This window comes from Sphingomonas sp. BAUL-RG-20F-R05-02 (assembly GCF_022662305.1).
Classification (GTDB): domain Bacteria; phylum Pseudomonadota; class Alphaproteobacteria; order Sphingomonadales; family Sphingomonadaceae; genus Sphingomonas.
The window spans coordinates 230687-343126 of sequence record NZ_JAKNQH010000005.1 but is presented as its reverse complement, the minus strand read 5'-3'; the positions used below and the strand labels follow the sequence as shown (position 1 = coordinate 343126).

Sequence of the window (112440 nt, the reverse complement as noted above, 5' to 3'; positions counted from 1 at the left end):
TCGGCCTTGCACAGTTCCGCCGCGCGCCGCGCGAGCGCCGGGTCGCAGCCCGGAACGATGCCTTCGCTCGCCAGCCATTCCGCCAGCTTCGCCACGCGCTCCACCTTGTCGGCAACCGTACCGAGCTTTTCGTGAAACACGATGCGGTCGAGCTTAGCCGCCTGATCCGCCAGCGGCACCTTCAAGTCGGTCTCGTAGAAGAACTTTGCGTCGGACAACCGCGCAGCGAGCACCTTCTGGTTGCCCTCGACGATCTTCTCGCCGCCGTCGACCGCATCGATATTGGCGGTGCAGACAAACGCGTTCGCCAAATTGCCGGACATATCGCGGCACACAAAATATTTCTGGTTCACCCGCGCGGTAAGCTGGATCACCTCGGGCGGCACGGCGAGGAAGGTTTCGTCGAAGCGGCCGAGCAACGGCACCGGCCATTCGGTCAGCCCGGCGTTCTCGGTCAGCAGCCCCTCGTCGCGGACCAGTTCGAGGCCGGCCTTACGCGCCGCCATCGTCGCGCCAAGCGCGATGATCTGGCGGCGTTCGTCCTGATCGACGATGACGTGGCAGGCGTGCAGCTTCTCGACGTAATCGCTTGCCGAGCCGATCGTGATGACGCCGGGATGGTGGAAGCGATGGCCGACCGTCTGAGCGCCCGACGTGACGCCGGCGATCTCGCATGGCACGATGTCTTCGTCGAACAGCGCCACGATGCCTTGCAGCGGCCGCACCCAGCGGATTGACTCGGTGGAAAGCGACGCCGCACCCCAGCGCATCGCCTTGGGCCAGGGGAAGGCGCGGATCACGGCGGGGATCGCCTCGGCCAGCACCTCGGCGGTGGCGCGACCGGTGCGTTCGACGACGGCGAAGAACACGCCGTCACGCTCGACGAGCTGCTCGCGGGTCAGTCCGGTCTTGCGCAGGAATCCTTCCAGCGCCTGCGGGGGTGCGCTGGTCTTCGGCCCCTTCGTCACCTCGGAGACGGCGGCGGTCGCCACCGGCAGGTCGCGCGCGATCAGCGCGAGCCGGCGCGGCGTTGCGAAAGTGACGATCGCATCGGTATGCAGCCCGGACTTCGCCAGTTCCGCCGCGAACAACCGCGCGAGATCATCCCGCGCCTTGTCCTGCATACGCGCCGGGATCTCTTCCGAGCGGAGTTCTAGGAGGAAATCAGCCACGGTGCATCGCCTTGATAATCGTCACGTCAGCAAACGGCGGAACCATCGCCGCCATCACGCCGTCCACCCCGGGAAGCGCGCCTGCCAGCCTTCCGCGTTCTTTTCCATGTACGCCGCGCACGCGCCCTTCGCGAGATCGCGGACCCGGCCCATATACGCCTGCCGTTCCGCCACCGAGATCACGCCGCGCGCCTGCAACAGGTTGAAGACGTGGCTTGCCTTGATCGCCTGTTCATAGGCCGGGATCGGCAGCTTCGCCTCCAGGCAGTTCTCGCACTCGGCGGTCGCCTTGCGGAACAGGTCGAACAGCCGCTCGGTATCGGCGATCTCGAAGTTCCACTTCGACATCTCCCGCTCGTTCTCGAGGAACACGTCGCCGTAGCTGACGCCCGCGTCGTTGAAGGCGAGATCGTACACGCTGTCCTTGTTCTGAAGGTACAGCGCGAGCCGCTCCAGCCCATAGGTCAGCTCGCCGGCGACCGGCTTGCAGTCATAGCCGCCCATCTGCTGGAAGTAGGTGAACTGCGTCACCTCCATGCCGTCGCACCACACTTCCCAGCCGAGCCCCCACGCGCCGAGCGTCGGGCTTTCCCAGTCATCCTCGACGAAGCGGATGTCGTGGCGCGTGAAATCGATGCCAATCGCCGCGAGGCTGCCGAGATACAGCTCCTGCAAGTTCGAAGGGCTCGGTTTCAGGATCACCTGATACTGGTAATAATGCTGGAGCCGGTTGGGGTTCTCGCCATAGCGGCCATCGGTCGGGCGGCGGCATGGCTGGACGAAGGCGGCGTTCCACGGATCGGGGCCGAGCGCGCGCAGCGTCGTCGCCGGGTGAAAGGTGCCCGCGCCCATTTCCATATCATACGGTTGCAGGATCAGGCAGCCGTGCGCGCTCCAGTAATCGTGGAGCGTCAGGATCATGCGCTGGAAACTCAGCGGCGCGGCAGCGGCTTGCGTGGGCGTCTCGGCAGACGGGTGGCTTGCGGCCAAGGAAATACCCTCTCGGTGATGATGGCCGGCTTTGGCGTATGGCTTTACGAGGGTCAACAGCGCGCTTGGGCCAGCCGGGAACGATTAAGGTAGCGCAAACGCCTGCTTTCTATCATCGGCCCGACAGATGGATTTGAGCGGGACTCACACGATGCGCTTTCTGAAGACCTTGCTGGCGGCGACGATCATCCTGGCGACGCCGGCTTGCGCGCAGCCCGCGCCTGTCGCGGCGAAGGATGTCGATCCCGCCTTGTGGGTGGTGAAGGACAAGGACACCACCATCTACCTGTTCGGCACGATCCACGCGCTGAAACCGGGGCTGAGCTGGTTCGACGAGGCGGTGAAGAAAGCGTTCGACGCGAGCGACAGCCTTGTCCTCGAAATCCCGATGCCCTCGCCCGAGGAAGCGCAGAAGGTGATGCTGCCGCTCGCACTTTCTCCGACCGGGCCGACGCTGACCGAGAAGATCCCGGCGGACAAGCGCACGGAGTATGCCGCCGGCCTCGCCAAGCTCGGCCAGAAGCCGGATGCCTTCGACCGCTTCGAACCGTGGTTCGCAGGCGCGACGATCGGCCAGCTCGAAATGCAGAAGACCGGCTTCGGCCGCGACGACGGCGTCGAGATACAGCTTGATGCAGCCGCCAAGGCAGCCGGCAAGCCGGTCACCGGGCTGGAGACGCTGGGCCAGCAGCTCAACTATTTCCATGATCTGCCCCAGGCCGCACAGGTTTCATTCCTGATGTCGGGAGTCGAGGATATCGAAAAGTTCCCGTCGGAAATGAATAAGATGGTCGATCTTTGGGGTAAAGGCGATGCCGATGGCCTCGGGCGGATGATGAACGAGGATCTCAGCAAGCAGCCCGCGCTCCGGCAAGTCCTGCTATGGGATCGCAACGCGCGATGGGCGGACTGGATCGCCAAGCGGATGGAGCAGCCCGGCACGGTGTTCATCGCGGTGGGCGCGGGGCACCTTGCCGGCGATCACAGCGTGCAGACGCTGCTGGCAAGGAAGCACCTGACGGTGACGCGGATCCGGTACTGAACTGCGGCTCCGTCAGAACCGATAGGTCAGCACCAGCGGGATCGCGTGATTCACCAGCGTATCGTTGGCGCGGTAGACCCGCTGGTTGAGGTAGCCGACCTCGAAATCGAGCGTGCGCGCCACCGGCACCGTCACACCGGCGAAGCTGCGCAGCTGGTCGAGCGTATGGCGCTGCCCGGGCGTCCGGTTGAGCGCGAGGAACGGCTCGCTCCATAACACCAGCCCGACCGACTTGACGCCACCGGTTGCATAAACCGCGCGCAATTGCTGGCGGAACCGCCAGTTCGTACCAGGCAGATTGCTCAGGAAGCGCTGTTCGAGCCGGCTACGCGTGGCAAACCGCACGCTACCGACCGAACCGATCGCCCAGTTGAGCTGTTCGACCGCCTGATCCTCGGCAGTGTTCGGCGCGCCCGGCACGAAATTGGCGAAATGCACCCACCCCGCCCAAGCGGTTAGCGATCGACCCAGCGTATGGCCGATCTGCAACCGCGATTCGAACTGCGACTGGCGCTCTTCGCCGCCGGCGCGGCCGACTACCTCGCCGGAACCGACCCAGCCGTCGCCCAGCGGTTTCACCACCACAAGATCCGGCCACGGCTGCACCGATTGCGCGTGGGCGGGAACGGCAGCGGCTACGAGAGCGGCGATCGACAGAAGCTTGAACATCATTGCGGGGCGCTTTGGCGGCTGCCGCCGCACCTCGCAACGATCAAAGGATTGCCGAACTGTTGCTGGCGATCGAAACTCAGCCCTGCGCCCCGGCGGCGACCGGCTGACGCGCCGCGATCAAACCGGTCAACACCCGAACCCGCTCGCGTTCCGCCGTCCAGTCAGCGGAAGGGCGCGCCTGCATCTGGTCGAGCAGCAGTCGCAGTTCCTTGTTCCATTGGACAACGTGGTCGGACATCTCACTCTCCTCTTGTGTTATGCCGACGATGTAGGAAGCGGTGCGCATCATTTCGAGCAGCGTCGCACCTTGCCCTTTTCGCTCGCTTCGGCTATGCGCGCCGGCTTCCGGTCAGGGTCATCCCTGGAGGCCTGACCGGACTTTGATCCAAACGTATTTCGGAGACATGCAATGAGCGAACAACTGACGCTCGCAGCCGAGACGCGCGATAAGGTTGGCAAGGGAGCCTCCCGTTCGCTACGTCGCGCAGGCCGCGTACCCGCCGTCGTCTATGGTAACAACCAGGAGCCGCTGGCGATCCACGTCGAGGAAAAGGCGCTGATGCGTCTCCTCATGACGGGCCACTTCATGAACTCGCAGGTCATGATCGACGCCGGTGGCGAGAGCGTCCGCACGCTCCCCAAGGATGTCGCGTTCGACGCGGTCACGGAGCGTCCGGTTCACGTCGACTTCCTGCGCATCGGCGCACACACCACGGTTCACGTCAGCGTGCCGGTCGTGTTCACCGATGAGGACGAGGCTCCCGGCATCAAGACCGGCAAGGGTGTGCTCAACATCGTCAAGCACGAGATCGAGCTGGTCTGCGACGCAGCGGCGATCCCGGACGACATCACCATCTCGCTGGCTGGCCGCGAGATCGGCGACTCGATCCACATCTCGAACGTAGACCTGCCGCAGGGCGTGACCGCGGCGATCACCGACCGCGACTTCACCATCGCGACGATCGTCCCGCCGACCGTGCCGACCGTCGCCGACGACGCGGCCGACGCCGCCGTCGCGGAGGCGCAGGCCGCCGACGCAGCCCCGGAGAGCGAGGCGTAAGCCTTTCCCGATCGGGCATGATTTGGGCAGGGAAGCGCGAGCCTCCCTGCCCTTTTCGTTTTTGGAGCAGTGTGACGTGCAGATTTGGGTCGGTCTTGGTAATCCCGGCGCCCAATATGCGCTCAACCGTCACAATGTCGGCTTCATGGCGATCGACACGATCGCGGATTTTTATAATTTTTCAGCCGTGAAGAAGGCGTTTCAGGGCTGGACGCAGGAAGGCCGGGTCGGCTCGGAAAAAATCCTGCTGCTCAAACCCGCCACCTTCATGAACGAAAGCGGCCGCAGCGTCGGCGAGGCGATGCGCTTCTACAAACTTGCCGAGAGTGACGTGACCGTGTTCCACGACGAACTCGATATCGCGCCGTTCCGGGTGAAGGTGAAAGTTGGCGGCGGCACCGCCGGGCATAACGGCCTGCGCTCGACCGAGGCGCATATTGGTAACGCGTTCCGCCGCATCCGGCTTGGCATCGGTCATCCGGGGCACAAGGACAAGGTGTCGCCCTATGTGCTCGGCAACTATGCCAAGGCCGAGATGGACCCGCTGTCCGATATGCTCGGCGCGGTCGCGGCGGAGGCGGCGTGGCTGGCCAAGGGTGACGACGTACGCTTCATGAACGATGTCGCGTTGCGGCTGGGGGATGGCAAATGACGATCCGGAGCCTGTTCGCCACGCCCGTCTATGACGGCGCGCTCGGCGATGCCGCGCTGCTCGACGAACTGGAGCAATCCTGCCTGATGTTCGCGTCGGAAGATCGCGCCGGACGCGGCTGGTCGAAGGCGCATAACTATCGCGGCTACACCAGCTACGCCTCGCTCAACGACCTGCCGCAGCGTGATCCGGCGTTCGGCGATCTCGTCAGGAAACTGAACAAGCATGTCGCCGCCTTTGCGGAGGCGTGCGCGTTCGATCTCGGCGGGCGCAAGCTCAAGCTCGACAGCCTGTGGGTCAACGTTCTCAAGCCCGGCGGCATGCATTCCGGGCATATCCACCCGCATTCGGTGGTGTCGGGCACGCTCTATGTCGCGGTGCCGCCGGGCGCGGGCGCGATCCGCTTCGAGGACCCGCGCCTGCCCTTCATGATGGCCGCGCCGACCCGCCGCGAGGATGCGCCCGAGGCGATGCGCACCTTCGCCCACGTCACGCCCGAGCCCGGCACGGTGCTGCTGTGGGAAAGCTGGCTCCGCCACGAGGTGATCGCCGGCACCGCCAAGCAGGACCGGATCAGCATCAGCTTCAACTATAGCTGATCTGGCCTTCCGCCGCCGCAGCCGCTATCGGCGACACCAACGCGCGCCCGCTGCGGCGCACCAGCATTCAAGGACGATAAAATGGGTTTCCGCTGTGGTATCGTGGGCCTGCCGAACGTCGGCAAATCCACCCTGTTCAACGCGCTGACGCAGACCGCGGCGGCGCAGGCGGCGAACTATCCGTTCTGCACGATCGAGCCCAACGTCGGCAACGTCGCGGTGCCGGATGCGCGGCTGTATCAGCTTGCCGAGATCGCCGGATCGGCCAAGATCGTCGAGACGCAGCTTGCCTTCGTCGATATCGCCGGCCTCGTGCGTGGCGCGTCAAAGGGCGAAGGCCTCGGCAACCAGTTCCTCGGCAACATACGCGAGGTCGATGCGATTGTGCACGTGCTGCGCTGCTTCGAGGATGGCGACGTGACCCATGTCGAGGGCAAGGTTGATCCGATCGCCGATGCCGAGACGGTCGAGACCGAGCTGATGCTGTCCGATCTCGAAAGCCTTGAAAAGCGCGTACCGAACCTCGCCAAAAAGGCGGCGCAGGGCGACAAGGAGGCCAAGATCGGCGTCGCCGTGCTGGGTCAGGCGCTCGACCTGCTGCGCGAGGGCAAGCCCGCGCGGCTGACCGTGCCGAAGGACGAGGAGGAGGCGCGCGTGTTCGCGCAGGCGCAGCTGCTCACCTCCAAGCCGGTGCTGTACGTCTGCAATGTCGACGAGGGCGATGCGGCGAACGGCAATGCGCTGTCCGCGCGCGTGTTCGAGAAGGCGGCGGCCGAGGGCGCGCAGGCCGTGGTGGTCTCCGCCGCGATCGAGGCGGAGATCGCCACCATGCCGCAGGAGGATCGCGGCGAGTTCCTGGCGGAACTGGGCCTGGAGGAAACCGGCCTCGCTCGCGTCATCACCGCCGGGTACAAATTGCTCAAGCTGCTGACCTTCTTCACCGTCGGCCCCAAGGAAGCGCGCGCGTGGACCGTCCATGTCGGCGCCAAGGCTCCGAATGCAGCGGGCGAAATCCACACCGATTTCGAACGCGGCTTCATCCGCGCCGAGACGATCGCCTTTGCCGATTACGTCGCCTTCAAGGGCGAGACCGGCGCGCGCGATGCGGGCAAGCTGCGCCAGGAGGGCAAGGAATATGTCGTGCAGGACGGCGACGTGATGCTGTTCCGCTTCAACGTCTGACGGATACCGCCTTCGCCGGTATCGTAGCGATGGCCATGATACCGGGAAGCGGCTAAGCAGCGCGCGATGCTGCTGCGCCTGCTCCTCTGCCTCCTGCTCGCCACGCTCGGCTGCCAACCGGCGGCGGCGATGCCGTGCCACGACGCGGGCGGCATGACGATGGCAGCAGAGCACGGCACGCCCGCCGAGCGGCATCACGAGGCGATGCCCGCGCATGCCTGCCTCGGCTGCATCCCGCCCGAAACGCTGCGCGCCGGCGCGCTCCCCGCACCGGTCGTGGCGCCGACGCTCCCGGTCGCGCCTGCACCCGCAAGGCTCGATCCAGACGGCGGCACCCCGCCGGCGCTGCCGCCACCTCGCGTCTGAAGCGAACCGCCGGGCCACCCGCCCGCCGTTCCCTTTTTCGCGAGAACTGTAGAATGATCCGACTGTTGTTCGGCGCGGCGCTTGCCGCTCCCGCCGTCGCCGCGCACGCGCAGGCGACGGACCCGCACATGCCCGGCATGGCGATGCCCGCGCCGCATCCGGCGGCCCCGCTTCACCACGCTGTGCGGCGCAAGCCCCCTGTCCGCAAAGCCACGCCGCCCGCCGCGCCTGCGCACCCGAAGCCGGCCATGCCGACGATACCGGACATGGCGACACCGGCCAGCCCGCCCGCCGCGATGCCCGGCATGGCGATGCCGGCCCAGCTCGCACCCGCCGACACCCCCGCGCCGCCGCACGACATGGCGGCGATGCCCGGCATGGTCATGGCACCCACCGGTTATGCGGAAGGCTCCGGCACCGCGCGCAACCCGGCTGCGGAGGGTATGATGCGCGGCCTGCATCTCGCCACCGGCGACTGGATGGTGATGCTGCACGGCTATGCCTTCGCCACCTATACCGATCAGGGCGGCCCGCGCGGACGTGACATGGGGTTCGTCACCTCGATGGCGATGCTCAGCGCGCGCCACGATCTGAACTCGCAGACGCATCTGCAACTGCGCACCATGCTCAGCCTCGACCCGCTGATCGGGCCGCGCGGCTACCCCAATCTGTTCGCCACCGGAGAGACCGCAAACGGTCGCGATCCCCTGATCGACCGGCAGCACCCGCATGACCTATTCATGGAGTTGTCCGCCCGGATCGACCGCGACGTCGCGCCCGGCACCTGCCTGTTCCTCTACGGCGGCCCGGTGGCGGAACCGGCGCTGGGGCCGTCGGCGTTCATGCACCGCGCCTCCGCCGAGTATCAGCCGCTCAGCCCGATCACGCACCATTGGTTCGACAGCACGCACATCAGTTACGGCGTCGTCACCGCCGGCATTGCGGCAACACACTGGCAGATCGAGGCGTCGGGCTTTCGCGGGCGTGAGCCGGACCAGCATCGCTGGAACATCGAGACGCCCGGACTCGATAGCTGGAGCATACGCGCGACCTGGAACCCGAGCGCGCATTGGTCGGCACAGGTCAGCCATGGCCACATCACCAGCCCGGAACAGCTCGAACCCTTCACCAACGAGGCGCGCACCACCGCCAGCGTGCAATATGCCGGTGGTGGCCTCTCTGCGCTCGCCGCCTTTTCCGCCAAGAACAAGCTACCCGGCCGCACGCTGACCGCGTTTCTCGGCGAGCTAAACTGGGATTTCGCGCCTCGCGAGACGGTGTTCGGCCGCATCGAGAATGTCGCCAACGACGAACTGTTTCCCGATCTGCTCGATCCGCTGCATGGCGCGAAATACCGCATCAGCCTGTTCGAAGCCGGCTATGCGCACCGCCTGCGCCTCACCCGCGACACCGGCGTCGCGCTGGGCGGTGCGCTCGGCGTCTATGCCAAACCGGGCGCTCTCGACGCCGCGTACGGGCGCTTTCCGGTCAGCGCGAGCGTGTTCGCCAAATTCATGCTCGGACGATGAGCGCTGTCTTGAAGATGTCGCGAAGCGGGCGCAGAGGGCGCCCCATGCGTTGGTATAGCAAAATCGTCGTCGCCGGGCTGTGTGCCAGCCTGCAAGCCTGTGTCACCCCGCCCGCCGCCGCACCCGCGCCGCCGGTGGCGCAGACGGAGGCGGCACGACAGCCGGTGACGATCCTCATCTCGATCGACGGATTTCGCAGCGACTATCTCCAGCGCGGCGTGACGCCGCGGCTGAACGCGCTCGCCGCCGCCGGGATCAGCGCGGTGATGCACCCCGCCTTCCCGTCCAAGACCTTCCCCAACCACTGGACCCTCGTCACCGGGCTGCGGCCCGATCGCAACGGCATCGTCTCGAACAGCATGGAGGATGCCGCCCGCCCCGGCGAGACCTTCACCATGGCGACCGACGATCCATTCTGGTGGAACGAGGCCAAGCCGATCTGGGTCGATGCCGAACAGGCCGGCATCCACACCGGCACGATGTTCTGGCCCGGCGCGAACGTCGCGTGGGGCGGTGCGGTAAAGCCCAACAGCCACGGCGCGACCATAGGCGGTACCCGGCCTGAGGACTGGATGCAGTTCAACCAGGCGGTGACCGGCGCGCAGCGGGTCGAGGGCGTGCTCGACTGGATGCGCCGGCCGACCGCGATCCGCCCACGCTTCGTGACGCTGTATTTCGATACGGTCGATAGTGCCGGCCACATGTTCGGTCCGGACGACGCGCGCACCACCGCTGCCGTCGCCGACGTCGATGCGCTGATCGGCAGGCTGACCGATGGGCTGCGTGCGCTTGGGCAACCCGCCAATCTCGTCATCGTCGCGGATCACGGCATGGCGGCGACGAGCAGCGAGCGTACCATCGCGCTCGACCGGATCGCCAACCCGGCCGACTACCGCGTGTTCGAAACCGGTCCGTTCGCGTCGCTGTCGGCGGTGCCGGGGCATGAGGCGGCGCTGGAAAAAGCGCTGTTCGCGCCGCACGCGCATCTGCATTGCTGGCGCAAGTCGGACATTCCGGCGCGGCTCCATTACGGCGCTAATCCGCGCATCCAGCCGTATTTCTGCCTCGCCGATGCGGGCTGGGAAACCGCCAAGACGACGCCCGACAAGCCGCGCACCGGCGGCGACCATGGTTACGACAATATGGCGCCGGAAATGAACGCGCTGTTCATCGCCAGCGGCCCTGCGATCAAGCCCAAGGGCAAGCTCGCCGCGTTCGACAATGTCGATGTGTACCCGCTGCTGCGCGATCTGCTGGCGCTGCCGCCCGCTGCGGGGGTGGATGGCAACGATGCGCCGTTCCGGGACGCGCTGCGACGGTGATACAAAACGGGCGGCGTGTCATCGACACGCCGCCCGTTTCGGATTTGGGTAAGCCAGGCTGGCGGTGTGTACGACCGCCCCGCCGCCCGTCGATCAGTGGTGGCGACCGCCACCGCCACGGCCGTGGAACCCGCCGCCACCGCCGCCGTGGAAGCCACCACCGCCCGGGCCGCGACCACCGCCGCCATGGAAACCACCGCCACCAGGACCACGCCCGCCCTGAACGCCGCCGCGTGCGCCACCGAAGTCGCGCCACATCGGGCGTACATCACGGTGCGCGTTGTTCCAGGTCTGCGAACGCCCGCGCCAGTAATTCTGCTGACCACCGTTCCACCGATGGCGACCACGGTTGCGATCATAGACGTAGTAGCCGGTGCCGGGATAGTAATAGTCGCCGTACCAGCCCCAGTATGGATCGGCGTTGAAGCCACCATAATAGGGATCGTAGCCGTCGCTGACATAGCCGACGCCACCGCCGTAGCCATATCCGTCATCGACACAGGCGGACAGGCCGACAGCAGCGGCAAGGCCGAGACCGGCAATCAGGATTTTGCGTGAAAGCATGGTTTTACTCCAACAGGACGCGGTGCCCGCGAGACCTGCGGCGCATCATGTCGGATCAACGATATATTGTCGCCAGAGTTCCATATCCGTTCCCCCCACGAAACACGGGGTTGCGGTAACCTGCCCGACTGGTCGCGATGGCCACGGCAGATTGCCGGATCGGCCCCGCCGGATGCTGATCACCGCACGCTCAGCCTCGACGAAAGCTCAGTGCCCCTCGAACGCGATCAGCGCGTCGACCGAGATCCCGTCGCCGCGCAGCGCGTCGGCACCGCCGAGTTCGGGCAGGTCGAGCAGGAACTGCACCTGCTCCACCACCGCACCCGCCTTGCGCAGCAGCCGCACCGCCGCACGGGCGGTGCCGCCGGTGGCGATGAGATCGTCGACCAGCAACACCCGCTGGCCGGGCACGAGCGCATCCTCGTGGATGGCGATGCGATCGGTGCCGTATTCCAGCACGTAATCCTCAGCGATGGTCGCGCCGGGCAGCTTGCCATCCTTGCGGATCAGCAGCACGCCCGCGTTCAGCGGCGCTGCCAGCGCGGCGGCGAAGATGAAGCCGCGTGCCTCGATCCCCGCGACCAGATCGACCTTCCCCACCACTCGCGCCGCCATTCGCGCGATCGCCTCGGCAAAGCCGTTCGCGTCGAGCAGCAGCGTGGTGATATCCCGGAACATGATCCCCGGCTTGGGGAAATCCGGGATGGTGCGGATCAGGGCTTTGAGGTCGTCGTTCTGGCCTGCGGTCATTCTCTAGTGTTTCACATTACGCCAGACATTCTGATACGCGCCGTATGCGAGGAAGCAGAACACCAGCAGGAACCCAAGCACGGCCAGGCCGGCGCCGTGGCGGGTATCGAGATTGGGTTCGGCTGTCCATGTCAGAAACGCCGCGACGTCCTTCGCCATCTGGTCGACCGTCGGCTTGGTCCCGTCGAGATACTGGACCTGTCCGTCGGACTTGAGCGGCGGCGGCATCGCGATGTTGAGGTTGGCGAAATACTGGTTGTAGTACAGGCCCTTCGGCGTTTTCACGTCGGGGAACTTGGCAAGCAGATCGGCCGGCTGGTTCACATAGCCATGCCCGACCAGCGAGTAGATATAGTCCGGCCCCTCATGCCGCGCCTTGGTCATCAGCGAGAGATCGGGCGGGACAGCATTGTTGTTGGCGGCGCGTGCGGCCACGTCGTTGGCGAACACCAGCGGGAAATGGTCAGACGGGATGCTCTTGCGCGTGGCGACTTCGCCGGTGTCCGGATTGATGCTCGGCTGTTCGATCTGCCAGCCCGCGGCGATCGCCTTCACCTGACCATCGTCATAGCCAAGCTTCTTGAGGTCGCGGAACGACACCAGCCGGATCGAATGGCAGGCCGAGCAGACCTCCTTATAGACCTGGAAGCCACGCTGAAGCTGACGCAGATCGAACTTGCCGAGCACACCCTCCGATGGCGGTTCGGCACTCAGCAGCGGGTGCTGCGAGCGGACGTAATGTTCGGCGGTCGGCGCGGGCGGATCGGTGACGACACCGATGACCGACCAGAGCAGCGACCAGGCCAGCACGGCGACGATGCCGAGGCCGACAATCCCGGAAATCCAGCGAATCATGGTCGTCCCCCTTATTCGGCTGCCAGCACGGAACCGCTGACCGCGGATTTCGTCGGGCTGGTGCCGCCATGCTTCGCCAGCACCGCCTCGGTGATCGAGGTCGGCAGTGGGCGCGGACGCTCCATCCGCGACACGATCGGCAGGATGACGAGGAAATGTGCGAAGTAATAGGCCGCCGCGACCTGCGCCGTGATGACGTAGAGCGGCTCCGCCGGCGATCCGCCGCACCAGCCCAGCACCAGCACGTCGGCCACCAGAATCCAGAAGAAGGTGCGGTACACCGGTCGGTAATTGGTCGAGCGAACCGGCGAACTGTCCAGCCACGGCAGGAAGAACAGCAGCGCGATCGACCCGAACATCGCCAGCACGCCCCACAGCTTCGCGGGGAGGATGAAGTCCGACGTGAACGAGCGCAGGATCGCGTAGAACGGCCAGAAATACCATTCCGGCACGATATGCGCGGGCGTGGAGAGCGGATTGGCCGGAATGTAATTGTCCGGGTGGCCGAGATAGTTCGGCGCGAAGAAGATCAACCCGGCGAACACCACCAGGAAGATGCCCAGCCCGAAGCCGTCCTTCGCGGTATAATACGGGTGGAACGGCACGGTATCCTGCTCGCCCTTCACGTCGACGCCGGTCGGGTTGTTCGAGCCGGGAATGTGCAGCGCCCAGATGTGCAGCACGATCACGCCCGCGATCACGAACGGCAGCAGATAGTGCAGCGAGAAGAAGCGGTTGAGCGCGGCATCGTCCGGCGCATAACCGCCGAGCAGCCACACGCGGATGGTATCGCCGACGATCGGGATCGCCGAGAAGAAGCCAGTGATGACCTGCGCGCCCCAGAAGCTCATCTGCCCCCACGGCAGCACGTAGCCCATGAACGCGGTCGCCATCATCAGCAGGAAGATGACGACGCCCAAGAGCCACACCATCTCGCGCGGCGCCTTGTACGATCCGTAGTAAAGCCCGCGGAAGATGTGGGTGTAGACCACGATGAAGAACATCGACGCGCCGTTCGCGTGCGCATAGCGCAGGAACCAGCCGGCGTTGACGTCGCGCATGATGTGTTCGACCGAATCGAACGCCACACCGCCGTTGGCGGCATAATGCATCGCCAGCACGATGCCGGTGATGATCTGGATGCCAAGCGCGGCCCCGGCGAGCACGCCGAAGTTCCAGAAATAGTTGAGGTTGCGCGGCACCGGATACCCTGCGCCGACCGCATTGTAGACGAGGCGCGGCAATGGCAGCCGTTCGTCCACCCATTTGGTGACGCCGTATTTCGGTTCGTAATGCTTGGCCCAGGGAAAGCTCATCTCAGTGCATCCTCAACCGACGGTGACCGTCGTGTCCGACGAGAAGGTGTATGGCGGCACGGCCAGGTTCTTCGGCGCCGGGCCTTTGCGGATGCGCGCGGCGGTATCGTATTGCGAGCCGTGGCACGGGCAGAAATAGCCGCCGAACTGGCCGCGGTTCTCGCCCTCGTGAATGCCGAGCGGGATGCAGCCGAGATGCGTGCAAACGCCGAGTGTGATCAGCCAGTTGGCCTTGCCGGGCTTGGTACGCTCCGCCAGTGTCTGCGGGTCGCGCAGTTCGCTGAGCTGGACGGCATTCGCCTCCTCGATTTCCTTGGGGGTGAGGTGGCGCACGAACAGCGGCTGCTTGCGGAAGCTGGTGACGACGCCCTGCCCGGCCTCGATCTTCGACAGATCGACCTCGGTGGTGGATTGCGCCAGCACGTCCGCCGACGGACTCATCTGGTTGATGAGCGGCAGCACCACGATCGCGCCGCCGACGCCGGCCCAGGCCACCGCCGCGATGTTGATGAAGTCGCGCCGGCGCGGATCGTCTTCGCCCTCGTGGTACGGGGCGGGGTCCTCTCCGGGTGGCACGGCATGATCGAGTGTCGCCATTTCTCTGCCCTTGTCTTCCGTGTCGACCGTTGCGGCCTCGGCGGTGGGTCTTTTCTGAGGTGAAACGCGCTAGACGCTGCCACCCTGAACCTCTCCGTCCCCACGGGAGGTAGTGATCTGATAGACGGAGGTGGCACGCTTTGCCAACAGCAATTTACCTCTGTTAAAGGCGCGCGATGCGGATCGCTTTGTACCAGCCCGAAATCGCCGGCAATGTTGGCACTATCCTGCGCATGGCAGCGTGTTTCGGCGTCGCGGTCGATCTGATCGAGCCGATGGGCTTCGCGTATGGCGATCGGGCGCTGGCGCGGGCGGGCATGGACTATGCGCGCGTTGCCGAAGTGCGTCGTCATATCGACTGGTCCGCTTTTGTCGGCACGGCACCGTCACGTCTGGTGCTGCTGACGACACGCGGCGGCACCCGGCTTGATGCGGCCAGCTTCGACGCGGGCGACACCTTGCTGTTCGGGTCGGAGGGCAGCGGCGTGCCGCAGCCCGTGCACGATCGCGCCGACGCGCGCATCCGCATCCCGCTTGGCGCCGGCATGCGCTCGCTCAACCTCGCGGTGGCGTGCGGCATCGCGCTAGGCGAGGCGTTGCGGCAGACGGATGGTTGGCCGGGCGATGTCGAGTTTTGACCACTCGACTTGCGCGGGCGTCTCGCGCAAGAGCAACCGTCATGCAACCGCTCGACGAACAGCAAACCGCCGCCCGCACCTGGTTTGAGCATCTGCGCGACCTGATCTGCGCGGAATTTGAACGTATCGAGACCGAAGCGGGGTCCGAGGCGATCTTCGAATATACCCCTTGGGACCGCACCGATCCTTCTGGTGCGCCCGGAGGCGGCGGTGTGCGCGGCGTGATGAAGGGCAAGGTCTTCGAAAAGGTCGGCGTGAACGTCTCGACCGTCGGCGGCCAGCTCGAAGGTGAGTTCGGCAAGACTATTCACGGCGCGGCGGATGACCCCAGTTTCTGCGCGACCGGCATCAGCCTCGTCGCGCATATGGCCAACCCGCACGTCCCCGCCGTCCACATGAACACCCGTTTCCTGACGACCACCAAACGCTGGTTCGGTGGCGGCGCCGATCTCAATCCCCCGCTGCCGGTGAAAGAGGACACCGCCGCTTTCCACGCCGCGATGAAGGCAGCGTGCGACGCGCATGATCCGGCGCATTACCCGCACTTCAAGGCATGGGCCGACACCTATTTCTACATACCCCATCGGAAGGTGCATCGTGGTGTGGGTGGCATCTTCTACGATCACCTCGAAGGCGATTTCGACGCCAATTTCGCCTTTACCAAGGACGTCGGCCGCGCGTTTCTCGAAATCTTTCCCAAGATCGTGCGGCGGCGAATGGACACGCGCTTCGATGCGGTGGACCTCGCCGCGCAGCGCGCATGGCGGGGACGTTATACCGAATTCAACCTCGTCTATGATCGTGGCACGCTGTTCGGGCTCAAGACCGGCGGCAACATCGACGCCATCCTGATGAGCCTGCCGCCCGTCGCGACCTGGAGCTGAACCCGTGGGCCTGACTGGCGTACGCGCGACTGACGTGGCGACGATCGTCACCACGCTGGAGATGCGCGCGCGGCCCGAGGTGTTGGCGAAGCCGACGTCGCCGCTGCGACTGGTGCAGCTCGAACGCCCGACACCGGATCGCTACCGCGCGTTGTTCCGGGCGGTCGGCGAGCGCTGGCTGTGGTTTTCGCGGCTCGTGATGGACGATCGTTCCCTCAGCGCGATCATCCACGATCCCGATGTAGCTGTGTTCGCGGCCGTGGACGCCGCAGGCAACGACGCCGGCATGCTGGAACTCGATTTCCGCCGCCACGGTGAATGTGAGCTCGGCTATTTCGGGCTGGTACCGGATCTCGCCGGACAAAAGCTCGGTCGCTGGTTGATGGCAGAGGCGCTTGGCCGAGCGTGGGCGCCCAGTGTGGGGCGGGTATGGGTCCATACCTGTACGCTCGACCACCCATCGGCGCTAAACTTCTACCGCGCGTCCGGTTTCACGCCAATCGCACGCACGATCGAGACGTTTGCCGACCCGCGCATCCTGGGGCTGCTACCCGAATCGGCCGGTCCTCACGTGCCGCGGTTGAGCGCCAGCGCTTCGCGGTAAAGCGCGATCCGCACCAGAATTCCCGCAGTCAGCGTCACCGTCAGCGTCGCCGCCGCCATTGCGTCGAGCAACGCCGCCGCGACCGGGTTGGCCATCGGTGCGCCACCCATCGTCCGCCCCGCCACCGCAAAGGGCAACGCGACAAGCTGCCCGCCGAACAGCAGCAAGCCGGAGATCGCCATCATCACGACACCGTTGCCGCGCGTCAGCCGCACACTGCGCTGAAGCGCCGCCACCACGCCGACCGGCTGCTCCGCGACGATCACCGCCCCGCTCAGCAGCAGTCGTCCCAGGAGGTACAGCGACGGCAGCACCAGCACCACGCCGATCGCCGGCAACATGAACAGCCCCGCCGGAAGCGACACCAGCAGCGCCGCAAGGAAGTAGCGCGGGAACAGCCGCAGCGCATCCGCCAAAGCGTCGCGTAGCGCAGGCCGCCCATTGCCGAGATACAAAAGCAGCATGACCAGGCTGCCGAACAAGGTCAGCAGTTCCGCGCCGAACAGCCAAGGACCATAAGCGCCGAACCAGCCGGTAAACGCCTCCAGCCACGTCCGCACCGCCGCTTTATCAGGCTGCCCCTCCGGCATCATCGGGGCGACCGGTATCAGCAGCGAACAGGCAAATTGCGGCAGAAACACGAAGAACCCCGTAACGCGCAGCAACAAGTCCCAATCTGCTCGCCACATCTCCCACGCGGTACGAAGTGCACGGCCTATGTTGATCTTCATAAACAACTTTTCATGCGAGTTCGATGACCGCTTCACGACCATCGCGAACCACGACGAACAGGCGCGCGGCAAAAATGACGGCCAGGATGGAAAACCCCGTCTGAACGAGTGCAACCAGGATCGCGGTGATGATCGTCGCGAAATTCACCGGGCCCGCGCCCAGCGTTAACAGACCAAGGATCGTACCGAAAACCGTCCGCGTCGCCATCGTCGCGACTTGCGAGACGATGATGTACAACAGCAGCACACCGACCAGCTTCAGCGTCAGCCCGCGTGTCAGCCGCAGCGATCGTGGCAGCGCGGATACGCCCCGCCGCTCCGCCACCAGCGCCGGGTCGACAAGCAGCAGCCGGGCGAACAGGATCAGCACCAACACCGTGAAAAAGAGGCTGTACACCAGCGCAAACACGGCCGGCCCGAATGCTATCGTCGGCATGGCGCCGGGCGCCGGCATCTGCCCGGGCACGATCCCGCCGAGCGCGAACGCGACGAAGATCGGAGCCGCCGCCACCACAACAATACCGAGTTCGATCACCGCGACGAGCAGCTTAGCCGGCAGCCGCGCTGCCCCGATACGGATCGCCCCCGATGAGTCGACCGGCTCGATCACGAGTGCTGTCAGTGCGAGATTACCCCACAAGGTCACGATGCTCATCGCCAGCGTGGCAAGGCCGAACACGATGTTTGCTGGCGTCGCGTCGCGACCGACCAGCGGCATGAGGTTGCCGAGCAGCGCCATCGGCACGAAGATCAGCGGAACCGCAATGCGCAGCACCGCGCCGAAGCGATCGCTGATGAACCCCGACGTTCCGTCCCACGTTGTCCCGATGCTGACCATGCGTCCCCCGACAAAAGCGCCGCCGTTGCGTAGCGTTAGCGCAAGCGGCGGAAGCTTGCCAACCGATCCCGCATAATCTTGCGCTTGGCAGCACTTGAGCGCAATCGACGGCAATGGACCTGACGACCGAGATCGAATGGCGTGTCGAGCCGACGCGCATGCCCTATCAGGATGCGCTCGCGACGATGGAAGCGCGTGCCGCCGCCGTTGCCGCGGGCGACGCGCGAGAGCTGGTGTGGCTACTCGAACACCCGCCTGTGTACACCGCCGGCACCAGCGCGAACCCCGCTGAGCTGCTCGATCCGCGCTTCCCGGTGGTTCAGACCGGGCGTGGCGGCCGCTTCACCTATCACGGCCCTGGCCAGCGGGTCGGCTATCTTGTGCTCGATCTCAACACGCGCGGACGCGACATCCGCCACTTCATCTGTTCGCTGGAAGGATGGCTGATCGACGCACTCGCTCAACTCGGCATCGTCGCGTTCCGCGCACCCGGTCGGATCGGCATCTGGACGCGCACGGCCGATGGCGCGGAGGCCAAGATCGGCGCGATCGGGGTGCGGGTGCGGCGCTGGGTGACATTGCACGGTTTCGCGATCAACCTCGCGCCCGATCTGTCGCATTTCACCGGCATTGTGCCATGCGGCTTGCCCGACTTCGCCGTCACCAGTGCACGGGAGCTTGGCAAAGCGAGTGATTTCACCACCTTCGACGCTGCGCTGGCAGCTACGTTTCCGGCGTTTCTACAGCGTTTGCGCGGCAGTGCGGAAAACAGCCTTGAGGCAAAAGCCGGTTCAGACTAATATCCCCCTCGATTTGGGTAATAAGGTCAGACGGCCACCCGGGTCGCCTATCTAGGGAGCTTTTCTATGCGTGCATTCATTTCCAAGGTCGCTGTCGTGTCGCTCGTCGCCGCTGCTGCGGTTTCGCTGTCGGCTTGCGGCAAGACCACGTCGACCACCGACAACACCACCGTCACCGACCTGAACTCGATGGACAGCACGGACACGATGTCCGACAACATGACCGCAGTCGATGGCACGATGGCTGACAACGGCATGATGGGCGACAACGGCGCGATGATGTCGAACGGTTCGTCGAACGCGATGTAATCACCGGCAACGGTGTTCTGAAAGGCCGTCCGGACCATCCGGGCGGCCTTTTTGATTCCGTCGATCTGATCCGCCGCAAATCGACAAACCGTTACGGCGTCGTGCGAAATAGGGTTTGGACAGCGGCGAGAAACGCCCTAAACATAGTAAAGATCCAATTTGCCTGAGAGAAAAAGATGAAACTGTCGCGTGCGTTAGGCGGAATTGCTGCGGTGTGTGCAGCGACGCTTTCTCTCCCTGCCAACGCGCAGTTCTTTTTCTCGCCGCACGATATGACGGCGCCGCCGATTACCGGCACCGAGGCCAATTTCGCGACCGATTTTCCCAAGGCCACGCCTACGGAGGTCCGCGCCGCACTGGTGTGGCAGATGCGTGCCGCGCTGAACGTCGCGGCGCTGCAATGCCAGTTCGAGCCGACGCTGCTCGCCGTCCCGAACTACAATGCGGTCCTGTTCAACCATAAGGACGAGATCAAGAAGTCGTACGATACCGTCACCAAATATTTTATCCGGGTCAACAAGACGCCCAAGGCCGGGCAGACCGCGTTCGATCATTTCGATACGCGCAATTACTCGACCTTCACCGCCGTCGATGCGCAATACGGCTTCTGCCAGACGGCTGCGCAGATCGCGGTCAAGGCTGCGATGGCGCCACGTGGCCAGTTCTACAAAGTCGCACTGGAAGAGAGCGGCACGCTCCGCAACAGCCTCGTTTATTGGGGTGACCAGCGCTTCCCGCGCCATCCCGTGATCGCAACTGCAAAGGGCATACCGAACCTCGATCCGCGCTGCTGGGACAAAAAGGGCCAGTGGGTCGAGAAGACATGCGGTGCACAAGACACCAATCTGGCCAGCGTAAAGTAATCTTGCGGACCCGCGCCGGAGAGCAAAGCTTTCCGGCGTCCCCGCCAAAACGACTTATCTTAGACGCGCCCAGGTAGGGGCATGATCGCTCGCCTTCTCACGACCGCGATATTCCTTGTCGACGCCCGCGTCGACAAGCCGGTCCGCAGCGATCGGCGATAGCAGCAGGTGATCGATACGAAAGCCGGCATCACGCTGCCATGCACCCGCCTGATAATCCCAGAACGTCCAGACGCCGCCTTTAGGATGCCGCGTCCGCAACGCATCGGTCCACCCTTGCGCGACGAGCGCGCGAAAGCCCGAGCGGCTTTCCGGCTGCATGAGCGCATCACTGGCCATTACACGCACCGAGAAGGTGTCATCATCATTGGGGATGACGTTGTAGTCGCCCGCCAGCACGACCGCCCGCTCCTCGCCCAGAAGATCCCTAGCACGCGTCGTCAGCCGCTCGATCCAGCGCAACTTGTAATCGAACTTGGGCCCGGGGAGCGGATTGCCGTTGGGGAGGTAGATTGAGGCGACGATCAACCCATCGACATCCGCTTCGAGGTAGCGGCTGTGGTCATCCTCGCTCTCACCGGCAAGGCCGCGTTGCCGCTCTACCGGCTCGACGCCTTTCGCCAGCACCGCAACACCGTTGAACCCTTTCTGGCCATGCCACACCGCACCATAGCCGGCATCCCGGATTTCGGTGATCGGGAACGTCTCATCCGTTGTCTTCAACTCCTGAAGGCAGACGATTTGAGGCTGTTGCTCGGCAAGATACTCGATCAGGCGCGGCAGGCGCGCCTTAATGCCGTTGACGTTGTAGCTGACGATCTTCACGATTTAGTGACGATCAGATCGAGAAGCTGGAACCGCAGCCGCAGCCCGACGCCGCCTGCGGGTTGGTCACGCGAAATGCCGCGCCGCCGAGTTCCTCGACGTAATCCACCGCCGCGCCGCGGACGAGATCCAGACTGACCGAATCGACCACCAGCCGCACCGCGCCGTTTTCCGCCACCGCGTCGTCACTCTGCACAGTGTCGGCGAACCCGAACTTGTATTGGAAGCCCGAACAGCCTCCCCCATCTACCGACAGTCGCAGGATCGGCGGCTTGCCCTGTTTGGCCGCGATGGCTGCGACGCGGGCAGCAGCGGAGTCGGTCAGGGCGATTTCGGGAGCGAGTGTGGCCATGACATTGAGATAGGCGGTGCCAGGCCGCACGGCAACCGCTCCATCCCGGCTCGACGCGGTGGCCGACACCGCTTAGACCGGCAACCTTTACCGGCCGGATCGGACGGTACGGTTATGATTACAGGAGGATGTGTTGGCGACCCCGATGAGCCCCGCCGCGCTGGCGCCCGATGATGATGCCGAGGTCGCGCGGCCCGCACCCGAACGCAACCTCGGCGCGCAGACGCTGGAGCGCGGGCTGACGTTGCTCGCGCTCGCCGCGTCCGAACCGATGACGGTCGGCAACCTTGCAAACGCCAGTGGCCTGCCGCTGAGCATCGTGCGGCGGCTTGTTAAAACGCTAATCGCCCGCGAGTTTCTCGCGATCGCGCCGGACAGCGTCGTGCGCGGCGGCGGCGAATTGCTGCGGCTGAGCCAGGCGTCGCTACAACGGCTCGACCTGGTTTCCGTGGCGCGGCCGTGGGTGCTTGCGCTTGCGCGTCAGACCGGGCTGAGCGCCTTCCTCGGGCGGCGCCAGCTCGACAAATCGGTGCACCTGATGCGCGCAGCCGGCGCGGAGCGGGTGGCGGTGACGACTGGTGCCGGCAGTACGCGATTCCTGCCGGAGACCGGACTTGGCAAGGCACTGCTGCTGGATGACGACGTCACGAGCTGGACCGAATTGTTCGGCGCGATCGCGGCGGAGGAGCGCGGCGACTGGCTTGTCGAGATGACCCTTGCGGCGGAACGCGGCGTCGTGCTCAAGATCGGTCCCGCGCCTGATTGCATCAATGCGGTCGCCGCACCCGTGCGCGACGCAACCGGCAAAATCGTAGCCGCGATCAACGTCGCGGCACAGGCGCAATACCTCGACGACGAACGTATGGCGGAGGTTGCGACCGCCGTTCTCGACACCGCGCTGTCGATCAGCCGGGAGTTGGGCTTCTCACCGGACATGGTGCCGAAGCCGCCATATACAAAACGCGCGCGGAAAGTCTGAGAAGGACAACAAAAAAGGCGCCGGTCTCGTGACCGGCGCCTTTTTTTGGTGCCTAAACACCATCGATCAATCGGCAGCGTCATCCGCCGCGGGGCCGACGCCGACCGGGATCGTGTGTACCGAACGATCCTGCGCCGCCAGCAGATAGTCGGCGGTCTGAAGGAAGGGCACCGGGTTCACGGCGTGACCATCGATGCGAACTTCATAGTGCAGATGCGGCCCGGTTGAGCGTCCTGTCGAACCGATCAACGCGATCAACTGCCCACGATGCACGCGCGTGTGGTCGGCTACCAGGATCTTGGAAAGATGGCCGTACCGGGTTTGAATACCCTTGCCGTGATCGATCTCGACCAGGTTGCCGTAACCACCGGCACGCTCCGCGCGATCGACGAAGCCGTCTGCGGTTGCATAGACCGGTGTACCGACCGAGCCGGGGATGTCCACGCCAGCGTGCATCTTCGCGGTGCCGCGAAACGGATCGGAGCGGATTCCGAAGTTGCTGGTAAAGGCGAGATGCTCGACCGGCTGAACCGATGGAATCGCGATCGCCCCCCCCTGGTCGAAGGTGTCGAGCTTCTTCCAGGTCTGGAACAGTGAACGGAACTGCACGTCCGCGCGTGTGTCGGCAGCAGTCGTCGCGCTGTCGGCGGCGTCGAACGCGCTGCCTGCCGCAGCGGAATGAACCGCAGCCACTGCCGCGGCACCTTCGGCCGCATGCGCAACGCCGCCAGCCATCATACAGGAGGCGATGCCAGCGATGCCGGCGACCAGTCCTCGCGCCGTGCGGAACGTCGCATGATGATAATCGTTATGACGGATGCAGTCACGATTGGTGAAGAGCGATTGGAGCGCCGAGAAAGACGCACACGATGTAAGCGTGGTTATGTTCATCGGTTCCCAGTGGCCGTTAACGCGCTTGCCGATTACGACGGCACCCGCCCCACGTCCAGATCGCAGCCCCTCCACGCCCGGACGCCTTTTCTTGCCCTTATTTACCAAGGCGGGGCAAGCGGCTGATAATATTCCCGCGTCAGACCGGCAGCATGACGCGCCGAATCGTTGAACGGCTCTTTCAATTCGCCACGAAAATATTGCGACAGCAGCTTTTTCCAATGCGCCGCCGGAAGCACGCCGGCGCTCGCGCAACCGGATTCGAACCATTTCGTGCCCGTCCGCACGTGCCGAATCTCATCATCGAAGATCCTTCGCATGATCGCGGCGGTTGCTCCGTCGCCAGCGGCATCTGCACGCGCGATCTTATCCGGCGTCACGTCGAGGCCCCGCGCCTCCAGCACCATCGGCACGATCGCCAGCCGGGCAAGCGCATCGCCGGCGGTATCCGCCGCCGACTCCCACAAGCCATCGTGCGCCGGTAGCGCGCCGTAGCGGCTGTCGAACGCGCGCAGGCGCCGCTCGACCAACGCGAAGTGCATCGCTTCGTCGGCCCCGACCGAAAGCCAGTCACTGGTGAACTCCGGCGCGAACTGCGCGCCGAACCGCCCGGCCATGTCGAACGCGAGGTCGATTGCGATGAACTCGATGTGCGCGAGCGCGTGCAACAGCGCGACGCGTCCGCGCAACGAACCACCCTTGCCACGCCTGGGCATATGGGTCGGCGGCAACAATCGCGGTTCGGCCGGTCGCGCAGGACGATCCGGCATGGCGCTGCCGTCGACCGGGCCGAACGCGCCCCGCCGCCAGCCGCGTGCGACGGCGCGGGAGCGCATCACCTTGGCAGTCGGTTCCGCGGTTTCGAGTACGTCGCGGATCGCGGCTGAAACGCTTGGCAACGTCACGCCAGCAATTTTGCCGCTGCCAGGACCTGCTCGGCATGACCTGCGACGCGAACCTTGCCCCAGCGCCGCGCAAGCGTGCCATCCGCGGCGAAGAGGAAAGTTGACCGCTCGACACCCATGTAGGTGCGTCCGTACATGCTCTTTTCGACCCACACGCCGAACGCTTCCATGACCGCATGGTCCTCATCACTGGCGAGCGGTACCGTGAGATCGTATTTGGTAGTGAACTTGGCGTGCTTGGCCGGCGTGTCGGGTGATACGCCAAGCACCGCGACTCCCGCCGCCGCGAAGTCAGCCGCCAGCGCGCTGAAATCCTGCGCTTCGCGCGTGCAGCCCGTCGTGTCGTCCTTGGGGTAGAAGTACAGCACGAACGGCTTGCCGACGAAGCTGCGCAGCGAAACTTTCGCGCCGTCCGCGCCTGCAAGTTCCAGATCGGGAAGTGCTTCGCCCTCTGCAATCGTCATATCCGGTCTCCTGTCGCGACTGCCACCAGAAAGTCGACGACCTCCTGCCGTGTCGCGGCGAGCGAGGCAACCACGCCGTCCCAATCGGCCATGCCGAGCGCGCCGGCAATCAGGCGCTGCGTGGGCGCCGGCGGAATCGCGGCATCAGGCGCGACCAACCGCAGCGTGACAAGCAAACGCGTCAGCAACGCCTCGGCATCGCCGAGCGTCGGCGGCGCCAGTCCGGCCGCCGCCAACGCGCCGATCGCCTCGCTTAAACTGGAGGAAAAGCCGGCCAAGCAGGTCAGTTGGCGAACGTGGACGGCGAACTCCAGATCGACGAGACCGCCCGGCAGCAACTTGGCATCGAGCGGGCCGGCGGGCGGCTTGTGCTTCGCCATGTCGGCACGCATCGCCATCGCATCCGCGACGATGTCACGCTGCGGCCGCTCTCCGCACAAGACCGCGTCGATCACCGACTGCACCTCGGCCCGCGCGCGTGCGGAGCCGAACACCGGCCGCGCGCGGGTCAGCGCCATGTGTTCCCACGTCCACGCGCTCTCGCGCTGATACCGCGAGAACCCGTCGAGCGAGACGCTGAGCGGCCCTTGCGTACCTGAGGGTCGCAGACGCGTGTCGATCTCGTAAAGCGGGCCGGATGCGGTGGGCGCGGACAAGGCGCCGGTGATCCGCTGCGCGAGCCGGTTGTAGTACAGCACCGCGCCGAGCGGCTTCGTGCCGTCAGATTCCAGGCGGTAATCGCCCGTAAAAAGGTAGATGAGGTCGAGATCGGAGGCATGGGTCAACGCCGCGCCGCCAAATCGCCCAAGCGCAAGGATGACCAGTTCGCTGTCCGGCACACTGCCATGCACAGCGACGAACTCGCTTACCGTCGCCGCCGCCAGCACCTCCGTCGCGGCCTCCGCCACCCGCGCATAACCCGCCGCGACAGCGAGTGGATCGCTGGCGGCGGCAACGATCTGCGTGCCGAGCGCAAACCGTTTCTCTCCGACAATACGGCGGACGTGGTCGAGCAGCGCCTGATAATCCTGCCCGCCATGCATCTCCGCAGCCAGCGCCGCAACGTCGCCAACCGGGCCGAGCGCGGTCGCATCAATCAGCCCGTCGAACAATTCGGGCCGACGCGCGAGCGCCTGTGCCAGCGTTTCGGCATGGCTCAGGATCAGCGCGAGCAGCCGCGCCAGCGCCGGCCGCGCCTGCAACAGTCGGAAGAAGTTGATCGCACTCGACAGGTGCGACAGCATACTGTCCAGCCGGGCGACCGCAGTACTCGGATCGGGCGCCTGCCCCAGTGCCTCGATCAGGCCGGGAAGCACCGCCTCCAACGCGGACCGCGCCGCCTCGCTGCGCAGCGCGGGATAGATGCCGGCACGCCATTGCCCGATCGCACGCGCGGCGCCTGACGGATCGGCAAATCCCGCTGCGGCAAGTTGCGCGGCGAGATGTTCGGCGCTGAACGACATGGCGGCGCCCTCCGCCGGATCAAGCGCATCGTAGATCGCCCCGACACGCTCGACATGCGGTCGCAACAGAGCGAGCAGCGCCGCACCGTCGTCCAGCCCATGCAACTGCGCGAGCGAGTCGAGCGCCGCACCCTCTGGCAGCCGGTGCGTCTGCCGGTCCTCCACCATCTGCACGCGATGCTCGATCGTGCGCAGCAGCGTATAGGCTTGGCTCAGCGCCGTTGCCTCGCTGGCACCGATCCAGCCTGCCGCAGCCAGCGCGGCAAGCGCGTCGCGTGTGGCGGGCGCGCGGACCGACACATCCCGGCCGCCGTGAATTAATTGGTGGATCTGCGCGAAGAATTCGATCTCGCGGATGCCGCCGCGCCCCCGCTTCAGGTCATAGCCCGCGCCAAACGCCTGCCCGTGCGCATGATGATCGCGGATGCGCCGCGAGATGCCACGGATTTCCCCGATCGCGCCAAAATCGAGCGCACGCCGCCAGATGAACGGTTGGATCGCGGCAAGGAACCGCTCGCCCAGCGCGAGATCGCCCGCCGCCGCCCGCGCGCGGATAAAGGCTGCGCGTTCCCACGGCAGCGCCAGCGATTCGTAGTAGGAGATTGCGGCGTCCACGGGCAGCGCGATCGGCGTCGCCTCCGGCGAAGGCCGCAGCCGCAGATCGACACGTAAGACATAGCCGTCGCCGTCGCGATTCTGGAGAATCTCGACAACGCGTCGTGCGATCCGCACCGCCGCCTCGCCGACATCCTCACGAGGACGGCACGGTAGTGTCGCGGGATCGAAGATCAGAATCGGGTCGATGTCCGACGAGTAATTGAGTTCGTGGCTACCCTGCTTGCCGAGCGCGATCGCCGCAAAACCGCGTGGCTCGACATCGGGCGTACGTTCCGCGATCGCCGTCCGTATCGCCGCATCCAGCGCGTGGTCGGCAAACGTCGACAATATCAAGGTCACATCGGTAAGGTCGTAGGCACCGGCAAGATCGCCGATCGCAACGCTCAGCGCGAGCCGCCGCCGCGCCAGCCGCAACTGCGTGGGCACCGGCATGGTTGCTTCCCCGTCCTCGCGCGCAAAGGGCAGCGGCAAGCGACCGGCCGCGAAGACATCCGCCAGTTCTGTCTCTCGCTGCAACGCCAGCTGGAGGAATGGCGCGTGCGCACGGGCCCGCTCAAGTGCAGCGTGAATGGAAGATGGATTGACCATTGGTGAGATCATCGGCGCGACATCGGCTTGAGTTGTTTCGCCACTGTAAGCAACAAAAGCCAAGTTGGACGGTTCTAGTCTTTATGTCGATCAACTTAACCTCAAGCGCCGACAGCGCCACAGGGCAAAGCTTTTCAGCGGCCGCCCCGCGCCGCAGCGACATCATCGCCACTGCGCTCTGCTGCGCATACGCAACACCAGTCGACGATCAGGATTTCGATATTCTGCTGGCGATGATCGACTGCGAGACGCGGGAATTCCGCCCGAGCTAGTCCCGGTCCCGATCGCGGCTTAGATCGTCGACCTCACCCATGATCGTGTCGAGTGCGGTCATGCCCGGCTCATTGCTATGCGTACGCCTCGACGGCAGGCTGTTGTCACTCATCAACGATTCCAAAGCAACTCGCCCGCGCGCAACACGGCTCTTGATCGTGCCGACCGCGACACCGCAAATCTCTGCAGCTTCCTCGTAGGCGAAACCGCCTGCCCCTACCAGGATCAACGCTTCACGCTGCGGTTGCGGCAGGTGCAACAAGGCACGCTGCATATCGCCAAGCTCGACGTGACGATCCTGGCTCGCCGGAGCGGCAAGGATCCGATCCGCCACAAGGTCGTCCCACTCGCCTTTGAAGCGCGCACGTCGCATTTGCGACAGGTAGAGGTTGCGCAGGATGATGAAAGTCCATGCGCGCATGTTAGTGCCGGCCTGGAAGCGCTGACGCGCCGCCCATGCCTTCATCAACGTCTCCTGCACGAGATCGTCGGCGAGATCGCGACTCCCCGACAGCGAACGACCAAATGCACGCAGATGTGGGATCACCTGAGCGAGCTGCGCCTTAAACTCCGTATCGGAGAGGGCAACATGCTCCACCGCGGTAGCAACTTCCTCGTCATCCGTATCGCGCGCGTCGCTCATCAATATCCGTTTCTATTCCCGATACACTACATGGTGAGCGGGGAGTGCAAAGTCCATCCGGGCGCCTGCAAAGGGCGGTCGGTTCAGCGCATACCTATGGCAAGCAGTACCGCGAACAGGATCACTATCACGACCAACGAAACCCCCAGCACGTAGCGCGTGACATGGGGTGTCGCGCCGCTCCGCGCCTCGGTTCCGCTAACTTCGGTGGTGTCTTCTGGATCAGCCATACGGGTTCCAACCTACGAAAACCGTTTTGGCTCCGTACCGGTTGGAACCCATGAAAATAATCAGGCCGGAACGGTCGTGGAGTCGAAGAACAGCGCCTGACTGATCGCCGCTTTCACCGTGGATCGCTGGAACGGTTTGGTGATGAGGAACGTCGGCTCAGGACGCTCGCCTGTCAGCAGACGTTCCGGGAATGCCGTAATGAAGATCACCGGTACGGAGAATTCCGCGAGAATGTCCTTCACCGCGTCGATGCCCGAACTGTCATCCGCAAGCTGGATGTCGGCGAGAACCAGACCTGGCCGATCCTCCATCGCAAGCGCCACGGCCTCGTCACGAGTAACAGCAACACCGGTCACTTCATGGCCAAGATCGCGCACGATCGTTTCGATGTCCATCGCGATGATCGGCTCGTCCTCGATAATGAGGACACGACTGCGCGTCTGCTTCTCAATCTCGACCAGCGCCTCGGCGACGAGCGCCTCCACTTCATCGTGGTCCACGTCGATCAGATAGGCCGCGTCCTCGGGCGTGAAGCCTTCCATAGCCGTCAGCAGCAACGCCTGCCGCGACAGCGGCGTCATCCGCGCCAGCCGCGCACGCGCGATCGCTTCGGCATCGGCAGCGGGATCGATGCTCGATTCGTCCGCAGTCTCATCGAAGTTCGCCGAGGTCCAGATCGCCTGGAACATCCGGTACAGGCCAAGCCGCGGATCGACCTCACGCGGGAATTCGTTAGGCGCCGCTACGATCGCCTCGAGCGTGGCCCGGACGTAGCGGTCGCCCTGAGTCTGGCTACCGGTGAGTGCACGGCCATACCGCCGAAGAAAGGGAAGATGCGGTGCAAGCTGTTGTCCTAGCGACATGACCTTTGGGGTCCTCCGTGAGAAAGCGCCGCCCATTCCTGGAAGCGGACGGTCGCCAATGCAATGCGATTTGGTCGAAAAACAACGGCGGTGGTTTTTCGCATCGCAGGTGGAACAATCGAAGCGCTCTTTAGTTTCATTGCGGCTACACGACGTGTAATCAGCACCGCTTCCATCCGGATCCCCGGGTGGATATGTTCAAAAATCCCGGCGATGCCGGATGCCGAAGGGGACGACATTGCGTTCGGGCGACGAGTCTTCAAAAAAACCGCCGAGCGTGCGTGCGAAGGTCCAAAGCAAGGATCGCGACATGGGCGCGGCCCTTCGTACCGTCTATCAAAAGACGGTTGACGAGACCGTCCCGTCCGAGATGCTTGATCTCCTCGGCAAGCTCGACTGAGCGTCGACATGGATCAGACTCTGGACGCGTCTGCGGCCAGTCGGTCTCAGCAGCGTAGTCTCGCCGCGCGCATGCCCACCGGTGCCAAGGTCTTCTTGATCCTGAGCACCGCGCTGCTGCCATTGGCGATCATCGCGCTCTTCGCGTCGTTCCGCACGACCCAGATCGCCGACGAGGGCGCGCGCGCCGCTTTGCGCATTGCTTCGGCGGAAAGCGCGCGAAAGATCGGCATTGAACTGATCGGCGACATGACGGCGTTGCGGGTCGCGCTGAACGCGCTTGACGCTGATAAGGCGGATGCGGCGAGTTGCGCGCGGGCGCAGGGTGTTTTCGCACCGCAGGCGGCGAGCGGATCCCAGTTTGCGATCTCGGACGAAGCTGGTCGGCTGATCTGCGGCACACCCTTGCCGTCTAGCTTGGCGGTCGCGCCGTCCGGCAAATCCTCAATTACTACCCGTGTCATCTCTGGGCGGGGTGTAACGCTCGCTATCCGGGGTGCCAGCGGCCAGACACAAGCCGAGGCGTTCTTTCCTGTCGGCTTCCTTGCCAAGACCGCGAAACCAAGCGAGTTCGCTCCTGATTACGAGGCGCAACTGCTGGGCGGAGATGACGCGCTGACGTTGTTTGATCTGCCGCCACGAGAGGTGCTTGAGCGGAGAGGCACGTTGCGGATCGGTCTCGGGCTTGGTGATCTCACCTTGCAGACGCGAGCCCGCAGCGCGCCGATTACCTCGCCGGTGTTGATCGCGATGCTGCTGCCGATCGTGATGTGGGCTGCAGCAGCCAGCATCGCATGGTTTATCGTCGATCGGCTGCTGATCCGGCCGCTCCGGCGCTTGAACGCTAGTGTCGCCGCGTTCACGCCCGGAGAGGAAATCAATCCGGGCGCCATCACCTCGCTGCCGGCGCAAGAGATACGCGAGCTTGGCGATACCTTCCGTGCTATCAGCCGGACCGTCGTAGAGCATGAAGCGGGGCTCGCCGAGGGCCTTGTCCGCCAGACCAAGCTGACGCGCGAAGTGCATCACCGCGTCAAGAACAACCTGCAAGTGATCTCCAGCCTTATCAACTTCCACGCGCGCGGCGCGCGTAGTGCCGAGGCGAGCGCGGCCTATGCCTCGATCCAGCGCCGTGTCGATGCGCTGGCCGTGGTACATCGCCACCATTTCGCCGAGCTCGAGGTAAACCGCGGGCTAGCGCTACGCTCTGTGCTGGGGGACCTTGCATCGAACATTCGCGCAACAGCGCCAGAGGGTTCCGCCAAACTTAGCATCGCACTCGATATCGCACCGGTGCTCGCGACCCAGGATATCGCGATAGCGGTATCGTTCCTCACCACCGAGATCATCGAATTGTCGATGACGTCGAACCCATCGGCGCCGATCCGCATTACGGTCAGAGATGGCGAGACACCGGACCGGGCGGTATTACGTGTCGTTTCGCCCGGGCTGATCCAGACCGATGATCTGCAGGTGCTGGTCGAGGAACGCTATGGCCGCGTGATCGAAGGCTTGTCGCGGCAACTGCGCTCGAAGCTGCATTACGATCCGTTCGTTGGCGCGTACGAGATTGCACTGGCGATCACCGGGCGGGATTGACGACAACCCTTCGCAGCCCGGTTCGCGTGCCGCCCGGAATGATGCGGCTAAACCCTCAAAACCCTTCGGGAAGATCAATTGCCCCGACGCACTCTCGGTAGCGTGTCACCGCGTAGCGGTCGGTCATGCCGGCGATGAAGTCTGCGATATGGCGGCTGCGCCATGGTTCGTCCGCTGGCAGGCGCATTGCCCATTCCATCGGCATTCGCGCGGGATCGTCGCGATAGGCGGCGAACAGCCCGGAGATAATCCCCTCCGCCACCCGCGCCGCCTCCAACTGGACCGGATGATAATAAAGATTGGCGTACATGAAACGCTTCAGCGCACGCTCCTCATCACGCATCGTCCGCGAGAAAGTTGCCAGGCACTGCCCTGCCGCCCGCACATCGGCTACGCTCTCGATGCGATATTCCGCCACGAGACGCTGCGTCTCCGCGATCAGATCATTGACCATCACGCCGATTTGGCTGCGGATCAACTCCCCGGTCAGTCGCGAGGGCGCGATCCCCGCAAACCGTGCGCACGCCCCTGCCCAGCCGCGCGCGACCAACGGCACCTCAAGCAATTGATCGAGCGTCAGCAATCCGGCACGCAGGCCATCGTCGATATCGTGATTATCGTAAGCGATGTCATCCGCGATCGCGGCGACCTGGGCCTCCAGCGACGACCATTGCGTCAAGTCCAGCGGAAAAGTCGCATCGGCTTCGGCCAGCGCCCAGCCCGACCTGACGATCGGCCCGTTATGCTTGGCGAGTCCTTCCAGCGTTTCCCAACCGAGGTTCAGTCCCGGCCAACAGGGATACGGGCTGTCGATCACCATCAGCGCGCGCAGCGTGTTGCCGTTATGATCAAACCCGCCGGCATGAGCGAGCGCGGCTTGCAGCGCGCTCTCGCCGGCATGGCCGAAGGGCGGATGGCCGATGTCATGCGCCAGCGCTAGCGCCTCGGTCAGATCCTCGTTGAGGCCAAGCGCGCGCGCGATCGTCCGCGCGATCTGCGCAACCTCAAGGCTGTGCGTCAGCCGGACCCGGAAATGGTCGCCATCCGGCGCCATGAACACCTGCGTCTTGTGCCGTAGCCGCCGGAAGCTGATCGAGTGGATGATGCGATCGCGGTCACGCTGAAACGCATCGCGCGGGCCGCGCAGATCACCACCCGCCTCCGGGTAGCGGCGGCCTCGGCTGGCGGCGGGATCGGCGGCAAGGAAGGCGAGCGGTCCTGGAACGCGCGTCATTTTGTCGGCAACTTGCTGACCTTCTGCCCCGCGTCGCTGGTGAACAGGAAGCCGGACACCCCCTGCTTGGCCAGTTTGTTGACATAGGCCTGCGCCTCGGACTCGCTCGCGAACGGACCGGTCAGGATGCGGTTTGTCGCCCGTAACGGCGTGGAATAGCCCTGCCGGTTTTTGAACATCGCGGGCTGATCGCCACGCAGCTTGTTCCACTGCTTGGGCAGATCGTTCTCGTTCGCGCCACCGGACACCTGTACCCAGATGCGTGACGGCTCAAGCACCTTGGGGTCCTTCTTCTTGGCGTCGGCCGTTTTCTTGGCATCAGCCGCCTTCTTCGCGTCTGCCTTCTTGCTGGCGAGCTTGCCCGTCTTCTTGGTGTCGGGCTCGGCGTCTGCATCGTCTACCGTCGTGTTGCCCTTGCCAGTCTTTTTCTTCGTGTCCGCAGCCTTCTTGGTCTCTGGCTCGGCGTCCGTGTCCACGCCTTTCCTGGTGACGGTTTTCTTGTCGCCCAGCTTCTTCGCGCCAGCCTTTTTGGCATCGACGGCATCATCCTCGTCAGCGAGCTTTTTCGCGTCGAGCGCTCTTCTGTCCGCGCCTCTCTTCGTTTCCGCAGCCTTCCTGTCGAGAACCGGCTCCACCTTGGCCTTGCTGACCACCGGCTTCGCTTCGCTTGGCCGGTTCGGCTCCGCCTTGTTGCTTGTTTCCGGCGTTGGGCGATGACGGGGTTCCGCTGCCGAAGGCGGCGATACCGCAGCGACCTCCACCGGCGCGGGAGGAGGTGCTGGAGCAGGTTCGACCGGCGCAACGCCGAGTTCGGCACCGGGAACACCAATCTTCGCAACGATACCCTTTAGCGCCGCATCCTCGCTACTGGCCCTGACGACGGCCGTCGGCACCGCCGCCGCTGGCGATGTAGAAGCAACTGAAGTCGGCGTACTCACGGCCGGGGTGCTCGCGGCGTACCGCGACGGGCTGACGCTTTCCGTCCGTGTCACGAGCGCCTCGGGCGGTCTCACCACCGGTGCCGCCGCCACCGCCTGCGGCGCCGGACCTGTGGAAGAAAACCCGGGCGCTGGTGCCATCGCGCGCTGCATCGGCGCAGCCGTTTCGACCCGAGTCGCGGTTTCGGCGGGTGGTGTCGCAGGCGAAACCGGCGCCGCGCTATATGGGGTTATCGGCGTGACGGACTGCGTCGGCCAGCGCGTCTGCGCCACCGCGGTCGAGGGGAGCGGCTGAGACTGGAGCGGGGCCAGCGGCATCACCCGTCCGCCGCCCGGCTGAACCGGCTGATAGACAGGCGCAGCCTGCCGCTGTGGTGCTACCGCAGCCGACGCAGGCACTCCCGGCTGCGCGTACGAGGTCGAGGCTGCGGCTGCGGCACGGTTCGCCTGTGCCACCGGGCTGTAACTCGGCGTCGGTGCGCGTGCCCCCGGCAGTTGCTGCACGTAGAAGTTGGTCGCACCCGGCACGGCAGTGCTCCGCGCGACGCCCGCCGACCCGATATAGGCTGGCGGAGCGGGCAGCGACATGGCCACCGGTGGCGCAACAGCCTGCACTGCGACTTCGACGCGATCACGCCGCCCGTGCTTACGCTTTGCCGCCTTCTCGACCTTTGCGACTTCGGCGCGGGCCGGCTTCGCGCGCGCCTGCGCAGCGGCAGCGAGTTCTCGCGCATCCGGGTCGACGCCCAGTGCCGGCAGTTGCGGAACCATCCGTGCGTCCGCGAGACGCTGCGGCGAGGCCCGCACCTCGCCGAAATGTACCGCAAAGGCGCGATCGACCGGAGACAGCGTCGGCAGACGATCAAAGAAAGGTTGCAGCCCCTGCGACATGCCGGCGGGCATCATCGTCGTCGCGATCTGCTCGGCATCGACGCGATTGCCGCTCATCGCGAGGATGAAGGCGCGCGCGCGCCAAGCGCCGCGATCGCTCTTGCGCAACAGCGGATCGAGCAGCGCCAGCGCCTCCTCGCGCTTGCCCGAAATGCCGAGCGACAACGCATAGCGGCGCGTGGTCTCGTCGTTCGGCCCACTCTTCAGCGCCAGGCGATAGTCACGCTGCGCCCGCTCCTGTTCACCGATCAGATCATAGGCAAGCCCGCGATCTGCCGCGAAGCTGCTGACGCGCGCGCCGTAGCTTTCCGCCTGCGCGAAGCGACGCAGCGCCTCGCCCGGTCGCTCGGACTGCACCAGCAACTGCCCGAACCCCGCGTTGACACGCCCGTTGCGCGGATCGATCCGCTCGGCACGTGCGAAGAAGGCGGCGGCGGCGGTCGGGTCTTCAAGCTTCAGCGCGAGTTCGCCCGCGCGGACCAGCGCGTTGAGATCGGAAGGATTGGCCGCAAGCGCGCGCACCTGATCGGCAAGCGCATCGGCGTCGCCCGGCGGCGTGGTCTGCGGCAACGGCTGGACGAATTGTGCGGCCAGCGGTGCCGTGGGCGCAAGCGCCAGAATGAGCGAGAGGGTGACGAGCGGTCGCATCGCGGCTGTGCCTAGTTTCGTTTTCACGTGGGTTGAACCACCTACTTCGTTCGCACCGGTGCGGATCACGAACGATCGGGAAGAGCCCCGGTTGAGTCAGGCCGAACCTAGACAGAAAGCGGCGTGAACGAAACTCCCTTGCGACCGTCCGACGCAGGCGGACGACACGGCACGCCCGCTGCCGGGCGTGCCGTGCGTCGTATTACTGGTTGTTCTGGCGATGCAGGAAGCGTGGGATTTCGACCGCGTCCTTGTCAGCAGCGGCCTCGTCCTCGCGCGCGGCGCCGCGCGACACGCTCGACATCCGCTCGAACAAAGTACCGCCCAGCTTCACGCGCGGTGCCGGCGGGGTCGGTTCGGCCGGAGCGGCCTCGGGCGCGCTGCCCGACGACAGCCAACGACGGCGCCCTGGCGCTTCCGCTGCGGGTTCGGCAGCCGCATCGCCGTATCCGACCGGCAAAGCAGCCGGGGCGGGCGCCATTTGCGTGTCACTGCCCAGCACGAGTTCATCGGGTTCGGCTGGTGCTGTGGGTGCGGTCGCCGCAACAGTCGCTGTCGGAGCGGGCGCAGGCGCAGGCACAGCCTCCGCGCGCGGTGCCGGTGCCGGCTCCGGCGCGACGACAGGCGCCGGCTCGGCAGCCTGCGTCGGCTCAGCCGGACGGTTGGAGCCGAAGCTGAACGACCGTGACGGGGTCGGCGCAGGCGGCGCGGTCTGCACTTCCGCCTCGATCCCGGTGGCGACCACCGACACGCGAATCTTGCCTTCGAGATCCGGATTGAACGCCGACCCCCAGATGATGTTTGCGTCCTCATCGACCAGCTCGCGGATGTGATTCGCGGCTTCGTCGACTTCGAGCAGACGCATGTCGTCACCGCCGGTGATCGAGACGATCACGCCCTTGGCGCCCTTCATGCTCACACCGTCGAGCAGCGGGTTGGCGATCGCCTTCGACGCCGCTTCGATGGCGCGATTGTCGCCCTCGGCCTCGCCGGTGCCCATCATCGCCTTGCCCATCTCCTGCATCACCGAACGCACGTCGGCGAAATCGAGGTTGATGAGGCCGGGCATCACCATCAGATCGGTGATGCCGCGCACACCCTGCTGCAGCACTTCGTCCGCCATCTCGAACGCCTGCTTGAACGTGGTGTTCGCATTGGCGACCAGGAACAGGTTCTGATTGGGGATGACGATCAGCGTATCGACGTACTTCTGAAGCTCTTCGATACCCGCATCGGCGCTCTTGGCGCGACGGTTACCCTCGAACGCGAACGGCTTGGTGACGACGCCGACGGTGAGGATACCCATTTCACGCGCCGCCTTGGCGATGACCGGTGCCGCACCCGTGCCGGTGCCGCCGCCCATGCCGGCGGCGATGAAGCACATATGCGCGCCCTGGAGCATCTTGGCGACCTGGTCGATCGTTTCCTCAGCCGCGGCGCGACCGATTTCCGGCCGCGAACCCGCGCCGAGTCCCTGCGTGATCTTCGCGCCAAGCTGGATCTTGGTGTTCGCGGTCGACTGCTTCAGCGCTTGCGAATCGGTGTTCGCGACGAAGAAGTCGACACCCTGCACGTCCGCGCGCATCATGTTGGCGATGGCGTTGCCGCCGGCGCCGCCGACGCCGATCACGGCGATACGCGGGGTAAGTTCGTCCACTTCGGGCGCAAGAAATTCGATGCTCATATACTGGTCTCCTGCGCGCCCCCCAGATACCCGGCACGCTCACGCTTAACTATCTTGCACCATCACCTGCCGGCGTTCCAGCCCGAATGATGCGGCGGTGTCGTAAATCCTCAATAATTCGCCCGCGCCGCCGCCATCATCCGGCGGAAGATCGCCAAGCCCTTGGGCCGGTGCACCATCTGATGGCTTCGGGACAGCGCGCGCAGGTCGACCGGGTCGGATGCGGCGTAGAACGCCAGACCCGCCAGCGTCGCAAACGCCGGCCCCGAATGCGCCTCGGGCAGCGCCGACAGCCCGCGCGGACGGCCGACCCGCACGGAGCGGCCGAGCGCCGCCTGGGCGTAGTCGGCAATGCCGTTCAGCTCGGCACCACCGCCGGTCAGCACCACCTGCCGCCCGACCGGCCCTTCGAACTTGAGCTCGACCAGCGCCTTGCGCACTTCACCGATGAGATGATCGAGCCGCTGGCGGATCACGCCGATCAACTGCGCACGGGTGATGCGGCTGCCGTCACCAACCCCGTCCTCCGCCGAGATCGGCGCGACGTCGATCATTTCGTGATTGTCGCGTGGGCTAGCGTTGGCCGAGCCGTGGAAGCACTTCATCCGCTCCGCCTGAGCACGCCGCGTGCCGAACGCGGAGGCGATATCGTCGGTAATGTCGGCGGCGCCGATCGGGATGGACGTCAGCCCGACCAGCATCCCGCCCGCGAACAGCGACACATTGGTGATGCCCGCGCCCAGCTCGACCAGCGCGACGCCAAGCTCTCGCTCTTCGTCGGACAGGCACGCCATGCCAGTCGCCACCGGAGACGCAATGATCGACTTCACCTCGAGATGCGCGTTCGCCACGCACAACCCGAGGTTGCGCACCGGCGAGCCATCCGCCGCGACGACATGGATGTGCACGCCCAGCCGATCGGCATGGAGGCCGAGCGGTCGCTTTACGCCGGTGAGGCCATCGAGCGTGTAGAGTGCCGGCTGCGCATGCAGCACGATGCGCCCGGCCGGATCAATCGAGTCACGACCGGCCTGCAATAAGGCGTCGATGTCGGTCTGCTCGACCCGGTGGCCGCCCAGCTCGAACTCTACCGAGGCGACGTCGGACACCAGCCCGCCCGCCGAGAAGCTGACCCACACGTTCTCGATATTGGTGCCGGCGATCCGCTCGGCCTGCTCGACCGCTTCGCGCACAGCCGCTTCGGTGGCGGCGGCGTCGGCGATATAGCCGCGCTTGACGCCACGGCTCTCGCGCTGGCCGGTGCCGAGCACGATCAACTCGCCGCCATCACCCTTCTGCGCGATCATCGCCGAAACCTTCGACGAGCCGATATCGAGCGCGGTAATCAGTCCTTCCGGTGCCATCTTCGCCATGCGCGTTACCCCTGTTGCCCGTCTCTAGCCTTGCGCCGCCAGGCGCGCGGATTGTTGTGCCTGCGTGTTCGCCGGCTTCAGTTTGGCGGGCTGCGCGATCGCGGGCGTGGGCACGGTCCCGCCGGCGATGTCGCCCGGTTTGCGCGCGACCAGCCGCGACGGATCGCGCATGTCGAACCCAACCCAGCCCTTGCCGAGCAGCGGCTGCACACCGTCCATCTGCGCGAACTTCACCAGCGCACGCGAAGCCATATCGTCGCCCTCCGGCAGTTCCAGCGTCTCGCCGCTGTCGAAAGTGAGGTTCCAGCGCCGGTTGCCGACCCACGTCGCCGCCTTGACCTGTGGGCGCAGCGCCGGCGCGGCGGCAAGCAGACGATCATAGGATTCCTGCTGCTCGTTGGCATGATCCCCGACGACCAGCGGCAGATCCGGCATCGCATCCGCCGATACCGGCTCCAGAAAGGTACCGTTCGCCGCGATCAGCGCGAGCTGGCCGTTGTTCTGCCACACCGCCGCCGGGGTGCGCTCGACGATCTGCACGAGGAGCGTGTCGGGCAGCCGCCGCGATACGTGCGCGTCTTCGATCCACCCGCTGTGCGCGACCAGCCGCTCGCGCGTTTGCTCCAGGTCGACCAACGGCATCGCGAGGGACGGCTGATCGAGCGCGATCTTGTAGATGGTGTTCTGGTCCATCCGCGACAGGCCGGTGATCTGCACGTTGTTTACGCGGAAACCCGCCTCGCCGACGCCCTCGCCCACCGCCGTGCCGATCGCACCCGGGATGCCCATCCACACACCGATCGCGAGCACGCCCGCACAGACCGCCCCGACGATCGTCCACGTCGCGATCTTCGTCAGCGTAGCCTCGCTGAACGGCAGCGCGGCGATGGCACGATCGATGAACGATGTCTTTGGCGCCTTGCGACGCTTCTGCTGGACCGGGCGGCGGGGCGTGCCGCGCTTGATCGTCTTGCTGGTCATGGCTCGGCTAGTGCCTCATCCACGATCGCCTGCACCAGGTCGGCATAGCTCATGCCGAGGTGCCGCGCCTGTTCCGGCACGAGGCTGAGCGGCGTCATGCCGGGCTGGGTGTTCACCTCAAGCAGGAACAGCCCGTCGATGCCGCGCTCGTCATCCCAGCGGAAATCCGATCGCGACGCGCCCTTGCAGCCCAGCACACGGTGCGCGGCGAGCGCGATACGCTTGCACGCCTCGGCGATGTCATCGGGGATCTGCGCGGGACAGACATGCTCGGTCAGGCCATCGGTGTATTTCGCATCGAAATCGTACCAGCCGTTCTTGGGCTTCAACTCGGTCACACCAAGCGCTTGGCCGCCCAATACCGCTGTCGTGAGCTCGCGCCCCCGAATGTACGGCTCGGCCAGCAACTCGTCGAACTCGCTCCACGGCCCCGCCACGTCGCGGCCGATCGGGCTGCCGTAATTTCCCTCGGCGGTGACGATCGCCACGCCGACCGACGACCCCTCGTTAACCGGTTTGAGCACATACGGGCGCGGTAGCGGATCGCCCTCGTACAGCGTCTCCGACTTGACGATGCGACCACCTGGCATCGGAATACCGGCGGGCACGAGCAGCAATTTGGTCAGTTGCTTGTCGATCGCGATCACCGAAGTGGCAAGGCCGCTGTGCGTGTATTTCAGCCGCATCAGATCGAGCATGCCCTGCACCGATCCGTCTTCGCCGGGGGTGCCGTGCAGCGCGTTGAACACGATGTCGGGCTTGGCGGCAGCCAGCCGACCGGCAACGTCATGCCCCATGTCGATCCGCGTCACCCGGTGGCCACGTGATTCGAGCGCGTCGGCCACGCCCTTGCCGCTCATCAACGACACTTCGCGCTCGGACGACCAGCCACCCATCAAGACGGCGATGTGAAGCGGCGCACTCACTTCGCGGACCCTATGCGCTGGATTTCCCACTCCAGCGTCACGCCCGAATGTGCCTTCACCCGCTCGATCACGTCATCCCCCAAGGCTTCGATATCGCCACTCGTCGCATCACCGAGGTTCAGCAGAAAGTTGCAGTGTTTCTCGCTGACTTGCGCGTCACCACGGGTCAGCCCGCGACACCCAGCCGCATCGACCAGCTCCCACGCCTTGTGACCAGCCGGATTCTTGAAGGTCGAGCCGCCCGTCTTGGACCGCAGCGGCTGCGATGCCTCACGCGCGGCGGCGATGCGCAGCATCTCGCCCTGGATCACCGCCGTCTGCTCCGGGCGGCCGCGGAACGTCGCGCTCATCACGATCGCACCTTCGGGCAGGTTGCTGTGCCGGTAGGTATAGCCGAGATCATCGAGCGACAGCGTGACGCGCTCGCCCGAGCGTAACACCGCCTCGCAACCGACCAGAATGTCTTTCACCTCACGACCGTAGGCACCGCCGTTCATCCGCACGAACCCGCCGACCGTGCCGGGGATCGAGCGCAGAAACTCAATTCCGCTGATGCCTGCATCGCGGGCTTTCGACGAGACGAGGATACCAGATGCGCCGCCACCGCAGCGTAGCGTCGTAGCGTCGATCGGCTCGACGCCGGCGAACACCTTGCCGAGCCGCACCACCACACCGGGGAAGCCGCCATCGCGCACGATCAGGTTGGAGCCCAGTCCAAGCGCCATCACCGGCACGGCCGGGTCGAGACCAGCGAGGAACACGGAAAGGTCGTCCGCATCGGCCGGTTCGAACAGCCAGTCCGCCGCTCCACCCGTTTTGAACCACACCAGCGGTGCCAGCGGTGCGCGCTCCGTCAATCGGCCGCGCACCTCGGGCAAGGCGAGCGCCGCGCGGATCACAGCCAGACGTTCCAGACCCGCACCCACGCCGTCATCGCCAGGTTCGCATCGGCGATCTTGCGGCTGGCATCGCCGACCGTCGCACGCAGATCGGCCGCCGACGGACGTTGTGCGTCGAGCATCTCCTTCTGGAGCTTCGGCGAATGGGTGAACAGATCGTTCGTCATCTTAACGCTTCGATAGCAGGTGCGAGTCCCGCCGCCCACTTCGTAATATCCCCAGCCCCCAGGCACACCACCATATCGCCCGGCTGCACCACGCCCGCGAGCGTCGTCGCCAGCGCATCGGCATCGGCGACCGTCGCGGCGGAGCGGTGGCCGCGGCGCTGCAGCCCCTCGACCAAGGTCTGGGCATCGACACCCTCGATCGGCGCCTCGCCGGCCGCATACACCGGCGCGACATACACCATGTCGGCATCGTTGAACGCGCCCTGGAACTCCTCCATCAGATTGCCGAGCCGCGAGTATCGATGCGGCTGCACCACCGCGATCACGCGGTTCTCCACGCCCTCGCGCGCCGCCGCCAGTACCGCACGGATCTCGACCGGGTGATGACCGTAATCGTCGATCACCGTCACCCCGCCGGTCTCGCCAACCTTGGTAAAGCGTCGCTTCACGCCGTCGAACTTCGCGAAACCCTGCTGGATGGTGGCATCATCGATGCCGAGTTCCAGCGCCACGCCGATCGCGGCGAGCGCGTTCTGCACGTTGTGCCGACCGGGCATCGGCAGTTCGATCCCCTCGATCGAACGCGTCGTGCCGTCGCGCTGCCGGACGATCGTCTCGAAACGGTTGCCGCCCGGGATCGGCTGCACGTTAACGCCGCGCACATCCGCCTGCGTCGAGAAACCATAGGTGACGACGCGCCGGTCGCGCACGCGCGGCAGGATGCCCTGCACCTCAGGGTGATCGAGGCACAGCAGCGCCGCGCCGTAGAACGGCACGTTCTCGACGAACTCGACGAACGCATCCTTGACCTTGTCGAACGAACCGTAGTGATCGAGATGCTCGGGGTCGATGTTGGTCACTACTGCGATCGTGCCGTCGAGCCGCAGGAAACTGCCGTCGCTCTCGTCCGCTTCGACCACCATCCAGTCGCTCGCGCCCAATCGCGCGTTCGAGCCGTAGCTGTTGATGATGCCGCCGTTGATGACGGTCGGGTCGACGCCACCGGCATCGAGCAGCGCCGCCACCATCGAGGTGGTGGTGGTCTTGCCGTGGGTGCCCGCCACCGCGACGGTGGATTTCAGCCGCATCAACTCGGCGAGCATCTCGGCGCGGCGCACCACCGGCACGCGGTTGGCGAGCGCCGCTTCAACCTCGGGGTTGCCGCGTTTGATCGCGGTGGAGGTGACGATCACCGCCGCGTCGCCAAGGTTCTCCGCCGTGTGGCCGATCGCGACCGGAATGCCTTTCGCGCGCAAGCCCTCCACCACATAGCCTTCGGCCACGTCCGAACCCTGCACGTTATACCCGAGGTTCTTCATCACCTCGGCGATGCCCGACATGCCGATGCCGCCGATGCCGACGAAGTGGATCGTGCCGATGTCGGTTGCGACACCCCTCATGCCATAGCTACCTTGTTCCGGAATTTGACGGGCAGCGGCACGCCGATCGGCAACTCCCCCTTCGTTTCGCCCAGGCTCTCGACCAGATCGGCGAGGTCACGCGCCGCATCGGGCCGGCCACAGCCGCGCGCACGCGTCGCCGCATTCTGGAGCGCTTCGGGATCGAGACCGAGCCGCTGCATCTGCTTGGCGAGTTCCGGCGCGGTGAAGCTGCGTTGATCGATCGTGCGCGCACCGCCCGCCGCAGTCATCTCGCGGGCGTTGACGGTCTGGTGGTCGTCGGTCGCGCTCGGCAGCGGGACGAGGATGGCGGGGCGGCCAGCGCAGGTCAGTTCGGACAGCGTCGAGGCGCCGGCGCGCGCGATGACGAGATGCGACCACGCCAGATGCTCGGGCAGATCGGGAAGGTACGTGGCAAGGTCGGCGGCGATATCGAGTTCCTTGTACTTGGCGCGACACGCCTCGATATCCTCGACGCGCGCCTGGTGCGTCACCTGCAAGCGGCGGCGGAACGCGACCGGCAACATCGACAACCCATCCGGCACCACCTTGCTCAGCACGCTCGCGCCCTGGCTGCCGCCGGTCACCAGCACGCGAAAGATGCCGTCTTCCTCCAGCAGGGGATACGGTTTGGCGCGGATCGCGATGACCGAGTCGCGTACCGGATTGCCGATCAGACGGGTCTTGTCGTTCAGCGCCGGCTTGAGCCGCTCGACCTTGGCGTAGGATGTGGCGATCGCATTGACCTTGCCCGCCACCAGCCGGTTGACCCGGCCCAGCACCGCATTCTGTTCGTGGATCGCGGTCGGGATCTTCTGGTTGAAGGCCGCCAGCAGCGCGGGCAACGCGGGGTAACCGCCAAAGCCGATCACCGCCGCCGGACGAAACGTCTTGTAGAGTTCCACCGCCATCGCGCGGCCGCGCCACATCTCACGCGCCGCGCGTACGTAGCCGAGCGGACCACCGCCCAGCCGCCCGGCTGGCAGGATATGCGTCTGGATGCCCTCGAACAGATCGGGAAAGCGTACGCCGCGCTCGTCGCTGACCAGCGCGACGTAATGACCGCGCCGGATCAGTTCTGCCGCAAGCGCGGCGGCGGGGACCATGTGGCCGCCCGTACCGCCCGCAGCGAGGACGAAGTGACGGGGTTTGCTCATACGCCGCTCCATTTGGCGATATAGGGGGATCGCAACACGAACGGATTGCGCCGCGTGAACGCCAGCAGCAAGCCCATTCCCGCCGACAGCGCGACCAGCGACGATCCGCCGTAGCTGATGAACGGCAATGTCATCCCCTTCGACGGGGCGAGCCCGGTGTTGACCGCCATCGAGATCAGCGCCTGCACGCCGAACTGCGTCGCGAGACCGGCGGCGGCGAACAGGCGAAACTCGTCGACCTCGTCGAGCAGTTTCACAAACACGCGTACCACGATCGCGAAGAAGATCAGCGCGATGATCATGCACGCGATCAGCCCGAACTCCTCGCCGATCACCGAGAAGATGTAATCGGTATGCCCCTCCGGCAGGCGGAACTTCATGGTGCCGCCGGCAGGGCCGGTGCCGCGCCAGCCGCCGTGGGTGATGGTCGCGCGCGCGGCGTTGGTCTGGAAATGGTCCGACGCACCCTCGCCCTCCACGTCCGGGAACAGGAAGGCGTTGATGCGTTTCTGCGCGGTCGAATAGAAGAAATAGGCCGACACCAGGCCGGCGGGGGCGAGCGCGATCAGCCCGAGGATCACCTTGGTCGATGTGCCGGAAATCATCAGCAGCGCGAACCACACGCTTACGAACACGATGGTCTGGCCGAAATCGGGCTGCATCATCAGCAGCGCGCCGACCAGCGCCGTCATCGCACCGGTGATGAACACCACCGGCAACGCATCGTCCTGCGCACGCATCGACAGGATCCACGCCACCGTGACGATAAAGAAGGGCTTCAGGAACTCCGACGGCTGGAGCAGCGAGATGCCGAGGTTGAGCCAGCGCGTCGCACCGTTCTTGGACACGCCGATGAATGGTACCGCCGCCAGCGCCACCACGAACAGCACCGCGCCAAACAAGGCGAGCCGACGCGCCACCGATACCGGCAGCATCGAGATGAGCAGCATCACGGGAATCGACACGCTGACCCAGGCGATCTGCCACCATAGGTAATAGAGCGGCTGGATATGGTGCCGCTCGTCCGAATACCGCTGCGCAGCCGACGGCGACGCCGAACCGACCGCGATCACCCCGACGCCGATCAGCAGCAGCACCAGCAGCAGCAGCACCCGGTCGATATCCCAGAACCACATGCCCAACCACGACCGGTCGGAGCGGCCGCCGCTGCCCTGCATGCGCTTCCACATGGATGGACGCTTCGCGCTCATGCCAGCGCCTCCACGAGCGACCGGAACGTGTCGCCGCGCTGCTCGAAATCACGGAACTGGTCGAACGAGGCGCAGGCCGGTGACAGCAACACCGTATCGCCCGGCCGCGCCTGCCGCGCGGCGCTGGCGACAGCGGCAGCGAGCGTGCCCGCCTCCTCGACCGGCATGTCGGCGCGGAGCAAACCGGCGAACGCGGCGGTGGCATCGCCGATCGTATAGGCGCACACGACATGGCCGAATTGCGGGCGACACGCTTCGAGGTCGCCGCCCTTGGCCTTGCCGCCGACGATCCAGTGGACGCGATCGAACGCAGCGAGCGCCGGCGCGACGCTCTCCGGATTGGTCGCCTTGCTGTCGTTGACGAACACAACGCCGCTCCGCTCGCCGACCCGCTCCATGCGGTGCGGCAGGCCGGTGAAGCTGGCCAACCCCGCCTCGATCGCCTCGGCCGAGACGCCGAGCACCTCGCATGTGGCGATCGCGGCGAGCGCATTCTGTGCGTTGTGCGGGCCCTGCAGCGCTGGCCAGCGCGACTGGTCGAGAACGGCAGCGGCGATCTTGGTGACCCGCTCCGGCGGCAGGCTGCGCGCGATCTCGGCCGAAGCCGTATCGGCGATGCCAATCACGGCGACGTGGTTCTCGGTCTGCATCGTAAACAGCCGCGCCTTGGACGCAGCATAGCCCGCGAAATCATTATACCGATCGAGATGGTCCGGCGTGATGTTGAGCAGCACCGCGACCTCGCAATCGAGACTCTTGGTCAGGTCGATCTGATAGCTCGAGAGTTCGAGCACATACACGCCCCCCTCCGGCAGCGGTTCCTGCGCCAAAATCGGCAGACCGATGTTGCCACCCATCAGGCTCGGGATGCCGGCGGATCGCAAGATGTGATGAACGAGTGCGGTCGTGGTCGATTTGCCATTCGTTCCGGTGACACCGACCACCTTAGCCGCCGGCAACGAGGCTCTAGCCTGCGCGAAAAGCTCGATATCGCCGATGATCGGCACGCCTGCCGCACGCGCCTGCGCTGCGACCGGATGCCGGTTTAGCGGCACCCCCGGCGACACGACCAGCGCATCGAACCCACTCAGATCGATCGTTTCTGGATCCGCAAATGTCACCCCGGCACCTGCTAACGCAGCTCGCCTGGTAGCGTCCGCATCCCACGCCACCACGTCCGCGCCACCGGCAAGCAACGCGCGCACGCTCGCGACGCCGGAACGGGCAAGCCCCAGCACAGCGTAGCGTCTGCCGCGCCAGGCGGAGCTGAAGATCACCGCAATTTTAATGTCGAAAGGCCGGCCAGCGCCAGCACCAGCGCAATGATCCAGAAACGGATCACGACGGTCGCCTCGGCCCAGCCCAATTGCTCGAAATGGTGGTGAATCGGCGCCATGCGAAACACGCGCTTGCCCGTGCGCTTGTAGACGGCGACCTGGATGATGACAGACAGCGCCTCCACCACGAACAGCCCGCCGATGATGCCGAGCACGATCTCGTGATGCGCAGTCACCGCAATCGCGCCTAACGCGCCGCCAAGCGCCAAGCTGCCGGTATCGCCCATGAAGACGGCGGCGGGCGGCGCGTTGAACCACAGGAAGGCAAGTCCCGCGCCGACGATTCCGCCACAGAAAATCGCGAGTTCACCAGCGCCCGGCACATGCGGGATGCCGAGATATGTCGCGAACTTGAAGTTACCGGCAAGGTACACGATCAGCATGAAGCTGACGGCGGCGATGATCACCGGCATAGTCGCAAGTCCATCAAGCCCATCGGTCAGGTTCACCGCATTGCCGAACGCCACGATCGTGAACGCCGCGAACAGAATGTAGAAGTAGCCAAGATCGATCGAAATGCCGGTGACGAACGGCAAATATAGATGTGTGCCGTTCTGGTGCACGATCATCGCGCTGGCGATAATGGCGATTACAAATTCACCCAGCAATCGCACGCGTCCGGACACGCCAGCGGTACTCGCTTTGCGCACCTTGTCGTAATCATCGAGAAAACCGATCGCGGCGAACCCCAATGTCACGAACGTACACGCCCACACGAACGGGTTGGTCAGGTCCATCCATAACAGCACCGACAGCGTCAGACTGGTCAGGATCATCAACCCGCCCATCGTCGGCGTGCCGCGCTTGGCGAGATGGGTCTGCGGACCATCAGCGCGGATCGGCTGGCCCTTGCCCTGCCGCACGCGCAACCACCCGATGAAGCGCGGACCGATCAGCAAACCAAGGAACAGCGCCGTCGCCACCGCCGCACCGGTCCTGAAACTCTGGTAGCGGACCAGGTTGAACAGGCCGTGGAAATGGAACAGCTCGGCGATGAAGTAGAACATTTACCCAATCCCGCTGCGCAAGGCCGCGACCACCGCCGACAACCCCACGCCGTTCGAGCCCTTGATGAGAACCGCGTCGCCTGCCGCGAGCAGCGCCCGCAGCCGCTCTCGTGCCGCTGCGGCGTCGGCCACATGGACGAAATCGCCCTGCCCCTCAAGCACGTTCGCGAGCGGCGCCATGGATTTACCGACCAGAATGCCCGCTTCGACCCCAGCCGCGCGAAGCGGCTCGGCCAGCGCGGCGTGGTAAGCGTCGCTGTCATCGCCAAGCTCCCGCATTTCGCCAAGAACCACCAGCTTCCGCGCGGTTTTCTCTTGCCCGAGCACCGCAAGCGTTGCGCGCATCGACGCCGGATTGGCGTTGTAGCTTTCGTCGATCACCAGCGCCTCGCCGCCGCCGCGCCGTATCGTAAAGCGCGCGCCCCGCCCGGCGAGACCTTCGAGTTCGGCCAAGGCAAGGCCGGCAAGCGCGAGATCGCCACCGGCCGCGCGCACGGCGGCCAACACCGCCAGCGTATTCGACACCCAGTGCGCGCCGGCTTGACTGATCGTGTAGCTGACCTCCCGATCGTCGAGCCGCGCCGTTACGAAAGTGCCGCCTGACGATACCGGCATCGCCTCGATCGCACGCACGTCGGCACCCACCCCCGAACCAAAGGTAACGACTTGCCCGGCATAGGGGGTGGCGGCGGCGATCAACCGATCGCGATGCGGACTGTCGAACGGCACGATCGCCGTGCCACCCGGCTCCAGCCCCTGGAAGATCTCGCCCTTCGCGTCGGCGATCGCTTCTTCGCCCGAGAAGAACGCGGTGTGCGCCGGCGCGATCGTCGTCACCAAGGCGATATGGGGCCGGACGATGCGGGTCAGCGCTGCGAGCTCTCCGGCATGATTCATGCCCATTTCGAACACGCCGAAGCGGGTGTCCGCAGGCATCCGCGCGAGGCTGAGCGGAACGCCTGTGTGATTGTTATAGCTCTTGACCGAACGATGCGCCTGCGCACGCGCACCCCGTTCCAGCGCGGCGAACAGTGCCTCCTTGGTGCCGGTCTTGCCGACCGAGCCGGTGACGCCGATGATCTTCGCCTGCGTTCGCGTGCGGGACGCGCGGGCAAGCGCATCCAGTGCGGTGGCGGTGTCCTCGACAAGGACGTGCGGGTAGTCTGTCGCGACGCTGACCAGCGCACCCGCTGCGCCTTGCGCGAAGCATTGATCAAGGAAGCGGTGCCCGTCGGTCGCCTCCCCCTTCAAGGCGACGAACAGGTCGCCCTGACCAACTTCACGGGAATCGAATGCGATGCCCGAAACCGCAAAGTCCGCGGAGGCGCTGCCGCAGGTCGCCGCCGCGATGTCCGAAGATGTCCAAAGGCTCATGCAGATGGTCCGACGATGAAGTGCTTCCCCGCAGAGTTCGGGGTGTGATGGTAGAACCGCTCGTAGCGCGGTGCAGCCGGCGTGTCCGCGTTTTTCGGGATCGAGGTACAGGGGTTGCCGGCAACCTCCAGCAGCCGATCAAGCCCCGTCACGCCGCCATTTCTCGCGCGACGCTCACGTCGTCAAACGGCAGGACGAATTCGCCGACGATCTGCCCCTGCTCATGCCCCTTGCCAGCGATCAGCACGATGTCTTGCGGTCCTGCCGCGGCGATTGCGGCGCCGATCGCGTCACGACGCATGCCGATCTCGACCGCATCCGGCGCGCCGGCCAGCACCATCGCGCGGATGCCTGCAGGGTCTTCGCTGCGCGGATTGTCGTCGGTGACGATGACGTAATCGGCCTTGGTGGCAGCAACGCGGCCCATCTCGACGCGCTTGCCGGTATCGCGGTCCCCGCCCGCCCCAAACACGACGACGAGTCGCCCGCCGACGTGCGGACGCAACGCCGCGATCGCCGCTTCGAGCGCGTCGGGCGTATGCGCGTAATCGACATACACCGGCGCACCACTTCGCGTAATCACCGCCCGTTCAAGCCGCCCGCGCACCGGCTGAAGTCGCGACAGCGCCGCCAGGGTCGCCGTCATCTCCCCGCCGGTCGCCATGACCAGTCCGGCCGACACCAACGCGTTGGCGGCCTGATACGCACCGATCAGCGGCAGCACGATTTTGTGCGTACGCCCGCCTGCCTCGACCGTCAGCGTCTGGCCGAGCAGGCTCGGTTCACGCGCGACCAGCCGTAGCGTCTCGCCCATGGTGCCGACCGAGTTGATGTTGATGCCGCGCGCCTTCGCCGCAGCGACGACCTCACCCGCCACCGCATCGTCCGCCCAGATCACTGCCGTGCCGTCTTCCGGCAGTACATCGGCGAACAGCCGCAGCTTGGCGGCAAAATAGTCCTCCATCGTGCCGTGATAGTCGAGATGATCGCGGCTGAGGTTGGTGAAGGCCGCTGCCGTCAGCGGGACACCCTCCGTCCGATACTGATCGAGCCCGTGGCTAGACGCCTCGAACGCCAGATGCGTCACACCTTCGCGCGCGAGCCCGGCGACGTTCGACAGGAAGGTCACCACATCGGGTGTCGTCAACCCGGTCGACACGCGGTCGTCGCCGGTGGTGACGCCCAGCGTGCCGATGGACGCGGCGGAGTGGCCTGCCATGCGCCACACCTGCCGCACCATCTCGACCGTCGAGGTTTTGCCATTGGTGCCCGTCACCGCCACCGCGCACGCCGGGAATGGAGCGAAGAAGCGAGCCGCCAGTCGGGCGAAGCACCGGCGAGGTGCGGGGTCGGCGATATGGATGGCGCCTTCCACCACCACTTCGGGACGTGCCACAATGGCGATCGCGCCACCCGCCACCGCCGCTGCGATATAATCCTCACCATTGAAGCGGCCGCCCGCAAACGCGCCGAACACCGTACCGGGAGCAACCTTGCGGTGGTCGATCGCGAAACCGGTAACCGGCACATCAACAGCGCCGGGGACCAGCACCGAAAGCTTCACTGTTCTTCTCCACCCGTCGGCGGCGTAGCGCCCGCGACCAGCGTAAGCGCCGGCCGCAGGTCGGCAAGGTCGATCTCTCGCTTAGCATCCGGCATCACGCCCAGCAGTGCGCCGGTCCGCGCAATGACGCGACCCACGACCGGCGCGGCGTTCCATGCCGCCGTTTTCCAGCCGGCGGTTTCCTTGGTGCCTTGCGGCGAATCGAGCATGGCCAGCACGACGTACCTTGGCGCATCCATCGGGAAGGCTGCAACGAAGGTCGCAACGTTGCGGGAGTGATCGTAGCCACCATTCGCCGCCGCCTCCGCGGTGCCGGTCTTGCCGCCAACGCGGTAGCCGGGCGCATCGCCCTTTCGTCCGGTGCCGTATAGACAGACGAGCCGCAGCAACTGCCGCATCCGCGCGCTGGTCGTTTCAGACAGCACGCGCCGCCCTTCCGCCGCATGGCCCGGCGCGACCTTCAGCAGCGTCGTCGGGCGCCAGATGCCACCGTTGACCAGGACGGCATAGGCGTTGGCGAGTTGCAGCGGCGTAACCGCGATGCCGTGTCCGTAGGCGGTCGTCATCGTCGCGGTGCGCGACCAGTACCGTGGCCACAGCGGTCGCGCTTTTTCCTTCAACTCGATCACCGGCTTGGTGTCGAAACCCATCGCCCGGAACATTGCCTTCTCACGATCCTCGCCGAGTTCGTCCGCGATCCGCGCGGTGGCGACGTTGGACGAATAGATCAGCGTCTCGGGGATGTTGAGCCAACGCTTCGGATCACCACGTTCGTCATGGATGGTAAAGCTGCCGACCTTCAGCGGTGCGGTCGCATCGAAGCGACGCATCATCGAGGTGACGGTGCCACTCTGGATCGCATTCGCCATGGTGATCGGCTTGAAGGTCGAGCCCAGTTCGTACACGCTCTGCGTCACGTTGTTGCGCAGCGCGTCGCCCGGCGTACCGCCGATCTTGTTGGGATTGTAGACCGGCAGCGACGCCATCGAGATCACCTCGCCGGTATTTACGTCGAGCACGATGCCGGTCGCGTTGCGCGCCTTGAACGTCACCATCGCGCGGCCGAGTTCGCTCTCCATCGCCGCTTGCACGCGCGCATCGATCGACAGCGTGATCGGCTCGCCGCGTTCGGCTGGGCTGCTCAGCCGCTCGTCGAACGCGCGTTCAATGCCGGCACGACCGGCGATGTTGGGATCCTTGGCGCTCGGTCCGATATATCCCAATGCGTGCGCGGCGAGCGTCGACTGCGGATACAGCCGCTCCGGCTCCTGGGCAAAGACGATACCCGGCTCGCCAAGATCGTGGATCGCGTTGACCAGCGCCGGGGAGGCGTGCTTCTCCAGGTAGGTGAAGTTCGCCTTCATCGACAGCCTGGAATAGAACCATTCCTCGTCATGCCCGGGCATGATCTTGACCAGCGCCTCCGCCAGCGCACGCTTGTCGCCAAGGATATCGTGCGGGCGCACTCCAATCGTCCAGGCGTCGATCGTGCGGGCAAGCGGCTCGCCGTTGCGATCCAGGATGTCGCTGCGCACCACTGGATTGACCGTCCCACCTTGGGCATTCGCCGGCGACGACAGCAGACCAAGCAGCGCGATCTTGCCTACCACGACCAGAAAGCCGGCGCCGAGGCACAGCATCAGGATCATCAGTCGCACATGCGCGACGGCGACCAGCGCATGACGCTGGCCGCTGACGCGACGTTGCGAAAGCGGGCGGGCGAGAAACGTGCTCATCGGCCGGAACGCGCCTCGCGGCGTGCACTCGACAGGAGATCGCCGACCGTGGAGTCGCTCAGCAACTTACGATCAAGCATCGCCACCGCCTGTACTTTCACACGTTTCACGTCGATATCCTTCACCTTGGCGACGGCAGTGGCGAGCGTCGGCGCGGCCTTGGTCTTCACCGCCACGGCGGGTTGCGCGTGCGGTTCGGGAGCGACCATCGCAACTTGGACCTGCGCTGCCTCGGCAAGCGTCTCGCTCATCGGCGGCGCCGGCACGAACGACGCGGTCTGAATATCGGCCCCGCCCTGCTGATGCACGTCGATCGAGGCGAGTGCCGCCTCATCCGCGACGAACTGGCCGGCGCCCGGCGCGACCAGACGCAACGTGTCGTTGTTCCACTGGTCAAGCTGGGCGAGATTGGCGCGGGTCTCGAACTCGGTTTCCAGCGCGCGGATATCGCGACGCGCTTGGGCGATGTCGGCCACGGTGTGGTCGAGCTTCTTACGCTCGGCCGCGACCTGAAGCGGCACGAGCAGGAAGCCGAGCGCCACCGCGACGCCCGCCAGAAACCAGCCCATGGTCTTCCACGCATACCCAAGCATTACAACGCCCCTTCATGAACCCAAGCCGCAGCTGCCGTCCGCTGCGCGACCCGTAACGTCGCCGAGCGCGCACGCGGATTGCGCGCGATCTCGGCCTCACCCGCACGCACGGCGCGGGCGACATTCTCAAAACTCGGTTCGGCCTTCGCCGTAACTTGCGGCAAATGCCGCGATCCGCCCGGCAGGCCGCCGCTGCGTTCGCGGAAGAACCGTTTGACCAACCGGTCTTCCAGGCTGTGAAATGTCACCACCGCCAATATGCCTCCCGGGCGAAGCGCACGCTCCGCCGCCGCAAGCCCGTCGGCCAGCTCACCAAGCTCCCGGTTGATATGAATCCGAACTGCCTGGAAGGTCCGTGTCGACGGGTCCTTCTTATCATGCGGTTTATGTCCTAACGCCTTCTTAACCACGTTGGCCAGTTCGGTGGTGCGCGTAAGGGGTCTTGCGGAGACGATGGCGCGAGCGACCCGACGCGAGCGCGGCTCATCGCCATATTCATACAGCACGTCGGCGATCACCGCCTCGTCGGCGGTGTTGAGGAACTCCGCCGCAGTCTCGCCCGCCTGACTCATCCGCATGTCCAACGGGCCGTCCTGCTGAAAGCTGAAGCCGCGTTCCGGACGGTCGAGCATCATCGAGCTGACGCCGATGTCCATTACAACCCCATCGACGGGCAGCGCATCGCGAGCGGCCAGTTCAGCCTCCAGCGCGGAGAAGGTCGCGGCGATCAACGTCAGCTTGCCATCCGACGCGGCAACCAGCGCCTGCCCGTCGGCGATCGCATCTGGATCGCGATCGAACGCGAACACGCGCGCGCCCTGCCCAAGCATCGCGCGCGTGTAGCCGCCCGCCCCGAACGTGCCGTCGACGTGAGACGAACCGGGCTGGATCGCAAGACTCGCAAGCACTTCATCGAGCAGCACCGGGATGTGTGGAGCATCAGCAAAATTGGGGCTCACAGCACGATGCCCTTCTCTGCGCACTGGAATTCGACCGCTTCCTTCAGGAACGGATCGATGCCGTCGGTTTCGAGCATGATACGCGGCGACCAGATCGTGATCCACTTGAAGGTGCCGTGGAAGAACGCGACCTCGTCGATACGGGCGTATTTGCGCTCGAACGCGGGCATGATGAAGCGGCCGCTGCCGTCGAACGGCATCGCCTCGGCGGCTCCTGCGCGGGCGAGGATGTTGTAATCAGATCCTCCGGTCGCCGCGACATGCGCGTCGTCGCGCGATTCGCACTCCCGCTTCAGTTGAGCAACGAAGCCGGGATCATAGGCGATCAGGCAGCGGTAGGTTGGGTGCGGGGCGATGATGACGGTGCCGCCATCCTTGCCATCGTCACGTGGCGCGTTCTTGGCGAGCGTGCTGCGGAGCGACGAGGGAATAGCGACACGACCCTTGTCATCGACAAGGCCAAGTCCTTTCCCCTGATACTCCAGCCGGTCCCCCACTTGCTACGCTCCACAAAGCGACAGGCAAGCCGATCCCGGCCCGGAAAGCGGCTGACGTCAGCCGCTTCGGTGAGGATCGCGCAGGCGAATTAATGCTGCCCCTGTCGAGGAACGGGTTAACATATGGCTAAGCCGGGATTCAAGGGGAATTCCGGGGATTTCGCGGGAGAACGCCTATGCAGCGGACTTCGCCACGAATTTTTTGCGCAACACGTCACCTCGTTCTACGAACGTTCTTGTATGACAAGCATCGCCGCCCGGGCGTCAAACAGACGCGGCGCCGTTGCGGTGTGATTTCCCGTATTTTCCCTGGCGATAAAACACGCCACAACGCGCCTCGCGCAGCAGCTTCGCTACTTCGCAGCCGCCTCGGACGCATTGTCGCTGGCGGGCGATTCGGATGTCGATGCGCTCGGCGCGACACCCAACTCGGCGAGGGGTTCGTTGGTAGCCTGATCGCTGGGCGCGGTGGTGTTATCCAATATGCGGTGCTCCACCTGCGTACGCGCACCACTGGCGACAACCAGCGGCCGGTCTTTCGTCGCTGTGGCGAAAACGGCGGCGGCAAGGCCTATCAACAGAAGGACGGCCGCAAGCCCGATCATCCCGACCTTCGCGCGGTGGCCTGCATGGCCTGGTTCCGGTGCGATCATTTTCATAGTGTGGTAGAAATGTAACGTAAGATTATCCGATTGTCGATGCCTAGCCTCAACTCGTCGCAAGCCACGGAAAAACCGGCAAGCCCTTCTGCTCCAGCCACGCTTTATTGTAGAGCGTTGACAGATACCTGAAGCCAGTATCGCACAAGATCGTCGCCACGCGGCTGCCCGGCCCCAATTGACGCGCGAGCCGAACCGCACCGGCCACGTTGATCCCCGAGGACAAGCCAAGGCACAGCCCTTCTTCGGAGAGCAGGCGACGCACCCATTCAAGGCCTTCGTCATCAGAAATGCGGAACTGCGTGTCGATCGGCGCGCCCTCCAGATTGCCGGTGATCCGCCCCTGCCCGATCCCCTCGGCGACAGAAGACCCTTCCGACCGCAATTCGCCGTTGGCATAGTATTCGTACAGCGATGCACCATGCGGATCGCTTAGCGCGATGGATATCCGCTCGTCCTTCGCCTTCAGCCCCATACCGACGCCGGCGATCGTACCACCGGTACCGGCGGCGCAGGTGAACCCGTCGATGCGACCCTCCATCTGAGCCCAGATCTCCTCGGCTGTGCCGGTGATGTGCGCGCGGCGGTTGGCGACGTTGTCGAACTGGTTGGCCCAGACGGCGTTCGGGGTCTCTTCGGCGATGCGGCGCGAGGTGTGTACGAAATGTCCTGGATTGGAATACGGCGCCGCCGGGACCAGCACAAGTTCAGCACCCAGCGCACGCAAGGTGTCCATTTTCTCGCGGCTCTGCGTCTCGGGCATGACGATGATCGTCTTGTAACCCTTCGCACTGGCGACCAGAGCGATGCCTATGCCGGTGTTGCCCGCCGTACCCTCAACAAACGTTCCGCCCGGCGCGATCACGCCACGCGCCTCCGCATCCTCGACGATTGCGAGCGCAGCACGGTCCTTGACGGAGGCACCAGGGTTGGCAAACTCGCACTTGCCGTAGATTTCCGCTCCCGCCGCAGCGCTTGGCCCCTTCAACAAGACGAGCGGCGTGTTGCCAATCAGGGCGAGCGTGTTGGACGTTGTGTGCATGGTTCTCAGATAGCGATGCGCTGGCCGGCTGCAATGCATGCAAATCTTGCCGCAACGATATAGGGCTTTGCCAGAGGAGGACGATGCCGCACGAACCCAGCGCCGAGATGCCGCAACCCGACCTGACGTTCAAACACGCCCTCGCGCCTGTTGTCGCCTGCGACGCGCGGGTGCTGGTACTTGGGAGCTTGCCAGGCGAACGCTCGCTCGCCGCCGCGCGCTATTATGCGCATCCTCAGAACCAGTTCTGGCGCTTGATGTCGTCGGTGCTGGACGAGGATCTGGTAGCTCTTGGCTATGATGCCCGTATTGCCCGGTTGCGCGCCAGGCGCGTAGCGCTGTGGGATGTCGTGGCGCGCGCGAGGCGGAAAGGCAGCACCGATGCGGCGCTCCGCGACATCAGCGTCAATGATGTCGCAGCGCTCATCGCCACGTTGCCCGACCTTCGCGCGATCGGCTTCAACGGTGGCGCGTCCTTCACGCACGGGATGCGGCAGATCCGTACCCAGGCCGAACGGTATGTGGTGCACTGCCTGCCCTCCAGCAGCCCGATGCACACGATCGGCTTCGAGGCAAAGAGATCTGCATGGCAGGCACTGGCGTCGTATCTTTGATAAGCCGGCGGAAAATGTTTTCGTACTGAGTCGCGGCGGAGGCTGCAGAGACGCCACGGCTGGGACAATTGTTACTGCACATTGCTGTTCGTACAAAAATTCCCGATCACTAAGGCCGCCTCATACCGCGCCACGGCAAAAACATTTTGTTGCGCACACAAGGTGGTTGACGCGATCTTTGGCATGGGCGAAGCAGTTGCACCATGAAAAAGCTGCTCCTCCCCGCCGCCGCCCTTGCTCTGGTCTCGCTCGCCGCGTGCGACAACAAACCGACCGTCGTCAGCACGACCGCGCCCGATCCAAACGCGGCTGAACTCGCCAAGCGTGGTCCGGTCGAACTGCCACCGATGATGACCAAGGAAGTCACCTTCCGCTGCAAGGACCAGAGCGTCCACATCGTCGACTTCTTCCAGGGCGACAAGCAAGTGCTCATCAAGCCTGCCAAGGAAGGCAGCGTGACGACCCTGACCGCCGACAAGGCGGGGGATCCATACAAGGGTTCCGGTTACGAAATGACCGGCGGTCCCGATGGAATTACCCTGACTGAGCCAAACAAGCCCGCTCAGGCTTGCAAGGCCTGAAGCGCGCAGGCGGCAATGTCCGCCTAGCCAATCTGCGCGCCGCGATATAGCGTTCCCGCTGCGGGAGGTTGGTTCGTGTCGACAATTGCGGTCTACAGCCTCAAAGGCGGCGTGGGGAAGACCACGCTTGCCGTAAACCTCGCTTGGTGCGCCGCGACGCTATCGTCCCGGCGCACTTTGCTATGGGATTTGGACGCACAGGGGGCCAGCACCTTCATGCTCGCGCCGCCGGCGGCTGCCAGCGTGCGCGAAACGGCGCATTCGGTTTTCCTTAAAGATGCCGAGGCAATCGACCTCGTGCGTCGAACGGCAGTGCCGCGGCTCGACATCATCGGCGCCGACACCTCGCTGCGCCGCCTTGACGTGCTCTTCCACGAACTTGACCGCAAGAAGCGTCTGCAGAAGCTGCTAGCCGGATTGCGCAAACGGTATGACCGCATCCTGCTGGATTGTCCGCCCGGCTTGACTGAAACGAGCGATCAAGTGATGCGCGCCGCTGATCTTATCATCGTACCAGTTATCCCCTCGCCACTGTCCGAGCGGGCGTTTGCGGATGTGATGAAACACCTTGCTGCTAAATCAAACGTACTGCCGGTCCATTCGATGGTCGATCGCCGTCGGAAGCTGCATGCAGCAGCACTGGCCGCGCATCCCGACTGGCCGGTGATCCCGATGACGAGTGTGATCGAGACCATGGCCACCCGACGCGAAGCGGTTGGTGCATTTGCCGCAAGATCTGCAAGCAGCAAGGCGTTCGCGCAACTCTGGCAGGCGATTGAGCGCCGTCTCGCCGCATGAGGTCCATACCGTGAGAACACCGCGCAGTGAGAGTGCCGCCAGCAAGACGCAGCTAGATCCGCAGCTCGTGCTTGGCGCCTATTCGGTCGGCGTGTTTCCAATGGCCGACGCTCGGGATGCCGACAGCGTCTATTGGGTAGAGCCGCGCCGGCGCGCAATCTTGCCGCTAGACGGATTTCACCTTTCACGGTCGCTGAAGAAGACGATCACGGCAGATCGCTTCCGCGTCACCGCAGACACCGCCTTTCCTCAAATGATCGAACTGTGCGCGCAAAGCGTGCCAAATCGGCCCGATACGTGGATCAACGGTCAAATCGAACGGGTGTTCTGCGAATTGCACGCGATGGGCTTCGCCCACTCCGTCGAGATCTGGGACGATACGAAACTGGTGGGCGGCCTCTACGGGCTTGCGCTCGGCCGCGCGTTCTTTGGTGAGAGCATGGTCAGTCGCGCGCGCGATGCGTCCAAGGTCGCGATCGCCTGGTTGGTGGCGCGGCTTCGGGTCGGTGGCTTTTCGCTCCTCGACTGCCAGTTCATGACCGACCACCTCGCCTCGCTCGGCGCGGTCGAGGTATCGCGCGCAGCTTACCTTGCGTTGTTATCGTCTGCGCTTGAAGGGTCCGTCGGCGTAGCTGGCGCATTATCCCCTTCAGGGCCTGCCGACTTTTTTGCGCTGGAGCGCACCGTGGCGGCCTCGTTACCGATGGAGACAGTATCCGGGCCGCCCGCCGGGAAGGTCATCGCACAGCTTTTGGGCCAAACGTCATAGATCGCGTTCGGCACTACGTTCAGAGATGGCCGCTCTTTATAGAGCCAACCTGAAAACACGCGATGCCACTTCTGATCGTATTGCCGCACGTCAAGCTGCACGAAGGCGCCGGTGTAATGATCAGGCTCCCATGGAGCAGTCTGCTCACATGCACGCAAGCGGATCACAGCATCACCAATCCGCGCCGACTGGCCCGGTTTCAGCGTCACTTCGCGCGTTGCTCCGTTGCGCTTGTTGAGCACGCCGAGAACCGCCACCCGCTGCGCCATCGGTGTCGCACCAAGCGACGGATCGGTTGCATGATCGACATCGACAGTCACGATATCAGACGAGCCGCTCTCCTCTTCCAGCGCCGTACGCGGAGCCGAGGTTTCGGCAGGCGTCGGCCCCGCCTGCTCGCTCTTGCCGCACCCGCCGCAGGCGAGCAGCGCGCAGAGCGCCGCCCCGCCCAGCAGCCGCGTCATCACGCGTCGGGCGTCCAAGCTTCATAGTCGCCGGTCGCGGGGGCGCGATGACCGCCCTTTTCCAGCGCCCCGGATGGTCGGTACGCCAGCGCGGTGCCGGTCATGTTCGGCAAGGGATCTTTCTGCCACGGGCGCGGCGCAGGCATGGCCCGGCTAGGTATGTCGTCGACCTGATGGTGCAGCCAGCTGAACCATTCTGGCGCGATCCGGCTCGCGTCGTTCGAACCCTCGTAGATTACCCAACGACGTGGATTGCCGGCGGTATCCTTACCACCTTCGTAATATACGTTGCCGAGCGCATCATCACCGACCCGCGCCTTGCCGCGCAGCCCGATAATGGTGCCGAGAGTGGCGCCGTTCCACCACGTAAACGGATTGAGGTTCAGTCCCATAACCGCCGCTTAGCCTGTGCTGCGGCCGTCATCAACCGCGATCATCGTGCGTCACGACCATTCCGCGCACCATGACGGTGGTTAGACGGCCATCGCAACGACGACGGCGAGCGGCCCCTTACCGCCATCGACGATCCTAGCCGTCAGCGGCTGTTCGGGCTCGACCTCGTCGAGCCCTGCGCGACGCAGCGTCTCCATATGGATGAACACGTCGCTACCATCGCTCGCACGCACCAGGAAACCATAGCCTTTCAGACGATTGAACCATTTGACCTGCACCGGCTCGAACGTACCAGCGGTCTCGATAAGCGCCGTCGGATCGACCCGATCACCGCGCTCACGAACGCGCGCAGGCGGTTCAACGGCGCTGCTGAGATCGATTGTCAGAATCTCACTCGCCTGCAAACCGCGATCGCGCGGCACGGCAAGGCAATCGATCCGCGCGCCCTCAGGCAGGCTACGCCGCCCGTGCAGACGCAGTACCGAGAAATGGATCAGGATATCACCGGCGGCGGGATCATCCGCGACGAGAAAGCCAAAGCCACGCGTCACGTCGAACCATTTCACGACGCCGCTGTACGGCTGGCCTTGTTGCTCGCCTGGTGTCAACGCTTCATCCATGTCGCTCCAGCCGCTGTCGCCCGCAGCGGTAATCATTTCATTACGCATGCCCAACGATCCCCCATGAGGAGATTAGCACGTGCGCTCACGATGAAAAAGGTCAGTCTAGCGCTTCAACCTCTTGGTCAGGCGTCGAATCAACGATTTTCCTCGCGAGGTCTATATCGTGACCGGCGCGGATCATCGCGGCAATCTGCTTTTGACGGGTTTCTCGGTCCGGAATGGCGTTTCCGAACGGGCCGATGCGGCGGCGTCGCGCGAAAGCCAGTGCCGCTGCCTTTTCGCCCGCCGCGACCGCCGGTGCGATCGCGGCGGCATCCTCCTCACCGACGCCGGCCGCGCGCAGTGCACCCGAAACGCGGCGACGGCCAAGCCCCCGGCGTAACATTGCGCCAGCGCGCGCCTCACCGAATGCACGGTCGTCAATATAGCCAAGCTCCGCCATGCGTTGGGCGAGTGCATGCGGATCGGCCGCGTCGCCTTGCCAACCCCGTTCGCGGATCTTCCGTGTGAGGTAGTCGGCAAGGCGCGCGCGTGTGGTCGCGAAACGTTCCACATACCGTAACGCAAGCCGTTCTAGGGCAGCGCTGTCGAGCGGCGGCGCCTGACGGCGGCCCTTGGAGTCGGTGCTGAACATTGCGCCATCATTGTGCCACAGTCGAAACCGATTTTGAACGCTTGGCGAAAGCAGGGGTGCACGCTTAGATCGCGGCGGAGATGGCTAACTTCCGCAAGCAAGGGCGCAGACGATAATGACGACGAACATTGCGGGCTCGGGAAAGGCGCTGGAACGTCCGGCCTTCGACGCCACCCCCACCGATGACGCGCTCCCGCGGCGCCTGGCTGATTTCGAGACGCTGGGCGAGGCGCTCGACTATGCGGCGGCCGGAACCCGCGGACTGAACTTCCATGATGCGCGCGGCAATCTGCTCCAGCCGTACCCCTTTGCAGATCTGCGCCGCGACGCTCTGGCGACCGCGCGTCGTCTGATCGCCTCTGGTATAGCGCCGCAAGACCGTATCGCGCTTGTCGCCGAAACCGGGCCTGAGTTTGCCGCGTTGTTTTTCGGCGTGGTTTACGCGGGCGCATGGCCGGTGCCGCTGCCCTTGCCGACGTCTTTCGGCGGCCGCGAATCATACATCGAACAATTGCGGGTTCAGCTTTCGAGTTGTGACCCGAAGCTTCTCATCTACCCGCCCGAACTTGCCCAGATGGCAGGTGAAGCTGCTCGCTTGGTCGGCATCGACGGCGTCGACTGGACCACTTTTGCGCAGCATCCCGCCCCTGACGTCACGCTTCCGACCGCCGCGACCGACGACATCGCCTACTTGCAATATTCCAGCGGCTCAACTCGCTTCCCGCATGGTGTCGTCATCACGCACCGGGCTTTGCTTAACAATCTCGCCGCGCATAGCCACGGAATGCGACTGGAGGCCCAGGATCGCTGCATATCGTGGCTGCCCTGGTACCACGACATGGGGCTGGTCGGCTGTTTCCTGTCGCCAATCGCCAATCAGGTTTCGTGCGATTACCTCAAGACCGAGGATTTCGCGCGCCGGCCGCTCGCCTGGCTCGACATGATTTCCCGCAACCCAGGCACATCGATCAGCTATTCGCCGACGTTCGGCTACGATATCTGCGCGCGCCGCATCTCCAGTCAGACTCGCGCCGGCGACCGGTTCGACCTGTCGCGCTGGCGGCTGGCCGGTAACGGCGCGGACATGATCCGCCCCGACGTGATGCAGGGGTTTGTCGACGCGTTCACGGATGCGGGTTTCAAGGCAAGTGCGTTCCTGCCGAGCTACGGCCTTGCCGAAGCGACGCTGGCAGTGTCGATCATGCCACCGACTGAGGGCATCCGCGTAGAACTGGTTGAGGAAACGCAGCTTTCCGGCGTTCCCGCCGGTCAGGACCGGCCGCAACGCTACCGCGCGATCGTCAACTGCGGCAAGCCGGTCCGCGACATGAAGGTGGAGATCCGCGAGGAGGACGGGACGCCCCTGCCCGAGCGCGCGATCGGCAAGGTTTGGTGTTCCGGCCCATCGGTGATGGTGGGGTATTTTCGCGATGCCGAGGCGACCGAGTCGTGCCTGATCGACGGCTGGCTCGACACCGGCGACATGGGCTATCTGTCGGACGGCTACATCTACATCGTCGGTCGCGCCAAGGACATGATCATCGTCAACGGGCGCAACCACTGGCCGCAGGATATTGAGTGGGCGGTCGAGCAATTGCCCGGCTTCAAGGCGGGCGACATCGCGGCCTTCGCGATCACCACGCCGGGTGGCGAGGAGACGCCCGCCGTGCTCGTGCAGTGCCGCAGCTCGGACGATGCCGAGCGCGTGCGCCTGCGCGACGAAATCCGCGAGCGAGTGCGATCGGTGACGGGCATGAACTGCGTGATCGAGTTGATCCCGCCACGCACGCTGCCGCGCACCTCCTCGGGCAAGCTCAGCCGGGCGAAGGCGCGTAATCTTTACCTCAACGGCGAGATCAAACCTTACGATCTTGCCGCTTGAAGTTGCCGGAAGGCGGCGTTAAAGACCGCTTCCGCACAGGGGTGTAGCTCAGTTGGTTAGAGCGTCGGTCTCCAAAACCGAAGGCCGTCGGTTCGAGTCCGACCTCCCCTGCCACTTCTTATCGCCGCGCTTGATTTTGCGGATCGCCGGCAGTAACGCTTTCCCATTCCGAAATCGGGAACATACGTCTTCGGCCCCTTGGCGGGGCCGGACGGCGGGCCCATGTCCCCGGCTCCGGCGCTAACCAAGGCGAGTGCAGACAGTGGCCAAAACGACCCCGATCGAATTCTACAAGCAGGTACGCGCCGAAACCGCCAAGGTGGTGTGGCCGACCCGGCGCGAGACGATCATGACCGGCGTTATGGTGATGATCATGACGACTCTGCTGGCGGTGTTCTTCTTCGGCATCGACACGATCTTCGAACTGATCGTCAAATATCTGCTCACCCTCGCGAACTGATTACGGGACGACACATGGCACGCTGGTACATCATCCACGCCTACTCGGGTTTCGAGGGCAAGGTTCGCGATTCGATCATGGCCGAAGCGACCCGCATGGGTCTCGAACAGCTTGTCGAACAAATCGAGGTGCCGACCGAAACCGTCACCGAGGCGCGGCGCGGCAAAAAGATCGCGGTCGAGCGCAAATTCATGCCGGGCTACGTGCTAGCCAAGCTCAACATGAACGACGACGTGTACCATCTCGTCAAGAACACTCCGAAGGTGACCGGCTTCCTCGGTTCGATGGGCAAGCCGCAGGCGATCAGCGAGAGCGAGGCTGCGCGCATGCTCAACTCCAAGGAGGAAGCCGCTGCCGCCCCGAAGGCGAAGGTCAAGGTCGATTTCGAGATCGGCGACTCGGTCAAGGTGCTGGACGGTCCGTTCGCGAGCTTCAACGGCTTGGTCGAGGAACTCGATTTCGATCGCAGCCGCGTCAAGGTGTCGGTGTCGATCTTCGGTCGCGCAACCCCGGTCGAGCTTGAGTTCGAGCAGGTCGAACGTAGCAAATAGGCTTGCAGCGATAAATGCGGCAGCCAGTCGCGCGGATAAGCGCTGTTTATAGCTAACGATGACGTTCAGGTCGTACAGCACGGCGGCTTTCGAGCCGCCGCTATCGTTCGGTTAGCGATTCGCGCTTGGCGACGACTAGCTAGATGATGCGGATTTGCTTCACCCCCCGGCCAAGCTTTGGGTGTCCATGCGGGTTAGGTAGCGCCCGGCGTGAACACTCGGACGATCAGCACACGCTCCCTGCAATCATACGCGACAAGATCAACACTTCGCCGACAAAGTGAAGACTTACACGAAGATCACAGTATCGGCGTGATTACTACAAGCCAGTATTTCGGCACCCATACCGGCGTGTCGGCAGCGAGACAACGCCGTCACTCCGTGCGGAAGCGATCGTGCGCCGGGGCCTTCCCCAAAGCTCCGGCGCACCCGCTCCCCCGATCAGGAGCCTTAGAACTTCACCCCGCCACGCAGGCCGATCGTGCGCGGCGTGCTGGTCACGATGTACGACCGCTGTGTGCAGACACCGCACACCTGGAAGCGCGAAAGCTGCGCGCGTTCGTCCCACAGGTTCTGCGCAAACAGTTCGAGGCTGAACGTCGCCCATTCAGCGCCCAGCGCGAGATCGCCGGTGGTATATTGCTTCAGCCGCCCCTGCGTCGCCGCATAGGCCACGCGGATGTCCGACGAGGCTGAACTCTGGTGCGCGACCAGCACCTGCGCGTAAGCCTTGGCCGCGCCGACCGGCACGGTGTAGCGCGCGGTGCCGTTGATCTTGAAGCGCGGTGTGATCGGCAGGCGCGTGCCGCTCGGTGCAAGCAGATCGTCGCCCGAACAGGTCGAGATCGCGGTCGTGCACAGGTTGCTGGTGGTCTTGGCGTCGTTATACGCGCCCGCCGCAGTCAGCGCGAGCGCACCGAGCGCGAGGCTCGCGTCCGCCTCGATGCCGCGAATGCGCGCATTCGGGCCGTTGTTGATGATGGTGAAGCTGTTCGGCCCGAGGAAGCTGAACTGGAACTTGCGCCAGTTTTGCTGATACAGCGCACTGCTGACGCGCAGCTTGCCACCGAACAGCGTCGCCTTCGCGCCGACCTCGTAATTGGTCAGATAGTCCGGGTTGTACGGCGCGATGTCGCCGCGCCGGTTGATGCCGCCCGGGCGGAAGCCGCGCGACCAGGTGCCGTACAGCAGGAACTGCTTGCTCGGCTTCCATGTCAGGTTGAGCTTGTGGGTGAAGCCCTCGCCGCGTGCGGTGATCGGCTGGATGCCGGCGCCCTGCACGTAATTGGCGAGATTGGTGCACGGCCCGCCCGGCACGGATGCGGGCAGCAGCACGCGGGTGGTGCTGCTTGGCTGGTCGCCATAGCCAGTCAGCCGCAGCCCATCGGTGGCGAAGCAGCGCGCCACGCCCGTGCCCGAGGACAGCGCTCCGTTATAAGGCTGCGCGGTATAGCCGTCGCCAGGATTGCGCCCGAAACCGTAGAAGCCGATTAGCGAGTTGTCGTAGATGAACGCGCGTCCACCGGCGGTGAGTGTCACGGTCGGTACGATGTCGAACGACGCTTCGCCGAACATCGCATAATCCTTGTCGACGCGGTGCTGCTGCGTCAGCCACAAGGTGCCGGGATGGCCGTTGACCGACAGGTCCGGCGCGAGATTGTCGACCTGATAATCCTGGTGAATCGCGTTGCTCTGCCGCTGGTAGAACATCCCGGCGGTGACGCGCAGCCGCTCGTCCTGCGGGGACTGCACCCGGAACTCCTGGCTCAGCTTCTTGAAATGATCGCTCGCGACGATGTGCTGGCGCGGGTCGATCTGCTGGCCGGCAGCGTTGGCATAATCGCCATAGTAGAAGATGCCGCCCGACGATGCGTAAATCTGGTCGTACGCCTCGGCATAATCGGTGTAGTCGCTCGATTGCTGGTCCTGCCGGTCGAGATATGCGCCGGCATAGGTGACGTCCCAGTTGCCGACCTTGCCCTCGATCGTCAGCGCGGCCTGGATGAATCGATCGTGGCGATATTCCTGGAAGAAGCGCTGGATCTGCAAGTCGCCGACCTGCGGGTCCATCGCATAGGCGCCGTGATACTTGGCCTCCTGGTACAGTACGGTCGGTGTCACGGTCCAGCTATCGTCGAGGTCGATCTTCAGTGCGGCGCGACCGCCCCACAGGTCAGACTCGTTGTAGTCCTTCTTGACGAAGGCCTTGTTGTCGATGGTGAGACCGTCACGCACGCAGCCATCCGCGGTCAGCGTGGTGCCGCAGAACGAGCGGGTACCGGCGACGTTGTCGATATAACCGGCGTCGCGCTCGTAAAAACCGGACACTCGGAAAGCCATGCTGGCGTTGATCGGGGCGTTGATGAGGCCTTCGACCTTGCCGCCCTGCCCGCCATGCGCGACCGTGTTCACCTCGCCGTCCATCCGGCCGTAAAAGTGGCTGAGGTCGGGTTTGTTGGTGATGATGCGGACGGTGCCGGCCTCCGACGAGGCGCCGTAGAGCGTACCCTGCGGCCCGGCGAGACTCTCGATCCGCGCGACGTCGTAGATGTGGATGTCGAGCGTGCCGCCGATCGTGGTGATCGGCTGTTCGTCGAGGTAGAAGCCGACCGAGGGCAGCGAGCCCGAATGGTTGCCGTCGCCACCCGACGCCACGCCGCGCATATAGACGGTGGTCGATCCCGGCTGCGTCGTCTGGAACGAGACGGAGGGCAGCAACTGGGTATATTGGTTAAAATTGCTGATGTTGAGCTGGTCGAGCTTCTTGGTGCCGATCGCCTGGATGCTGATCGGAACGCTTTGCAGGCTTTCCTCGCGCTTCTGCGCGGTGACGACGATGTCGCCATTGTCGGGCTGCTGATCGGCCTCTGGCGCGGCGGTGGGGGCGGACTGCGTCTGCGCCTGCACCGTGGCCGGCAGGAACGCAGCGGACGCCAGCAATATTGACGCAACTGCGCCTGCCCCAAATTTCATTCCCGCTTCCCCCTAGGAACCAACTGTTCCTGTAAGGGTGTGCGGCGGTGCAACAATCGTCAACAAGGTCCGTTGCGGGCGTGTCATTTCGCTGACGCTACGTTGCGGATTTGCAACGCTATGATGCTGATGCGTGCGGGTACATCGTCAGAACGTCACCGAACGTGGCGCAAAGCGGATCAAGATAGGGCGCGAACGGCAGCCACGCCGCCTTGCCCTCGCTGAAGATCGGGCGGCGGACCTGTTCCGAACTGGCAGTGCGCACGGCACGCTCGGTTTGGTGGAAGGCGAGACAGGCCGCCTCGTACTCCAACCCGCACGCATCCAATAACGCGCGAACCTGTGCTTCGGTGTCGTCGACCATCGCCTCGTAGAACACCCGGTGCGGTGGGCGGGGCATGGCAGTGTCGAGGTGATCCATCAGCCGTACGTAATCGCGATAGTAGCGGCCCATTTCCTCGAGATCGTAGCTGAACGCCTGACCGCGCGCGAAATGTTGTTTGAAGTTGGAGAAGCAGCAACCGAGCGGATGACGGCGCGCGTCGATGATCTTCGCGTTGGGCAGAATCAGCCGGATCAGCCCGGCACGTGCCCAGTTGTTGGGAAGCTTGTCGATGAAGAACGGCTTGTCGGTGCGGCGCTGGATCGCCGCGCGGCGAAGGTAGTCAGCGCCGATGGCGGCGAGTTCGTCGGCGGAAAGGGTGGCGACGCCGGCCGGATAGTCCGCGATGGTACGGGCGAGCGCCGGGATGTCGGGCAGTTCGGAGGTCCCTTCGACCAGCGAATGGCTCGACAGGATCTGTTCGACCAGCGTCGATCCCGCGCGTGGCATGCCGAGGATGAAGATCGGATCGGACGCGGGGCATCCCTGCCCTTCGCGGGCCGCAAACAGGTCGGCGGTGAAGGTGGCGATGCTGTCATCGACGAAGCGCGTCGTCTGATCCGCGTCATACTGGACGGTGGTGCGACGAAGCGCGTTGCCGGCGGCGTAATGGCGGAACGCCGCCTCGGCCTCACGGCGATCTTCGTACGCCTTGCCGAGCGCGAAATCGAGGTGGAAGCGGTCTTCGGTCGAGATGTCGGCTTGCTGCAACGCCGCCTCCATCACGGCAATATCGGCATCGTCGAAGCGGATCGTCTTGAGGTTGGCGAGGCTCCACCACACTTCGCCCAAGCCCGGCGCGAGATCAAGCGCGCGGCGATAGGCGGCGATGCCGTCCGCCTGCCGCCCGACGGTCTTGAGCATATGGCCGTAGCTCATCCAGATGCGCGGCTGGCACGGCATCTGTGCGAGCACCTGTTCGTACAACACGATCGCCTCGTCAAAACCGCCGATCCGCCCGAGCGCCGCCGCCTTGAGATTGGCGTGACCGGGGTGATCCGGCTCATCCTGCGTGACGATGTTCAGTTCGGCGATCGCCTCCGCAGGGCGATTGAGCCGATGCAGGACGACCGCGAGGTTGGCGCGCGCGGCGGTAAAGTCGGGCGACAACTCCAGCGCGCGGCGCAGCAACGCCTCGGCGTCCTTATAGCGGCCGATCCGCCCGGCAAGCTCCGCCATCATCCGGATAGCGGCGACATCGAACGGATCGTCCTTCAGGTGGGCGCGCAGGCGCGGCTCGGCATCGGGCAGACGATTGTCGTGCAGCGCGAGCGCCGCTTCGAGCAGGCGGGGTGGCCAGCGCGGGCTGGTCTGGTCGGGAGAGATCGAACGGTCCATTGCGTCCGGTTCTAGCGCCTATCGCTCGCACGGCCAGATGGATCATGAAATGCCGGTAAGCCCAATACGACCCGTCGCTCAGGCAACGACCCGCCAGATCACCAATGCTACGATATGGTGGTCGGCACGATCACACGCAAATATTTTCCGACAAACTTTGCGCAGACGCGAAATTAAAATACAATCTCGGATTATCAAAAATCTTAAGCAACGCTTTGTTTTTCGACGACGAATTTGCGACGTTTGCGATCTCGGCCAAATTCGCGTTGCAACGCATCAACATCGTCGCCTTCATGCTGCACCTGCTTCGATTGAAGTCCCTCGGGCGGAACATCAAATGCTTTTATCAACGTATCTTAAAATGGGTCGCGCAGATGAAGTCCTCGCCAAACGCCTTCCGTTCAGACAATGCTGTTGGCACCACCGCACGCGCCTTGCCGCGTGCGTTCTGGAGCACGACCCCGTTCAAACGCAGCCGCCAAAGTAGCGATCTAGGTCATGAGGTCGAAGTGATGCGCGCTCTGACGCTGGCGGTGCCGATTTCGCTCGCGCTTTGGGCGCTGTTGATCGCGGCAGCCGTATACCTGTTCTAACGAAAGTGGCGCGCCGCCCCGCCGAGCAGACGCGCCGACCGGGTTAATTAGAGAGATCGCTGAACAACGACATATAATAGGTGATCGACGGCGCGACGTTGGCGATCGGCGCGCGTTCGTTGAGGCCGTGGCTGAAATCCTCCGAGGCCTTGGTGAACATCGGGCTGGCGCCATAGCTGTCGACTCCGTTGGCACGGAACCACATGCTGTCGCTTGCGCCGGACGCCTGACTCGGGAAGACCGGCACGCCGGGATAGACGCTGCCCAACGCCTTCTTGACCGCGCCGACGAAATCCGCTCGCACCGGTGAGGCCGCCGTCGCAACCGAGCCTTCAGTCACGTCCTTGAAGGTCACAGCCGGGTCGTTCGCCACCCGCGCCAGTTCGGCCATGATGTCCGCCGGCTTGTGACCGGGGAAGATGCGGCAATTGATGTTGGCGGTCGCCCGCTGCGGCAGCGCGTTTTCGGCGTGGCCACCCGAGATCAGCGTTGCGACGCAAGTGGTGCCGATCCGGCCGACCGTCGCCGGGTCAGCCGCCAGTGTCTCGATCGCGGCCTGATCTTCCGGATTCGCGGCGAACGCACGCATTGCCGCGCCGATCTCAGGAGTCTCATACTTCGCTGATTCCGTCAGCGAAGCGCGCGTCAGGTCGTTGACTTCGGGCTTAAAGCGGTACGCGCCGATCCGCAGGAGCGCGGCCGACAGTTCGTAAATCGCGTTCACCTTGCGTGGGGCGGACGAATGACCGCCGGGATTGGTGACCGTCATCTGGAAGTCGGAATAGCTCTTCTCCGCACCCTGCCAGGTGAAGTAGCGCGGCTTCCCCGTCACCTCGTCGAGCACGCCGCCGCCACCATCGATGTTGAGCACGATGTCGGCATTGCGGAGTTTGTCGGCGATAATCTTGCCGGTTTTCATCGTGGTTTCCTCGTCGCCGGAAAACTCGATGATGATGTCGCGGCGTGGCTTGTAGCCTTCGCGCTTCAGCTCGATCAGGGCGGCGACCGCGATCGCGCCGTCGAACTTCATGTCGGTCGCCCCACGACCGAACAGATAGCCGTTCTCCACCACCGGCGTGAATGGGTCACGCTGCCAGTCCGCGGGTTTGGCCTCCACCACGTCCATATGGCCAGAGATCACCAGCGGCTTAGCCTTGGGATCGCTGCCCGGCCAGCGGGCGATCATATAGGCGGTGTCGTCGACCGGCGTGATCGTTACGTCCGAAGGGCTGAAGCCGCCGGCGACGAGCTGGTCCTTGATGTACGCCAGCGTCTGCGGCGTCTGGTTGCCGGGGCCACGCACCGATCGGAAGGCGATCGCCTTCTTCGCCATTTCCAGCGCCTGCGCATCAGCGACCGGGTGCGATGCGACCTTCGCGCTCGCGGGTACGATCGCCGCCGCCATCATCGTTCCAAATGCTACGCTACGAAGTACCACCGCCGTTCCCCCTTGGCTTGAAGTGGCCAAGCTATGGGATTGCTGCACCGCGTCAATCGGAAAGCGGCATCTGCGCGGGCGGAAGCGGTTCGGTGCGCAACATCGCATCGAGGCCGCCGAGCGTTTCGCCCGCCGCCTCGGCAAGCTTTGCCTCCAGCGCACGGTAGGCGGCGAGCACCGTACGGCCGGTGTCGGTCAGCCGCGCGCCTCGCGCCTTGCCGCCGCCCGCCGTGGTATCAACCAGCCGGTCGCGCCAGCAGCGGTTCATGCTGTCGACCAGCAGCCACGTGCGCCGGTAGCTCATGCCGAGCGCGCGGCCCGCCGCCGAGATCGACCCGTCGCGCGCGATCGCCTCCAGCAGATCGGCCTTGCCGGGGCCGATCGCGGGTTCGTCACCGCAGTAGAGCTGCGCCTTCAGCTTGAGCGCACCGACGCGCAGGACGCTCACTTGCCGATCAGCACGTCGCTCGCCTTGACGATCACCGTCACGCTGTCGCCGACAGCGAGGCCGAGGTCGGCGATCGCTTCTTCCGTGATGCTCGACGTGATGATGTTGCCGCCGCCGATATCGACCTTGACCGTGCCGTTGACCGCACCCGGCGTAATCGCGGTGACGGTGCCGGTGATCTGATTGCGTGCGCTGATCTTCATGTGTTTGCTCCCCAATGTGCGACGCGTACGTTAGCATGTGTGGCAAGCGAAGGTGAAGAAGGTTACGGCTCAGCCATGGCGAAGACGCACCCGTTCCACTCGATACACACCCACCAGATGATTCGTGCTGGCGCCTGCACGCCGCGCGCGGGCGTCGGCGATCCCGCCGCCAACGCCGCGGCGACGATCGCGCTGGCGCACGCTGGCAATGCCGAGGGCGCGGACCTGCTGGTGTTCCCGGAGCTCAATGTCACCTCCTACGCGGTCGACGATCTGCATCTGCAGGACGCTTTGCAGCGCGCGACCGATGCGGCGCTCAGCGACGTCGTCGCAGCCAGCGTCGATCTGCGGCCGGTCTTGGTGGTCGGTGCCGCGCTGGTGCGCAATGCGCGGCTGTATAATTGCGCGGTGGTGATTTCGCGCGGGCGGGTGCTGGGCGTGGTGCCCAAGACGTTCCTGCCCAATTACCGCGAATATTACGAGAAACGCTGGTTCGCGAGCGGGGCCGGGCTGAGCGGGCTGGACATCACGGTGGCGGGGCAGACCGCGCCGTTCGGCACCGACCTGATCTTCGCCGCGTCGGACCTGCCGCACTTCGTGTTCCACGCGGAAATTTGCGAGGATTACTGGGCGCCGACCCCGCCCTCCACCGCTGGCGCGCTGGCAGGGGCGCTGGTGTGCTGCAACCTGTCGGCATCGAACATCGTGATCGGCAAGGCGCGCGAGCGGGCGTTGCTGTGCGCGGCGCAGAGCGCGCGGAGCGTGTGCGGCTATGTCTATTCCGCCGCCGGGCCAGGTGAGAGCACCACCGATCTCGCCTGGGACGGCCAAGGCATGATCCACGAACTGGGCGAACTGCTGGTCGAATCACCGCGCTTTGCGGAGGCGCCCGGTACGGTCTATGCCGATATCGATTGCGGGCGGCTGATCGCGGAGCGGCTACGGGTCGGCACATTCAACGATGCGGCGGGGCTGGCCGGGCACCCGGAGACGCGATTTCGGCGGATCGCGTTCGAGCATCGGCCCGATTTCGCCGACGTCGGGCTGCGCCGTCAGATCCGCCGGTTCCCGTTCGTGCCGAACACGCCCGAACGGCTCGACGAGGACTGCTACGAGGCTTTCAACATCCAGGTGCAGGGTATCGCCAAGCGGATGGCGGCGGCGCGTGCGCAGAAGCTGGTGATCGGCATTTCGGGCGGGCTCGATTCCACGCACGCGCTGATCGTCGCCGCCAAGGCGCTCGACCGGCTGGGCCGGCCACGCACCGACATCCTCGGCTATACCATGCCCGGTTTCGCGACCAGCGACGGGACCAAGGGCAACGCATGGGCGCTGATGAACGCGCTCGGCATCACCGGGGAGGAGATCGACATCCGCCCCGCCGCACGCCAGCTGCTGGCCGATATGCGCCACCCGTTCGCAGGCGGCGAGCCGGTGTACGACGTGACGTTCGAGAACGTGCAGGCGGGGTTACGGACCGATTATCTGTTCCGGCTTGCCAACCATAACAATGGCTTGGTGGTGGGAACGGGCGATCTGTCTGAACTGGCGCTGGGCTGGTGCACCTACGGTGTCGGCGATCAGATGAGCCATTATGCGGTGAATGCAGGCGTACCCAAGACGCTGATCCAGTTCCTGATCCGCTGGTGCATATCGAGCGGGCAATTCGAGGACGAGACCAACCACGTCCTCGCCGCGATCCTGGGCACCGAGATCTCGCCGGAACTGGTGCCGGCGGATGCGAACGGACTGATCCAGAGCACCGAATCGAAAGTCGGGCCATATGCCCTCAACGACTTCTTCCTGCATTATGTGGTGCGGCACGGCATGGCGCCGTCGAAGATCGCGTTCTTCGCACTACATGCCTGGGCCGACGCAGCGGCGGGGCGCTGGCCGCGTGATCTGCCCGATGAGGCTCGCGTTGCCTATGATCTACCAGCGATCCGCGAATGGCTGGAGAAATTCCTGCACCGCTTCTTCGTGACGAGCCAGTTCAAACGCTCGGCGATCCCGAACGGGCCGAAGGTATCGGCGGGCGGCGCACTGTCCCCGCGCGGCGACTGGCGCGCGCCATCGGACGGGACGGCGGCGGCATGGCTGAAGGAATTGGCGGACAACCTGCCCTGACGTGCCGGTAGGCGCTGCCTTCCAAGGCACAACGCAAGATGACCGGCCCGCAATGCCGCGGCCGGTCGCCGAACATACTTATCGCGAAGGAAACGCGGCGCCGCGCGCCCCGCCCTTACTTCTTGCGGGCTTTCCGCGCGGCGTACTTGGCGTCGCGGGCGGCTTTCTTTTCAGCGTCGGTCATTTGCGCCTTCTGCGCGGCTTCCTCGGCGGCGCGCTTGGCCTCTTCGGCCTTGGCGATCTTGTCGAGTTTGGCCTGTTCAATCGCGGCCTTCTTGTCGGCGCGCTTCTGCGCCTCGGCGGCTTCCTTGGCCTCGCGCGCGGCAAGGCGCTCGGCAACGACCGCCGGGTCGAGCGGCGGCTTCGCCTTCAGCTTCTCGAGTGCACGCTGCTTGGCATCCGCCGACAGCGATGCGCGATCCTTGAACGAAGGTTCCTTATAAGCCATGCGGCGGTCTTACGATCCCAGTCATAGAGAGGAAGTGGCGGAGAGGGTGGGATTCGAACCCACGGTGAGCTTGCACCCACGCCGCATTTCGAGTGCGGTACATTCGACCACTCTGCCACCTCTCCGCGAGGTCATATGATGCCAATCTGCGAACGTGCCGCAGATCCGCACCGGTCGGTGAGCGGGCGCCTCTAACGCAAAGGCGGTAGGCGCACAAGTCCGATCATCGCAATCTTCTTGTGCGGCCGCGAACATGCCCTAGATTGGGCTCATGCAGCGATCGACCCTTTCCGTTCCGCCGTTCGACACGGCCACCCCCCTGCCCCCGGTCGCGCACGCCCGCTTTGCGATCGGCGACGTGGTCCGTCACCGCAGCTTCGACTTCCGCGGCGTGATCTTCGATGTCGACCCGGTCTTCGCCAACAGCGAGGAATGGTACGAATCAATTCCCGAAAGTGCACGGCCTCGCAAGGATCAGCCGTTCTACCATCTGCTCGCCGAGAACATGGAATCGACGTATGTCGCCTATGTCAGCCAGCAGAACCTGGTGGCGGACGATACCGACGAGCCGGTCGATCATCCCGCCATCTCCGGATTGTTCACCGATTTCGCGGATGGCCGCTACACGCTCCGGCGCGAGCATCGCCACTGATCTGAACCGGGCATTCTGCTCGTCCCCGCCAAAGGGCGGCAGGCGGCGACGCGGCAACGGGCGGCGACCATCTCCGGTCGCCGCCCGCCACCCGTCACATCACCAACGCAGCGTCGCGCGGGCGTAATAATAGCCGCCGTTAATGCCGAACGGTGAGAACGTCGGGTACACGTTGGATGAATAGGTCCGTGAGCCCGAGGCAAGCTGTGCCCCGCGAATGTTCTCGAACGATGTCTTGGTCGGATAGTGGTTGGTCAGGTTGTTCGCGCCGATCGAAAGTTTCAGCGGCTTGAGAACCTGCAAACCGAGCTCGAGATCGGTGAGGAACGCTGGGGCAATGCGGACCTCGTAGTCGGCGCCCTTGAGCGGACTGTTGCCCGGCGTGGCGACCAGGTTCTTGGTCACCGAATAGAAACTCTCGCGCAGGTTCACGCTGAACTTGCCAAGCTCCCAATACGCCGCCGCCGTCGCGCGGAACTTCGGTGTGCTCTCCTCAAGCTGGCTAACACTGTAGCGGTCGATCAACTGCGTCTTCGTCGGCTGCGTGGTGCTGGTGTAGAGCGCGGACGGCAGCGCGTTGATGCCCAGCACCTTGTTGTCGTTGTAGTTCGCGGTGAACGACCAGTCGACATGGCCGAGGCTGTCGAAATCGGTCGAATAATTCGCTACGAAATCAATGCCGCGCGTCCGCATCTTCACCCCGTTCACGAACGACTGGATCGAGACCGAACCATCGATGTTGCGCGTGCCGAGGTTGTTGAGCAGCACGTAGCTCGGGATGCTGCCGCCAAGCGCGCCGGCGACCGCATCGAGCACGACCTGCTGGTTCTGGATTGCATAATTGTCCGCGTTGAACGGCTGGCAACCCGTGGCGCTGACACCCTGCGGGCAATAGCCGCCGCTGAAGCCCGAAAAGCTGCTCGAGATGACGATGCGGTTGCGGATCTCGATCCAATACCCGTCGAGCGTGAAGGTCACGCGCGGTGCGGGATTGACGACGAAGCCGAGGCTGAAGTTGGTCGACTTCTCCGGCTTCAGCCCGCCGAAGCCAAGCGAGGCCGCACCCGCCGAGTTTGGCGGTAGCACGCCGCTGACCGAGCTCGGGCCGACGTTGATGCCCGAATAGAAGCCCTCCGCCAGCGTCGGCGCACGAAAGCCGGTGGAGACCGTACCGCGAACCGCAAATTCCTTCGACAGATCGAAGCGCGTCGTCAGCTTGAACACGGTGGTGTCGCCGAAATCGCTGTAATGTTCGTGGCGGACGGCGCCGTCGATCAACCACGGCTCGATCGGCTTGACGCTGACGTCAAGATACTGCGCGAACACATTACGCGTGTTCGAACTGGCATCGTTTGGGCTGTAGCCGAAGAAGGACTGCGCGCCGCCACCATAATAGGAGGCGGGATCGCCGGCGAGGAGCTGGTATTTTTCATGCCGGTACTCGAGACCGCCGGCGACATTGAGATCACCCGCCAGCCCGACGTCGAACGGATGCGTCAGGTCGAGCGTGTTGTCGAGCTGGCTGTTGACGAAATCGCCGTCGTGGAAGGTGGTCGGCGTGGTACCGGTCGCCTTGTAGAGCTGTGCGTTGGCCGAGTTGAGCACGTATACGCCGACAAAATCGCGACCGTATGTCGATGCCACATCGAAGGTCGTCTCGCCGAGTGCGCCCTTGAAGCCGCCGGTGAACGAATAATCCGTCTCACGGATCGATTCCTGCGGCTGGAACCCGCCAGCATAGAACGGCACGCCGGCGACGCCGCCCGCCGCGATCGTGCCGGCGCCGCTCACCACGGTGTCGGGTGGCCGGGTGTTTTCATAGGCGCTGGCGATCTTGTGACCGTAGCTGCCGAAGCTGTAGAGTTCGAACTCCCCGAACTTGTAGCCCGCGTTGTACATGACCGAAGTCTGGTCGATCTTCGGATCGCCCTCGATCCGGTTGGTGTAAGGGTAATACGGCAGGTTCTTGATCGCCGGATAGTTCGCGAGATACTTGATAGCGCCAGGTGTGTCGCCATAGACCTGCGGGTTGACGTCGCCGCGGAAGCTGTAGTCCTTAAACTTCTTCTCGGCGGTGACGTTCAGGTACGCGCCGTCGAAGGGCGCGATGCCGATATTGCCGCTGATGGTATAGGATTTGCCCCCCTGATCGAAATACTGGCCGCCGGTTGCGCTCAGTACGCCGCCATGGTCGGCGGTCTTCTGGATGAAGTTGATGACGCCGGCGATCGCGTCGGTTCCGTATTGGGCGGCGGCGCCATCCTGCAGGACTTCGACGTGATCGATCGAGTCGGGCAGGATGAAGCTGATGTCAGGCGCGGCGCTGCCGCCATAGGGACCGCCGGCGACCGACACGTTGGCGGTACCGTGGCGGCGCTTGCCGTTGACAAGGATCAGCGTGTGGTTCGGACTGAGGCCGCGCAGCTTGAGCTGGAGGTTATGCGCCTGAAGATCACTGCCGAACGACTGCGCCTGGATCGACGGCAGGTTCTGCGCGAGGCTCTGGATCAGGTCGGGCGATCCGGTGCGCTTCAACGCGTCGTTGCCGAGGATCTGGATCGGCGCGGGGCTGTCCGCCGCGCGCATGCCGGTGGTTCGCGTGCCGGTGACGATGATGTCGGTGCCGTCGCTGTCGACGACTTGCGGATCGGCGGGCTCCGCAGCCGGCGCGGGATCCGCCGGTGTCGCGGCAGGCGCGGTCGCGGCGAGCGCCGGCGCGGCCCAGGCCATCGCACAGGCCAGCGCAGTCAAGGATATCGAATGTCGTGTCATCAATGTCTTTCCCCCCAGGTGAATGCATTCCGTCAGACGTCCACTCCGATATTTTGTTCTCGTTGCCGCCAGCTCGCGATGATCGGTACATCCCGACAATCGAAAACCTTCAGCGGAAGTCACACCCTTACCTGCCGCAAAGCAGCATCTTCAAAATGTACGCGTTCTTCTTACACCCCTTGAGGCAGCCGCGCCCTAATCGGACGCGACCACCGGTCAAACACTACGCTCAGCCGCCGCGGCACTTACCCGAAGCCGCTTGACGTCATGTCGACACCCGAATGACGCCATATCGATCGCCGCATTGCAACATAAACATCATACCTTGATCGCCACTACCTTCAGGAAAACCAGTTTCTCAGGAATGTGATGTATATGTGCAACGGTTCGCCTGATCGATGAACGATGCGGTTCTGCGGTTGACAGCGCGGCCACCGTGCCATAGCTGGCGCTTCTTTCCCGCGCCGGGTCCGTCCTGAGCGTGGGGTATCGATGTTTTGAAAGTGATGAGGGCCATGTTCGCAATCGTGCGCACGGGCGGCAAGCAATACCGCGTTGCCGCTGGAGACAAGATCGTCGTCGAAAAGCTCGACGGTGAAGCCGGTGCGTCGATCACGCTCGGCGATATCCTGCTTGCGGGCGAAGGCTCGGAGCTGAAGTCGATCGAGGGGCTGACCGTCTCCGCAGAGATCATCGCGCAGGCGAAGGCCGACAAGGTCATCGTCTTCAAGAAGCGTCGTCGTCATAACTATCGTCGCAAGAACGGGCATCGTCAGCAGCACACGATCCTGAAGATCACCGCCATCGGCGGTGAGTCGGCGCAGGCGTAAGGAGTCTCACGATATGGCACATAAGAAAGCAGGCGGTTCGTCGCGCAACGGTCGTGATTCGGCCGGTCGTCGTCTTGGCGTGAAGAAGTTCGGTGGCGAGATCGCCATTCCGGGCAACATTCTCGTGCGTCAGCGCGGTACCAAGTTCTACCCGGGCACCAACGTCGGCATGGGCACGGACCATACCCTGTTCGCGCTCGTCGAGGGCCGCGTAGTGTTTAAGGAAGGCAAGCTCGGCCGCAAGTTCTGCTCGGTCGAGGCGCTGGCGCAAGCCGCAGAATAACGGGTAACCGGACGGGTTGCCCACCAGGGCGACCCGGATGTCCACAGACATCAAACAAGGGAGACGGGTCGCCCCGGCTCCCTTTTTTCATGCTCCCTCCACGGCACTGTCGTCACCATGTCATCCCGGCATGGCAGACGTCCGCGCAAAGACGAGGAGAGTTTTCAAGATGTTCGCCCGGACTCCGAGATTGACGCTGCGCCCCGGCTGGCCCGAGGATGCCGCCGCCGTCGCAGCAGCAATCGCGCACCCGTCGGTCGCCGCCAATCTGTCGCGTGTGCCCTGGCCTTATGCGGAAGCCGATGCCCGCACGTGGCTGGCGATGCCGCGTGGTGCGACCGACCCCTGCTTGCTGATCTTGGCGCATGACCGGGCCGAGCCGAGCCTGATCGGCGCGATCTCGATCGAGGCTCTAGCGGACGGGCCGCCCGAACTCGGCTATTGGTTGACGCCGTCTGCCTGGGGGCGCGGTTATGCGACCGAAGCCGGTCATGCCATGCTGCACATGGCGCGCCACGCGCTCGGCATGACGCGGCTGAACGCGCGGCACTTTATGGACAACCCCGCCTCGGCACGCGTGCTCGCCAAGCTCGGCTTTCGCGAAACCGGTCGGGCGGCGACCTTCTCACGCGCGCGTGGCCGCGAGGTGGCGAGCATCACCATGGCGTGCGACCTCGCCGACGCGCCGCCACAAGACATGCCACTCGCGGCCTGACCGTTCGGTCAGGCCGCGAGCGCCGCACGGGGCAGCACCGCCGCCGCATAGTCGCTTTCCGCCCGGGCGATGAGCGCGCGATCGTCGCTGTTCCACGGGTGGAAGCCGGGCAGGAAGTAGCTCGCCCATGCGCCGAAGATCTTGCGCACCATCCCCGGCCGCACCAGCGCATAGCTAAGCGTACCAAGGTGCGCGCGCGGCCCGGTGATACCATCCTGCCGCAGCAACTCGATGATGCCGAGATAGCGGCCGACGAAGAACTTACGCGCGGTGGTGAGCATCACCAGCGACTTGAACAGCCAGCGCCGCGTGCGCGACCAGTCGCGCGTCGCGTGCAGCCAGGTGTCATAGGCGACGCCCTTGTGCTCGATCTCCTCGGCGGCATGCCAGCGCCACATCGCCGCCGCCTGCGGCTCCGCCCCGTCGAGATGGCGCGGATCGGCGAGCAACGCGTGCGCTAGGATCGCGGTGAAATGCTCCAGCGCCATCGTTGCCGCCAGCCGTGCGATCACCGGCTTGCCGTCGGTCAGCGCCAGCGCCTCGTCGACATGGATATCAAGTAGCGACACGTCATACCCCTGATCGGTGACGTGGCGGTTGAACGCGACATGCTCACGCGTGTGCATCACCTCCTGCTTGATGAAGGCGTTGATCTCGGCGGCCAAGCGCGGCGGCGTGCCATCACGGAAGGCGCGCACGCTATCGACGAAGAACCCCTCGCCTTTCGGAAAGGTGATCGACAGCGCGTTGTAGAAGGCGGTGGCGACCGGATCGTCGTTCATCCACCAGCGCGTGCGCCGCATGCCTCGGCCAAAGCGCAGATCGCGCGGCGTGATCGTCAGATCGGCGGTCGTGGTTGCTTTCGCCATGAAAACCTCCAGACAGAATGCTTGGGGCCATGAACTAGGTACTACTTACACTCGTGTCAATAACGCCGAAACGCCTGAACCAGGAACAGTCGCGTCTGGCCGCGATCGATGCCGCGCGCGACCTGCTGATCGCCGACGGCCCGCAAGCGGTGACGCTGAAGGCGGTGGCGGCGCGGATCGGGCGGACGCACGCCAATCTGCTCCACCATTTCGGCAGCGCCGCCGGGTTGCAAAGCGCGCTCATTACCCACCTTGCCGACACGATCACCGCGCGAATCGGCGACACCGCCAAGCGCGCCCGTAGCGGCGACGCCGATCCGCGCGAGGTGGTGGACCTTACCTTCGATGCGTTCGCGCACGGCGGCGGCGCGATGGCGAGCTGGATGATCCTGTCGGGCAAGCACGACGCGCTCGACCCGGTGCTGAGCGCGATCCACCGGCTGGTCGACGATCTCGCCGAGGGCGACGATGCGGCACGCGTGCGGGCGGAGACGTTGCAGCTGGTGCTGGCGGCGATGGGGGATGCGTTGCTTGGCGGTGCGATGGCAAAGGCGCTGGGCGTACCGCGCGAGAGTGCGCGGGAATTGGCCACGCAGGCGCTGGTGGCGTCGCGGTTGGCGGCCGGGTAGCGCGGCTGGGTAGCGCCGCGGCATAGCCGCGTCGTCGGCCCTCGCTATGGCGAGGCCGGCCGGGCGCGCTTCACCCCCTCGCTTTAGCTGCGCTAAAGCGTTAGGCAGCGCGCTATGCATTTTCTCGATCAAGCAAAAATCTTCGTCCGCTCGGGCGCGGGCGGCCCCGGTGCCGTCAGTTTCCGGCGTGAGAAGTTCATCGAATATGGCGGCCCCGACGGCGGCAACGGCGGCAAGGGTGGCGACATCATCTTCGAAGCGGTCGCCGGTCTCAACACGCTGATCGATTTTCGCTACACCCAGCATTTCCGCGCACCGCGTGGCCATGGCGGCTCGGGCAGCAACCGCACCGGCGGCGGCGGCGACGATCTCGTCATCAAGGTGCCGGTCGGCACGCAGATCATGGACGAGGAGCGCGAGGAGGTGCTGCTCGATTTCACCCACGCCGGCCAGCGCGAGGTGTTCCTGCGCGGTGGCGACGGCGGGCGCGGCAACGCTACCTACAAGACCTCGACCAACCGCGCACCGCGTCAGCACGGCACCGGCTGGCCGTATCAGGAGGCGTGGCTGTGGCTGCGGCTCAAGCTGCTTGCTGACGCCGGTCTGGTTGGGTTGCCCAATGCGGGCAAGTCGACCTTCATCAATGCCGTCACCAATGCACAGGCCAAGGTTGGCGCCTACGCCTTCACCACGACGCGCCCGCAGCTTGGCGTGGTGCGCCATCACAGCCGCGAATTCGTCATCGCCGATATCCCCGGGCTGATCGCGGGTGCGGCCGAGGGCGCTGGCATCGGCGACCGTTTCCTCGGCCATATCGAACGGTGCAAGGTGCTGCTCCATCTGGTCGATGCCAATGACGAGGATGTTGCGGAGAGCTACCGCATCGTCCGCGACGAACTCGAGAATTACGGCGGCGGGCTGACCGACAAACCGGTGGTGGTCGCGCTCAACAAGGTTGATACGCTGGACGATGAACTGATCGCCGCGCTGCTCGCCGAACTGGAGGAAGCGAGCGGCACGGAAGTGATCGCGATTTCGGGCGCGGCCGGCACCGGTACCGATTGGGCGCTGGACCGTCTGCTGGAGGCGATCGGGCCGGACGCCGCGACGGTCGACGAGCATGATGATGGCGAAGAGTCGATCGAGTGGTCCCCCGTCTGAACCGCAAATATCGAGTCGCCTGCGAAACGAGGGAGCCTTGTGCGAAGATGCGCGTTTGATCGCCGCGCAGCAGAAGTCGCTGCTCAATTTCAGGAGTGAACCGATGAAGCTGATGATGCTCGCCGCACTGGCGATCGCTACCCCAGTCGCCGCTTTCGCCCAGACGACACCGGCTCCGGCCGATCCCGCCATGGCGCAACCGGCAACCGACGCAGCGCAGGCCGCGCCTGCACCTGCCGATCCCGCAGCCACTCCGGCAGACCCTGCCGCTTCCGCACCGGCGGCTGGCTCGCCGCAGATGGGCGCACCAATGTCCTCGCCCGCGCCCGCCGCACAGGACAGCTATCCTGTCTGCTCAGCGACCGTGCATGACCAATGCCGCGAAGGCGCTGGTGGCAAGCACATGGGCAGCAGCCACAAGATGATGCATCGCAAGCGCAAGTGAAGTCTCAGGGCGGGTGCCGCAGCGCCCGCCCTGCTCACAGTGCGACGATGCGCGTGGCGATCCGCTCCGCTTCTCCCATGTCGTGAGTGACCATCAGGATTGGCAGACCCAATACATCCCGGACGTGCTCGATAGCGATGAGGATCTCGTCCCGCCGCGCCCGGTCGAGCGAGGATAACGGCTCATCGAGCAACAGGAACTCGGGCGCGCTGAGCAAAGCCCGACCAATGCTGACCCGCTGCGCCTCGCCGCCCGACAGCGTTCTCGGCCAGCGATCGAGCAGATGCGCGATGCCGAGGAAGTCGATGCCGCCAAGGTCAGGCGCAGCCCCCCGAACACCATAGCGCAAATTGTCCCGCACCCGCATGTGCGGGAACAGCCGTGCTTCCTGGAAGACGTAGCCGACGGAGCGCCGTTCTGGTGGCACGTTGACCCCTGTGGCAGACTCGTACAGCGTTCTGTCGCCGACACGGATGTGCCCTTCGTCCGGCGGCAACAAGCCCGCGATCATGTTCAACACGCTCGTCTTGCCCGCACCCGATGGCCCGAACAACACGGTCGCGCCTTCGTCAGCCTCAAGCGTGACGGCGATTTGCGCATCACCGAGGCGCTTACGGAGGCGAACGTCAAACGCCACCCTGCCCCCTTCCTGCGCGCCGAACGAGCACTTCGGATGCGACCAGCGCCAGCAGCGACAATATCACCGAAATTGTTGCGAGCCGCCACACCATAGCGTCACCGTCGGGTTGCTGGAGCGCGCTGTAGATCGCGAGCGGCAGTGTCTGTGTCTCGCCCGGAACGTTCGACACGAACGTGATCGTCGCGCCAAATTCGCCGAGACCGCGCGCAAAGCCGAGCACCAGTCCCGCCAACACGCCCGGCAAGCTCAATGGCAACGTGATTGTGCGAAACACCCGCCATCGCCCAGCACCAAGCGTACGCGCGGCATTCTCCAGCTTTCGATCAACCGCTTCGATCGACAACCTGATCGCACGCACCATCAGCGGCAGCGCCATCACACCGGCCGCGATCGCAGCGCCGCTCCAGCGGAACAACACGGTGACGCCGAACCAGCGGCTTAGCCAGAAGCCGATTGGCCCCTGTGGCGCGAACAGGATCAGCAGCACCCAACCCGTCACCACCGGCGGGACCACCAGCGGCAGGTGTACGACAGCATCGACCAGCAATTTGCCCGGAAAGGTGACCCGCGCGAGCAGCCACGCGAGCGCGAAAGCGATCGGCAATGTTGTCGTGATCGCGACGGCGCCGATGCGGAGCGACAGTACCACGATGTGCCATTCGGCCGCAGTCAGCATCGACGCCGCCATCCAGGTCGCACCCGGGCGATCATTTCACCGAGAAACCGTACCGCACGAAGATCGCTTTGCCGGCAGCACTCAACAGGAACCGCCGAAACCCCTCGCCCTCCAGGTTGCTCGACGACGCCAAGCGCGCGATTGGATAGGTGATCGGCGGGTGCGTGCGCTCTGGGAACACGCCCGCGATCCGCACTTTCAACGAGGCGCGCGCATCAGTCGCATAGACGATGCCGAGCGGCGCAGCACCACGCTCGACCAAAGCCAAAGTGGCACGGACGTTTTCGGCCGACACGATATGCGGCTGAACCGCCGCCAGCACACCCAGCTTCGTCAGTGCCTCGCGACCGTATTTGCCGGCTGGCACCGAGGCATCGGCCATCGCCAACGGCCCTCCAGCGAGGAAACGTGCCAGCGGAGGGCCGCCAGCGGGCGCACGCATGCGGCTGTGCACCGGGGCGACGATCACCAGCCGGTTGCCGAGGAAGGTCGCGCGGCTCGAAGGCACGATAAGCTTCCGCGCCGCGACTTCGTTCATCCAGCCCTCATCGGCGGACACGAACAGATCGGCGCGGGCGCCCGCCTCGATCTGTCGGGCGAGCGCGGAAGAGCCTGCGAACGATACCACCGGACGCGGATGGCCGCGAGCCGCCCAGCTATCGGCTGCGGCGTTCATCGATTCCTGCAGGCTGGCGGCAGCGAGCACCAGCGGCGGCACGGGTGCTGCCGCAACGGCTACGCTCCCGATCGAGAGCACGACCAACGTGGCGACGCGACACAAGAAACGGATCAACATATCTGCCGATATACAGCATGCGCGGCGCAGCGCTACATGTTGACCCGACCGGTACGGGCGAGTTTGCCCCAACCGACCTTCGGTCCGCGCAACGCCTGGGTTATCGCCTTCAGCACCACGTAATACATCACCTGCCGATAGCCGATCCGCTGCGGTATCAGCAGCAGTAACAGCTTCCAGTTTTCACGTCGTTCCAGCGCGAAGGCGATGGTGGCGGCGAGCAGATCGATGGCGGTAAACACCAGCCAGTAGATCAGCATCGTCTCGACATCGTGCTGGGTCTGCGCCCAGCCGTGCGCACGCACCGCGATGTAGGTCATGATGAAGCTGATGATCAGCGCGAGATCGATGATCGGCGAGATCGCCGCCAGCACGATCTGGAACAGGATCGCTTGCGGCAGGCCGACCCGGGCAAGGCCCGCAGGCTTGCCGCGCGTGATGACAATGCCGTGCTTCCACAGGCACTGCAGCGTGCCGTAGGCCCAGCGGAAGCGCTGCTTGGCGAGACCTTTCAAGGTTTCCGGACTTTCGGTCCAGGCAACCGCATATTGGTCGTAGGTGACCTTCCATCCGGCGCGCTGAATACCGATGGTGAGATCCTGATCCTCCGCCAGCGTATCATCGGGATAGCCGCCGACGCTGCGTATGGCCTCCAGCCGCCACGCGCCGACCGCGCCTGGCACCACGGTCATCGCGTTCAGCCGCGCAAGCGCACGCCGTTCAAGATTTTGGGCGGTGATATATTCGAGCGCCTGCCAGCGGGTAATCAGATTCACGCGGTTGCCCACCTTGGCATTTCCCGCCACCGCACCAAGCGCGGGATCGACAAACCAGCGCGCCAGCCGTGCAATCGTGGTTGGCTCGAACTGGGTATCTGCATCAAGCGCGATGACGATCTCGCCAGTCGCCAGCGCCATGCCCTGATTGAGCGCGCGCGCCTTGCCGCCATTCTCCAGCGTCAGCAGCCGTACACGCGGTTCATCCGCGAATGCGCTGCGAACCACCGCGCTGGTGCCGTCGCTCGATCCGTCGTCGATGACAATCACCTCAAGCCGCACGTCGGTACTCGCCAGCACGCCCCGCACGGCGCGCTCGATCACGGTTTCCTCGTTGAATGCCGGGATCATAACCGTGACGAAGCGGCTCGGGTCTATTGCCGGGAAGATCGTCAATCCTTCGCGCCGAGCCTGAATAAGCGCCAGCGCCGATAGCGTCAGCGCACGCCCGATCCCGATTGTGATCGCAAAAAAGAAAATCCAGCCAAGCGCGACAACCGTACTGCCGAGTGCGGTGAACACGAACAGGTCCGCCGACGATGCAAGCCGGTCGCTCTCCGAGATCGGCGGCATCGCGACATCGCGCGGAATACCGGCGAGCGTCGAGACCGGAACGAAACGGATGCCGCGCGCCTTGAGCTCGCGAATGATGATGGGCAGCGCGTCGACTGTCTGCTGACGATTGCCGCCACCGTCGTGGAGCAGGATGACATTGCGGCTGCAACTCGCATCCGATTGCGCATTGCACACCGGTGGCGGATACGCCTCACTCACGACCTTGTCGATAATCTCCTGCACGCCCGGGCGCTTCCAATCATCCGGGTCGACGTGGAGACCGACGGAAATGTAGCCACGATTTTGCGCCTGAAGCACCGGTTCGATTTCGTCCGCCGTGGTCGGCTCGGCATCGCCGAAATACGGCGCGCGGAACAGCCGCAGCGATCGCCCGGTGAACGCCTGGAACAGTCGCTGCGTGGTGTTGAGTTGGAACGCCGTCTCGGTGTCGGTCGATCCCGCCATATTGGGATGCGTGTAGCTGTGGCTGCCGACCTCGTGCCCCTCACGCACCATCCGTTCCAGCAAGGAGCGCTGCGTCAGTGCGTTCTCGCCGATGACGAAAAACGTGGCGGGGACATGCTCGGCCTTCAGGATATCGAGGATCTTCGGCGTCCAAGTCGGATCGGGTCCGTCGTCGAAGGTCAGTGCGACATAGCCCGGTTTGTAGCCGGTGCGCTGCACCACATAAGGCGACGGCAGCCGGGTGAAATCGACGCGGTCGATCAGCCCGTTGGTGGCGGTGGCGTTGCGTTGCCCGGTAACCGGGGTGCCGGCGATCTTGAGGATCTCGCCATTGCCGTCGATATCAACATCGGTGCCGACAGGGATCGTGTTCATCACCGAAGGCGCCGGCAGGGTGCGATGCGGCCGCCCGAAGATCGACCACAGCCCCGGGTCCTCCGAACCGAGCCGCCACAACGCCACCGCGCCGAGCTTGGCGCGATTGAGGAACTGGATCTGGTTATAGGCGGAAGGCGCATCGAGCATCCACAACACGTGGCGCACATTGCCTTCCTGATAGGCGAAACTGGTGTTGCCGCTGGTCTTGTCGAACACCGGCGTCGCGCCGGATTCGCGCGCGGCCTCCCACGCTTCGTCGATCGCCACCGGGTCACCGCCGGCCGCGCTGTCGCTGTGCCAGTCGTAACCGTAATTGCCGATCGCCACGACGATCTTGTTGCGGGGCAAGCCGTTGGCGGCACGTGCGACCGCGCGTTCGAACCAAGCCTGCGATGCGATTGGGCCGGGCGGGCTGCTTAGTTCGTGTTCGTCATACGCCATCAGGAACAGTCGGTCGACGACCGGAACGAACGCCTTGAGGTCCCACGCATCCTCCCCGACCGGTACCGCGATGGCGATGATCCAGCCGCGCTTGGCGAAGCGGGTCTTGGCCTCGCGCAGGAAGGCGCGGTAATCCGGCAGCGCCTTGCGGGGCAGTTCCTCGAAATCGAAGAATGCGCCGCCCGCCTGATTGGCGGCAAGCCACGGCTCGAGCTTGTCAAGCAACGCGCGGCGCTGCGCCGGGTCGTGCAGCAGCGCCGTCATGCCGGCACTATCCCAATCGCCCTGCAAAGCGTTCTGGATCATCGGCAGCAGCAGCGGGCGGCGCTGTGCGCGGTTGAGGATTTCCTTGCCAGCCGTATCGCGGAACACGGTGATGTGATGGTTAGCGCCGGTCACGCTCACCCAACCGGGGATCAGCCAGTCGAGATCGTTGACATGGCGGCGCAGCGACGAGGCGCTCGATGGGTCCCACGGCACATGGAAGGCTATGGCGAGCGGTGCATTGTCACCCGGCTGCACACCGCGCGCCGGCGCGCCGGTGAGCATGCGTGCGTAATCCAGCAACTGGCGGCGCGTCCGCTTCAGCAGCGGCTCATGCGGCGGCGGCAGGCGGACGAGCGCGGGATGTTCGGCGCTAACCGGCAGCAACGGCGCGCGCGGCACGACGCCAATCGACAGCGCAAGCGCGACGATCGACAGAATGATAAGTGCAATAAAGGCACCGACCGCGACGGCAAAGCGCCGCCGCCTGCGTCCCGACGCATCGAAGAAGACCGGCGCGTTCGACATAAACCCTTACATTCTCCCGTTTCGGACCGACCCTTAACAGCGTGTTTGCGACCCCGAAAGCAGGCTTGGCGATGACAAAGCGTTCATCCGGATTTCTGCGTAGGCATATCGCGCCGGCGCTCGTCCACCCGATTGCGCGCGTAAGGCGAGCGATGACCTGCTCCAGGCATCTTGCCGCATTTGCCGATTTAACGCTTGCCCACGCCAGACCATCCCGCTAGGGGCGCTCTCCTGCAATGTGTCGGGGCGTGGCGCAGTCTGGTAGCGCACTGGTCTCGGGGTCCAGGGGTCGTAGGTTCGAATCCTATCGCCCCGACCATTGCAGCATTCCCCAAATTATCGGTGACCCTGAGCTCCCGCCGCGCGTTAGCGGCGGCGCAGGATGTGACGCATCGTGCACCGGCGACGTGTCGCATGGAAGCGGCGATGCGCAGTACGCACCGCCGCCGCACCTTCGCGAATCAGCCCTTCTTGGCGAGCGCCTTGACCGCCGCCATCGTGCCCGAGACGTGACCCTCCGGGCTCGGCTCGGACAGGACGTAAGCGATCGTGCCGTTCTTCGCGATTACGAACGACGTGCGGTTCGTCCAGCCGGTCTTTTGCGGCAGCGTCACATCGTAACCGCTGATCGTTGCCGGCGTCGCGACGCCCACCGGGAACTTGTTGCGGCACTCCTGCACCGAGAATTCCTTGATGCGATCGACATTGCCCGCAGTGAGGCCGATCAGCGTGGCGCCAAGCTTCTTATACTGGTCGGCAGCCTCGGCGAACTCATGCGCTTCGATCGTGCAGCCTGACGTGAAGGCGGCGGGGAAGAAATACAGCACCACCGGCCCCTTCTTGAGCGCGTTCTGGAGCGTGAAGGTGAAGCTCTTGCCACCCACCGCCGCTTGCGTGGTGAACAGCGGGGCCTTGGCGCCGACCGCGATCGCGGCATGGGCGGGCGCGGCGAAGGCGAGCGAGGCGGCGGCGAAGGCGGCTACGAACTTCAGCATGGGGATCTCCTGTCGAACAGATCGAACCCGCTTGCTCTACGCGCTGCGGTGGTGTGCCGCCAGCATGATCCTTCCCGCTTTGGTTTATGAGCCAAGCAATGCTATCGGCACGACATCCTCCTGATGACAGAATGGTCGACGTGACAACGCCTCTCGAAAAGATCCGTAATTTCAGCATCATCGCGCATATCGACCATGGCAAGTCGACGCTGGCCGACCGGTTGATCCAACAGACCGGGGGCCTCAGCGACCGCGAGATGTCCGAGCAGGTGCTCGACAACATGGATATCGAGAAGGAGCGCGGCATCACCATCAAGGCGCAGACGGTGCGCCTCGCCTACAAGGCGGACGATGGCGAGACCTATACGCTGAACCTGATGGACACGCCCGGCCACGTCGACTTCGCCTATGAAGTGTCGCGTAGCCTCGCCGCGTGCGAGGGCGCGCTGCTGGTGGTGGACGCCGCGCAGGGCGTGGAGGCGCAGACGCTCGCCAACGTGTACCAGTCGATCGAGCATGACCATGAGATCGTGCCCGTCATCAACAAGATCGACCTGCCCGCCGCCGATGCCGACAAGGTGAAGGCGGAGATCGAGGAGGTGATCGGCCTCGACGCGAGCCAAGCGGTGCTGACCTCCGCCAAATCGGGCATCGGCATCCGCGAGACGCTGGAGGCGATCGTCACGCGCATCCCGCACCCCAAGGGCGATGCCAACGCGCCGCTCAAGGCGATGCTGGTGGATAGCTGGTACGACCCGTATCTCGGCGTCGTCATCCTGATCCGCGTGATCGACGGGGTTCTCAAGAAGGGCCAGCACGTCAAGTTCATGCAGGCCGGCACCGAGCATCTCGTCGACCGGGTCGGCTGCTTCCGCCCCAAGATCGAGCAGCTCGCCGACCTCGGGCCGGGCGAGATCGGCTTCATCACCGCGCAGATCAAGGACGTGGCGCAGGCGCGCGTCGGTGATACGCTGACCGATGTGAAGCGCCCTGCCCTCGAGGCGCTGGCGGGCTTCAAGGAAGTGCAGCCGGTGGTGTTCTGCGGCCTGTTCCCGGTCGATGCCGCCGATTTCGAGAAGCTGCGCGAGAGCATTTCGCGGCTGCGGCTGAACGATGCGAGCTTCTCGTTCGAGATGGAGACGTCGGCGGCGCTGGGCTTCGGCTTCCGCTGCGGGTTCCTCGGGCTGCTGCATCTGGAGATCATTCAGGAGCGGCTGACGCGCGAATACGACCTCGACCTCATCACCACCGCGCCGTCGGTGGTGTACGAGATCGAGCTGACGCACGGCGGCGGCCATATCGAGCTGCACAACCCCGCCGACATGCCCGAGCCCAACAAGATCGAGAGCATCGCCGAGCCTTGGATTCAGGCGGTGATCTATGTGCCCGACGAATATCTCGGCTCGATCCTGAAACTGTGTCAGGACAGGCGTGGCATCCAGAAGGACCTCACCTATGTCGGCGGGCGCGCGCAGGCGACGTATGAACTGCCGCTCAACGAAGTGGTGTTCGATTTCTACGACCGGCTGAAATCGCTGTCGAAGGGCTATGCCAGCTTCGATTACAACCAGATCGGCTACCGCGAGGGCGATCTCGTCAAGATGGGCATCCTCGTCAACGAGGAGCCGGTCGACGCGCTCAGCATGATCGTCCACCGCAGCACGGCGGAAACGCGCGGGCGCGGCATGGTCGAGCGGCTGAAGGAACTGATCCCGCGCCACATGTTCAAGATCCCGATCCAGGCGGCGATCGGCGGCAAGGTGATCGCGCGCGAGACGATCAGCGCGATGCGCAAGGACGTGACCGCGAAATGTTATGGCGGCGACGCGACGCGCAAGCGCAAGCTGCTCGACAAGCAGAAGAAGGGCAAGGCGCGGATGCGCGAGTACGGCTCGGTTTCGATCCCGCAGGAAGCCTTCATCGCCGCCCTGAGAATGGGCGACGAAAACTGAGGAAGCGCATCAGGCTAAGCGCAGCTTAGCCTCGGATCGAAACGAGCCCGGCCGGCGGCGCGACCGCGCCGTCCGACGACGCGGCTTTGCCGCGGCGGGATTGATCGACGTAAGGCCTAACACTCGTTTGGTGATTTCGAACGGGGCCGATGAGCGGTGTTCCAGCTACTGTGACACGCTACGCAAGCATGGAGATTACGCGCGATAAAACGGGACGCGCTAGGCGTTTCATAAACGTGAGGGATCGAGATGGGTTACGGAGGGCTGAGTCAGACGCATCTTGTATGAGGTGCCTTCTCGCAAATCTCTAGTGCAATTAGGTCGTGGGCTTTTTTAAGTACAGGCAGACCGAGTGGATTAAGTGGAAAAAGGAGCATCACCGAGAAACTCGTCGGACATGGGACCTTCCCATCCTAGCCGTCGGTGAAGCGCCTGAAATCGTTCGACGGCTTCCGACGTGAATGCGCCTTGATTAGCGCGCTCTTGCCGTAACCCTTCGAGGGTGAAGGTCTTAACTAGTCTCGCGTCAATCCGGTCCGGCTGTCGATGAAACTTCTGAAAGTGAAAACCTAGCTGCTGCTCCGTCGTATGCAGGACCGTTGCAAACCCATGAACCAACAAGTTTCGCGTGTCTTGCTGATCGGCTAAGCGATTGATGATTGCCGTGATGTCCTGCGCATCTGCATCTAAGGGGCCGGATCGCGTTAAGATCGTGCGCACCTTAGCCACTCGATCAGCGGCTCCATGCGGTAGCGTTCGTGTGTGCTCCTCATACTCAGGAAACACCCTGCATCGTAGAATGAGATCGCCTAAAAGGTATTCCACTTGCGCAAAGCTATTTACGATCCAGCCTCGGAGGCGCTGTGCCTCATCGATCTGTTCGGCCCATCCTCCTGGTAAAGTCATACGATGAGGCTAGTAGAAGCTAAAACGGAGCACAACCGCTGTTGCAGCTAAGGGGCGGCGTCTGCCTCATCCCAGTCAAGCCGGTGAAGATAGAAGTTGCGATTGCTTCGATCGATGAAGTAGCGGAGCGCGCTTGTAGCTGACAGCGTGGCTGCCACCGCTGCGGTTATGTCCAATCCTGACATGTGACGACAAAGGAACGCGACGCTTGCAACCGTCACCAAGTCTAAAAGGCTGGTGATCCGACTATCACGCCGTTGATGGCTAGCCATAGCCTCTTTTATTTCGCACCGCGAATGGCCTTCGCTAAACATGTTGTTGTGCATCGGCGCAATCTCCGGCTGAACGCATCCTTAGCAAGAGGCTATCAAGAAGGTTTGGTAACTCGCAACCGCCCTTGCCCGAGCTAATACAAAGGGCCAATACAACTGTCCCGACGCTGTAGAAATATGTTTGTTTATATATGCTGACGGAGATTTATCGATCCCCCTCGGCTCCATCTTCAAATATCACCGCAACGATCAAACCGACCGTGATGACGGCGCTACATTAGCCCCCCTCCCCACACCAAGCCGCCCAAGTCTCCTCCTTCGCCGCCGCCTCCCACATCGCCTGCGCCTTGGCGATCTGCCGCTGCGCCCTGCGTTGCGCCGTCTCGCGCTCCTGATAGGTCGGGCCGCCCCGGAATGAACGCGGCCGGTCGTAGTGCGGGTTGGTGTCTGGGCGCGGCGGCGCATCTTCCCGCGCCCAGACGTCGCGGCGGACCTCCTCCATCATCTTGCAGAATTCGCTGGCATAGGTCGGCGCGGACTCGGCGCCGGCGATGCTATCGGTCCATAGCTCGATCGCGCGGGCGCCGAGCCCCGCCGAGCCGAGCATCAGTTCAATACAGGTGAGCTGGCGCCGGTGAAGTCGGCGGCGACCACCTCCCCGGCGCGACGGGCGCGGCGTTCGTAGGCGATCTTGGCCTTGTAGCGATCGAGCGTGGCGGCGAGCCAGGTGAGCCGCTCCATCTTCTCTTCCTCGGGCAGATTGTCCTCGGCCTCGGCTGCTTCGCGCGCGGCCTTGCAGACCGGGCAATTCTCCTCCGCCTCGCGCTCGATCGTCTCGCGGCTGCGGGTGCCGTGGGCGAGGCCGGGGCCGCCGTAGCGATCGGCGAGGTGGTGGCGCAGGATGAACATCAGCAGCCGGTCGTTATAATTGCGTTTTTCGCCGACGATCTCGCCGCGCCAGAACACGGGATCGGCGACGCCTTCGGTCGCGCGGTCGATGGCGATATCGGCGAGGCGCTGCACGCCGTGGTCGAGTGCGGCGGTCCAAGCGGCGCGGAAGCTTTCGGCGCCGGGCTGGCGGCGGAGGTAATAGGCGCCCTCCGCGCTCATGTTGATGCGCTTGGCGGCGGCCTTGACCGAGCCGAGTTCGGCGAGCGCGTCGATGAAGGCGCGTTGCCGCTCGGGCGTCCAGCCGTCGTAGCGGGCTTTGCGGGGGACGGGCTCGAACTCGGGCACCGGGCGGAGCGTGGGGGTGAGGTTCTGCATGGAGTGCGCCGCTAACCCGTTTGGTTCGTGTAGGACAGCGGGGTCATGGGGCGATCGGCCGGGCGTGCGAGTCGCACCGTTCGTCGCCGGGGGGCACGCTCGTTTCGGGGGGATAACATTAACGTACCTAAGAATAGACTCAGGTGGGGGTCGCGGGGGTATCGGCGACCGATCCGTCTTGAGGAGGATGGTGTGCGTTCGAGGGTTCGGCTGTTGCCGCTGCTGGCGGCGGGGTGTGCGGGATTGGTGGGGATGGCGGCGCCGGTGGGGGCGCAATCGGCGGGTCCGGTCGCGACGAACGGCGTCGGCACCGCATTCGAGCTGGCGTTCTGGCAATCGGTTGGCGCCAGTGCCGATCCGTCGCTGTATCAGGCGTATCTGGAGCAATATCCGACCGGCACGTTCGCCGCGCTCGCCCGCGCCAAGATCGCGGGGATGCGCCGGGCGGAGCCGGTGGTGGTGCCGGTCGCGCCGGTTGCCCCGGTCGCGCCGGTGCCCGTGCCGGCGGCGGTGGCGGTCGCACCCCCGGTCGCGCCCGCGCCGACGCCGGTTGCCGCCGCGCCCGAACCGGCGATGCGGATGATCCCGGCGATGATCGCGCCCTTTCCGGTGCCGGCCACGCCCGCGCCGCCGCCGGCGGGATCGGTGATCGGCAACGCAGCGCTGCTTGCAGCACTGGCGCAGTCGCAGATCGGCGGGGAAGCACCGGTTGCATCCGCCACCGCCCTGCCCGCGCCGCCGGTGCTCATGCCGGTGCCGACGATCGCGGTACCCGAGCGGTTCTGTTCGGCCGAGGCGCGCAACCAGTTCCACGACACCGTCTACAAGCCGGCGATGACGCTGGCGGCGGCGAACAACGCCGCGACGATCCGCTACCTGCAGACGCTGGACGCGCAATATCGCGCGTCGGGTGCGCAACGCGACGCGGCGGGGATGAACGCGGTCGCGGCGGGGTCGAAGGCGTATCAGCCGGTGGCGGGCGCGGCCTTTGCGACCAGCAACGTCTATCTCAAATTGTTCGACCGGATCATGGCGACGCCGATCGCGCGGTGTCGCGCGTCATGAGGCGGATGCTGGGCGGCGCGGTCGCCGCGCTGGTCGGCCTGAGTGGTCATGCCGCCGCCGCGACGGAAGGGCCGGCGGTGTGCTGGGACGACCGTACGCTGTCCGCGGCAAGGGTGGTCGAGTTCCGCGAGATCGGGCTCGACGTGCAGTTGCGCTGCCGGCTGATCGGGCTGGACCTGACGCCGGGCTATGTCCGCGTCCTGGAACGCTACCGGGGCGATTTCGAGGCGGCGGACGGCGCGATCAAGGCGCATTACCATGCCGACGACGGCAGGACGGGCTGGATCGCGTACCAACGCTACATCACCCATGTCACCAACATCTACGGCGGCGGCGCGACGACGGTGACGCACTGCCAGACGTTCGCGAGCGTGCTGGGCGAACTCTCCTCCCCCGAGGTGCCGGCGGGGGCACTTGGTGCGGTCGTCGCCGCGATGGTCAAGGATCCGCACGTCGACGCGACGATCTGCGGGTAAGCGCAGGCGGCGGGGCGTCCAAGCCCCGCCGCCTGCGCCCGGACTTACAAACCGTAGGACAGCCGCAGATAGCCGAACTGGCCGGGCAGATCGTAGGTGGTGGGATCGAAATTGGCGCTGTCGCAGGTGTTGCACGACGGTGGCGCCTTGTTGAACACGTTGTTGACGCCCGCGGTCAGCCGCAGCTTGCTGCTGAGCCATGCGGGTGAGAAATACACCTGCACGTCGCCGTAGAAGGTCGCGCCCATGCGGTGGCCGTCGCTTTCGTACACCGCGCTGATGTAGCGCGCGGTGAAGCTCGCGCCAAACGCCGCGCTCGACCAGTCGAGCGTCGAGTTCAGCTTGAACTCGGGGAACGCCTGATCGGTGTTGAGGCAGCGTTCGGTGCCGACGCAGCGCAGCGTCGGCGCGTTGAGTTCGGCGGGTGGTGCGACGTCATACTTGATGATGTACGCGGCGTTTGCGCTGAGGCCGATCGTGCCGCCGTAGACCGCGGGCGAGCGGTACAGGAACGTCGCGTCGAGGCCGGAGGTGTTGATCGCGTTGAGGTTCTGGAGCGTGCCGTTGATGCCGGCGACTTCGCCCGACACGGTGCGGGTGATGTTGGCGCAACTGACCGGATCGCCGTTGAACGCGCAGCGGTTGAGCGTGAGCGTGCCGGGCACTGAATCGACCGCATTCTTGAGCTCGATGCTATAGTAATTGACCTCGAGGCTCACGCTGCTGGCGAAGCTGCCGCGCGCCCAGGACGGGCTGTAAACGCCGCCCGCAGTCCAGGTGGTCGCGGTTTCGGGTTTGAGCGCGGTCGAGCCTTGCGAGAAGATGCCGATCTGCCCGCCCTGCGACTCCGCATAGCTGCCGTTGGCCGGCACGCCGTTGGCGATGCAGTTGGCGCGGACGGTCGCATTGCTCTGGAACGACCCGCCGCTCGCGCTGGTGCACGGATCGTTGATGGTCGCATCAAAGCGCGAGCGGCCGGCGTAAAGTTCGCCGAGGCTCGGTGCGCGTAGGCTTTCCGCATAGCCGCCCCGGAACAGCAGATCCGGCACCGGCTTCCACAGGCCGGATGCGGTGAACACGGTGTTGCCGCCGAACGTCGAGTAATCCGAGTGGCGGACCGCGCCGTCGAACTCGAGCCGGTGGAAGAACGGCATGTTGGCGAGGATCGGCACGCGGATTTCGCCGTACACCTCGTCGGTATTGTAGCTGCCGCGCGCCGGGCTGGTCGGTACGTCGGCGCCGAGCCCGGCGACGATGACCGGATCGGGATCGTAGCTCGCCCGCTGGTCGCGATGTTCGTAGCCGATCGCCACACCGACCGCGCCGGCCGGGAGTTGGAACAGATCGCCCGACAGGTTGGCGGTGAAATCGGCGAGGCGCTGCTCGCTCTTGTCGTGTTCGTCGAACGTCACGTACTTCAGCATCGCCGGCGTGATCGTGCCGGGACCACCCACCGCCGCGCCGCCGAAGATGTTGAACGGCACGCAGTCCCCGGTGCAGTTCGCCACCGGGCCGAGCGCCTGTGCGAGCCTGGCCGCGTTGAGGTTGCCGGTGAAGATCTGGTGCGCGTCGTTCAGGCCCCAGACGCCGTTGACGTCCCAATACCATTTATGCTCGCCGACGTGGAACGACCCGTCGAGCGTGGCGGATGCCGTGAAGGTGTTGACGTCCTGTGAGAAGGTGCGCTGACCACCCTCGACGAAGCGGCGGTTGATGCCGGTATAGTTGGCCGGCAACGCCGACGGCGTTCCGTCCTGATTGACCCCCGACGAGAGCGTTACGCCAAAGGGATTGTACGGGTTGGTCGCGTCGATCGAGATGCGGTCGAGCAGATTGCCGTTGCCGGCGCCCGGCCCGATCGCGAGCGGCAGGAACGCCGCTTGCGTGGTCGAATTGCGCTTGTTGTAGACAAGCTTGGTGCGGAAATGGACCGCGTCGGACAATTCCTGCTTGAAGTTGAAGAACGCGCCATAACGTTCGTTGGGGGTGAGCAGATAGTTGAACGGCGAGAAGTTGAAGCGGCTCGCGTCGGTGAAGGTCGTGAAATCCGCCGCTGTCGGATTGCGGCCGGTCACCGGCGCCTTCAGCGTCAGGTTGGTGCCGACGCCGATCAGATTGCCGACCGCCGCGCTGACCCGGTAGCGGCCAAGCGGCGGGGTACCGCTACACCCGACGCCGTCCGGGAAGTTCGGGTCGACGCAGCTCGTCGCATAGGGTGCGGGATATTGCGAGATCGCGCGGTCTGCGGTGCGGACCGGGTCCTGCTTGGTGTAATAGCCGCCGAACACCGCCGAGGTGCCGCTGTCCGGCTTCTGGATGCCGTAGCTCAGCTCGTAATTCTGGGTGTGGCCGTCGCCCTGCCGGTAGGTGCCGAACTGCGCATTGGCTTGCAGACCCTTCTGGCTCTGCTTGGTGATGATGTTGACCACGCCGGCGACCGCGTCCGAGCCGTACAGCGGCGATGCGCCCGATTGCAGCACCTCGACCCGCTCGATCATGTTGGTCGGGATTTCGTTCAGATCGACCGAGGCGGGGATGCCGCCCGCCGACGAGCCGTTGACGTAGCGGATGCCGTCCACCAGCACGAGCGTGCGCTTTGCGCCGAGGTAGCGCAGGTCGATCTCCGCCGCGCCCGAGCTGACGCCGGTGCCGTCGGGCGGGCCGCCGATGTTGCCGGCGTTGTTGACCTTGGTGTTGAGGCCGCCGCTCGCGCTCGGCAGGCGTTGCAGCACGTCCGCGATCGAGGAGAGGCCGGTCTTGCCGATCGCTGACTGGTCGACGGTGAGAACGGGTTTGTCCTGATCGAGCGGATCGCGGCGGATGCGCGAACCGGTCACGACGATATCGTCGCCACCTGCGGTCGGCGCGTCAGCGGGCGCGCTGACCTGCGCACCGGCCGGCATCGCGAGCGTTGCCGCCGTGATCGCAACCACAGCCGCGCCGGAAAACGTCCTGAACTTTATCTTGAGCATCGAATATATCCCCTATTCGCGCTTCAAGACACCCCCTCTGTTATCGAACGGCATAGAGACGCAACTTTATAAGGGTGACAAGTGCAGGAAAGTCACACTAGTCCAGAATCGGACGGAATATCGGTTTATCAACAGGAATATGTGACTTGTTGCGTCGTCGGTGCATGGCGGGAAGTGGATATGCGGTGACGCGCGCACGGCCCGCCGCACGTTTGCGCAATCAGCGGTTTCGCTGTCCTGAACCGCGGCGCAGGATCACGTACAGCGCGCCGGTGCCGCCGTGGCGGGGATGGGCGTTACGGACGGCGGCGATATGCGCGCCGTGGCGTGAACCGGCCAGCCAGTCCGCGATGGCCGCGCGGATCGCGCCGCGCGCGTGCGGGCGCTCGCTCTCCGCGCGCGGCGGCTTGCCGGTGATGACCAGCAACACACGCTGGCCACTCGTCACCGCGAACTCCAGCGCGGCGTCGAGCCGGGCATAGGCCGAGCCGAGCGTATGGCCGTGCAGGTCGATCGATGCGTCCGGCACGGTACGACCGCGCGCGAGATCGCGGTCCCACGACCCGTCGAGCGTGTTGGCGGTGATCGGGCGTGGCGGCGCGGCGACGACGGGTAAGAGCAGCGGCGCCGGCACCCGTCCGCGCACCTTCTTCAGCGGCGCGGGTGGTGGAGGTGCAACCGGCTCCGGTGGCCTGACCGGGACAGCAGCCGCGCGCATCGGGCGCGGTGCAACGCGCATCGGGCGGACGCTGGCGACGACGCGCGCCCACAGCGCCGCCTCCTCAGCGCTGAGTGGGCGCTTTCCCATACGGCCTTTCCGACGCGAGCCGCGCGAGCGTTCCCACCGGCAGCAGCAGGAACGCGGTGCCGTGCGCGGACATGCCGCCGGCGGTCACCTCCGCCTGTTCGCCGCCGCCCCAATAAGTGTCGAAGCGGTTGGCACCCTTGATCGCGCCGCCGGTGTCCTGCGCCACCCAGATGCCGTTCGCATCGGCGCGGTCCATCGACAGCAGCACCGGCGCGCCGAGCGGAATGAACTTCGGGTCCGCCGCCACGCTGACGCCGCCCGTCACCGCATAGCCAAGCGCGCCCATCGGCGGCGTATCGAGCACGCGGAAGAACACGAAGCTCTTGTTCTCGCGCATCAGGTCGCGACCCTCGGCGGGGTGTGCGCGCAGCCACGCGACGATGCCTTGCATGGTCGCCTGCCCCGGCGCGAGCAGACCGCGTTGCCGCATCAGCGCGCCGATGCCGGTGTAATCGCGGCCGTTCTGCGTGGCGTACCCCACCCGCATCGACGCGCCGTCGGGCAGACGAAGCCGGCCGGAACCCTGGATCTGTAGGAAGAACAGCTCGACCGGATCGGCCGCCCAGGCGAGCACTGGCGCACGGTTGGCGAGTGCGCCTTCCTCGATCGCGGCACGGTCGAAATACGGCACAAAGTTGCTGCCATCGACCCGCCCGCGGATCTTCTTGCCCTTCAGGCTGTCGCTGAACGCACCGAGGTTGACGTCGACGAGATCGTCGGGGCGGCCGTAGATCGGCGCGTCATAGCCGCGACGATGGTCCCGCGAGGCGGCGATCTCCGGCTCGTAATACCCGGTGGCGAAGGCCTTGCCGTCGCCGACCTGCACCGTCTCAAAATATTGCGCGAAGAAGCTGCGCGCCTCGCCGCGCGCCACGCTCGCGGCGGCATCGCAGGCAGGCACCCAATCCACGCCGCGCGTCAGGCCCGAAGCATCGGTGCGCTTGCGCAAGCTTGGGCAGGACAGCCGGAACGCGGCGAGCGCGCGGGCGGCCTGCGCCTCGTCGATGGGAAGCGAATAGATCGGCGGCCCTGCCACAACGCCCGCATCGCGCGCATTCGGCCCGGCGGAGGGCGCGGTGGTCGCAACCGGCGGCAGCGGTCGGGATGCGACCGGCGGACGGTGCACCGGCGCGATACCGGCAGCGGGCAGCCCCGCACCGGGCCGCGCCTGTTCCGACGGGCTGACGCACGCGCCGAGCACCATAGCCGTCGCGAGCGCTGCCCAGCGCTTCCCCCGCTGCATCATGCCCGCGCTCAAGCTTCGTCGGTGTCGGCGAGCTTCCAGTTCGGATCGCTGCTCTTGAGCGTCCGTGCGAAGGTCCAGATATCATGCGTCTCGACCGCATCGGTCATCGATCCGGCCACAACGACACCGTCGCGATCGCGCGTGACGGCAGCGATGTCCGCATCGAAGCGCACCGTGATCCGCGCCGCCTTGCCGACCAACGACGCATCGGTGATCGAGGCGCGCTCGATAGTGACGAGGCGATTGTCCAGCGTGTGGCCGGCGTCCGCGCGCTCGGCGATTGCGCCGGCAAAGGCGTCACGCACATCGGCTTCGGTCAACCAGTCGAGCTGCTGCTCGTCACCCTGCCAATAGGCCTCCAGGATCATCCGGTAGGCGGACTGTGCGCCTTCGACGAAGCGTGCGACATCGAAACCCGGCTCCGCCGCGACGATCGCGCGCAGGCCGGCTTCGGCACGCGGCGCGATGTTGCGGTTGGCGAGTTCGCGCGGCTGCGCCTGATTCTCGATCGGACGCGGCAGCACCGTTACCGGCGCGCGATCCTCCGCGGGCTTGGGCAAAGGCTGCTCATGCCCGGTCCGCTTGCCGAGAACCATGTAGAGACGCAACGCCAGAAAACAGGCGACCATCCCGAGCAGAACGACGTAAAACACTTTGCCTCCTGAACTTCGGCGAAACTCTGATATAGGCGCAACGCACGACAGTTACAAACGGCGCCGCCGCCACACGTGTTGAACTGCCGCGCCACCCCTGCTAGGCGCCGCGCTTCGGCAGCGCCAGCGCTTCTGGCTGCATATCTTCGATGAGATTAAGGGCGAGTTCCATGGACGAACAGGACGACGGCATCATCACCAGCAACGCGCCGTTCGCGAGCGGCGAGGACGAGGCACCGCAGGCCGGGCTGATCTCGCAATACGTCAAGGACCTGTCGTTCGAGAACCCGAACGCGCCGGCGATCTACCAGACGGCGAGTGCCCCTTCGATCGACGTGCAGTTCAACATCGCCGCCAATCAGGTCGGCGAGGACGTGCACGAGGTCGTTCTGCGCATCGAGGTCCGCGCCGAGAGCGAGGGCACCGTCGCGTTCCTGGTCGACCTGTCGTTCGCCGGGCTGTTCGGCCTGCGCAACATCCCCGCCGAGCATGTCCAGCCCTTCCTGCTTGGCGAAGCGCCGCGCCTGGTGTTCCCGTTCGCCCGCCGCGTGCTGGCCGATGCAGTGCGTGACGGCGGTTTCCCGCCGCTGATGCTGGAGCCGATCGACTTCGGCGCGCTGTACCTCCAGCAGGCGGCGCAGCAGAACGGCAACGTCAACGTGACCGGCCACGCCTGATCGCTGGTAGCGAGCCGAGCAGCGGACGATGAACCTCGCGCGCGCGCTCGGCTCGATCGGCGGGCTGACGCTCGCCAGCCGCGTACTGGGGTTGGTGCGCGATTCGCTGTTCGCCCGCTATGTCGGCGCAAGCTTCGCGTCCGACGCTTTTTTGATCGCGTTCCGCCTGCCCAACCTGTTCCGCGCGCTGTTCGCGGAGGGCGCGTTTTCCGCCGCGTTCATCCCGATGTTCAACAAGAAGGTTGGCGACGAGCGCGGTAACGGCCTGCCCGACGGCATCGCCTTCGCGCAGGATGTGCTGTCGGTGCTGCTGCCGATCCTCCTCGTGATGACGGTGATCCTCGAACTCACCGCCTGGCCGGTCACGCTGACGCTGTCCGGCGGTTTCCACGACGTGACCGACGCGCAGTTCGCGCAGGCGGTGATGTTCTCGCGCTTCACCATACCCTATCTGATGCTCATCAGCATCGTGTCGCTGCTCGGCGGTATTCTGAATTCGCTACACAAATTCTGGGTCAACGCGGCGGCGCCGATCCTGCTCAACATCACGCAGATTGCCGCGTTGCTGCTGTTCCACAGCCCCGACCCGATCGTGACCGGCCGCAATCAGGCGATCGCCGTCAGCGTGTCTGGCGCGTTGCAACTCGCGTGGCTGGCCTGGGCGTGCCGCGCCAACGGCGTCGGCATCCGCCCGCGCCTGCCGCGCCTCAGCCCCGACGTGAAGCGGATGCTCGCGCTGATCTGGCCCGCCGCTGCGGGGGCCGGCGCGGTGCAGATCAACCTTGTCGTGTCCTCCGCGCTCGCCGCGCATTTCCTGTCGCACGGCTCGGTCACGTATATCTACATGGCCGACCGGGTGAACCAGTTGCCGCTCGGGCTGATCGGCATCGGGCTTGGCACGGTGCTGCTGCCGATGATCTCGCGCCAGCTTGGCAGCGGGCAGGAGGCGGCGGCGATGGAGACGCAGAACCGGGGCATGGAACTGGCGCTGCTGCTCACCCTGCCCGCTACGGTCGCGCTGATCGTGTGCGGCGGGCCGATCGTCGCGGCGCTGTTCGAACACGGCCGGTTCGATGCCGCCGACACGCTCTACACCGCGCAGGCGCTCGCCGCCTTCTCGATCGGGTTGCCGAGCTACATCCTCGTCAAGGTGCTGACCCCCGGCTTCTACGCGCGTGCCGATACCAAAAGCCCGGTCCGCTATGCGACGGCGTCGATGGTCGTCAATCTGGTGCTCAACCTCGTCCTGATCCTGCCGCTGAAGCATATGGGGCCGCCGCTGGCGACCGCACTCGCCTCCACCGTCAACACCGCACTGCTGTACCGGGCGCTACGCCAACGCGGTCATTTCGCCCCTGACGCGCGGCTGCGCCGGCGGGCGTGGCGGCTGGCGGCGGCGGCGCTGGCGATGGGGCTGGTGCTGTGGCTGCTGCAAGGGTTGCTGACGCCCTATACGCACGGCAGCTGGGCGGTGCGGACGGGTGCGATGGTGGTGCTGGTCGGCGCGGGTGGTGTGGTCTATGCGATCGCCACCTTCGCTCTCGGCGCGTTCACCCGCGCCGACCTCGCCTTCCTGCGGCGCCGTCGCGCCGCCTGACACGAAAGACTGCAATGCGCGTCGTCTCCGGCATCCAGCCCACCGGCAACCTCCACCTCGGCAATTACCTCGGCGCGATCAAGCAGTGGGTCGCGCTTCAGGACCAGATGGGGCCGGACGACACCTGCCTGTTCTTCCTTGCGGACCTGCACGCGCTGTCGCAGCCGGTAGTCGCGGCGGAGTTGCACGCCAACACGATCGAGATGGCTGCCACCCTGCTCGCCTGCGGCATCGACCCGGCACGGTCGATCCTGTTCAATCAGGCGCGCGTCCCCGCGCACAGTGAGCTCTGCTGGTTGCTGAGCGGCACCGCGCGGATGGGCTGGCTCAACCGCATGACGCAGTGGAAGGACAAGGCGGGCAAGAGCGGCGAGACGCAGTCGGTCGCGCTGTTCACCTACCCTGTCCTGCAAGCCGCCGACGTGCTGCTCTACAAGGCGACACATGTGCCGGTCGGGCATGACCAGAAGCAGCATCTCGAACTGGCACGCGATATTGCCACCAAGTTCAACGGCGACTTCGGCGTCGAGCTGTTCCCGCTGCCCGAGCCACTGATCTCCAAGGCGGCGCCGCGCATCATGAGCTTGCGCGATGGTTCGGCGAAGATGTCGAAGTCCGATCCCTCCGACGCATCGCGCATCAACCTGATCGACAGCGACGACACCATCGCCGCCAAGTTCCGCAAGGCCAAGAGCGACGCGGACGTGCTGCCCGAAACAGTGGCCGGACTGGAAGGCCGTGCGGAGGCGCTCAACCTCGTGACGATCTATGCGGCGCTTGCCGGCGTGGAGCCGCAGGCGGTGCTGGCGGATCATGCCGGCAAGGGGTTCGGCGCGTTCAAGCCGGCGCTGGCCGATCTCGCCATCGCCACGCTAGGGCCGCTGCGGGACCGGTTGACCGCCCTGCTCGCCGATCGCGCGAGTGTCGCGACGACGCTGGCGGACGGCGCGGCCAAGGCGGCGGCGCTCGGCGCACCGACCTTGCGCGCGGCGCAGGCGGCAGTCGGCCTGCATCTGTAGGCGACACCCTTGCGGGGCGTGCCGCGCGGCACAACATGAATGAGAGGTTTGCAGGGGCGGTCGTGACAACGATCCGTCCTATGCAGATGTCCGTTCAACCGTTATTCATGCCGGATGCGGCATTGTGACGGCCGTGGTGCTCCATCGCGAGCGTGTCGCTTCCAACAAGGTCGTGAAATCATGAAGATGTTTTCTCTCGCTGCCGTCGCGCTTCTGGCGCTCGGCGGCTGTGCGCAGCCGTTCGCGGCGAAGGTTTCCCGTTTCCAACAACTTGCGCCGGCGTCCGGCCAGACCTTCGTGGTGCAGGCGGTCGATCCGAACCTGCGCGGCGGGCTCGAGTTTACCGAATACGCCAACATGGTCGCCGGCAAGCTTCAGCAGCAGGGGTATCGCCCCGCGCAGGGCGGCCCGGCCGATCTGATCGTCAAGGTCGCATACGGTGTCGATCATGGCCGTGAGCGTACGGTGACGACCCCCGGCGTCGGCGGCTTTGGCGGATACGGTGGGTATGGCGGCTTTGGTGGATTCGGCGGTTGGGGCGGCCCGCGCTGGGGCTATTACGGCCGCAGCCGCTTCGCCTATGGCTTCAACGATCCATTCCTGTTCGGCGGCGGCTTCGGCCCCGACGTGTCGAGCTACACCGTCTACACCAGCGAGCTGATGGTAACGATGGAACGGGCCGACACCGGCGCGCATGTGTTCGAGGGTACCGCCAAGGCGCAGTCGCGCACCGACGACCTTCCCTATCTGGTGCCGCGTCTGGTCGAGGCGATGTTCACCGGCTTCCCGGGGAACAGCGGCGAAACGGTGAAGATCACGATCGCGCCCGAGAAAAAGGGCTGATCTCACGTCCAGGGGGAGCGGGTTTCGGCCTGCTCCCCCTGGTTGCTGCCGCGTGTTTGGTGCAGCAGCGGCGACGGCAAAGCCGCCGCCGTCGGTCGGGTTCGCTGGCGCGACCCGCCGGCCGTGCCGGGTAGTGCGGCCTTGCCGCACCGGCCAGCAGCGTGCTGGCCTCTACCCGTCAGTCCTCCGCGGCGATCGTCACCTTCAGGCAGTCCAGCGCGTCGCTGAACGGAAGCTGGCACGACAGACGCGAGGTGGCGTTGCGGTCGCTGGTGGAATCGAGCAGATCGTCCTCGTCCGGGCTCATCGCCGGCAGTTTGGCCGCAAAATCCGGGTCGACATGGACGTGGCATGTGGCGCACGAACAGCAGCCGCCGCACAGCGCGAGCAGTTCGTCGATGCCGGCGTCGCGGATGATCTCCATCACGCTGTGGCCGGTCTGACCGTCCAGTGCGCGTTCTTCCCCTTCGCGGGTCACGACGATAAGCTTGGGCATTGAAACGTCTCCGGGTGCTTTCGCGCCCGCCATGCCGCGCACGCCGGGCCAAATCAAGGATGCTTCCATGGGCCTGACTGCCGAACAACTGCGCAGCGAACTGGATTCGCTGGCCCGGGTCGAACCGGCGTTCGCCGCCGCGATCCTGCGCGCAGGGTATCCGGCGCCGCGCATCAACCCGCGCGGCCATGCCACCTTGCTGCGCACCATCATCGGCCAACAGGTCAGCACGCTGTCGGCGGACAGCACCTATCGCAAGCTGGAGGGGCTGGTCGGATCGCTCGACGACCCCGACAACATCGCCCGCGCCAGCGACGAGACGCTACGCGCCGCCGGCCTCTCGCGCCAGAAGGCAAGCTACGCGCGCAGCCTTGCCGATGAGGTCACGAGCGGCCGGCTCGACTTCGACGCGCTGCCGGCGGACGACGAGGAAGCGATCGCCGCACTGGTGCGGATCAAGGGCATCGGCCGCTGGTCGGCGGAAATCTACCTGCTGTTCGCGGAAGGGCGGCTGGATATCTGGCCGGCGGGTGATCTGGCCGTTCAGATCGAGATCGGACGCCTGCTGGGGCATGAGGTCCGGCCGAGCGAAAAGCGGGTGCGCGAACTGGCGGAGGCGTGGCGCCCGCACCGCGGCGCACTCGCGATCTTCACGTGGCACCATTACAACAGCGAGATGCAGGTGATTTGACGGGCGCAGGCGCGTCACGGGCCGATGCGGCAAGGCCGCAGCGCCCGGCACGGCCGGCGGGTCGGCGCCAACGCCGAACCCGGCCGACGGCTTCGCCGGCGGCGGCACCCGCCCCCATCACACCATCAACAGCCTTGCGCGCGGGGGACGCTTCGGCTCAAGACCGCTGCCAAAGCGCAGCAATTCAGGAACCTCTTCAATGAGCAAATGGACGATCGGCATCATCGGCGGCTCCGGTCTGTACGCGATCGAGGGGTTGCAGAACGCGCAGTGGCGTCGCGTCGAGACGCCGTGGGGCGAACCGTCTGACGAACTGCTGTTCGGCTCGATCGGCGACGTCGATCTGGTGTTCCTGCCGCGTCACGGTCGCGGCCACCGGATCAGCCCGTCCGAGCTCAACTTCCGCGCCAATATCGATGCGTTGAAGCGCAGCGGCGTGACCGACATCCTCGCCATCTCCTCGATCGGCAGCCTTCAGGAACAGTATGAGCCGGGCAAGTTCGTGATCGTCGATCAGTTCATCGACCGCACTGTCGCGCGTGCGTCGAGCTTCTTCGGCACCGGCATGGTCGCCCATGTGTCGATGGCTGAACCGGTTTGCCCGCGCCTGTCGGGCTTCGCGGCGGAGGCCGTGGCGGCGGCGGGTGGCAAGGTCGCCAAGGGGTGCACCTATGTGGCGATGGAGGGGCCGCAATTCTCGAGCCGGGCGGAGAGCCTGCTTTACCGGCAATGGGGCGCGGACGTGATCGGCATGACGGCGATGCCGGAAGCGAAGCTCGCGCGCGAGGCCGAGATCCCCTATGCCTTGATCGGCATGGTGACGGATTACGATTGCTGGCGGACCAGCGAAGCGCATGTCGAGGTAAGCGAGGTCATCAAGCAGATGCAGGCGAACGGCGATACTGCGCGCAAGACGGTAGCGGCGTTCGTGGCGGCGCTGCCGGAGCGCCGCGAGGCGTCGCCGCTCGACACCGTGCTCGACCATGCGCTCATCACCGCGCCCGAAGCGCGTGATCCGGCGTTGTTGGCGAAACTGGACAAGATCATGGCGCGCGTGCTCGGGCGCTGACAAACATTCGGAGAGACTGACATGGCCGGCATGAGCGCGTTCGACTGGGCTGACCCCTTCTTCCTCGACGATCAGTTGGAGGAAGACGAGCGGATGATCCGTGACACCGCGCGCGCCTATGCCGACGACAAGCTCGCCCCCCGCATCGTCGCCGCCTTCCGCGACGAGGAGACCGATCCGGAAATCTTCCGCGAGATGGGCGCGCTCGGCCTACTCGGCGCGACGGTGCCGGAGGAATATGGCGGCGTCGGCGCCTCCTACGTCGCCTATGGCCTCGTCGCGCGTGAGGTGGAGCGGGTCGACTCCGGCTACCGTTCGATGATGTCGGTGCAGTCGAGCCTCGTCATGTACCCGATCCTCGCGTTCGGATCGGAAGCGCAGAAGACGAAATACCTGCCGCGTCTGGCCACCGGCGAATGGATCGGCGCGTTCGGACTGACCGAGCCGGATGCCGGCTCCGACCCTGCCGGCATGACCACGCGCGCGGTGAAGACGGCGGACGGCTACCGCTTGTCTGGCGCGAAGACGTGGATCACCAACGCGCCGATCGCCGACGTGTTCGTGGTGTGGGCGAAATCCGACGCACATGGCGGCGCGATCCGGGGCTTCGTGCTGGAACGTGGGCTAGCCGGGCTGTCGACGCCCAAGATCGATAACAAGCTGTCGCTGCGTGCCTCCGTCACCGGCATGATTGTCATGGAGGACGTCGAGGTTGGCGAGGGCGCGCTGTTCCCCGAGGTTTCCGGGTTGAAGGGGCCGTTCTCCTGCCTCAACCGTGCGCGCTACGGAATCAGTTGGGGTGCGCTCGGCGCGGCGGAGTTCTGTTTCCATGCCGCAAGGGCTTATGGCCTCGATCGCAAGCAGTTTGGCCGGCCGCTGGCGGGTACGCAGTTGTTCCAGAAGAAGCTCGCCGACATGCAGACCGAGATCGCACTGGGGCTACAGGCAAGCCTGCGGGTCGGGCGATTGATGGATGCGGGCCGCTTCGCGCCGGAAATGGTGTCGATGGTCAAGCGCAACAACGTCGGCAAGGCGCTCGATATCGCACGGGTGGCGCGCGACATGCACGGCGGCAACGGCATTTCGGGCGAATATCAGGTGATGCGTCACCTGATGAACCTGGAGACGGTCAACACCTACGAAGGCGCGCACGACGTCCACGCGCTGATCCTCGGGCGCGGTATCACAGGGATTTCGGCGTTCTAGGCTGCCGGTCGGAACAGGAGTAGGACCATGACCCGCTTCACCGTCAACAATCAGCCGGTCCAGTACCGGCTCGACCCGAAGACGCCGCTGCTGTGGGCGCTGCGCGATGCGTCCAATCTGACCGGCGCGAAATATGGCTGCGGCACGGGGGATTGCGGCGCGTGCACCGTCGATGTCGATGGCGAAGCGGTGAAATCCTGCCAGACCATGATCGGCGCGATCGAGGGCAGTTTCGTCACGACGATCGAAGGCTTGTCGCGCGACCGCTCACATCCGGTGCAGCTCGCGTGGCTGGCCAAGAACGTCACGCAGTGCGGATTCTGCGTTCCCGGCATGGTGATGGCGGCGGCGGTGTTCCTCAAGAAGAACCGCAACCCCAGCGAAGACGAGATCCGCGCCGGCATCACCAATCTGTGTCGGTGCGGGGTATATCCGCGTGTGGTCGATGCCGTTTTACGGGCGGCGCGCGTGGCGCGTGGTGACGAGAACATCGAAGCGGGCGCATCGCCCGGCACCTCCCCCGATGAAGCGGCGAAGCGCGTGCCTGCATTGACGCCAACACCGCAATGAATCCTTTCTGGATGCTGTCACGATAGTTCAGACAAGGATCAGCGGTCGGACTGCATACCGCATCATCGGCCACGAATCATTCGCTGGCCCGGAGGAGGATTTCCCGATGCGTAAGTATCTGCTTGCGGCGATCATGGCCGCATCGGCGCTGGTGCCTGCGGCGGCATTCGCGCAGGACCATCGCGAATGGCATGGCGGCGGCCAGCGTGGCGACGGCGGGCAGCGCGCGCAGGGCCAGCCCCGGCCGCAGGCACAGCCGCCTGTGCAGGCTCAGCAACCCGCCCAGGCGCAGCAAGGTCAGGGGCGCTGGCAGGCGCGTGGTACCGATGGCAACACTCGGCCGCAGTATCAGGGTGATCGCGGCTGGCAGGGCGGCGGCAACGCCAGCGGGATCGGGCAGCAGCCACGCCCGCAGGGTTTTGGCGCTGGTCGTGAGGGCTTCCAGGGCCGCGACGGCGACGGCCGCAATCGGCAGGGCCGGGATCAGATGCGCACAGTCGGCCAGGGCGGCGATCAACCCCGCGCCGGCTGGCAGGGCGGCGACCGTGGCGATCAGGGCCGACCGGGCAATCCCGGCTGGCAGGGCAATCGCGATCGTCCCGGTGGCCCCGGTTGGCAGGGCAACGAACCGCGCCGTGATGATCGCGCGGATGGGCGCGGCGGCAACTGGCAGGGGCGGCGCGACGATCGCGGCGGTGCGTTCGGCGACAATCGCAGCCGCGCCGACTGGAACCGTGGCTCCGGCTGGAACGGCCGTGACAATGGCGGGCGCGACTGGAACCGTGGCTGGCGGCAGGACAACCGCTACAACTACAACGCCTACCGCAGCAGCAACCGGGGCGCCTACCACCTGCCGCGTTACTATGCGCCGTCGGGCTGGGGCTATGGCTACCGCAGGTTCGGCGTCGGCCTGACGCTCGACTCGATCCTGTACAACCAGAGCTACTGGATCGACGATGCGGCGGATTATCGGCTGCCGCCCGCATACGGCCCGTATCGCTGGGTGCGCTATTACAACGACGCGCTGCTCGTCGACATCTACACCGGCCGGGTCGTCGACACGGTGTACGACATCTTCTGGTAAAGCGAGCGGGGAGGCCGGACGAAGCATCGTCCGGCCTCTTGTTTTCCGCGTCACTTCCGGGTGAAAAGCACGCCCATGTTTTTCAAGAAGAAATCGACCAAGGCTTCGCCGGTGCGCGCCTTCTATGGCGAGTCGGTGGGTACCCGGCTCGAAGCCAATCCCGCCACCACGCGGGGCAAGAGCGACGCGGTGCAGTTGTTCTACCATCCCGACTTCCTGAGCGCGGAGCAATGCCGACGGCTGCGCGCGATGATCGACGCGAACCGCCGCCCCTCCACCGTGCTGAGCACCGCCGAACCCGATTACCGCACCAGCGACAGTTGCGACATGGATCGCTGGTCGCCCGACGTGCGCCCGACCGACGAAGCAATCGCCGGGCTGCTCGGGCTCGATCCGGTGCATGGCGAGACGATGCAGGGCCAGCGTTATGCCCCCGGCCAGCAGTTCCGCGCGCATTGCGACTGGTTCAGCGAGGATCAGCCCTATTGGCCGGCGATGCAGCAATGCGGCGGACAGCGCACGTGGACGGCGATGATCTACCTCAACGATGTCGAGGAAGGCGGCGCGACGTGGTTTCCGCTGGCGGGGCTACGCGTCAACCCGAAGCGCGGGCTGCTGATCGCCTGGAACAACATGAACGCGGACGGCAGCCCCAACGACAATACGCTGCACGAAGGCGTCGCGGTGATGAAGGGCACGAAGTACATCGTCACCAAGTGGTTCCGCGAGGGCAACTGGATACAGGAGTAGGGCTCCCCCTCCCCTCGCGGCCTGCCCTCGCGCTTACGCCCGCGTCACCTGAAAGCCGGCGAAGCTCTGCCGTACCGGCATCAGTTCCAGCGTGTTGATGTTGAGGTGCGGTGGCAGCGTCGCCACCCAAGCGATGGTCGCGGCGATATCCTCTGCCGTCATCGGTTCGGCACCGCCGTAGAGCGTGTCGGACGCCTGTTGATTGCCGCCGGTGCGCACCAGGGTGAACTCGGTTTCGACCATGCCGGGTTCGATCGAGGTCACCCGCACGCCGGTGCCGGCGAGATCGGACCGCAGGCCGAGGCTGAACTGGTGAACGAACGCCTTGGTGCCGCCGTACACGTTGCCGCCGGTGTACGGATAGGTCGCCGCCACCGACGACAGGTTGATGATCGCGCCCTTGCGCGCGACCAGCCCCGGCAGCAGGCGGTGCGTGACGGTGGTGAGCGCGGTCACGTTGGTGTCGATCATCGTGCGCCAGTCGTCGAGCTTCGCCTCGTGCGCGGGCGCGGTGCCGAGCGCGAGGCCGGCGTTGTTGACGAGCAGGTCGATGTCACTGAACGGCGCCGGCAGTGCGGCGAGCGCCGCCTCGAACGCCGCCTCGTCACGCACGTCGAACGCGGCGACGTGGACGAGCTCGCCCACTTCGGCGGCAAGCGCCTCGAGCCGGTCGGCGCGCCGGCCGGTCGCGACGACGTGCCAGCCCGCGCTCGCCAGTTCGCGCACGGTGGCGGCGCCGATGCCGGAGGTGGCGCCGGTGATTAAGGCGGTTGGCATCGGCAGGACTCCTTGGGGTTTACGCCGCGGTCATGTCGCGGACGCTGTCACGAATGCAAGCCCGACGCGCGGGGTCGCAATTGGTTCACAACCGATGCCCTCAAAACAACAGTTTGCGGACCGAAAAGCGGATCGTCCGGCCAAGCGGGTTGAGGTAGCCCGGCTGGTAGCTGATCGGCGTCACGCCTTGCGCGTCCGTCACGGTCTGGCGCGTGTCGAACAGGTTGGTGATGCCGAGCGCCACACGCATGCCGCGCACCCACGGATGCGCCCGCACCAGTGGCAATTGCTGGCCGAGATCGGCGAACAGCCGCAGGTTGATGGTGCCGAGCGCGGAGAAGCGCAGCGGGTTGGGGTTGCCGATCGTGCCGCCGGTCACATCCGTCGCGCTCTGCCAATCGGCGGAGAGACGCGCGCCGAAGCCGTTGTTGCTGTAACCCGCCTGCCCCTCGATCTCGTGACGCGACTGCCCGCCGCCCGAGCCGACCGTGTCGCCGCCCAGCAGATCGAGCGACGGACCGCCCGGCGCGACCAGCACGCGATCGGTGAAGTGCCAGGTATGATAGACCGCGAACTGGAGCCGACCGCCCGCCTGCCCGCCGCGTCCACCACCACCGAAGCCGCGACCGCCACGACCGCCGCCGAAGCCGCCACCGCCGCCCGGTCCGCCGCCACCGCCCGGTCCGCCGCCGCCATAGCCGCCCGCGCGCGGGCCATCGCCGCCGGGGGGCGGAGGACCGCCGTCGGGGCCGCCGCGCGGGCCACCATCCGGTCCGCCCGGCCGCCGGCCGCCCGGCGGGAACAGCCCTGCCAGCGGGTTCGGCCCCTTGCCGGCGCGAAACGCCTCGAACGCCTTCTGGATGTGCGACTTCAGCCTGATCGAGAAGTTCACGCCGTACCGCAGTTCGGAGCGGCTCGATTCCGCGAAATTGATCGGCCGCGAATCGACCTGCAGAAGATCGCCATCGGCATCGCGCATGAAACGCTGCGGGAAGACGCTCTCGATCGCCGCCGTCGCACCGGGGAAGGCGGCGACCGGGTTTTCGGTGCGAACGTCGATATAGTTGGCGATGAAGCTGATGTCCTTCGCCGCCCAGGGCTTCAGCGTTCCCTCCAGCTTCTTGGTATGGCTGGTGCTGCTGATAAGCGCACGGTTGCCGCCGCTGATCGAGGTGACGATCGCGTTGGTGCCGGTGACGTAATCGAACACCCGCACGTTGGGCGTCACGATGGTCGGGTTGCCGAGCTGCTGCGCGCTCGGCGCGTCGTCGCGGTCGGTGGCGGAGGCGAGGATGCGCAAGGCGGGGATCGGCGCCCAGTTCACGCCGTAGCCGATCGTCGTCAGCGTGCCGAAGTCCGACAGGTGATCGACCGCGATGTTGACGTTGGCCGACAAGGTGCCGATCGCGCCGAGCACATGCCGGGCGCGACTGGTGAGCGGCAGATCGAGGTTGATCTGGCCGTTGACGATATCGCGCTGGACGTTGCCGACCTGCTCGATATTCGCGCGGTACGATCGGCTGTCGAAACTGTTGGTTTGCGCACCGACGCGGATCGCGGTGGAGATCGCCCCCGCCGGCAGCTTGAACAACTGCCCGCTGAACAACGCGTCCGCGCCGCCGGTCTGCGATGTCGAATAGCCGCGGTTGACCGGCAGCCCGGTGAACTGCCCGGCGAGCGGCCCGTACGGGTTGGCGGTCCGGTCGCCCGCATTGAGCCGCGTCTGGAACGCCGAGGTATCGACACCGAGG

At 65.1% G+C, this 112440-nt stretch carries 113 protein-coding genes, 3 tRNA genes and 1 pseudogene (2 of these 117 only partly in view); 50 read left to right on the top strand and 67 right to left on the bottom strand.

Features of this window, described 5'->3' with window-relative positions; translation table 11 throughout:
* A protein-coding gene (gene glyS, locus L8F97_RS13765; RefSeq protein WP_242151045.1) for a glycine--tRNA ligase subunit beta crosses the window boundary here: on the bottom strand, positions 1-1172 show its 5' portion. It extends 1027 nt beyond the left edge of the window; the window shows 1172 of its 2199 coding nt (coding positions 1-1172); its start codon is at positions 1170-1172; the stop codon falls past the left edge of the window.
* 54 nt (positions 1173-1226) lie between these two features.
* Positions 1227-2093 (bottom strand): glycine--tRNA ligase subunit alpha, encoded by an 867-nt coding sequence (locus L8F97_RS13760; protein WP_242151229.1) that lies wholly within the window; start codon positions 2091-2093, stop codon positions 1227-1229.
* 220 nt (positions 2094-2313) lie between these two features.
* Here L8F97_RS13760 and L8F97_RS13755 point away from each other — a divergent pair, with 220 nt between their 5' ends.
* Complete coding sequence (locus L8F97_RS13755; RefSeq protein WP_242151042.1) at positions 2314-3204, top strand: TraB/GumN family protein; 891 nt, start codon at positions 2314-2316, stop codon at positions 3202-3204.
* Between the two features lie 12 nt (positions 3205-3216).
* On the opposite strand, the gene L8F97_RS13750 is transcribed toward L8F97_RS13755, so the two are convergent.
* Both L8F97_RS13750 and L8F97_RS13745 read right to left on the bottom strand, forming a co-directional pair.
* Positions 3217-3876, bottom strand: coding sequence for a DUF2490 domain-containing protein (locus L8F97_RS13750; protein ID WP_242151040.1), 660 nt, complete (start codon positions 3874-3876; stop codon positions 3217-3219).
* A 76-nt stretch (positions 3877-3952) separates the two neighbouring features.
* Positions 3953-4114 (bottom strand): hypothetical protein, encoded by a 162-nt coding sequence (locus tag L8F97_RS13745; RefSeq protein ID WP_242151038.1) that lies wholly within the window; start codon positions 4112-4114, stop codon positions 3953-3955.
* A 171-nt stretch (positions 4115-4285) separates the two neighbouring features.
* Between L8F97_RS13745 and L8F97_RS13740 the strand changes: the two genes are divergently transcribed.
* From L8F97_RS13740 to L8F97_RS13710, 7 genes are all read left to right on the top strand, one after another.
* Complete coding sequence (locus L8F97_RS13740; protein WP_242151035.1) at positions 4286-4936, top strand: 50S ribosomal protein L25/general stress protein Ctc; 651 nt, start codon at positions 4286-4288, stop codon at positions 4934-4936.
* Positions 4937-5012: 76 nt separating this feature from the next.
* Positions 5013-5588 (top strand): aminoacyl-tRNA hydrolase, encoded by a 576-nt coding sequence (gene pth / locus L8F97_RS13735; RefSeq protein ID WP_242151032.1) that lies wholly within the window; start codon positions 5013-5015, stop codon positions 5586-5588.
* Entirely contained in the window at positions 5585-6187 is a 603-nt protein-coding gene (locus tag L8F97_RS13730; protein ID WP_242151031.1) for a TIGR02466 family protein, read from the top strand. Before pth ends, L8F97_RS13730 begins: the two co-directional genes overlap by 4 nt.
* Positions 6188-6268: 81 nt before the next feature.
* Entirely contained in the window at positions 6269-7369 is a 1101-nt protein-coding gene (gene ychF / locus L8F97_RS13725; RefSeq protein ID WP_242151029.1) for a redox-regulated ATPase YchF, read from the top strand.
* A 66-nt stretch (positions 7370-7435) separates the two neighbouring features.
* Positions 7436-7735: a hypothetical protein gene (locus L8F97_RS13720; protein WP_242151026.1), complete on the top strand. Its 300-nt coding sequence runs from the start codon at positions 7436-7438 to the stop codon at positions 7733-7735.
* A 53-nt stretch (positions 7736-7788) separates the two neighbouring features.
* Complete coding sequence (locus L8F97_RS13715; protein ID WP_242151024.1) at positions 7789-9264, top strand: hypothetical protein; 1476 nt, start codon at positions 7789-7791, stop codon at positions 9262-9264.
* A 44-nt stretch (positions 9265-9308) separates the two neighbouring features.
* A complete protein-coding gene (locus tag L8F97_RS13710) occupies positions 9309-10586 on the top strand; it encodes an ectonucleotide pyrophosphatase/phosphodiesterase (RefSeq protein ID WP_242151021.1) in 1278 nt (425 codons plus the stop codon).
* A gap of 93 nt (positions 10587-10679) precedes the next feature.
* Here L8F97_RS13710 and L8F97_RS13705 read toward each other — a convergent pair whose 3' ends face one another.
* The 5 genes from L8F97_RS13705 to petA form a co-directional block, all read right to left on the bottom strand.
* A complete protein-coding gene (locus L8F97_RS13705; RefSeq protein WP_242151019.1) occupies positions 10680-11150 on the bottom strand; it encodes a hypothetical protein in 471 nt (156 codons plus the stop codon).
* A gap of 207 nt (positions 11151-11357) precedes the next feature.
* Positions 11358-11900 (bottom strand): adenine phosphoribosyltransferase, encoded by a 543-nt coding sequence (locus L8F97_RS13700; RefSeq protein ID WP_242151016.1) that lies wholly within the window; start codon positions 11898-11900, stop codon positions 11358-11360.
* A gap of 3 nt (positions 11901-11903) precedes the next feature.
* Entirely contained in the window at positions 11904-12755 is an 852-nt protein-coding gene (locus tag L8F97_RS13695; RefSeq protein WP_242151014.1) for a cytochrome c1, read from the bottom strand.
* A gap of 11 nt (positions 12756-12766) precedes the next feature.
* Entirely contained in the window at positions 12767-14071 is a 1305-nt protein-coding gene (locus tag L8F97_RS13690) for a cytochrome b (protein WP_242151011.1), read from the bottom strand.
* A gap of 12 nt (positions 14072-14083) precedes the next feature.
* Positions 14084-14668, bottom strand: coding sequence for a ubiquinol-cytochrome c reductase iron-sulfur subunit (gene petA, locus L8F97_RS13685; protein ID WP_242151009.1), 585 nt, complete (start codon positions 14666-14668; stop codon positions 14084-14086).
* 176 nt (positions 14669-14844) lie between these two features.
* On the opposite strand from petA, the gene L8F97_RS13680 reads away from it, so the two are divergent.
* From L8F97_RS13680 to L8F97_RS13670, 3 genes are read left to right on the top strand one after another with little or no spacing between them, the layout of a single operon-like run.
* Positions 14845-15306 (top strand): tRNA (cytidine(34)-2'-O)-methyltransferase, encoded by a 462-nt coding sequence (locus tag L8F97_RS13680; protein WP_242151006.1) that lies wholly within the window; start codon positions 14845-14847, stop codon positions 15304-15306.
* Positions 15307-15347: 41 nt separating this feature from the next.
* Positions 15348-16190: an oxygen-dependent coproporphyrinogen oxidase gene (hemF, locus tag L8F97_RS13675; protein ID WP_242151005.1), complete on the top strand. Its 843-nt coding sequence runs from the start codon at positions 15348-15350 to the stop codon at positions 16188-16190.
* Positions 16191-16194: 4 nt separating this feature from the next.
* Positions 16195-16794 (top strand): GNAT family N-acetyltransferase, encoded by a 600-nt coding sequence (locus L8F97_RS13670; protein ID WP_242151003.1) that lies wholly within the window; start codon positions 16195-16197, stop codon positions 16792-16794.
* Here the strand turns inward: L8F97_RS13670 and L8F97_RS13665 are convergent.
* Positions 16758-17525: a hypothetical protein gene (locus L8F97_RS13665; RefSeq protein ID WP_242151000.1), complete on the bottom strand. Its 768-nt coding sequence runs from the start codon at positions 17523-17525 to the stop codon at positions 16758-16760. The genes L8F97_RS13670 and L8F97_RS13665 overlap by 37 nt on opposite strands.
* Positions 17526-17535: 10 nt before the next feature.
* A complete protein-coding gene (locus L8F97_RS13660) occupies positions 17536-18363 on the bottom strand; it encodes a hypothetical protein (RefSeq protein WP_242150998.1) in 828 nt (275 codons plus the stop codon).
* Positions 18364-18476: 113 nt separating this feature from the next.
* Between L8F97_RS13660 and lipB the strand changes: the two genes are divergently transcribed.
* The 3 genes from lipB to L8F97_RS13645 all read left to right on the top strand — a co-directional run bounded on the left by lipB (position 18477) and on the right by L8F97_RS13645 (position 20335).
* Positions 18477-19163, top strand: coding sequence for a lipoyl(octanoyl) transferase LipB (gene lipB, locus L8F97_RS13655; RefSeq protein WP_242150995.1), 687 nt, complete (start codon positions 18477-18479; stop codon positions 19161-19163).
* Between the two features lie 66 nt (positions 19164-19229).
* Positions 19230-19472, top strand: a complete 243-nt coding sequence (locus L8F97_RS13650; protein ID WP_242150993.1) for a hypothetical protein — start codon at positions 19230-19232, stop codon at positions 19470-19472.
* A gap of 176 nt (positions 19473-19648) precedes the next feature.
* Positions 19649-20335 carry a hypothetical protein gene (locus tag L8F97_RS13645; protein ID WP_242150990.1) on the top strand — a complete coding sequence of 229 codons (687 nt, stop codon included), beginning with the start codon at positions 19649-19651 and terminating at the stop codon, positions 20333-20335.
* 54 nt (positions 20336-20389) lie between these two features.
* On the opposite strand, the gene xth is transcribed toward L8F97_RS13645, so the two are convergent.
* Together xth and erpA are read right to left on the bottom strand one after the other, a co-directional pair.
* Positions 20390-21160, bottom strand: coding sequence for an exodeoxyribonuclease III (xth, locus tag L8F97_RS13640; protein WP_242150987.1), 771 nt, complete (start codon positions 21158-21160; stop codon positions 20390-20392).
* Positions 21161-21173: 13 nt separating this feature from the next.
* On the bottom strand, positions 21174-21512 hold the full coding sequence (gene erpA, locus L8F97_RS13635) for an iron-sulfur cluster insertion protein ErpA (RefSeq protein ID WP_242151226.1): 339 nt from the start codon (positions 21510-21512) through the stop codon (positions 21174-21176).
* A 133-nt stretch (positions 21513-21645) separates the two neighbouring features.
* Here erpA and L8F97_RS13630 point away from each other — a divergent pair, with 133 nt between their 5' ends.
* Entirely contained in the window at positions 21646-22491 is an 846-nt protein-coding gene (locus tag L8F97_RS13630) for an IclR family transcriptional regulator (protein WP_242150984.1), read from the top strand.
* A 66-nt stretch (positions 22492-22557) separates the two neighbouring features.
* On the opposite strand, the gene L8F97_RS13625 is transcribed toward L8F97_RS13630, so the two are convergent.
* The 4 genes from L8F97_RS13625 to L8F97_RS13610 form a co-directional block, all read right to left on the bottom strand.
* Positions 22558-23382, bottom strand: a complete 825-nt coding sequence (locus tag L8F97_RS13625) for a M23 family metallopeptidase (protein ID WP_409929044.1) — start codon at positions 23380-23382, stop codon at positions 22558-22560.
* Positions 23383-23483: 101 nt separating this feature from the next.
* A complete protein-coding gene (locus L8F97_RS13620) occupies positions 23484-24287 on the bottom strand; it encodes a ferritin-like domain-containing protein (RefSeq protein WP_242150981.1) in 804 nt (267 codons plus the stop codon).
* Positions 24284-24751, bottom strand: coding sequence for a peroxiredoxin (locus L8F97_RS13615; RefSeq protein WP_242150978.1), 468 nt, complete (start codon positions 24749-24751; stop codon positions 24284-24286). Before L8F97_RS13615 ends, L8F97_RS13620 begins: the two co-directional genes overlap by 4 nt.
* Positions 24748-27420, bottom strand: a complete 2673-nt coding sequence (locus tag L8F97_RS13610; protein ID WP_242150976.1) for a bifunctional [glutamine synthetase] adenylyltransferase/[glutamine synthetase]-adenylyl-L-tyrosine phosphorylase — start codon at positions 27418-27420, stop codon at positions 24748-24750. Before L8F97_RS13610 ends, L8F97_RS13615 begins: the two co-directional genes overlap by 4 nt.
* Between L8F97_RS13610 and L8F97_RS13605 the strand changes: the two genes are divergently transcribed.
* The gene (locus L8F97_RS13605) at positions 27420-27692 is read left to right on the top strand and encodes a hypothetical protein (protein ID WP_242150973.1); all 273 of its coding nucleotides are present in this window, start codon (positions 27420-27422) and stop codon (positions 27690-27692) included. The two genes, L8F97_RS13610 and L8F97_RS13605, sit on opposite strands and share 1 nt — an antisense overlap.
* Here the strand turns inward: L8F97_RS13605 and L8F97_RS13600 are convergent.
* The 3 genes from L8F97_RS13600 to L8F97_RS13590 all read right to left on the bottom strand — a co-directional run bounded on the left by L8F97_RS13600 (position 27689) and on the right by L8F97_RS13590 (position 29430).
* The gene (locus L8F97_RS13600; protein WP_242150968.1) at positions 27689-28336 is read right to left on the bottom strand and encodes a sigma-70 family RNA polymerase sigma factor; all 648 of its coding nucleotides are present in this window, start codon (positions 28334-28336) and stop codon (positions 27689-27691) included. The genes L8F97_RS13605 and L8F97_RS13600 overlap by 4 nt on opposite strands.
* An 83-nt stretch (positions 28337-28419) precedes the next feature.
* Positions 28420-28566, bottom strand: coding sequence for a hypothetical protein (locus L8F97_RS13595; protein WP_242150965.1), 147 nt, complete (start codon positions 28564-28566; stop codon positions 28420-28422).
* Between the two features lie 60 nt (positions 28567-28626).
* Positions 28627-29430, bottom strand: a complete 804-nt coding sequence (locus L8F97_RS13590; RefSeq protein ID WP_242150961.1) for a response regulator — start codon at positions 29428-29430, stop codon at positions 28627-28629.
* 220 nt (positions 29431-29650) lie between these two features.
* Here L8F97_RS13590 and L8F97_RS13585 point away from each other — a divergent pair, with 220 nt between their 5' ends.
* Positions 29651-29830 carry a NepR family anti-sigma factor gene (locus L8F97_RS13585; protein ID WP_242150958.1) on the top strand — a complete coding sequence of 60 codons (180 nt, stop codon included), beginning with the start codon at positions 29651-29653 and terminating at the stop codon, positions 29828-29830.
* A gap of 8 nt (positions 29831-29838) precedes the next feature.
* Positions 29839-31428, top strand: coding sequence for a sensor histidine kinase (locus L8F97_RS13580; protein WP_242150955.1), 1590 nt, complete (start codon positions 29839-29841; stop codon positions 31426-31428).
* A 55-nt stretch (positions 31429-31483) separates the two neighbouring features.
* Here L8F97_RS13580 and L8F97_RS13575 read toward each other — a convergent pair whose 3' ends face one another.
* From L8F97_RS13575 to L8F97_RS13485, 19 genes are all read right to left on the bottom strand, one after another.
* On the bottom strand, positions 31484-32662 hold the full coding sequence (locus tag L8F97_RS13575) for a deoxyguanosinetriphosphate triphosphohydrolase (protein WP_242150952.1): 1179 nt from the start codon (positions 32660-32662) through the stop codon (positions 31484-31486).
* A complete protein-coding gene (locus tag L8F97_RS13570) occupies positions 32659-35139 on the bottom strand; it encodes an SPOR domain-containing protein (RefSeq protein ID WP_242150949.1) in 2481 nt (826 codons plus the stop codon). The genes L8F97_RS13575 and L8F97_RS13570 overlap by 4 nt, the downstream gene beginning before the upstream one ends.
* A gap of 202 nt (positions 35140-35341) precedes the next feature.
* Positions 35342-36823 carry a cell division protein FtsZ gene (ftsZ, locus tag L8F97_RS13565; RefSeq protein WP_242150946.1) on the bottom strand — a complete coding sequence of 494 codons (1482 nt, stop codon included), beginning with the start codon at positions 36821-36823 and terminating at the stop codon, positions 35342-35344.
* A gap of 110 nt (positions 36824-36933) precedes the next feature.
* The gene (gene ftsA, locus L8F97_RS13560; RefSeq protein ID WP_242150943.1) at positions 36934-38196 is read right to left on the bottom strand and encodes a cell division protein FtsA; all 1263 of its coding nucleotides are present in this window, start codon (positions 38194-38196) and stop codon (positions 36934-36936) included.
* 24 nt (positions 38197-38220) lie between these two features.
* Complete coding sequence (locus L8F97_RS13555) at positions 38221-39177, bottom strand: cell division protein FtsQ/DivIB (RefSeq protein ID WP_242150940.1); 957 nt, start codon at positions 39175-39177, stop codon at positions 38221-38223.
* The gene (locus L8F97_RS13550) at positions 39174-40103 is read right to left on the bottom strand and encodes a D-alanine--D-alanine ligase (protein ID WP_242150937.1); all 930 of its coding nucleotides are present in this window, start codon (positions 40101-40103) and stop codon (positions 39174-39176) included. The genes L8F97_RS13555 and L8F97_RS13550 overlap by 4 nt, the downstream gene beginning before the upstream one ends.
* Positions 40100-41029 carry a UDP-N-acetylmuramate dehydrogenase gene (gene murB / locus L8F97_RS13545; RefSeq protein WP_409929043.1) on the bottom strand — a complete coding sequence of 310 codons (930 nt, stop codon included), beginning with the start codon at positions 41027-41029 and terminating at the stop codon, positions 40100-40102. Before murB ends, L8F97_RS13550 begins: the two co-directional genes overlap by 4 nt.
* Positions 40999-41169, bottom strand: a complete 171-nt coding sequence (locus L8F97_RS13540) for a hypothetical protein (RefSeq protein ID WP_242150933.1) — start codon at positions 41167-41169, stop codon at positions 40999-41001. The genes murB and L8F97_RS13540 overlap by 31 nt, the downstream gene beginning before the upstream one ends.
* On the bottom strand, positions 41166-42569 hold the full coding sequence (gene murC, locus L8F97_RS13535) for a UDP-N-acetylmuramate--L-alanine ligase (protein ID WP_242150930.1): 1404 nt from the start codon (positions 42567-42569) through the stop codon (positions 41166-41168). Before murC ends, L8F97_RS13540 begins: the two co-directional genes overlap by 4 nt.
* Positions 42566-43726 carry an undecaprenyldiphospho-muramoylpentapeptide beta-N-acetylglucosaminyltransferase gene (murG, locus tag L8F97_RS13530; protein ID WP_242150925.1) on the bottom strand — a complete coding sequence of 387 codons (1161 nt, stop codon included), beginning with the start codon at positions 43724-43726 and terminating at the stop codon, positions 42566-42568. The genes murC and murG overlap by 4 nt, the downstream gene beginning before the upstream one ends.
* Complete coding sequence (locus L8F97_RS13525) at positions 43723-44937, bottom strand: FtsW/RodA/SpoVE family cell cycle protein (RefSeq protein ID WP_242150922.1); 1215 nt, start codon at positions 44935-44937, stop codon at positions 43723-43725. Before L8F97_RS13525 ends, murG begins: the two co-directional genes overlap by 4 nt.
* A complete protein-coding gene (gene murD / locus L8F97_RS13520; RefSeq protein ID WP_242150919.1) occupies positions 44934-46214 on the bottom strand; it encodes a UDP-N-acetylmuramoyl-L-alanine--D-glutamate ligase in 1281 nt (426 codons plus the stop codon). Before murD ends, L8F97_RS13525 begins: the two co-directional genes overlap by 4 nt.
* A complete protein-coding gene (gene mraY, locus L8F97_RS13515) occupies positions 46211-47281 on the bottom strand; it encodes a phospho-N-acetylmuramoyl-pentapeptide-transferase (RefSeq protein ID WP_242150915.1) in 1071 nt (356 codons plus the stop codon). Before mraY ends, murD begins: the two co-directional genes overlap by 4 nt.
* The gene (murF, locus tag L8F97_RS13510; protein WP_242150913.1) at positions 47282-48655 is read right to left on the bottom strand and encodes a UDP-N-acetylmuramoyl-tripeptide--D-alanyl-D-alanine ligase; all 1374 of its coding nucleotides are present in this window, start codon (positions 48653-48655) and stop codon (positions 47282-47284) included.
* A 148-nt stretch (positions 48656-48803) separates the two neighbouring features.
* Complete coding sequence (locus L8F97_RS13505; RefSeq protein WP_242150910.1) at positions 48804-50219, bottom strand: UDP-N-acetylmuramoyl-L-alanyl-D-glutamate--2,6-diaminopimelate ligase; 1416 nt, start codon at positions 50217-50219, stop codon at positions 48804-48806.
* A complete protein-coding gene (locus L8F97_RS13500) occupies positions 50216-51955 on the bottom strand; it encodes a peptidoglycan D,D-transpeptidase FtsI family protein (RefSeq protein WP_242150907.1) in 1740 nt (579 codons plus the stop codon). The genes L8F97_RS13505 and L8F97_RS13500 overlap by 4 nt, the downstream gene beginning before the upstream one ends.
* The gene (locus tag L8F97_RS13495; RefSeq protein ID WP_242150904.1) at positions 51952-52548 is read right to left on the bottom strand and encodes a hypothetical protein; all 597 of its coding nucleotides are present in this window, start codon (positions 52546-52548) and stop codon (positions 51952-51954) included. Before L8F97_RS13495 ends, L8F97_RS13500 begins: the two co-directional genes overlap by 4 nt.
* On the bottom strand, positions 52548-53507 hold the full coding sequence (gene rsmH / locus L8F97_RS13490) for a 16S rRNA (cytosine(1402)-N(4))-methyltransferase RsmH (RefSeq protein ID WP_242150901.1): 960 nt from the start codon (positions 53505-53507) through the stop codon (positions 52548-52550). Before rsmH ends, L8F97_RS13495 begins: the two co-directional genes overlap by 1 nt.
* Complete coding sequence (locus L8F97_RS13485; RefSeq protein WP_242150899.1) at positions 53504-54004, bottom strand: division/cell wall cluster transcriptional repressor MraZ; 501 nt, start codon at positions 54002-54004, stop codon at positions 53504-53506. Before L8F97_RS13485 ends, rsmH begins: the two co-directional genes overlap by 4 nt.
* A gap of 236 nt (positions 54005-54240) precedes the next feature.
* On the opposite strand from L8F97_RS13485, the gene L8F97_RS13480 reads away from it, so the two are divergent.
* The gene (locus tag L8F97_RS13480) at positions 54241-54681 is read left to right on the top strand and encodes a hypothetical protein (RefSeq protein ID WP_242150896.1); all 441 of its coding nucleotides are present in this window, start codon (positions 54241-54243) and stop codon (positions 54679-54681) included.
* A 31-nt stretch (positions 54682-54712) separates the two neighbouring features.
* Here the strand turns inward: L8F97_RS13480 and L8F97_RS13475 are convergent, their stop codons facing one another.
* Positions 54713-55705, bottom strand: a complete 993-nt coding sequence (locus L8F97_RS13475) for a cysteine synthase A (protein WP_242150893.1) — start codon at positions 55703-55705, stop codon at positions 54713-54715.
* Positions 55706-55788: 83 nt separating this feature from the next.
* Between L8F97_RS13475 and L8F97_RS13470 the strand changes: the two genes are divergently transcribed.
* The 4 genes from L8F97_RS13470 to aat all read left to right on the top strand — a co-directional run bounded on the left by L8F97_RS13470 (position 55789) and on the right by aat (position 58467).
* Positions 55789-56319, top strand: coding sequence for a DNA-deoxyinosine glycosylase (locus L8F97_RS13470; RefSeq protein WP_242150890.1), 531 nt, complete (start codon positions 55789-55791; stop codon positions 56317-56319).
* Between the two features lie 203 nt (positions 56320-56522).
* Positions 56523-56900 (top strand): hypothetical protein, encoded by a 378-nt coding sequence (locus L8F97_RS13465; protein ID WP_242150887.1) that lies wholly within the window; start codon positions 56523-56525, stop codon positions 56898-56900.
* A gap of 75 nt (positions 56901-56975) precedes the next feature.
* Complete coding sequence (locus tag L8F97_RS13460) at positions 56976-57698, top strand: ParA family protein (RefSeq protein WP_242150884.1); 723 nt, start codon at positions 56976-56978, stop codon at positions 57696-57698.
* A gap of 100 nt (positions 57699-57798) precedes the next feature.
* Complete coding sequence (gene aat / locus L8F97_RS13455) at positions 57799-58467, top strand: leucyl/phenylalanyl-tRNA--protein transferase (RefSeq protein ID WP_242151220.1); 669 nt, start codon at positions 57799-57801, stop codon at positions 58465-58467.
* Between the two features lie 35 nt (positions 58468-58502).
* Here aat and L8F97_RS13450 read toward each other — a convergent pair.
* The 4 genes and pseudogenes from L8F97_RS13450 to L8F97_RS13435 all read right to left on the bottom strand — a co-directional run.
* Positions 58503-58736 (bottom strand): annotated as a pseudogene (locus tag L8F97_RS13450) (DUF2155 domain-containing protein); the annotation flags it as partial.
* Positions 58737-58930: 194 nt separating this feature from the next.
* Positions 58931-59323: an NADH:ubiquinone oxidoreductase subunit NDUFA12 gene (locus tag L8F97_RS13445; protein WP_242150879.1), complete on the bottom strand. Its 393-nt coding sequence runs from the start codon at positions 59321-59323 to the stop codon at positions 58931-58933.
* A gap of 81 nt (positions 59324-59404) precedes the next feature.
* A complete protein-coding gene (locus L8F97_RS13440; RefSeq protein WP_242151217.1) occupies positions 59405-59944 on the bottom strand; it encodes a cold-shock protein in 540 nt (179 codons plus the stop codon).
* 100 nt (positions 59945-60044) lie between these two features.
* Positions 60045-60581 (bottom strand): RecX family transcriptional regulator, encoded by a 537-nt coding sequence (locus tag L8F97_RS13435; protein WP_242150876.1) that lies wholly within the window; start codon positions 60579-60581, stop codon positions 60045-60047.
* A 115-nt stretch (positions 60582-60696) separates the two neighbouring features.
* Between L8F97_RS13435 and L8F97_RS13430 the strand changes: the two genes are divergently transcribed.
* The 4 genes from L8F97_RS13430 (at position 60697) to nusG (ending at position 63474) form a co-directional block, all read left to right on the top strand.
* Entirely contained in the window at positions 60697-62463 is a 1767-nt protein-coding gene (locus tag L8F97_RS13430; protein ID WP_242150873.1) for a fatty acyl-AMP ligase, read from the top strand.
* Between the two features lie 37 nt (positions 62464-62500).
* A tRNA-Trp gene (locus L8F97_RS13425) sits at positions 62501-62577 on the top strand.
* A 148-nt stretch (positions 62578-62725) separates the two neighbouring features.
* Complete coding sequence (gene secE / locus L8F97_RS13420; protein ID WP_242150872.1) at positions 62726-62923, top strand: preprotein translocase subunit SecE; 198 nt, start codon at positions 62726-62728, stop codon at positions 62921-62923.
* Between the two features lie 14 nt (positions 62924-62937).
* The gene (gene nusG, locus L8F97_RS13415) at positions 62938-63474 is read left to right on the top strand and encodes a transcription termination/antitermination protein NusG (protein WP_242150868.1); all 537 of its coding nucleotides are present in this window, start codon (positions 62938-62940) and stop codon (positions 63472-63474) included.
* Positions 63475-63924: 450 nt separating this feature from the next.
* Here the strand turns inward: nusG and L8F97_RS13410 are convergent, their stop codons facing one another.
* Positions 63925-66447, bottom strand: a complete 2523-nt coding sequence (locus L8F97_RS13410; RefSeq protein ID WP_242150865.1) for a TonB-dependent receptor — start codon at positions 66445-66447, stop codon at positions 63925-63927.
* A 118-nt stretch (positions 66448-66565) separates the two neighbouring features.
* Positions 66566-68167: a tetratricopeptide repeat-containing sulfotransferase family protein gene (locus tag L8F97_RS13405; protein ID WP_242150863.1), complete on the bottom strand. Its 1602-nt coding sequence runs from the start codon at positions 68165-68167 to the stop codon at positions 66566-66568.
* A 215-nt stretch (positions 68168-68382) separates the two neighbouring features.
* On the opposite strand from L8F97_RS13405, the gene L8F97_RS13400 reads away from it, so the two are divergent.
* The gene (locus L8F97_RS13400) at positions 68383-68760 is read left to right on the top strand and encodes a hypothetical protein (RefSeq protein ID WP_242150860.1); all 378 of its coding nucleotides are present in this window, start codon (positions 68383-68385) and stop codon (positions 68758-68760) included.
* A 43-nt stretch (positions 68761-68803) separates the two neighbouring features.
* Here the strand turns inward: L8F97_RS13400 and L8F97_RS13395 are convergent, their stop codons facing one another.
* The 3 genes from L8F97_RS13395 to L8F97_RS13385 are packed head-to-tail and all read right to left on the bottom strand — an operon-like array spanning position 68804 to position 70849.
* The gene (locus L8F97_RS13395) at positions 68804-70198 is read right to left on the bottom strand and encodes a M20/M25/M40 family metallo-hydrolase (protein WP_242150857.1); all 1395 of its coding nucleotides are present in this window, start codon (positions 70196-70198) and stop codon (positions 68804-68806) included.
* Positions 70199-70250: 52 nt separating this feature from the next.
* Positions 70251-70637 carry a winged helix-turn-helix domain-containing protein gene (locus tag L8F97_RS13390; protein ID WP_242151212.1) on the bottom strand — a complete coding sequence of 129 codons (387 nt, stop codon included), beginning with the start codon at positions 70635-70637 and terminating at the stop codon, positions 70251-70253.
* 5 nt (positions 70638-70642) lie between these two features.
* Positions 70643-70849 carry a molybdopterin-binding protein gene (locus L8F97_RS13385; protein ID WP_242150854.1) on the bottom strand — a complete coding sequence of 69 codons (207 nt, stop codon included), beginning with the start codon at positions 70847-70849 and terminating at the stop codon, positions 70643-70645.
* A gap of 75 nt (positions 70850-70924) precedes the next feature.
* On the opposite strand from L8F97_RS13385, the gene L8F97_RS13380 reads away from it, so the two are divergent.
* Positions 70925-72976, top strand: a complete 2052-nt coding sequence (locus L8F97_RS13380; RefSeq protein ID WP_242150852.1) for an NAD(+) synthase — start codon at positions 70925-70927, stop codon at positions 72974-72976.
* Positions 72977-73091: 115 nt separating this feature from the next.
* Here L8F97_RS13380 and L8F97_RS13375 read toward each other — a convergent pair whose 3' ends face one another.
* Positions 73092-73424, bottom strand: a complete 333-nt coding sequence (locus tag L8F97_RS13375) for a DUF6481 family protein (RefSeq protein WP_242150849.1) — start codon at positions 73422-73424, stop codon at positions 73092-73094.
* Positions 73425-73459: 35 nt separating this feature from the next.
* Positions 73460-73549: transfer RNA gene (locus L8F97_RS13370), tRNA-Ser, on the bottom strand.
* A 146-nt stretch (positions 73550-73695) separates the two neighbouring features.
* On the opposite strand from L8F97_RS13370, the gene hspQ reads away from it, so the two are divergent.
* Complete coding sequence (gene hspQ, locus L8F97_RS13365; RefSeq protein WP_242150846.1) at positions 73696-74076, top strand: heat shock protein HspQ; 381 nt, start codon at positions 73696-73698, stop codon at positions 74074-74076.
* 99 nt (positions 74077-74175) lie between these two features.
* Here hspQ and L8F97_RS13360 read toward each other — a convergent pair whose 3' ends face one another.
* On the bottom strand, positions 74176-76848 hold the full coding sequence (locus tag L8F97_RS13360) for a TonB-dependent receptor plug domain-containing protein (RefSeq protein ID WP_242150843.1): 2673 nt from the start codon (positions 76846-76848) through the stop codon (positions 74176-74178).
* Positions 76849-77363: 515 nt separating this feature from the next.
* Between L8F97_RS13360 and rplU the strand changes: the two genes are divergently transcribed.
* The 3 genes from rplU (at position 77364) to L8F97_RS13345 (ending at position 78676) form a co-directional block, all read left to right on the top strand.
* Positions 77364-77678 (top strand): 50S ribosomal protein L21, encoded by a 315-nt coding sequence (rplU, locus tag L8F97_RS13355; protein WP_242150840.1) that lies wholly within the window; start codon positions 77364-77366, stop codon positions 77676-77678.
* 13 nt (positions 77679-77691) lie between these two features.
* Complete coding sequence (rpmA, locus tag L8F97_RS13350; protein WP_242150837.1) at positions 77692-77961, top strand: 50S ribosomal protein L27; 270 nt, start codon at positions 77692-77694, stop codon at positions 77959-77961.
* Between the two features lie 169 nt (positions 77962-78130).
* Entirely contained in the window at positions 78131-78676 is a 546-nt protein-coding gene (locus tag L8F97_RS13345; protein WP_242150834.1) for a GNAT family N-acetyltransferase, read from the top strand.
* Between the two features lie 8 nt (positions 78677-78684).
* Here L8F97_RS13345 and L8F97_RS13340 read toward each other — a convergent pair whose 3' ends face one another.
* The gene (locus L8F97_RS13340; RefSeq protein WP_242150832.1) at positions 78685-79545 is read right to left on the bottom strand and encodes a metal-dependent hydrolase; all 861 of its coding nucleotides are present in this window, start codon (positions 79543-79545) and stop codon (positions 78685-78687) included.
* Positions 79546-79598: 53 nt separating this feature from the next.
* On the opposite strand from L8F97_RS13340, the gene L8F97_RS13335 reads away from it, so the two are divergent.
* The 3 genes from L8F97_RS13335 (at position 79599) to L8F97_RS13325 (ending at position 81780) form a co-directional block, all read left to right on the top strand.
* Entirely contained in the window at positions 79599-80174 is a 576-nt protein-coding gene (locus L8F97_RS13335; RefSeq protein ID WP_242150830.1) for a TetR/AcrR family transcriptional regulator, read from the top strand.
* A 114-nt stretch (positions 80175-80288) separates the two neighbouring features.
* Positions 80289-81335, top strand: a complete 1047-nt coding sequence (obgE, locus tag L8F97_RS13330; protein ID WP_242150827.1) for a GTPase ObgE — start codon at positions 80289-80291, stop codon at positions 81333-81335.
* 37 nt (positions 81336-81372) lie between these two features.
* A complete protein-coding gene (locus L8F97_RS13325; RefSeq protein ID WP_242150824.1) occupies positions 81373-81780 on the top strand; it encodes a hypothetical protein in 408 nt (135 codons plus the stop codon).
* Between the two features lie 34 nt (positions 81781-81814).
* On the opposite strand, the gene L8F97_RS13320 is transcribed toward L8F97_RS13325, so the two are convergent.
* The 4 genes from L8F97_RS13320 to L8F97_RS13305 are packed head-to-tail and all read right to left on the bottom strand — an operon-like array spanning position 81815 to position 87299.
* A complete protein-coding gene (locus tag L8F97_RS13320) occupies positions 81815-82417 on the bottom strand; it encodes an ATP-binding cassette domain-containing protein (RefSeq protein WP_242150821.1) in 603 nt (200 codons plus the stop codon).
* A complete protein-coding gene (modB, locus tag L8F97_RS13315; RefSeq protein WP_242150818.1) occupies positions 82407-83096 on the bottom strand; it encodes a molybdate ABC transporter permease subunit in 690 nt (229 codons plus the stop codon). Before modB ends, L8F97_RS13320 begins: the two co-directional genes overlap by 11 nt.
* A gap of 31 nt (positions 83097-83127) precedes the next feature.
* Positions 83128-83892 carry a molybdate ABC transporter substrate-binding protein gene (gene modA / locus L8F97_RS13310; protein WP_242150815.1) on the bottom strand — a complete coding sequence of 255 codons (765 nt, stop codon included), beginning with the start codon at positions 83890-83892 and terminating at the stop codon, positions 83128-83130.
* Positions 83893-83924: 32 nt separating this feature from the next.
* On the bottom strand, positions 83925-87299 hold the full coding sequence (locus L8F97_RS13305; RefSeq protein ID WP_242150814.1) for a polysaccharide deacetylase family protein: 3375 nt from the start codon (positions 87297-87299) through the stop codon (positions 83925-83927).
* A gap of 242 nt (positions 87300-87541) precedes the next feature.
* Here L8F97_RS13305 and L8F97_RS13300 point away from each other — a divergent pair.
* Positions 87542-87618, top strand: a tRNA-Pro gene (locus L8F97_RS13300).
* Between the two features lie 142 nt (positions 87619-87760).
* On the opposite strand, the gene L8F97_RS13295 is transcribed toward L8F97_RS13300, so the two are convergent.
* Positions 87761-88294 (bottom strand): peroxiredoxin, encoded by a 534-nt coding sequence (locus tag L8F97_RS13295; RefSeq protein ID WP_242150811.1) that lies wholly within the window; start codon positions 88292-88294, stop codon positions 87761-87763.
* Between the two features lie 140 nt (positions 88295-88434).
* Here L8F97_RS13295 and lepA point away from each other — a divergent pair, with 140 nt between their 5' ends.
* Positions 88435-90246: a translation elongation factor 4 gene (gene lepA, locus L8F97_RS13290; protein ID WP_242150807.1), complete on the top strand. Its 1812-nt coding sequence runs from the start codon at positions 88435-88437 to the stop codon at positions 90244-90246.
* Positions 90247-91701: 1455 nt separating this feature from the next.
* Here the strand turns inward: lepA and L8F97_RS13285 are convergent.
* A complete protein-coding gene (locus tag L8F97_RS13285; RefSeq protein ID WP_242150804.1) occupies positions 91702-92031 on the bottom strand; it encodes a hypothetical protein in 330 nt (109 codons plus the stop codon).
* Positions 92031-92690 (bottom strand): hypothetical protein, encoded by a 660-nt coding sequence (locus L8F97_RS13280; protein ID WP_242150802.1) that lies wholly within the window; start codon positions 92688-92690, stop codon positions 92031-92033. Before L8F97_RS13280 ends, L8F97_RS13285 begins: the two co-directional genes overlap by 1 nt.
* 192 nt (positions 92691-92882) lie before the next feature.
* Between L8F97_RS13280 and L8F97_RS13275 the strand changes: the two genes are divergently transcribed.
* Both L8F97_RS13275 and L8F97_RS13270 read left to right on the top strand, forming a co-directional pair.
* On the top strand, positions 92883-93755 hold the full coding sequence (locus tag L8F97_RS13275) for a hypothetical protein (protein WP_242150799.1): 873 nt from the start codon (positions 92883-92885) through the stop codon (positions 93753-93755).
* Entirely contained in the window at positions 93752-94231 is a 480-nt protein-coding gene (locus L8F97_RS13270) for a hypothetical protein (protein WP_242150795.1), read from the top strand. Before L8F97_RS13275 ends, L8F97_RS13270 begins: the two co-directional genes overlap by 4 nt.
* A 44-nt stretch (positions 94232-94275) precedes the next feature.
* Here the strand turns inward: L8F97_RS13270 and L8F97_RS13265 are convergent, their stop codons facing one another.
* The 4 genes from L8F97_RS13265 to L8F97_RS13250 form a co-directional block, all read right to left on the bottom strand.
* Positions 94276-97203, bottom strand: coding sequence for a TonB-dependent receptor domain-containing protein (locus L8F97_RS13265; RefSeq protein WP_242150793.1), 2928 nt, complete (start codon positions 97201-97203; stop codon positions 94276-94278).
* Between the two features lie 220 nt (positions 97204-97423).
* Entirely contained in the window at positions 97424-98011 is a 588-nt protein-coding gene (locus tag L8F97_RS13260; protein ID WP_242150789.1) for a Smr/MutS family protein, read from the bottom strand.
* Entirely contained in the window at positions 97986-99254 is a 1269-nt protein-coding gene (locus tag L8F97_RS13255; protein WP_242151209.1) for a murein transglycosylase A, read from the bottom strand. Before L8F97_RS13255 ends, L8F97_RS13260 begins: the two co-directional genes overlap by 26 nt.
* A gap of 11 nt (positions 99255-99265) precedes the next feature.
* The gene (locus L8F97_RS13250; protein ID WP_242150786.1) at positions 99266-99910 is read right to left on the bottom strand and encodes a Tim44/TimA family putative adaptor protein; all 645 of its coding nucleotides are present in this window, start codon (positions 99908-99910) and stop codon (positions 99266-99268) included.
* Positions 99911-100080: 170 nt separating this feature from the next.
* Between L8F97_RS13250 and secB the strand changes: the two genes are divergently transcribed.
* The 4 genes from secB (at position 100081) to L8F97_RS13230 (ending at position 104046) form a co-directional block, all read left to right on the top strand.
* A complete protein-coding gene (gene secB / locus L8F97_RS13245; RefSeq protein ID WP_242150783.1) occupies positions 100081-100587 on the top strand; it encodes a protein-export chaperone SecB in 507 nt (168 codons plus the stop codon).
* Positions 100588-100615: 28 nt separating this feature from the next.
* Positions 100616-102184, top strand: coding sequence for a murein biosynthesis integral membrane protein MurJ (murJ, locus tag L8F97_RS13240; RefSeq protein ID WP_242150780.1), 1569 nt, complete (start codon positions 100616-100618; stop codon positions 102182-102184).
* 14 nt (positions 102185-102198) lie between these two features.
* Positions 102199-103203 (top strand): tryptophan--tRNA ligase, encoded by a 1005-nt coding sequence (trpS, locus tag L8F97_RS13235; protein WP_242150777.1) that lies wholly within the window; start codon positions 102199-102201, stop codon positions 103201-103203.
* Between the two features lie 180 nt (positions 103204-103383).
* Positions 103384-104046 carry a DUF4136 domain-containing protein gene (locus L8F97_RS13230; RefSeq protein ID WP_242150774.1) on the top strand — a complete coding sequence of 221 codons (663 nt, stop codon included), beginning with the start codon at positions 103384-103386 and terminating at the stop codon, positions 104044-104046.
* 178 nt (positions 104047-104224) lie between these two features.
* On the opposite strand, the gene L8F97_RS13225 is transcribed toward L8F97_RS13230, so the two are convergent.
* Positions 104225-104542 (bottom strand): 2Fe-2S iron-sulfur cluster-binding protein, encoded by a 318-nt coding sequence (locus L8F97_RS13225; protein WP_242150771.1) that lies wholly within the window; start codon positions 104540-104542, stop codon positions 104225-104227.
* A 67-nt stretch (positions 104543-104609) separates the two neighbouring features.
* On the opposite strand from L8F97_RS13225, the gene L8F97_RS13220 reads away from it, so the two are divergent.
* The 6 genes from L8F97_RS13220 to L8F97_RS13195 all read left to right on the top strand — a co-directional run bounded on the left by L8F97_RS13220 (position 104610) and on the right by L8F97_RS13195 (position 109912).
* A complete protein-coding gene (locus tag L8F97_RS13220) occupies positions 104610-105233 on the top strand; it encodes a DNA-3-methyladenine glycosylase family protein (protein WP_242150769.1) in 624 nt (207 codons plus the stop codon).
* 199 nt (positions 105234-105432) lie between these two features.
* Positions 105433-106302, top strand: coding sequence for an S-methyl-5'-thioadenosine phosphorylase (locus L8F97_RS13215; RefSeq protein ID WP_242150766.1), 870 nt, complete (start codon positions 105433-105435; stop codon positions 106300-106302).
* A gap of 21 nt (positions 106303-106323) precedes the next feature.
* The gene (locus L8F97_RS13210) at positions 106324-107508 is read left to right on the top strand and encodes an acyl-CoA dehydrogenase (RefSeq protein ID WP_242150763.1); all 1185 of its coding nucleotides are present in this window, start codon (positions 106324-106326) and stop codon (positions 107506-107508) included.
* A 27-nt stretch (positions 107509-107535) separates the two neighbouring features.
* Positions 107536-108078 (top strand): (2Fe-2S)-binding protein, encoded by a 543-nt coding sequence (locus L8F97_RS13205; protein ID WP_242150761.1) that lies wholly within the window; start codon positions 107536-107538, stop codon positions 108076-108078.
* A 106-nt stretch (positions 108079-108184) separates the two neighbouring features.
* A complete protein-coding gene (locus L8F97_RS13200; protein WP_242150758.1) occupies positions 108185-109162 on the top strand; it encodes an RcnB family protein in 978 nt (325 codons plus the stop codon).
* Positions 109163-109237: 75 nt separating this feature from the next.
* Positions 109238-109912 (top strand): prolyl hydroxylase family protein, encoded by a 675-nt coding sequence (locus L8F97_RS13195; protein WP_242150755.1) that lies wholly within the window; start codon positions 109238-109240, stop codon positions 109910-109912.
* A 33-nt stretch (positions 109913-109945) separates the two neighbouring features.
* On the opposite strand, the gene L8F97_RS13190 is transcribed toward L8F97_RS13195, so the two are convergent.
* Complete coding sequence (locus L8F97_RS13190) at positions 109946-110689, bottom strand: SDR family NAD(P)-dependent oxidoreductase (protein ID WP_242150753.1); 744 nt, start codon at positions 110687-110689, stop codon at positions 109946-109948.
* 100 nt (positions 110690-110789) lie between these two features.
* Positions 110790-112440: the 3' portion of a TonB-dependent receptor gene (locus L8F97_RS13185; protein ID WP_242150750.1), read on the bottom strand. 1160 nt of this gene lie beyond the right edge of the window; only the last 1651 of its 2811 coding nucleotides appear in the window; the start codon falls outside the window, past its right edge; the stop codon is at positions 110790-110792.

Excerpts from the sequence above, each read along its gene's own strand:
- L8F97_RS13580 (WP_242150955.1), top strand. The coding sequence starts at position 29,839 with ATGGATCAGACTCTGGACGCGTCTGCGGCCAGTCGGTCTCAGCAGCGT.
- L8F97_RS13280 (WP_242150802.1), bottom strand. The coding sequence starts at position 92,690 with ATGCAGAACCTCACCCCCACGCTCCGCCCGGTGCCCGAGTTCGAGCCC.
- L8F97_RS13380 (WP_242150852.1), top strand. The coding sequence starts at position 70,925 with ATGGCGAAGACGCACCCGTTCCACTCGATACACACCCACCAGATGATT.
- L8F97_RS13705 (WP_242151019.1), bottom strand. The coding sequence starts at position 11,150 with ATGCTTTCACGCAAAATCCTGATTGCCGGTCTCGGCCTTGCCGCTGCT.
- hemF (WP_242151005.1), top strand. The coding sequence starts at position 15,348 with ATGCAACCGCTCGACGAACAGCAAACCGCCGCCCGCACCTGGTTTGAG.
- L8F97_RS13445 (WP_242150879.1), bottom strand. The coding sequence starts at position 59,323 with ATGGGACTGAACCTCAATCCGTTTACGTGGTGGAACGGCGCCACTCTC.
- L8F97_RS13220 (WP_242150769.1), top strand. The coding sequence starts at position 104,610 with ATGGGCCTGACTGCCGAACAACTGCGCAGCGAACTGGATTCGCTGGCC.
- L8F97_RS13215 (WP_242150766.1), top strand. The coding sequence starts at position 105,433 with ATGAGCAAATGGACGATCGGCATCATCGGCGGCTCCGGTCTGTACGCG.
- L8F97_RS13340 (WP_242150832.1), bottom strand. The coding sequence starts at position 79,545 with ATGGCGAAAGCAACCACGACCGCCGATCTGACGATCACGCCGCGCGAT.
- L8F97_RS13600 (WP_242150968.1), bottom strand. The coding sequence starts at position 28,336 with ATGAGCGACGCGCGCGATACGGATGACGAGGAAGTTGCTACCGCGGTG.
- L8F97_RS13750 (WP_242151040.1), bottom strand. The coding sequence starts at position 3,876 with ATGATGTTCAAGCTTCTGTCGATCGCCGCTCTCGTAGCCGCTGCCGTT.
- nusG (WP_242150868.1), top strand. The coding sequence starts at position 62,938 with ATGGCACGCTGGTACATCATCCACGCCTACTCGGGTTTCGAGGGCAAG.
- lipB (WP_242150995.1), top strand. The coding sequence starts at position 18,477 with ATGGACCTGACGACCGAGATCGAATGGCGTGTCGAGCCGACGCGCATG.
- L8F97_RS13740 (WP_242151035.1), top strand. The coding sequence starts at position 4,286 with ATGAGCGAACAACTGACGCTCGCAGCCGAGACGCGCGATAAGGTTGGC.
- L8F97_RS13710 (WP_242151021.1), top strand. The coding sequence starts at position 9,309 with ATGCGTTGGTATAGCAAAATCGTCGTCGCCGGGCTGTGTGCCAGCCTG.
- L8F97_RS13690 (WP_242151011.1), bottom strand. The coding sequence starts at position 14,071 with ATGAGCTTTCCCTGGGCCAAGCATTACGAACCGAAATACGGCGTCACC.
- L8F97_RS13595 (WP_242150965.1), bottom strand. The coding sequence starts at position 28,566 with ATGGCTGATCCAGAAGACACCACCGAAGTTAGCGGAACCGAGGCGCGG.
- L8F97_RS13375 (WP_242150849.1), bottom strand. The coding sequence starts at position 73,424 with ATGGCTTATAAGGAACCTTCGTTCAAGGATCGCGCATCGCTGTCGGCG.
- L8F97_RS13305 (WP_242150814.1), bottom strand. The coding sequence starts at position 87,299 with ATGTCGAACGCGCCGGTCTTCTTCGATGCGTCGGGACGCAGGCGGCGG.
- petA (WP_242151009.1), bottom strand. The coding sequence starts at position 14,668 with ATGGCGACACTCGATCATGCCGTGCCACCCGGAGAGGACCCCGCCCCG.
- L8F97_RS13625 (WP_409929044.1), bottom strand. The coding sequence starts at position 23,382 with ATGAACATAACCACGCTTACATCGTGTGCGTCTTTCTCGGCGCTCCAA.
- L8F97_RS13360 (WP_242150843.1), bottom strand. The coding sequence starts at position 76,848 with ATGACACGACATTCGATATCCTTGACTGCGCTGGCCTGTGCGATGGCC.
- L8F97_RS13405 (WP_242150863.1), bottom strand. The coding sequence starts at position 68,167 with ATGGACCGTTCGATCTCTCCCGACCAGACCAGCCCGCGCTGGCCACCC.
- ftsA (WP_242150943.1), bottom strand. The coding sequence starts at position 38,196 with ATGGCGAAGATGGCACCGGAAGGACTGATTACCGCGCTCGATATCGGC.
- erpA (WP_242151226.1), bottom strand. The coding sequence starts at position 21,512 with ATGGCCACACTCGCTCCCGAAATCGCCCTGACCGACTCCGCTGCTGCC.
- L8F97_RS13730 (WP_242151031.1), top strand. The coding sequence starts at position 5,585 with ATGACGATCCGGAGCCTGTTCGCCACGCCCGTCTATGACGGCGCGCTC.
- L8F97_RS13430 (WP_242150873.1), top strand. The coding sequence starts at position 60,697 with ATGACGACGAACATTGCGGGCTCGGGAAAGGCGCTGGAACGTCCGGCC.
- murJ (WP_242150780.1), top strand. The coding sequence starts at position 100,616 with ATGAACCTCGCGCGCGCGCTCGGCTCGATCGGCGGGCTGACGCTCGCC.
- L8F97_RS13720 (WP_242151026.1), top strand. The coding sequence starts at position 7,436 with ATGCTGCTGCGCCTGCTCCTCTGCCTCCTGCTCGCCACGCTCGGCTGC.
- L8F97_RS13495 (WP_242150904.1), bottom strand. The coding sequence starts at position 52,548 with ATGCTTGGGTATGCGTGGAAGACCATGGGCTGGTTTCTGGCGGGCGTC.
- L8F97_RS13715 (WP_242151024.1), top strand. The coding sequence starts at position 7,789 with ATGATCCGACTGTTGTTCGGCGCGGCGCTTGCCGCTCCCGCCGTCGCC.
- L8F97_RS13755 (WP_242151042.1), top strand. The coding sequence starts at position 2,314 with ATGCGCTTTCTGAAGACCTTGCTGGCGGCGACGATCATCCTGGCGACG.
- mraY (WP_242150915.1), bottom strand. The coding sequence starts at position 47,281 with ATGTTCTACTTCATCGCCGAGCTGTTCCATTTCCACGGCCTGTTCAAC.
- L8F97_RS13230 (WP_242150774.1), top strand. The coding sequence starts at position 103,384 with ATGAAGATGTTTTCTCTCGCTGCCGTCGCGCTTCTGGCGCTCGGCGGC.
- L8F97_RS13590 (WP_242150961.1), bottom strand. The coding sequence starts at position 29,430 with ATGTCGCTAGGACAACAGCTTGCACCGCATCTTCCCTTTCTTCGGCGG.
- L8F97_RS13555 (WP_242150940.1), bottom strand. The coding sequence starts at position 39,177 with ATGACCAGCAAGACGATCAAGCGCGGCACGCCCCGCCGCCCGGTCCAG.
- L8F97_RS13285 (WP_242150804.1), bottom strand. The coding sequence starts at position 92,031 with ATGCTCGGCTCGGCGGGGCTCGGCGCCCGCGCGATCGAGCTATGGACC.
- hspQ (WP_242150846.1), top strand. The coding sequence starts at position 73,696 with ATGCAGCGATCGACCCTTTCCGTTCCGCCGTTCGACACGGCCACCCCC.
- L8F97_RS13295 (WP_242150811.1), bottom strand. The coding sequence starts at position 88,294 with ATGCTGAAGTTCGTAGCCGCCTTCGCCGCCGCCTCGCTCGCCTTCGCC.
- secB (WP_242150783.1), top strand. The coding sequence starts at position 100,081 with ATGGACGAACAGGACGACGGCATCATCACCAGCAACGCGCCGTTCGCG.
- L8F97_RS13440 (WP_242151217.1), bottom strand. The coding sequence starts at position 59,944 with ATGGATGAAGCGTTGACACCAGGCGAGCAACAAGGCCAGCCGTACAGC.
- L8F97_RS13680 (WP_242151006.1), top strand. The coding sequence starts at position 14,845 with ATGCGGATCGCTTTGTACCAGCCCGAAATCGCCGGCAATGTTGGCACT.
- trpS (WP_242150777.1), top strand. The coding sequence starts at position 102,199 with ATGCGCGTCGTCTCCGGCATCCAGCCCACCGGCAACCTCCACCTCGGC.
- L8F97_RS13645 (WP_242150990.1), top strand. The coding sequence starts at position 19,649 with ATGAAACTGTCGCGTGCGTTAGGCGGAATTGCTGCGGTGTGTGCAGCG.
- L8F97_RS13665 (WP_242151000.1), bottom strand. The coding sequence starts at position 17,525 with ATGAAGATCAACATAGGCCGTGCACTTCGTACCGCGTGGGAGATGTGG.
- L8F97_RS13410 (WP_242150865.1), bottom strand. The coding sequence starts at position 66,447 with ATGAAATTTGGGGCAGGCGCAGTTGCGTCAATATTGCTGGCGTCCGCT.
- modB (WP_242150818.1), bottom strand. The coding sequence starts at position 83,096 with ATGCTGACTGCGGCCGAATGGCACATCGTGGTACTGTCGCTCCGCATC.
- murF (WP_242150913.1), bottom strand. The coding sequence starts at position 48,655 with ATGAGCCTTTGGACATCTTCGGACATCGCGGCGGCGACCTGCGGCAGC.
- L8F97_RS13385 (WP_242150854.1), bottom strand. The coding sequence starts at position 70,849 with ATGAAGATCAGCGCACGCAATCAGATCACCGGCACCGTCACCGCGATT.
- ftsZ (WP_242150946.1), bottom strand. The coding sequence starts at position 36,823 with ATGAGCATCGAATTTCTTGCGCCCGAAGTGGACGAACTTACCCCGCGT.
- L8F97_RS13500 (WP_242150907.1), bottom strand. The coding sequence starts at position 51,955 with ATGAGCACGTTTCTCGCCCGCCCGCTTTCGCAACGTCGCGTCAGCGGC.
- L8F97_RS13225 (WP_242150771.1), bottom strand. The coding sequence starts at position 104,542 with ATGCCCAAGCTTATCGTCGTGACCCGCGAAGGGGAAGAACGCGCACTG.
- L8F97_RS13195 (WP_242150755.1), top strand. The coding sequence starts at position 109,238 with ATGTTTTTCAAGAAGAAATCGACCAAGGCTTCGCCGGTGCGCGCCTTC.
- L8F97_RS13540 (WP_242150933.1), bottom strand. The coding sequence starts at position 41,169 with ATGACGAACGATCTGTTCACCCATTCGCCGAAGCTCCAGAAGGAGATG.
- L8F97_RS13585 (WP_242150958.1), top strand. The coding sequence starts at position 29,651 with ATGCCGAAGGGGACGACATTGCGTTCGGGCGACGAGTCTTCAAAAAAA.
- L8F97_RS13265 (WP_242150793.1), bottom strand. The coding sequence starts at position 97,203 with ATGCTCAAGATAAAGTTCAGGACGTTTTCCGGCGCGGCTGTGGTTGCG.
- L8F97_RS13260 (WP_242150789.1), bottom strand. The coding sequence starts at position 98,011 with ATGGGAAAGCGCCCACTCAGCGCTGAGGAGGCGGCGCTGTGGGCGCGC.
- L8F97_RS13615 (WP_242150978.1), bottom strand. The coding sequence starts at position 24,751 with ATGACGATTGCAGAGGGCGAAGCACTTCCCGATCTGGAACTTGCAGGC.
- L8F97_RS13205 (WP_242150761.1), top strand. The coding sequence starts at position 107,536 with ATGACCCGCTTCACCGTCAACAATCAGCCGGTCCAGTACCGGCTCGAC.
- murG (WP_242150925.1), bottom strand. The coding sequence starts at position 43,726 with ATGAGCAAACCCCGTCACTTCGTCCTCGCTGCGGGCGGTACGGGCGGC.
- L8F97_RS13465 (WP_242150887.1), top strand. The coding sequence starts at position 56,523 with ATGAAAAAGCTGCTCCTCCCCGCCGCCGCCCTTGCTCTGGTCTCGCTC.
- obgE (WP_242150827.1), top strand. The coding sequence starts at position 80,289 with ATGCATTTTCTCGATCAAGCAAAAATCTTCGTCCGCTCGGGCGCGGGC.
- L8F97_RS13575 (WP_242150952.1), bottom strand. The coding sequence starts at position 32,662 with ATGACGCGCGTTCCAGGACCGCTCGCCTTCCTTGCCGCCGATCCCGCC.
- L8F97_RS13525 (WP_242150922.1), bottom strand. The coding sequence starts at position 44,937 with ATGAGCGCGAAGCGTCCATCCATGTGGAAGCGCATGCAGGGCAGCGGC.
- rplU (WP_242150840.1), top strand. The coding sequence starts at position 77,364 with ATGTTCGCAATCGTGCGCACGGGCGGCAAGCAATACCGCGTTGCCGCT.
- L8F97_RS13695 (WP_242151014.1), bottom strand. The coding sequence starts at position 12,755 with ATGATTCGCTGGATTTCCGGGATTGTCGGCCTCGGCATCGTCGCCGTG.
- L8F97_RS13700 (WP_242151016.1), bottom strand. The coding sequence starts at position 11,900 with ATGACCGCAGGCCAGAACGACGACCTCAAAGCCCTGATCCGCACCATC.
- L8F97_RS13345 (WP_242150834.1), top strand. The coding sequence starts at position 78,131 with ATGTTCGCCCGGACTCCGAGATTGACGCTGCGCCCCGGCTGGCCCGAG.
- L8F97_RS13660 (WP_242150998.1), bottom strand. The coding sequence starts at position 18,363 with ATGGTCAGCATCGGGACAACGTGGGACGGAACGTCGGGGTTCATCAGC.
- modA (WP_242150815.1), bottom strand. The coding sequence starts at position 83,892 with ATGTTGATCCGTTTCTTGTGTCGCGTCGCCACGTTGGTCGTGCTCTCG.
- L8F97_RS13200 (WP_242150758.1), top strand. The coding sequence starts at position 108,185 with ATGCGTAAGTATCTGCTTGCGGCGATCATGGCCGCATCGGCGCTGGTG.
- L8F97_RS13435 (WP_242150876.1), bottom strand. The coding sequence starts at position 60,581 with ATGTTCAGCACCGACTCCAAGGGCCGCCGTCAGGCGCCGCCGCTCGAC.
- L8F97_RS13475 (WP_242150893.1), bottom strand. The coding sequence starts at position 55,705 with ATGCACACAACGTCCAACACGCTCGCCCTGATTGGCAACACGCCGCTC.
- ychF (WP_242151029.1), top strand. The coding sequence starts at position 6,269 with ATGGGTTTCCGCTGTGGTATCGTGGGCCTGCCGAACGTCGGCAAATCC.
- murC (WP_242150930.1), bottom strand. The coding sequence starts at position 42,569 with ATGAGGGGTGTCGCAACCGACATCGGCACGATCCACTTCGTCGGCATC.
- L8F97_RS13470 (WP_242150890.1), top strand. The coding sequence starts at position 55,789 with ATGCCGCACGAACCCAGCGCCGAGATGCCGCAACCCGACCTGACGTTC.
- L8F97_RS13255 (WP_242151209.1), bottom strand. The coding sequence starts at position 99,254 with ATGCAGCGGGGGAAGCGCTGGGCAGCGCTCGCGACGGCTATGGTGCTC.
- L8F97_RS13190 (WP_242150753.1), bottom strand. The coding sequence starts at position 110,689 with ATGCCAACCGCCTTAATCACCGGCGCCACCTCCGGCATCGGCGCCGCC.
- aat (WP_242151220.1), top strand. The coding sequence starts at position 57,799 with ATGGCCGACGCTCGGGATGCCGACAGCGTCTATTGGGTAGAGCCGCGC.
- L8F97_RS13760 (WP_242151229.1), bottom strand. The coding sequence starts at position 2,093 with ATGATCCTGACGCTCCACGATTACTGGAGCGCGCACGGCTGCCTGATC.
- rpmA (WP_242150837.1), top strand. The coding sequence starts at position 77,692 with ATGGCACATAAGAAAGCAGGCGGTTCGTCGCGCAACGGTCGTGATTCG.
- L8F97_RS13650 (WP_242150993.1), top strand. The coding sequence starts at position 19,230 with ATGCGTGCATTCATTTCCAAGGTCGCTGTCGTGTCGCTCGTCGCCGCT.
- L8F97_RS13610 (WP_242150976.1), bottom strand. The coding sequence starts at position 27,420 with ATGGTCAATCCATCTTCCATTCACGCTGCACTTGAGCGGGCCCGTGCG.
- L8F97_RS13745 (WP_242151038.1), bottom strand. The coding sequence starts at position 4,114 with ATGTCCGACCACGTTGTCCAATGGAACAAGGAACTGCGACTGCTGCTC.
- L8F97_RS13570 (WP_242150949.1), bottom strand. The coding sequence starts at position 35,139 with ATGCGACCGCTCGTCACCCTCTCGCTCATTCTGGCGCTTGCGCCCACG.
- L8F97_RS13270 (WP_242150795.1), top strand. The coding sequence starts at position 93,752 with ATGAGGCGGATGCTGGGCGGCGCGGTCGCCGCGCTGGTCGGCCTGAGT.
- L8F97_RS13210 (WP_242150763.1), top strand. The coding sequence starts at position 106,324 with ATGGCCGGCATGAGCGCGTTCGACTGGGCTGACCCCTTCTTCCTCGAC.